Source organism: Allobosea sp. NPDC003192 (genome assembly GCF_050275675.1).
Taxonomy (GTDB): Bacteria; Pseudomonadota; Alphaproteobacteria; order Rhizobiales; family Beijerinckiaceae; genus Allobosea.
The window spans coordinates 1-109,981 of the sequence record NZ_JBNNPK010000015.1; the positions used below are offsets into that span (position 1 = coordinate 1).

General features: G+C 67.4%; 116 protein-coding genes (1 of these 116 cut by a window edge). 56 read left to right on the forward strand and 60 right to left on the reverse strand.

The window, feature by feature from the left end; all coding sequences use genetic code 11:
* The 7 genes from ACQKLX_RS19395 to rimP form a co-directional block, all read right to left on the reverse strand.
* The coding region (locus tag ACQKLX_RS19395) for a cache domain-containing protein (RefSeq protein ID WP_427363198.1) at positions 1-1,181 on the reverse strand (1,181 nt) is incomplete at its 3' end.
* Positions 1,182-1,353: 172 nt separating this feature from the next.
* Entirely contained in the window at positions 1,354-2,295 is a 942-nt protein-coding gene (truB, locus tag ACQKLX_RS19400; RefSeq protein ID WP_427363199.1) for a tRNA pseudouridine(55) synthase TruB, read from the reverse strand.
* On the reverse strand, positions 2,282-2,734 hold the full coding sequence (rbfA, locus tag ACQKLX_RS19405; protein ID WP_427363200.1) for a 30S ribosome-binding factor RbfA: 453 nt from the start codon (positions 2,732-2,734) through the stop codon (positions 2,282-2,284). The genes truB and rbfA overlap by 14 nt, the downstream gene beginning before the upstream one ends.
* Before the next feature lie 101 nt (positions 2,735-2,835).
* Positions 2,836-5,697, reverse strand: a complete 2,862-nt coding sequence (gene infB, locus ACQKLX_RS19410; protein WP_427363201.1) for a translation initiation factor IF-2 — start codon at positions 5,695-5,697, stop codon at positions 2,836-2,838.
* A complete protein-coding gene (locus ACQKLX_RS19415) occupies positions 5,694-6,383 on the reverse strand; it encodes an RNA-binding protein (RefSeq protein WP_427363202.1) in 690 nt (229 codons plus the stop codon). Before ACQKLX_RS19415 ends, infB begins: the two co-directional genes overlap by 4 nt.
* 16 nt (positions 6,384-6,399) lie before the next feature.
* On the reverse strand, positions 6,400-8,001 hold the full coding sequence (gene nusA / locus ACQKLX_RS19420) for a transcription termination factor NusA (protein ID WP_427363203.1): 1,602 nt from the start codon (positions 7,999-8,001) through the stop codon (positions 6,400-6,402).
* 5 nt (positions 8,002-8,006) lie between these two features.
* The gene (rimP, locus tag ACQKLX_RS19425; protein ID WP_427363204.1) at positions 8,007-8,705 is read right to left on the reverse strand and encodes a ribosome maturation factor RimP; all 699 of its coding nucleotides are present in this window, start codon (positions 8,703-8,705) and stop codon (positions 8,007-8,009) included.
* Between the two features lie 237 nt (positions 8,706-8,942).
* On the opposite strand from rimP, the gene ACQKLX_RS19430 reads away from it, so the two are divergent.
* Positions 8,943-10,058, forward strand: coding sequence for a DUF2336 domain-containing protein (locus tag ACQKLX_RS19430; RefSeq protein WP_427363205.1), 1,116 nt, complete (start codon positions 8,943-8,945; stop codon positions 10,056-10,058).
* Here the strand turns inward: ACQKLX_RS19430 and trmB are convergent.
* The 3 genes from trmB to ACQKLX_RS19445 form a co-directional block, all read right to left on the reverse strand.
* Complete coding sequence (gene trmB, locus ACQKLX_RS19435) at positions 10,006-10,698, reverse strand: tRNA (guanine(46)-N(7))-methyltransferase TrmB (protein WP_427363206.1); 693 nt, start codon at positions 10,696-10,698, stop codon at positions 10,006-10,008. The two genes, ACQKLX_RS19430 and trmB, sit on opposite strands and share 53 nt — an antisense overlap.
* 80 nt (positions 10,699-10,778) lie before the next feature.
* Positions 10,779-11,984, reverse strand: coding sequence for a methionine adenosyltransferase (gene metK, locus ACQKLX_RS19440; protein ID WP_427363207.1), 1,206 nt, complete (start codon positions 11,982-11,984; stop codon positions 10,779-10,781).
* A gap of 156 nt (positions 11,985-12,140) precedes the next feature.
* Positions 12,141-12,554, reverse strand: a complete 414-nt coding sequence (locus ACQKLX_RS19445) for a helix-turn-helix domain-containing protein (protein ID WP_427363208.1) — start codon at positions 12,552-12,554, stop codon at positions 12,141-12,143.
* A gap of 146 nt (positions 12,555-12,700) precedes the next feature.
* Between ACQKLX_RS19445 and ACQKLX_RS19450 the strand changes: the two genes are divergently transcribed.
* The 3 genes from ACQKLX_RS19450 to ACQKLX_RS19460 all read left to right on the forward strand — a co-directional run bounded on the left by ACQKLX_RS19450 (position 12,701) and on the right by ACQKLX_RS19460 (position 14,447).
* Positions 12,701-13,432 (forward strand): autoinducer binding domain-containing protein, encoded by a 732-nt coding sequence (locus tag ACQKLX_RS19450; protein ID WP_427363209.1) that lies wholly within the window; start codon positions 12,701-12,703, stop codon positions 13,430-13,432.
* 90 nt (positions 13,433-13,522) lie between these two features.
* Positions 13,523-14,167: an acyl-homoserine-lactone synthase gene (locus ACQKLX_RS19455; protein WP_427363210.1), complete on the forward strand. Its 645-nt coding sequence runs from the start codon at positions 13,523-13,525 to the stop codon at positions 14,165-14,167.
* On the forward strand, positions 14,160-14,447 hold the full coding sequence (locus ACQKLX_RS19460; RefSeq protein ID WP_427363211.1) for a hypothetical protein: 288 nt from the start codon (positions 14,160-14,162) through the stop codon (positions 14,445-14,447). The genes ACQKLX_RS19455 and ACQKLX_RS19460 overlap by 8 nt, the downstream gene beginning before the upstream one ends.
* Positions 14,448-14,512: 65 nt before the next feature.
* Here the strand turns inward: ACQKLX_RS19460 and ACQKLX_RS19465 are convergent, their stop codons facing one another.
* From ACQKLX_RS19465 to hslV, 18 genes are all read right to left on the reverse strand, one after another.
* On the reverse strand, positions 14,513-14,932 hold the full coding sequence (locus ACQKLX_RS19465) for a helix-turn-helix domain-containing protein (protein WP_427363212.1): 420 nt from the start codon (positions 14,930-14,932) through the stop codon (positions 14,513-14,515).
* A 107-nt stretch (positions 14,933-15,039) separates the two neighbouring features.
* Positions 15,040-16,638, reverse strand: a complete 1,599-nt coding sequence (gene lnt, locus ACQKLX_RS19470; protein ID WP_427363213.1) for an apolipoprotein N-acyltransferase — start codon at positions 16,636-16,638, stop codon at positions 15,040-15,042.
* Positions 16,635-17,630, reverse strand: a complete 996-nt coding sequence (locus ACQKLX_RS19475; RefSeq protein ID WP_427363214.1) for a hemolysin family protein — start codon at positions 17,628-17,630, stop codon at positions 16,635-16,637. The genes lnt and ACQKLX_RS19475 overlap by 4 nt, the downstream gene beginning before the upstream one ends.
* A complete protein-coding gene (gene ybeY / locus ACQKLX_RS19480; protein WP_427363215.1) occupies positions 17,627-18,226 on the reverse strand; it encodes an rRNA maturation RNase YbeY in 600 nt (199 codons plus the stop codon). Before ybeY ends, ACQKLX_RS19475 begins: the two co-directional genes overlap by 4 nt.
* A complete protein-coding gene (locus tag ACQKLX_RS19485) occupies positions 18,223-19,380 on the reverse strand; it encodes a PhoH family protein (protein WP_427363216.1) in 1,158 nt (385 codons plus the stop codon). Before ACQKLX_RS19485 ends, ybeY begins: the two co-directional genes overlap by 4 nt.
* 89 nt (positions 19,381-19,469) lie before the next feature.
* Positions 19,470-20,825, reverse strand: coding sequence for a tRNA (N6-isopentenyl adenosine(37)-C2)-methylthiotransferase MiaB (gene miaB, locus ACQKLX_RS19490; protein WP_427363217.1), 1,356 nt, complete (start codon positions 20,823-20,825; stop codon positions 19,470-19,472).
* A gap of 125 nt (positions 20,826-20,950) precedes the next feature.
* Positions 20,951-21,748, reverse strand: a complete 798-nt coding sequence (locus tag ACQKLX_RS19495) for a lysophospholipid acyltransferase family protein (RefSeq protein ID WP_427363218.1) — start codon at positions 21,746-21,748, stop codon at positions 20,951-20,953.
* Positions 21,749-21,835: 87 nt separating this feature from the next.
* The gene (locus ACQKLX_RS19500; protein ID WP_427363219.1) at positions 21,836-22,333 is read right to left on the reverse strand and encodes a GNAT family N-acetyltransferase; all 498 of its coding nucleotides are present in this window, start codon (positions 22,331-22,333) and stop codon (positions 21,836-21,838) included.
* 119 nt (positions 22,334-22,452) lie between these two features.
* On the reverse strand, positions 22,453-23,136 hold the full coding sequence (gene tsaB, locus ACQKLX_RS19505) for a tRNA (adenosine(37)-N6)-threonylcarbamoyltransferase complex dimerization subunit type 1 TsaB (protein ID WP_427363220.1): 684 nt from the start codon (positions 23,134-23,136) through the stop codon (positions 22,453-22,455).
* An 89-nt stretch (positions 23,137-23,225) separates the two neighbouring features.
* A complete protein-coding gene (locus tag ACQKLX_RS19510; protein ID WP_427363221.1) occupies positions 23,226-23,792 on the reverse strand; it encodes a NifU family protein in 567 nt (188 codons plus the stop codon).
* Between the two features lie 92 nt (positions 23,793-23,884).
* The gene (locus ACQKLX_RS19515) at positions 23,885-24,379 is read right to left on the reverse strand and encodes a universal stress protein (protein WP_427363222.1); all 495 of its coding nucleotides are present in this window, start codon (positions 24,377-24,379) and stop codon (positions 23,885-23,887) included.
* An 87-nt stretch (positions 24,380-24,466) separates the two neighbouring features.
* Entirely contained in the window at positions 24,467-25,528 is a 1,062-nt protein-coding gene (trpS, locus tag ACQKLX_RS19520) for a tryptophan--tRNA ligase (RefSeq protein ID WP_427363223.1), read from the reverse strand.
* A 52-nt stretch (positions 25,529-25,580) separates the two neighbouring features.
* On the reverse strand, positions 25,581-27,197 hold the full coding sequence (gene murJ / locus ACQKLX_RS19525; RefSeq protein ID WP_427363224.1) for a murein biosynthesis integral membrane protein MurJ: 1,617 nt from the start codon (positions 27,195-27,197) through the stop codon (positions 25,581-25,583).
* Positions 27,194-27,508 carry a type II toxin-antitoxin system RelE/ParE family toxin gene (locus ACQKLX_RS19530; RefSeq protein WP_427363225.1) on the reverse strand — a complete coding sequence of 105 codons (315 nt, stop codon included), beginning with the start codon at positions 27,506-27,508 and terminating at the stop codon, positions 27,194-27,196. Before ACQKLX_RS19530 ends, murJ begins: the two co-directional genes overlap by 4 nt.
* 6 nt (positions 27,509-27,514) lie before the next feature.
* Entirely contained in the window at positions 27,515-27,769 is a 255-nt protein-coding gene (locus ACQKLX_RS19535) for a ribbon-helix-helix domain-containing protein (protein WP_427363226.1), read from the reverse strand.
* A gap of 65 nt (positions 27,770-27,834) precedes the next feature.
* Positions 27,835-29,142: an ATP-dependent protease ATPase subunit HslU gene (hslU, locus tag ACQKLX_RS19540; RefSeq protein WP_427363227.1), complete on the reverse strand. Its 1,308-nt coding sequence runs from the start codon at positions 29,140-29,142 to the stop codon at positions 27,835-27,837.
* Positions 29,142-29,642 carry a GNAT family N-acetyltransferase gene (locus ACQKLX_RS19545; RefSeq protein WP_427363228.1) on the reverse strand — a complete coding sequence of 167 codons (501 nt, stop codon included), beginning with the start codon at positions 29,640-29,642 and terminating at the stop codon, positions 29,142-29,144. The genes hslU and ACQKLX_RS19545 overlap by 1 nt, the downstream gene beginning before the upstream one ends.
* The gene (hslV, locus tag ACQKLX_RS19550) at positions 29,639-30,208 is read right to left on the reverse strand and encodes an ATP-dependent protease subunit HslV (protein WP_175506889.1); all 570 of its coding nucleotides are present in this window, start codon (positions 30,206-30,208) and stop codon (positions 29,639-29,641) included. Before hslV ends, ACQKLX_RS19545 begins: the two co-directional genes overlap by 4 nt.
* A gap of 41 nt (positions 30,209-30,249) precedes the next feature.
* Between hslV and ACQKLX_RS19555 the strand changes: the two genes are divergently transcribed.
* From ACQKLX_RS19555 to hisA, 5 genes are read left to right on the forward strand one after another with little or no spacing between them, the layout of a single operon-like run.
* Complete coding sequence (locus tag ACQKLX_RS19555; RefSeq protein WP_427363229.1) at positions 30,250-30,696, forward strand: hypothetical protein; 447 nt, start codon at positions 30,250-30,252, stop codon at positions 30,694-30,696.
* A 58-nt stretch (positions 30,697-30,754) separates the two neighbouring features.
* On the forward strand, positions 30,755-31,342 hold the full coding sequence (hisB, locus tag ACQKLX_RS19560; RefSeq protein ID WP_427363230.1) for an imidazoleglycerol-phosphate dehydratase HisB: 588 nt from the start codon (positions 30,755-30,757) through the stop codon (positions 31,340-31,342).
* A 12-nt stretch (positions 31,343-31,354) separates the two neighbouring features.
* Positions 31,355-31,840 carry a DUF2628 domain-containing protein gene (locus ACQKLX_RS19565; RefSeq protein WP_427363231.1) on the forward strand — a complete coding sequence of 162 codons (486 nt, stop codon included), beginning with the start codon at positions 31,355-31,357 and terminating at the stop codon, positions 31,838-31,840.
* Positions 31,837-32,493 carry an imidazole glycerol phosphate synthase subunit HisH gene (hisH, locus tag ACQKLX_RS19570; RefSeq protein WP_427363232.1) on the forward strand — a complete coding sequence of 219 codons (657 nt, stop codon included), beginning with the start codon at positions 31,837-31,839 and terminating at the stop codon, positions 32,491-32,493. The genes ACQKLX_RS19565 and hisH overlap by 4 nt, the downstream gene beginning before the upstream one ends.
* Complete coding sequence (gene hisA, locus ACQKLX_RS19575) at positions 32,481-33,218, forward strand: 1-(5-phosphoribosyl)-5-[(5-phosphoribosylamino)methylideneamino]imidazole-4-carboxamide isomerase (RefSeq protein WP_427363233.1); 738 nt, start codon at positions 32,481-32,483, stop codon at positions 33,216-33,218. The genes hisH and hisA overlap by 13 nt, the downstream gene beginning before the upstream one ends.
* Positions 33,219-33,249: 31 nt before the next feature.
* On the opposite strand, the gene ACQKLX_RS19580 is transcribed toward hisA, so the two are convergent.
* On the reverse strand, positions 33,250-33,960 hold the full coding sequence (locus tag ACQKLX_RS19580; protein ID WP_427363234.1) for a carbonic anhydrase: 711 nt from the start codon (positions 33,958-33,960) through the stop codon (positions 33,250-33,252).
* A 223-nt stretch (positions 33,961-34,183) separates the two neighbouring features.
* Positions 34,184-34,966, reverse strand: coding sequence for a transporter substrate-binding domain-containing protein (locus ACQKLX_RS19585; protein ID WP_427363235.1), 783 nt, complete (start codon positions 34,964-34,966; stop codon positions 34,184-34,186).
* 194 nt (positions 34,967-35,160) lie between these two features.
* On the opposite strand from ACQKLX_RS19585, the gene hisF reads away from it, so the two are divergent.
* The 7 genes from hisF to ACQKLX_RS19620 all read left to right on the forward strand — a co-directional run bounded on the left by hisF (position 35,161) and on the right by ACQKLX_RS19620 (position 40,402).
* Positions 35,161-35,925 (forward strand): imidazole glycerol phosphate synthase subunit HisF, encoded by a 765-nt coding sequence (gene hisF / locus ACQKLX_RS19590; protein ID WP_427363236.1) that lies wholly within the window; start codon positions 35,161-35,163, stop codon positions 35,923-35,925.
* 5 nt (positions 35,926-35,930) lie between these two features.
* Complete coding sequence (locus ACQKLX_RS19595) at positions 35,931-36,251, forward strand: phosphoribosyl-ATP diphosphatase (protein WP_427363237.1); 321 nt, start codon at positions 35,931-35,933, stop codon at positions 36,249-36,251.
* Positions 36,252-36,325: 74 nt separating this feature from the next.
* Positions 36,326-37,300 carry a type I pantothenate kinase gene (gene coaA / locus ACQKLX_RS19600; RefSeq protein WP_427363238.1) on the forward strand — a complete coding sequence of 325 codons (975 nt, stop codon included), beginning with the start codon at positions 36,326-36,328 and terminating at the stop codon, positions 37,298-37,300.
* A 182-nt stretch (positions 37,301-37,482) separates the two neighbouring features.
* Positions 37,483-38,010: a DUF1697 domain-containing protein gene (locus tag ACQKLX_RS19605; protein ID WP_427363239.1), complete on the forward strand. Its 528-nt coding sequence runs from the start codon at positions 37,483-37,485 to the stop codon at positions 38,008-38,010.
* A complete protein-coding gene (locus ACQKLX_RS19610; RefSeq protein WP_427363240.1) occupies positions 38,010-38,459 on the forward strand; it encodes a YqaA family protein in 450 nt (149 codons plus the stop codon). Before ACQKLX_RS19605 ends, ACQKLX_RS19610 begins: the two co-directional genes overlap by 1 nt.
* Positions 38,460-38,520: 61 nt before the next feature.
* Entirely contained in the window at positions 38,521-38,871 is a 351-nt protein-coding gene (locus ACQKLX_RS19615) for a RidA family protein (RefSeq protein ID WP_092159827.1), read from the forward strand.
* Positions 38,872-39,013: 142 nt separating this feature from the next.
* Complete coding sequence (locus tag ACQKLX_RS19620) at positions 39,014-40,402, forward strand: tetratricopeptide repeat protein (protein ID WP_427363241.1); 1,389 nt, start codon at positions 39,014-39,016, stop codon at positions 40,400-40,402.
* On the opposite strand, the gene ACQKLX_RS19625 is transcribed toward ACQKLX_RS19620, so the two are convergent.
* Positions 40,403-41,554, reverse strand: coding sequence for an aminotransferase (locus ACQKLX_RS19625; RefSeq protein WP_427363242.1), 1,152 nt, complete (start codon positions 41,552-41,554; stop codon positions 40,403-40,405).
* Between the two features lie 248 nt (positions 41,555-41,802).
* Here ACQKLX_RS19625 and ACQKLX_RS19630 point away from each other — a divergent pair, with 248 nt between their 5' ends.
* The 3 genes from ACQKLX_RS19630 (at position 41,803) to ACQKLX_RS19640 (ending at position 46,057) form a co-directional block, all read left to right on the forward strand.
* Positions 41,803-43,281, forward strand: coding sequence for a cobyric acid synthase (locus tag ACQKLX_RS19630; protein WP_427363243.1), 1,479 nt, complete (start codon positions 41,803-41,805; stop codon positions 43,279-43,281).
* 154 nt (positions 43,282-43,435) lie between these two features.
* Positions 43,436-44,032 carry a TetR/AcrR family transcriptional regulator gene (locus tag ACQKLX_RS19635; protein ID WP_427363244.1) on the forward strand — a complete coding sequence of 199 codons (597 nt, stop codon included), beginning with the start codon at positions 43,436-43,438 and terminating at the stop codon, positions 44,030-44,032.
* Between the two features lie 57 nt (positions 44,033-44,089).
* Positions 44,090-46,057 (forward strand): SDR family NAD(P)-dependent oxidoreductase, encoded by a 1,968-nt coding sequence (locus ACQKLX_RS19640; protein ID WP_427363245.1) that lies wholly within the window; start codon positions 44,090-44,092, stop codon positions 46,055-46,057.
* Here ACQKLX_RS19640 and ACQKLX_RS19645 read toward each other — a convergent pair.
* Both ACQKLX_RS19645 and ACQKLX_RS19650 read right to left on the reverse strand, forming a co-directional pair.
* Positions 45,978-46,910, reverse strand: a complete 933-nt coding sequence (locus tag ACQKLX_RS19645; protein ID WP_427363246.1) for an NAD-dependent epimerase/dehydratase family protein — start codon at positions 46,908-46,910, stop codon at positions 45,978-45,980. The genes ACQKLX_RS19640 and ACQKLX_RS19645 overlap by 80 nt on opposite strands.
* Positions 46,907-47,923: an MraY family glycosyltransferase gene (locus ACQKLX_RS19650; protein ID WP_427363247.1), complete on the reverse strand. Its 1,017-nt coding sequence runs from the start codon at positions 47,921-47,923 to the stop codon at positions 46,907-46,909. Before ACQKLX_RS19650 ends, ACQKLX_RS19645 begins: the two co-directional genes overlap by 4 nt.
* Positions 47,924-47,994: 71 nt before the next feature.
* On the opposite strand from ACQKLX_RS19650, the gene mmcB reads away from it, so the two are divergent.
* Positions 47,995-48,465, forward strand: coding sequence for a DNA repair putative endonuclease MmcB (gene mmcB, locus ACQKLX_RS19655; protein WP_427363248.1), 471 nt, complete (start codon positions 47,995-47,997; stop codon positions 48,463-48,465).
* Here the strand turns inward: mmcB and ACQKLX_RS19660 are convergent.
* From ACQKLX_RS19660 to ACQKLX_RS19670, 3 genes are all read right to left on the reverse strand, one after another.
* Positions 48,462-48,872, reverse strand: a complete 411-nt coding sequence (locus tag ACQKLX_RS19660; RefSeq protein ID WP_427363249.1) for a group III truncated hemoglobin — start codon at positions 48,870-48,872, stop codon at positions 48,462-48,464. The two genes, mmcB and ACQKLX_RS19660, sit on opposite strands and share 4 nt — an antisense overlap.
* Positions 48,869-49,444: an ActR/PrrA/RegA family redox response regulator transcription factor gene (locus ACQKLX_RS19665; protein WP_427363352.1), complete on the reverse strand. Its 576-nt coding sequence runs from the start codon at positions 49,442-49,444 to the stop codon at positions 48,869-48,871. Before ACQKLX_RS19665 ends, ACQKLX_RS19660 begins: the two co-directional genes overlap by 4 nt.
* Positions 49,445-49,522: 78 nt before the next feature.
* A complete protein-coding gene (locus ACQKLX_RS19670; RefSeq protein ID WP_427363353.1) occupies positions 49,523-50,872 on the reverse strand; it encodes an ActS/PrrB/RegB family redox-sensitive histidine kinase in 1,350 nt (449 codons plus the stop codon).
* Positions 50,873-51,055: 183 nt separating this feature from the next.
* On the opposite strand from ACQKLX_RS19670, the gene ACQKLX_RS19675 reads away from it, so the two are divergent.
* The gene (locus ACQKLX_RS19675) at positions 51,056-52,357 is read left to right on the forward strand and encodes a polyhydroxyalkanoate depolymerase (protein WP_427363250.1); all 1,302 of its coding nucleotides are present in this window, start codon (positions 51,056-51,058) and stop codon (positions 52,355-52,357) included.
* 52 nt (positions 52,358-52,409) lie between these two features.
* On the forward strand, positions 52,410-53,150 hold the full coding sequence (locus tag ACQKLX_RS19680) for a M48 family metallopeptidase (RefSeq protein WP_427363251.1): 741 nt from the start codon (positions 52,410-52,412) through the stop codon (positions 53,148-53,150).
* 55 nt (positions 53,151-53,205) lie between these two features.
* On the opposite strand, the gene ACQKLX_RS19685 is transcribed toward ACQKLX_RS19680, so the two are convergent.
* The 3 genes from ACQKLX_RS19685 to ACQKLX_RS19695 all read right to left on the reverse strand — a co-directional run bounded on the left by ACQKLX_RS19685 (position 53,206) and on the right by ACQKLX_RS19695 (position 56,820).
* Positions 53,206-54,216, reverse strand: coding sequence for an Lnb N-terminal periplasmic domain-containing protein (locus ACQKLX_RS19685; RefSeq protein WP_427363252.1), 1,011 nt, complete (start codon positions 54,214-54,216; stop codon positions 53,206-53,208).
* Between the two features lie 35 nt (positions 54,217-54,251).
* The gene (locus ACQKLX_RS19690) at positions 54,252-55,862 is read right to left on the reverse strand and encodes a phosphoenolpyruvate carboxykinase (protein WP_427363253.1); all 1,611 of its coding nucleotides are present in this window, start codon (positions 55,860-55,862) and stop codon (positions 54,252-54,254) included.
* Between the two features lie 208 nt (positions 55,863-56,070).
* Complete coding sequence (locus ACQKLX_RS19695; RefSeq protein WP_427363254.1) at positions 56,071-56,820, reverse strand: HugZ family pyridoxamine 5'-phosphate oxidase; 750 nt, start codon at positions 56,818-56,820, stop codon at positions 56,071-56,073.
* Between the two features lie 149 nt (positions 56,821-56,969).
* Here ACQKLX_RS19695 and ACQKLX_RS19700 point away from each other — a divergent pair, with 149 nt between their 5' ends.
* From ACQKLX_RS19700 to tsaE, 8 genes are all read left to right on the forward strand, one after another.
* Complete coding sequence (locus ACQKLX_RS19700) at positions 56,970-57,671, forward strand: response regulator transcription factor (RefSeq protein WP_427363255.1); 702 nt, start codon at positions 56,970-56,972, stop codon at positions 57,669-57,671.
* Between the two features lie 64 nt (positions 57,672-57,735).
* A complete protein-coding gene (locus ACQKLX_RS19705; protein ID WP_427363256.1) occupies positions 57,736-59,529 on the forward strand; it encodes a stimulus-sensing domain-containing protein in 1,794 nt (597 codons plus the stop codon).
* Positions 59,526-59,978: an HPr kinase/phosphorylase gene (locus ACQKLX_RS19710; protein ID WP_427363257.1), complete on the forward strand. Its 453-nt coding sequence runs from the start codon at positions 59,526-59,528 to the stop codon at positions 59,976-59,978. Before ACQKLX_RS19705 ends, ACQKLX_RS19710 begins: the two co-directional genes overlap by 4 nt.
* Positions 59,979-60,083: 105 nt before the next feature.
* Complete coding sequence (locus ACQKLX_RS19715; protein WP_137883100.1) at positions 60,084-60,485, forward strand: PTS sugar transporter subunit IIA; 402 nt, start codon at positions 60,084-60,086, stop codon at positions 60,483-60,485.
* Between the two features lie 17 nt (positions 60,486-60,502).
* Positions 60,503-60,835 (forward strand): HPr family phosphocarrier protein, encoded by a 333-nt coding sequence (locus ACQKLX_RS19720; protein WP_427363354.1) that lies wholly within the window; start codon positions 60,503-60,505, stop codon positions 60,833-60,835.
* A 237-nt stretch (positions 60,836-61,072) separates the two neighbouring features.
* Entirely contained in the window at positions 61,073-62,473 is a 1,401-nt protein-coding gene (ahcY, locus tag ACQKLX_RS19725; RefSeq protein WP_427363258.1) for an adenosylhomocysteinase, read from the forward strand.
* Between the two features lie 443 nt (positions 62,474-62,916).
* Positions 62,917-65,391: a sensor histidine kinase gene (locus ACQKLX_RS19730; RefSeq protein WP_427363259.1), complete on the forward strand. Its 2,475-nt coding sequence runs from the start codon at positions 62,917-62,919 to the stop codon at positions 65,389-65,391.
* Positions 65,388-66,998 (forward strand): tRNA (adenosine(37)-N6)-threonylcarbamoyltransferase complex ATPase subunit type 1 TsaE, encoded by a 1,611-nt coding sequence (gene tsaE / locus ACQKLX_RS19735; protein ID WP_427363260.1) that lies wholly within the window; start codon positions 65,388-65,390, stop codon positions 66,996-66,998. Before ACQKLX_RS19730 ends, tsaE begins: the two co-directional genes overlap by 4 nt.
* 12 nt (positions 66,999-67,010) lie before the next feature.
* On the opposite strand, the gene ACQKLX_RS19740 is transcribed toward tsaE, so the two are convergent.
* The 4 genes from ACQKLX_RS19740 to rph all read right to left on the reverse strand — a co-directional run bounded on the left by ACQKLX_RS19740 (position 67,011) and on the right by rph (position 70,983).
* A complete protein-coding gene (locus ACQKLX_RS19740) occupies positions 67,011-68,234 on the reverse strand; it encodes an SMP-30/gluconolactonase/LRE family protein (RefSeq protein WP_427363261.1) in 1,224 nt (407 codons plus the stop codon).
* A gap of 181 nt (positions 68,235-68,415) precedes the next feature.
* A complete protein-coding gene (gene hemW / locus ACQKLX_RS19745) occupies positions 68,416-69,618 on the reverse strand; it encodes a radical SAM family heme chaperone HemW (protein ID WP_427363262.1) in 1,203 nt (400 codons plus the stop codon).
* Positions 69,615-70,262, reverse strand: coding sequence for an RdgB/HAM1 family non-canonical purine NTP pyrophosphatase (gene rdgB / locus ACQKLX_RS19750; protein ID WP_427363263.1), 648 nt, complete (start codon positions 70,260-70,262; stop codon positions 69,615-69,617). Before rdgB ends, hemW begins: the two co-directional genes overlap by 4 nt.
* A gap of 4 nt (positions 70,263-70,266) precedes the next feature.
* A complete protein-coding gene (gene rph, locus ACQKLX_RS19755; RefSeq protein ID WP_427363264.1) occupies positions 70,267-70,983 on the reverse strand; it encodes a ribonuclease PH in 717 nt (238 codons plus the stop codon).
* A gap of 138 nt (positions 70,984-71,121) precedes the next feature.
* Between rph and hrcA the strand changes: the two genes are divergently transcribed.
* Together hrcA and ACQKLX_RS19765 are read left to right on the forward strand one after the other, a co-directional pair.
* Positions 71,122-72,204, forward strand: a complete 1,083-nt coding sequence (gene hrcA, locus ACQKLX_RS19760) for a heat-inducible transcriptional repressor HrcA (RefSeq protein WP_427363265.1) — start codon at positions 71,122-71,124, stop codon at positions 72,202-72,204.
* Between the two features lie 44 nt (positions 72,205-72,248).
* A complete protein-coding gene (locus tag ACQKLX_RS19765; RefSeq protein WP_427363266.1) occupies positions 72,249-72,857 on the forward strand; it encodes an ankyrin repeat domain-containing protein in 609 nt (202 codons plus the stop codon).
* 3 nt (positions 72,858-72,860) lie between these two features.
* On the opposite strand, the gene ACQKLX_RS19770 is transcribed toward ACQKLX_RS19765, so the two are convergent.
* The 10 genes from ACQKLX_RS19770 to ACQKLX_RS19815 form a co-directional block, all read right to left on the reverse strand.
* Positions 72,861-73,214, reverse strand: a complete 354-nt coding sequence (locus tag ACQKLX_RS19770) for a cupin domain-containing protein (RefSeq protein ID WP_427363267.1) — start codon at positions 73,212-73,214, stop codon at positions 72,861-72,863.
* A 1-nt stretch (position 73,215) separates the two neighbouring features.
* On the reverse strand, positions 73,216-73,830 hold the full coding sequence (locus ACQKLX_RS19775; RefSeq protein WP_427363268.1) for a LysE family translocator: 615 nt from the start codon (positions 73,828-73,830) through the stop codon (positions 73,216-73,218).
* An 85-nt stretch (positions 73,831-73,915) separates the two neighbouring features.
* Positions 73,916-75,238 carry a methyl-accepting chemotaxis protein gene (locus ACQKLX_RS19780; RefSeq protein ID WP_427363269.1) on the reverse strand — a complete coding sequence of 441 codons (1,323 nt, stop codon included), beginning with the start codon at positions 75,236-75,238 and terminating at the stop codon, positions 73,916-73,918.
* Positions 75,239-75,295: 57 nt separating this feature from the next.
* Positions 75,296-76,423: a DNA replication/repair protein RecF gene (recF, locus tag ACQKLX_RS19785; RefSeq protein WP_427363270.1), complete on the reverse strand. Its 1,128-nt coding sequence runs from the start codon at positions 76,421-76,423 to the stop codon at positions 75,296-75,298.
* A 26-nt stretch (positions 76,424-76,449) separates the two neighbouring features.
* Entirely contained in the window at positions 76,450-77,568 is a 1,119-nt protein-coding gene (dnaN, locus tag ACQKLX_RS19790) for a DNA polymerase III subunit beta (protein ID WP_427363271.1), read from the reverse strand.
* A 137-nt stretch (positions 77,569-77,705) separates the two neighbouring features.
* Positions 77,706-79,166, reverse strand: a complete 1,461-nt coding sequence (gene dnaA, locus ACQKLX_RS19795; RefSeq protein WP_427363355.1) for a chromosomal replication initiator protein DnaA — start codon at positions 79,164-79,166, stop codon at positions 77,706-77,708.
* An 834-nt stretch (positions 79,167-80,000) separates the two neighbouring features.
* Positions 80,001-80,267, reverse strand: a complete 267-nt coding sequence (rpsT, locus tag ACQKLX_RS19800; protein WP_427363272.1) for a 30S ribosomal protein S20 — start codon at positions 80,265-80,267, stop codon at positions 80,001-80,003.
* Positions 80,268-80,437: 170 nt separating this feature from the next.
* Positions 80,438-80,833: a RidA family protein gene (locus ACQKLX_RS19805; RefSeq protein ID WP_427363273.1), complete on the reverse strand. Its 396-nt coding sequence runs from the start codon at positions 80,831-80,833 to the stop codon at positions 80,438-80,440.
* The gene (locus ACQKLX_RS19810) at positions 80,830-81,825 is read right to left on the reverse strand and encodes a threo-3-hydroxy-L-aspartate ammonia-lyase (protein WP_427363274.1); all 996 of its coding nucleotides are present in this window, start codon (positions 81,823-81,825) and stop codon (positions 80,830-80,832) included. The genes ACQKLX_RS19805 and ACQKLX_RS19810 overlap by 4 nt, the downstream gene beginning before the upstream one ends.
* A 119-nt stretch (positions 81,826-81,944) precedes the next feature.
* Positions 81,945-82,718: an enoyl-CoA hydratase gene (locus ACQKLX_RS19815; protein WP_427363275.1), complete on the reverse strand. Its 774-nt coding sequence runs from the start codon at positions 82,716-82,718 to the stop codon at positions 81,945-81,947.
* A 181-nt stretch (positions 82,719-82,899) separates the two neighbouring features.
* Between ACQKLX_RS19815 and ACQKLX_RS19820 the strand changes: the two genes are divergently transcribed.
* The gene (locus ACQKLX_RS19820; RefSeq protein WP_427363276.1) at positions 82,900-83,373 is read left to right on the forward strand and encodes an SRPBCC family protein; all 474 of its coding nucleotides are present in this window, start codon (positions 82,900-82,902) and stop codon (positions 83,371-83,373) included.
* Here ACQKLX_RS19820 and ACQKLX_RS19825 read toward each other — a convergent pair whose 3' ends face one another.
* Together ACQKLX_RS19825 and mutM are read right to left on the reverse strand one after the other, a co-directional pair.
* On the reverse strand, positions 83,374-83,955 hold the full coding sequence (locus tag ACQKLX_RS19825; RefSeq protein ID WP_427363277.1) for a chloramphenicol phosphotransferase CPT family protein: 582 nt from the start codon (positions 83,953-83,955) through the stop codon (positions 83,374-83,376).
* A 9-nt stretch (positions 83,956-83,964) separates the two neighbouring features.
* Positions 83,965-84,855 carry a bifunctional DNA-formamidopyrimidine glycosylase/DNA-(apurinic or apyrimidinic site) lyase gene (mutM, locus tag ACQKLX_RS19830; RefSeq protein WP_427363278.1) on the reverse strand — a complete coding sequence of 297 codons (891 nt, stop codon included), beginning with the start codon at positions 84,853-84,855 and terminating at the stop codon, positions 83,965-83,967.
* Between the two features lie 95 nt (positions 84,856-84,950).
* On the opposite strand from mutM, the gene ubiE reads away from it, so the two are divergent.
* From ubiE to ACQKLX_RS19855, 5 genes are all read left to right on the forward strand, one after another.
* Positions 84,951-85,712, forward strand: a complete 762-nt coding sequence (gene ubiE / locus ACQKLX_RS19835) for a bifunctional demethylmenaquinone methyltransferase/2-methoxy-6-polyprenyl-1,4-benzoquinol methylase UbiE (RefSeq protein WP_427363279.1) — start codon at positions 84,951-84,953, stop codon at positions 85,710-85,712.
* A 148-nt stretch (positions 85,713-85,860) separates the two neighbouring features.
* Complete coding sequence (gene ubiB, locus ACQKLX_RS19840) at positions 85,861-87,420, forward strand: 2-polyprenylphenol 6-hydroxylase (RefSeq protein WP_427363356.1); 1,560 nt, start codon at positions 85,861-85,863, stop codon at positions 87,418-87,420.
* Positions 87,421-87,462: 42 nt separating this feature from the next.
* Entirely contained in the window at positions 87,463-87,792 is a 330-nt protein-coding gene (locus ACQKLX_RS19845) for a type II toxin-antitoxin system RelE/ParE family toxin (protein WP_427363280.1), read from the forward strand.
* A 2-nt stretch (positions 87,793-87,794) separates the two neighbouring features.
* A complete protein-coding gene (locus ACQKLX_RS19850) occupies positions 87,795-88,091 on the forward strand; it encodes a helix-turn-helix domain-containing protein (RefSeq protein WP_427363281.1) in 297 nt (98 codons plus the stop codon).
* A 195-nt stretch (positions 88,092-88,286) separates the two neighbouring features.
* The gene (locus ACQKLX_RS19855; protein WP_427363282.1) at positions 88,287-88,925 is read left to right on the forward strand and encodes a L,D-transpeptidase; all 639 of its coding nucleotides are present in this window, start codon (positions 88,287-88,289) and stop codon (positions 88,923-88,925) included.
* Here ACQKLX_RS19855 and ACQKLX_RS19860 read toward each other — a convergent pair.
* Positions 88,922-89,806 carry an aldose epimerase family protein gene (locus tag ACQKLX_RS19860; protein WP_427363283.1) on the reverse strand — a complete coding sequence of 295 codons (885 nt, stop codon included), beginning with the start codon at positions 89,804-89,806 and terminating at the stop codon, positions 88,922-88,924. The genes ACQKLX_RS19855 and ACQKLX_RS19860 overlap by 4 nt on opposite strands.
* An 11-nt stretch (positions 89,807-89,817) precedes the next feature.
* Positions 89,818-90,555 carry an IclR family transcriptional regulator domain-containing protein gene (locus tag ACQKLX_RS19865; protein ID WP_427363357.1) on the reverse strand — a complete coding sequence of 246 codons (738 nt, stop codon included), beginning with the start codon at positions 90,553-90,555 and terminating at the stop codon, positions 89,818-89,820.
* A 290-nt stretch (positions 90,556-90,845) separates the two neighbouring features.
* Between ACQKLX_RS19865 and pcaH the strand changes: the two genes are divergently transcribed.
* The 6 genes from pcaH (at position 90,846) to ACQKLX_RS19895 (ending at position 96,477) form a co-directional block, all read left to right on the forward strand.
* The gene (gene pcaH / locus ACQKLX_RS19870; RefSeq protein ID WP_427363284.1) at positions 90,846-91,556 is read left to right on the forward strand and encodes a protocatechuate 3,4-dioxygenase subunit beta; all 711 of its coding nucleotides are present in this window, start codon (positions 90,846-90,848) and stop codon (positions 91,554-91,556) included.
* The gene (pcaG, locus tag ACQKLX_RS19875) at positions 91,546-92,121 is read left to right on the forward strand and encodes a protocatechuate 3,4-dioxygenase subunit alpha (RefSeq protein ID WP_427363285.1); all 576 of its coding nucleotides are present in this window, start codon (positions 91,546-91,548) and stop codon (positions 92,119-92,121) included. The genes pcaH and pcaG overlap by 11 nt, the downstream gene beginning before the upstream one ends.
* A gap of 109 nt (positions 92,122-92,230) precedes the next feature.
* Complete coding sequence (locus tag ACQKLX_RS19880; protein ID WP_427363286.1) at positions 92,231-93,127, forward strand: 2-dehydro-3-deoxygalactonokinase; 897 nt, start codon at positions 92,231-92,233, stop codon at positions 93,125-93,127.
* A complete protein-coding gene (locus tag ACQKLX_RS19885; RefSeq protein ID WP_427363287.1) occupies positions 93,124-94,032 on the forward strand; it encodes a ribokinase in 909 nt (302 codons plus the stop codon). The genes ACQKLX_RS19880 and ACQKLX_RS19885 overlap by 4 nt, the downstream gene beginning before the upstream one ends.
* A gap of 150 nt (positions 94,033-94,182) precedes the next feature.
* Complete coding sequence (locus ACQKLX_RS19890) at positions 94,183-94,701, forward strand: retropepsin-like aspartic protease family protein (RefSeq protein ID WP_427363288.1); 519 nt, start codon at positions 94,183-94,185, stop codon at positions 94,699-94,701.
* Positions 94,702-94,977: 276 nt separating this feature from the next.
* Positions 94,978-96,477 (forward strand): phosphomannomutase/phosphoglucomutase, encoded by a 1,500-nt coding sequence (locus ACQKLX_RS19895; RefSeq protein WP_427363289.1) that lies wholly within the window; start codon positions 94,978-94,980, stop codon positions 96,475-96,477.
* A gap of 33 nt (positions 96,478-96,510) precedes the next feature.
* Here ACQKLX_RS19895 and ACQKLX_RS19900 read toward each other — a convergent pair whose 3' ends face one another.
* Positions 96,511-97,056 (reverse strand): pilus assembly protein N-terminal domain-containing protein, encoded by a 546-nt coding sequence (locus ACQKLX_RS19900; RefSeq protein ID WP_427363290.1) that lies wholly within the window; start codon positions 97,054-97,056, stop codon positions 96,511-96,513.
* 413 nt (positions 97,057-97,469) lie between these two features.
* On the opposite strand from ACQKLX_RS19900, the gene ACQKLX_RS19905 reads away from it, so the two are divergent.
* The 9 genes from ACQKLX_RS19905 to ACQKLX_RS19945 all read left to right on the forward strand — a co-directional run bounded on the left by ACQKLX_RS19905 (position 97,470) and on the right by ACQKLX_RS19945 (position 106,134).
* On the forward strand, positions 97,470-97,637 hold the full coding sequence (locus ACQKLX_RS19905) for a Flp family type IVb pilin (RefSeq protein WP_427363291.1): 168 nt from the start codon (positions 97,470-97,472) through the stop codon (positions 97,635-97,637).
* Between the two features lie 134 nt (positions 97,638-97,771).
* Positions 97,772-98,284: an A24 family peptidase gene (locus ACQKLX_RS19910; protein ID WP_427363292.1), complete on the forward strand. Its 513-nt coding sequence runs from the start codon at positions 97,772-97,774 to the stop codon at positions 98,282-98,284.
* 127 nt (positions 98,285-98,411) lie between these two features.
* The gene (gene cpaB, locus ACQKLX_RS19915) at positions 98,412-99,188 is read left to right on the forward strand and encodes a Flp pilus assembly protein CpaB (protein ID WP_427363293.1); all 777 of its coding nucleotides are present in this window, start codon (positions 98,412-98,414) and stop codon (positions 99,186-99,188) included.
* A complete protein-coding gene (locus tag ACQKLX_RS19920; protein ID WP_427363294.1) occupies positions 99,185-100,684 on the forward strand; it encodes a type II and III secretion system protein family protein in 1,500 nt (499 codons plus the stop codon). Before cpaB ends, ACQKLX_RS19920 begins: the two co-directional genes overlap by 4 nt.
* Before the next feature lie 28 nt (positions 100,685-100,712).
* Positions 100,713-101,441: a CpaD family pilus assembly protein gene (locus tag ACQKLX_RS19925; RefSeq protein ID WP_427363295.1), complete on the forward strand. Its 729-nt coding sequence runs from the start codon at positions 100,713-100,715 to the stop codon at positions 101,439-101,441.
* Between the two features lie 8 nt (positions 101,442-101,449).
* Positions 101,450-102,697: a CpaE/TadZ family protein gene (locus tag ACQKLX_RS19930; protein WP_427363358.1), complete on the forward strand. Its 1,248-nt coding sequence runs from the start codon at positions 101,450-101,452 to the stop codon at positions 102,695-102,697.
* Between the two features lie 3 nt (positions 102,698-102,700).
* Positions 102,701-104,143 (forward strand): CpaF family protein, encoded by a 1,443-nt coding sequence (locus tag ACQKLX_RS19935; protein ID WP_427363296.1) that lies wholly within the window; start codon positions 102,701-102,703, stop codon positions 104,141-104,143.
* Positions 104,144-104,163: 20 nt separating this feature from the next.
* A complete protein-coding gene (locus tag ACQKLX_RS19940) occupies positions 104,164-105,144 on the forward strand; it encodes a type II secretion system F family protein (RefSeq protein ID WP_427363297.1) in 981 nt (326 codons plus the stop codon).
* 12 nt (positions 105,145-105,156) lie between these two features.
* A complete protein-coding gene (locus ACQKLX_RS19945) occupies positions 105,157-106,134 on the forward strand; it encodes a type II secretion system F family protein (protein ID WP_427363298.1) in 978 nt (325 codons plus the stop codon).
* 36 nt (positions 106,135-106,170) lie between these two features.
* Here the strand turns inward: ACQKLX_RS19945 and ACQKLX_RS19950 are convergent, their stop codons facing one another.
* Positions 106,171-107,013 carry a tetratricopeptide repeat protein gene (locus ACQKLX_RS19950; RefSeq protein ID WP_427363299.1) on the reverse strand — a complete coding sequence of 281 codons (843 nt, stop codon included), beginning with the start codon at positions 107,011-107,013 and terminating at the stop codon, positions 106,171-106,173.
* 122 nt (positions 107,014-107,135) lie between these two features.
* Between ACQKLX_RS19950 and ACQKLX_RS19955 the strand changes: the two genes are divergently transcribed.
* From ACQKLX_RS19955 to ACQKLX_RS19965, 3 genes are all read left to right on the forward strand, one after another.
* On the forward strand, positions 107,136-108,539 hold the full coding sequence (locus ACQKLX_RS19955; RefSeq protein ID WP_427363359.1) for a leucyl aminopeptidase family protein: 1,404 nt from the start codon (positions 107,136-107,138) through the stop codon (positions 108,537-108,539).
* A 74-nt stretch (positions 108,540-108,613) separates the two neighbouring features.
* Positions 108,614-108,967, forward strand: a complete 354-nt coding sequence (locus ACQKLX_RS19960) for a MarR family winged helix-turn-helix transcriptional regulator (RefSeq protein WP_427363300.1) — start codon at positions 108,614-108,616, stop codon at positions 108,965-108,967.
* A 40-nt stretch (positions 108,968-109,007) separates the two neighbouring features.
* Positions 109,008-109,871, forward strand: coding sequence for a C40 family peptidase (locus ACQKLX_RS19965; RefSeq protein ID WP_427363301.1), 864 nt, complete (start codon positions 109,008-109,010; stop codon positions 109,869-109,871).
* Here the strand turns inward: ACQKLX_RS19965 and ACQKLX_RS19970 are convergent.
* Positions 109,865-109,981, reverse strand: partial view of a 2-hydroxyacid dehydrogenase gene (locus ACQKLX_RS19970; RefSeq protein WP_427363302.1) — the 3' end only. 828 nt of this gene lie beyond the right edge of the window; 117 of the gene's 945 nt are visible here — the last part of the coding sequence; the start codon falls outside the window, past its right edge; it ends in the stop codon at positions 109,865-109,867. The genes ACQKLX_RS19965 and ACQKLX_RS19970 overlap by 7 nt on opposite strands.

Consider the following 109,981-nt stretch of genomic DNA (forward strand, 5'->3'; position numbering starts at 1 on the left):
TCCTCGGTCGTCGCCGCGGTCTCCTCCAGCGAGGAGGCCTGCTCCTCGGTGCGCTTCGACAGATCGTCCGCGCCCATGTTGATCTCCCGCGCCGCTATCCCGACATCCGATGCCGTCATCTGGATCGTCGACACCGTCGCCGAAAGGCGATCGACGGCTTCGTTGAAATCGGCCCGGAGCTGCTCGTATTCGGCAGGGAAGGCGTCTTCGAGCCGGCAGGTCAGATCGGCCTGGGCGAGTCGCTCCAGCCCGGTAGCAAGGGCACGAACGATCGCTTCCTGCTGGCGTGCGTGCTCACGCTGCTGCTCTGCGGTACGCTCGCGCTCGGCCTGGTTGCTGCGGCGCTCGGCATCGCTGCGCTCCGACTGCTCCGTCGCTTCGGTCTCCAGCCGCGTCTTCTCGATCGCCGCTTCGCGCAGGACTGCGACCGCGTCCGCCATGGCTGCGACCTCGTCGCCGCTGCGCAGCTTGGGCGGCTCGCTGGCGAGGTCGCCCGCCGCGATCTTCAGCGTCGCGTCCTTGAGCTGGCCGAGTGGCCGCAGCGTCCGGCGCGTCAGCCAGAACAGCAGCGTCCCGCCGATCACGGCGATCACGAGGCCAGCTATGACGTTGTTGCGGATCATCTCGTCGATGACGGTGAGGAAGTCCGCCTGCTTGATGCCGACATAGAGGATGCCGATCACGGCATTGTTCGATGTCTGGACGATCGGCTCGTAGATCGTGAAATAAGGCACGCCGAGGATGTCGGCGGCGCCGGAATAGGTCCGCCGCTCCTTGAAGACGGCATCATTGGCCGGGCCTTGCGCGAGCTTGGTGCCGATCGCCCGCGAGCCATCCGGCTTCTGGACGTTGGTCGAGACGCGCGTGTCGCCCATGAACACGGTCGCGGTGCCCCCGGAGAGCGTCTTGACCTTGTCGACCGCGGCAAAGTTGCCGTTGACCAGCTCCGAGCCGAAATAGAGCTTGTCGCCGTCCAGCCGCGGCTCACCCTTGGCAGCGAGAATATCCCGCAGCAAGTTGATGTTGACGGTCAGGCTCGCCTGGGCCCGTTCGCGCATCGCGCTGTCGGCGGCGCGGATCGAGACGATCACCGATGCTGCGATCGCGGCGGCGAAGATGGCAACGCCGACGATCGCGAGCCGGTTGGAGATCGGTAGCCAGAGGGAGGCGAGCTTCTTCACGGGCGGCTCCTTGAGGCGGCCGAGATCGGCCAGCACTCAAGAACCGGTCCAAACTGGTAAATTTCGCTTTAAACGGGGACGAATTGGACCCGAAAATGCCTGTTTAGAGTATGGTTCGTTCCATTCGGTACGAAATGCATCACGTCGAGCGTGTGCCGCGCAGGCCGTACTTCTAGAGGTTGAAGACCCGGTGCGGAACGAATTCGCCCTGCGTGATCGAGCCGGTGGCGATCAGGACGCCGCCGCTGACCGCATAGACCGCCTCCGCCTCCAGGGGCGCGTCACGGCCGCGCAGCAGCACGCTCTGGCCGCGCTTCAGCCGGAGTGCAGCGTCGCGATGGATCACGATCTCCGGGATCAGGGCAAGGGCCGCAGAGACCGGTCGCAGCGCCGCCGTGGCGCTCTCGCCGTCGCGCAGAGCCTCGACCGTGGCGGCATCCACCACTGCGAACGGGCCGACGCGGGTACGCCTGAGATGCGCGACATGGCCGAGGCAGCCCAGCGCCAGGCCGAGATCCCTGGCAATGGCGCGGACATAGGTGCCCTTGCCGCATTCGGCCTCGAAGGTCGTGGTCGGGCCGTCATGCCGGACGATGCGCAGGGCGGTGATCTCGACCGGGCGAGCCTCCAGCGTCACCTCCTCGCCATCGCGGGCGAGGTCGTAGGCGCGCTCGCCGGCGATCTTGATCGCCGAGAATTTCGGCGGCACCTGCTGGATCGTCCCGGTGAAGCGCGGCAGCAAGGCCGCGATCGCGGCCTCGTCCGGTCGCAGCTCGGAGGTCGCGACGACCTTGCCCTCGGTGTCGTCGGTATCGGTCTGCGAGCCCCAGGCGACGGTGAACTCATAGGCCTTGCGGCCGTCCATCACGAAGGGGACGGTCTTGGTGGCTTCGCCGAGCGCGATCGGCAGCAGTCCCGAGGCGAGCGGGTCGAGCGTGCCGGCATGGCCGGCCTTCTTGGCGGCATAGGCGCGCTTCACCACGCTGACCGCGTGGGTCGAAGTCATGCCGACGGGCTTGTCGAGCACGACCCAGCCATGCACGTCGCGCTTCTTCGGCCGCGGCGGCCGGCCGCCATCCGCCTCTGCCGGGCGGTTCTCGTCAGTCGTCGTCATCGTGCTTGTCTTGCTGGTCAAAGTCTTGGTCGATGCGCAGCGGCTTGCGGTCAGTGTCACGGCGCACGGCCTCGGAATCGAGCAGGGCGTCGATCCGGGCGGCCTCGTCGAAGCTCTCATCCTGACGGAAGCGCAGGTCCGGCGCGTATTTCAGGTTCACCCGGTGGGCGATCTCGCCGCGGATATGGCGCTTGTTGGCGTCGAGCGCCTTCAGCACCGGAGCCACGTCCTGGCCGCCGAGCGGCATGATGTAGCAGGTCGCGAGCTTGAGATCGGGCGAGAGCCGGACCTCCGGCACGGTGATCACGTGCTTGGCCAGGACATCGTCATGGATGTCGCCGCGCGCCAGCATCTCCGCCAGGGCATGTCGGATCAGTTCGCCGACGCGCAATTGCCGCTGCGAGGGCCCGGAGCCCTGGGTATTGGGTTTCTTTGCCATGGTTCTCGTTCTCCGGGATCGGACCGGACGGACGGGTTTGAAACGTCATGGCCGGGCGAAAGCCCGGCCATCAGAATGTATCCGGGGAGCAAGCGGGCCGGTCAGAGGCTGCGCTTGATCTCCTCGACGCGGAAGCACTCGATCACGTCGCCCTGGCGCATGTCCTGGTAGCTCTCGAAGGACATGCCGCACTCCTGGCCGGCGACCACTTCCTTGGCGTCGTCCTTGAAGCGCTTGAGCTGGGCGAGCTTGCCCTCGTGAACCACGACGCCGTCGCGGATCAGGCGGACATTGGCGCCGCGCTCGATCGTGCCGTCGGTGACGCGGCAGCCGGCAATCTTGCCGACCTTCGAGACGTTGAAGATCTCGAGGATCTGCGCGTTGCCGAGCATGGTCTCGCGCAGGGTCGGTGCCAGCAGGCCCGACATCGCATCCTTCACATCATCCATCAGGTTGTAGATGATGCTGTAGTAGCGGATCTCGACGCCGGCCCGTTCGGCCGCCTCACGCGCTTCCTTGTGGGCGCGGACGTTGAAGCCGATCACCACCGCGCCCGAAGCCTGGGCCAGGGTGACGTCGGATTCGGTGATCGCGCCGACGCCGGACGAGAGCACGCGGGCGCGGACCTCGTCATTGCCGACCTTCTCGAGCGAGCCGACGATGGCCTCGACCGAGCCCTGCACGTCGCCCTTGACGACGAGCGGGAACTCCTTGCGGCCAGCGCCTTCCTTGAGCTCGCGCATCATCTCGGCGAGCGAGCGGCCGGCGCCGGAGCCAGCGCCGCGGGCAGCGAGACGATCGCGCTTCTGGCGCTCGCGGTAATCGGTGATCTCGCGGGCCCGCGCTTCCGACTCGACGACCGCGACGCGATCGCCGGCTTCTGGCGTTCCGTTGAAGCCGAGCACCTCGACCGGCAGCGACGGCGCCGCTTCCTTGATCTGAGCACCGGTATCGGAGATCAGCGCCCGGACACGGCCCCATTCGGCGCCGGCGACGATGATGTCACCGGTGCGCAGCGTGCCGCGCTGGACCAGCACGGTGGCGACCGGGCCGCGGCCGCGGTCGAGCTTGGCCTCGATGACCGTGCCTTCGGCGGCGCGCTCGGGGTTGGCCTTGAGGTCGAGCACTTCGGCCTGCAGCGCGATCGCGTCGAGCAACGTGTCGAGCCCCTGGCCGGTCTTGGCCGAAACCTCGATCTCCAGCGTCTCGCCGCCGAGCGACTCGACCTGGATCTCGTATTGCAGCAGCTCGGAACGAACCCGATCCGGGTTGGCGTCGGACTTGTCGATCTTGTTGATCGCCACGATCAGCGGCACCTTGGCCGCCTTGGCGTGATTGATGGCCTCGACCGTCTGCGGCATCACGCCGTCATCGGCCGCCACGACCAGAACCACGATGTCGGTCACCTTGGCGCCGCGAGCGCGCATCGCCGTGAAGGCGGCGTGGCCGGGCGTGTCGATGAAGGTCACCCGGGCACCGGCCGGCGTCGTCACCTGATAGGCGCCGATATGCTGGGTGATGCCGCCGGCCTCGCCGGAGACGACATGGGTCTTGCGGATCGCGTCGAGCAGCGAAGTCTTGCCGTGGTCGACATGGCCCATGATGGTCACGACCGGCGGCCGCGGCTCCAGCGTATCGTCGGTATCGGGCGTGTCGAACAAGCCTTCCTCGACGTCGGACTCGGCGACGCGCTTGACACTATGGCCCATTTCCTCGGCCACGAGCTGAGCGGTGTCGGCGTCGATCACGTCGGTGATCTTGTGCATCGCACCCTGCTTCATCAGCAGACGGATGACGTCGACGCCGCGCTCCGACATGCGGTTCGCGAGTTCCTGGATGGTGATCGTCTCGGGGATGATCACCTCGCGCATCACGCGCTCTTTCTGCACATCCGAGGCGCGATGGCCGGTCATGCGCTGCACGCGCCGGCGGAAGGAGGCGAGCGAACGGGTCCGCTCGTCATCCCCGCCCGTGGCGGTCGACAGCGTCAGGCGGCCGCGCGGCTTGTCGCCGACCTTCGGGGTCTTCGGCGCCGGAGCAGGCGCGCCGCGGTTGGCAGCGCCGGGGGCTCCACCGGGGCGGCGGAAAGCGGGACGCGCCTCACCATCTTCGGGGCGGCTGCGCGGTGCGCCAGCGGACGGAGCCTGCCGGGTCGGCCGGGCGACGACCGGCTCGGCGGTCGCATTCGGATCGGGGCGCGGCGGACGCGGCGAGTCCGAGCGCGGCGGACGGAAATCGAGCCGCGGCGGACGGGCGCCGACATCACGCGCCGGCGGCCGCGGGCCACCGAAATCGCGCTGTTCACGCGGCTCGCGATGCTCGCGCGGGCCGGATGGAGCCGGGCGCGGCGCCTGGCTGTAGGTCTGGGGCGGCGGAGCGGAAGGAGGCGTGGGCTCGCGCACCGGCGCGGGCCGCTGCGCCGCCGCTTCCTCACCCATGCGCTGGCGTGCCGCGCTTTCGGCGCGGCGCTTGTGCTCGTCCTCCTGCCGGCGGCGATCCTCTTCCTCGCGCTGGCGGGCCTGGGCTGCCTCGCGCTCTGAACGCTCGCGGGCTTCGCGGGCGGCGCGCTGACGCGCCTCTTCCTCGGCGCGGGAGCGGGCCTCGGCCTCGACGGCACGAGCATCGGTCAGGGCTCGCTGGCGGGCGTCCTTCTCCTCGTCAGAGAGGGTGCGCAGCAGCATGCCGCCGGCCGGCCGGCTAGCCGCCGGAGCGGGTTGCGGCGGCTGCGGTCGCGGAGCCTGCGGCGCTGCCGGGGCTTGCGGTGCCTGGGGCGGGCGAGGCGCAACGGGTGCCGCGGCGGGTTCGTGAGCGACGCGGCGCTTGACCTCGACGACAACCTGCTTCGAACGCCCATGCGAGAAGCTCTGCCGAACCGTGCTCTGTTCGACAGGGCGCTTCAGCGACAACGTCTTGGGAGGCGTCACGCTCAAGGTCTTGTCGCCGGGGGTCTTGGTATCACTCATTCCGCTTTCGGTCCTGCCGGTTCGGTCTTCGTCTGATCTCGCGCGTCGGATTCCACCGGGTCGATAAACGCCGTTTCGCCAGCATCGTTCGTCCGATAGCGGACGAGCCGACGCCAGCGCGCGAGGAAACCCTCAGTCGCCGGACCCGGAGCAAGCGCTGCATGTATCACATGCTCACGCCCCAGCGCCAGTTCCAGTTCGGCCGCGGCGAAATTCGCCACCACCGGTATCTCTTTCAGCGTCGGCGCCCGCCGCAGCGCCTGGCTGATCTTGCGTTTTCCGTCCTCGGCGCCGTCGCTGGCGGCGATCACCGCAGCGGCACGTCCGGCCTGCGCCAGCGCCTCGACCTTGGCGAAGCCGCTGACGACCAGGCCAGCCTTGTTAGCCATCGCCAGCGCCTGGACCGCGTCCCTCGCCAGCAGCGTGTCGACCTCGGCCGCAAGTTCCGGCGACACCGTGACCTTCGCCTTCAGCGAGCGCTCGAAAGCGCGCCGCTTCACCGCCTCGCCGACCGCAGCCGTGCTGAGCGAGACCCAGACACCACGCCCCGGCAACTTGCGCCGGATGTCCGGCACCAGCACCTCGCCGGGACCGACCACGAAGCGGATCAGATCCTCCGGCGCCCGGCCCTGGCGCGTCACCACGCAGGTCCGCTCAGGACCCTCGCCTTCGGCGCGCCGGCTCATCTTGCGCGGCTCCGGCTCAGGCCTGCGACTCCTCGGCCTCAACCTCGGCCTCGGCCTCGGCTTCCGGCTCCGGCGCCTCGATCCAGCCCGCCTTGATGCGGGCCGCCATCACGATCGCCTCGGCGTCCTGCCGCGACAGGTCGAAGCCGTCGAGATAGCCGGAATGGCGGGTGGTCTCGCCATCCTTGCGCTCGGTCCAGCCGACCAGATCGTCGGTGGCGCAACCGGCGAGGTCCTCGACGCTCTTCACGTCGTTCTCGCCGAGCGCGACCATCATCGCGGTGGTGACGCCCTCGACCTCGCGCAGCTCGTCCTCGACGCCCAGCGCCTTGCGCTTGTCGTCGAGCTCGGCCTCGACCGCGGCCAGGTGCTCCTGGGCGCGGCTCTGGATCTCGGCAGCGGTGTCCTCGTCGAAGCCTTCGATCGAGGACAGTTCGCTCGGTTCGACATAGGCGACTTCCTCGACCGAGCGGAAGCCTTCCGAGGCGAGGAGCTGGCCGACCGTCTCGTCGACGTTGAGCGCGTTCATGAACAGCTCGGTGCGCTGCAAGAACTCCTTCTGGCGACGCTCCGACTCCTCCTGCTCGGTCAGGATGTCGATGTCCCAGCCGGTCAGCTGCGACGCCAGGCGGACATTCTGGCCGCGCCGGCCGATGGCGAGCGAGAGCTGCTCGTCCGGCACCACGACCTCGATCTTGTCCGCTTCCTCGTCCAGCACCACCTTCGCGACTTCCGCCGGCTGCAGCGCGTTGACGACGAAGGTCGCGACATCGGGCGACCACGGGATGATGTCGATCTTCTCGCCCTGCAGCTCGCCGACAACGGCCTGCACGCGCGAGCCGCGCATGCCGACGCAGGCGCCGACCGGATCGATCGAGGAATCGCGCGAGATCACCGCGATCTTGGCGCGCGAGCCCGGATCGCGGGCGACAGCCTTGACCTCGACGATACCGTCATAGATCTCCGGCACTTCCTGGCCGAACAGCTTGGCCATGAACTGCGGATGGGTGCGCGACAGGAAGATCTGCGGGCCGCGCGGCTCACGGCGCACGTCGTAGACATAGGCGCGGGCGCGGTCGCCGACCTTGAAGGTCTCGCGCGGGATCATCTCGTCGCGGCGGATGATCGCCTCGCCGCGGCCGAGATCGACGAAGACGTTGCCGTACTCGACGCGCTTGACCGCGCCGTTGACGATCTCGCCGATGCGGTCCTTGTACTCGTCGTACTGCCGGTCGCGCTCGGCCTCGCGCACCTTCTGCACGATGACCTGCTTGGCCGACTGCGCCGCGATGCGGCCGAAATCGAAGGGCGGCAGCGGATCGGCGATCACGTCGCCGACCTGGGCGGCCGGATTGTGGCGCTTGGCCTCGTCGACGGTGATCTCGACGGCGCCGTTCTCGACGAGGTCGACGACCTGGAGATGACGCGCCAGCCGAAGCTCACCCGATTTCGGGTTGATCTCGGCATGGACGTCGGTCTCGGCGCCGTAGCGCGAGCGCGCCGCCTTGGCGATCGCGTCCTGCATCGCGTCGATCACGATCTGCCGGTCGATCGACTTCTCGCGGGCGACTGCGTCGGCGATCTGCAACAGCTCGAGCCGGTTGGCGCTGACGGCCATGGCGCTCACTCCTCTTCCTGTGTGTTCTGCACCGGCCCCTTGCGGCCCTTGCCCGGCGTGCGGGCCTTGGGATCGCGGGGACCGAGCGACTTGCCGCGCCCGGGTACGGGCTGGGCGATCTCGTCGGCGGGCGGCATCTGCGGCGCGAGGCCCGACTTGCCGCGCCGGAGCGATTCGGTGACCAGCGCGTCGGTCAGCACCAGCCGCGCCTCGGCGATGAGCCGCATCGGAATCGCGACGTCGCGATCCTCGTCGGCCTTGGCGTCATCGCGGGTCAGCAGCGCGTCGGTTCCGCTTGCGCCGCGCAGGATGCCGCGGAAACGCTTGCGCCCGGCGAAGGGCTCGCTGGTATCGATCTTGGCCAGGTGACCAGCCCAGCGCTCGAAATCGCCCGGCCTGACCAGCGGCCGGTCGATGCCCGGCGAAGACACCTCCAGATGATAGGCCGTCTGGACGGGATCGTCGACGTCGAGCGCCGGTGACACCGCCTGGCTCACCGCCTCGCAGCCCTCGACGGTCATGGTGCCATCAGGGAGTTCGGCCATGATCTGGACGGTACAGCCGTTCTGGCCGGTGACGCGCACCCGCACCAGCCGATAGCCGAGATCCATGATCGCCGGCTCGACGATCGCCGCGACGCGCGCGGCCACGCCGCTCTCCACGACGATCCGCTCTTCCTGATCCTGGCTGTTCTGCTCGACCATCCGTATGGCTCGTCCGACTCCCGGCGATTGCAGGGGCTCTGGTCCGGCCAACAAAAAAGAGCGGGCCGGTGGGCCCGCTCTTGATCGCCGGCTTACACCGAAACCAGAGCTGTTGGGCGCTATCTAGTCCCGTTTCCGCGATCTTGCAAGCCTCTCCGCGATTGCGGCGATCCCGCTAACCGGCTGGTCATTCTTCGTTGCTAGGACGGGGAGATGGTTGTGTGGTGAGGTTGCGTGATGAGTCCTGTCGGTGCGCTGCTGCGCGATCTCGAGACGACGATGGCGCGCGGCTCGACCGACGAGCGTGCCGTCATCCTGTCGCGCCTGACCGACCTCTTCCTCGCCACGGCTACTGATATGGGCGAAGACCAGGTCGGCGTTTTCGACGTCGTCATCGGCCGCCTCGCCCGTGCGATCGAGATGCGGGCCCGCATCGAGCTCGCCGAGCGGCTGGCGCCCGTTCCCAATGCGCCCAGCGGCGTCGTCCGCCAGCTCGCCCTCGATGAGATCGCGGTCGCGCGGCCGGTCCTCGTCGCCTCGCCCCGCCTCAGCGACCATGATCTCGTCGCCATCGCCGCCGCCAAGGGGCGCGATCACATGCTCGCCATCACCGAGCGCCCCGATCTCGGCGAGCCGGTCACCGATTTCCTGATCCTGCGCGGCGGGCGCGTCGTGACCCATGCCGTCGCCGCCAACCAGACTGCCCGCTTCTCCCGCCATGGCATGGGCGTGCTCGTCATGCGCGCCGCCCAGGACGACGCCCTGCAGGCGACGCTGGGCTCGCGCGCCGACATCCCGGCCGATCTCGCCGAGCAGTTGATGGCAGCCGCCAAGAGTTCGGCCCGCCGCCGGCTCGAAGCCTCGCTCGAACCATCCCTCGCCGGTGCCGTCGCCGGCGCGGTCGAACGTGGCGCCGAGGCCGTCTCGGTCCAGGCGGCCGTCGGCGACGAATTGGGTCGGTTCGGCAAGGCGCTGGCCGACGTCAAGGCCCTGGACGACGCCGGCAAGCTCGATGAATCCGTCGTCGCGCAATATGCGACCTCCGGCGCGGTGGAGCATGCCGTCTGCGGTGTCGCGACGCTCGCACGCCTGACCTTGCCGGCGACCGAGCAGATCGTCTTCGGCCCCGATCGCGACGCGGTCCTGCTGGTGGCGCGCGGCATGGGCTGGTCCTGGGAGACGACCAAGGCGCTGATCGGCCTGCGCAAGGGCGACGGCAAGTCGGCTCCGGTGCTGGAGCGGGCGAGGCAGAGCTTCCGCAACCTGACGCCGATGACGGCGCAGCGCGTGCTCGGCTTCCTCAGGATGCGCGACGGCGCGCAGTCAGATAGCTCGGCACCCGCCCGGCCTTGATCGCCTTGGCCTCGTAGCGGGTACGCACCCAGCCCGGATAGGGCTGGCGCCAGTCCTCGGCATTTTCGTCGACCCAGTCGAAATCGGGCGAGGCCATGAGCCGTGCCAGCGTCCAGCCGACATAGTCGTCGATGTCGCTGGCGAAGCGGAAGCGTCCGCCCGGCCGCAATACCCTGGCGAGCAGCGTGAGCGTCCGCTCCGAGACGAAGCGGCGCTTGCGCTGGCGGCGCTTCGGCCATGGGTCCGGATAGAGCAGGTCGGCCGCGTCGATGCTCCCTTCCGGGAATTGCGGCAGCAGCAGCGCCGCATCGCCATCCCAGAGCCGGATGTTGCGCAGGCCTTCCTGCTCGATCACGGCAAGGAACTTGGCCATTCCGTTGATGAAGGGCTCGACGCCGATGAAGCCGATCTGCGGGCTCTCGCGCATGCGCGAGAGCAGGTGCTCGCCGCCGCCGAAGCCGATCTCGAGCCTGACCGTTTCGACCGGGATCGGAAAGAGCGCCTTCAGGTCCGCGATCGGCCCCTCCGGCAGGCGAAGCGCCGGCAGGGTTTCGGCAATGCGCTCGGCCTGGCCCTGGCGCAGTCCCTTGCCCTTGCGCCGGCCGAAAAAGGCGCGTTCGGAATCGTGCTGATCGGTCATGGAGTGCCTTTACGGCGAGCGGCCGAAAAGAAAAAGGCCGGGGCGCGCCCCGGCCTTCGCGTCCGTGCGGACGGCGTTGATCAGGCGACGGCCTTCTTCAGCGCGTCGACGAGATCGGTCTTCTCCCAGGAGAAGCTGCCGTCGCGGCCGGCCTTGCGGCCGAAATGGCCGTAAGCCGCCGACTTGGCGTAGATCGGCTTGTTGAGGCCCAGATGCGTGCGGATGCCGCGCGGCGTCAGGTCCATGACCTCGCCGAGCACGCCCTCGAGCTTGGCCTCGTCGATCTTGCCGGTGCCGTGCAGGTCGACATAGATCGACAGCGGCTTGGCGACGCCGATGGCGTAGGAAAGCTGGATCGTGCAGCGGTCGGCCAGCTTGGCGGCGACGACGTTCTTGGCGAGATAGCGTGCCGCATAGGCGGCCGAGCGGTCGACCTTGGTCGGGTCCTTGCCCGAGAAAGCGCCGCCGCCATGGGGGGCCGCGCCGCCATAGGTGTCGACGATGATCTTGCGGCCGGTCAGGCCGGCGTCTCCGTCGGGGCCGCCGATGACGAACTTGCCGGTCGGGTTGACGTGCCAGACGGTGTCCTTGCCAATCCAGCCATCGGGCAGGGTCTCACGAATATAGGGCTCGACGATCTTGCGGACATCGGCCGAGGACAGCTTCTCGTCGAGATGCTGGGTCGAGAGCACGATCTGGGTGACGCCGACCGGCTTGCCATTCTCGTACTTGACCGTCACCTGGCTCTTGGCGTCCGGGCCGAGCTTGGCCGCCGCGCCTTCGCCGGCGTGGCGGGCCTTGGCGAGGACCTCGAGGATCTTGTGGGCGTAGTAGATCGGGGCCGCCATCAGCTCGGGCGTCTCGCGGCAGGCATAGCCGAACATGATGCCCTGGTCGCCGGCGCCGACATCCTTGTTGCTGCCTTCATCGACGCCCTGGGCGATGTCGGCCGACTGCGGATGCAGCAGCACGTCGATCTTGGCCTTCTTCCAGTGGAAGCCGTCCTGCTCGTAGCCGATGGCGCGGACCGCCTTGCGCGCCGCCGACTTCACCTTCGACTTGATCTGCTTCTCGTCGAGATGGGTGCGGACCTCGCCGGCGACGACGATGCGGTTGGTCGTCGCCAGAGTCTCGGCGGCGACGCGCACCTGCGCCGGATCATGGCCCGCCTTGATCGCCTCCTTGAAGAACAGATCGACGATCTCGTCCGAGATCCGGTCGCAGACCTTGTCGGGGTGGCCTTCGGAGACGGATTCGCTGGTGAAGAGGTAGTTCTGGCGGGACACGGTCGGGGATCCTTCCCAGGCTGCGAAGCGGCGCCGGCTGGTCACCTGCGCGCGGAAAAAAGCGCAGCGTCTTTTGCAGCGGAAAGGTTTGCCGTCAAGGCAGGAAATTCTTTTGATCGATATTTTGTTCGTCGAGCCGAACAAAAAAACATGAAATCAGGCTGTTTCGCCCGATTCATCCGCCAAGGCCTCGACGAGATCGATAACCCGCCGACGCACGCGCGGGTTCTTGATGCGCACGAAAGCCTTGGAGAGCTGCACGCCTTCGCTGGTGGAGAGGAAGTCGGCGACATAGGTCGTGCTCGCCGCATCGGCGAAGCCGCCGCCAGTTGTTTCGCCAGCCGGCGCCCCCTCGAAGAAGAAGGAGACTGGCACGCCCAGCATCTTGGAGATCTGCTGCAGGCGGCTGGCGCTGATCCGGTTGGTGCCCTTCTCGTATTTCTGCACTTGCTGAAAGGTCAGGCCGAGCGCCTCGCCCAGTTTCTCCTGGCTGATACCCGCTAGCATGCGCTGCATGCGCACCCGGCTGCCGACGTGACGGTCGATCGGATTCGGGAGTTTCTTCAGCATGGGCCGCTCACCTCACGTCACACTCAACCGCACTTCCGGCCTCGCGTCTACCGCTGGCCTTGGGCGAGCGCGGATTGATATGCATTGGTATGCGTTGATTCTTGACCGTTCTGGGTCGAAACTAGGACGGTCAGGGAAGGCGGGACATGTCGGGACGGCATTTCAACGCGGGACGGGACGCGCTCGACTTCATCGATCGGCTGAGCACCCTCTCCGATCCGGCCACCGTTGTCGCGGCCTTGCGCGACAAGCTCGCGAGCTACGGCTTCCATGCCTTCCTGATCACCGGACTGCCGGAGATCGGGGACAGGATCGACCCGCTCGTGCTCCTGAACGGCTGGCCGCCGGGCTGGTTCGAGCTCTATCTGGAGAAGTCCTTCTCGGATTGGGACCCGATCGCAGCGCATTGCAAGACGACGGTCGACCCCTTCGCCTGGAGCGATGTCTATCAGGACGAAGGCGCATTGCCGCGCCAGCGCGAGGTGATGCACCGGGCTCGCGACTTCGACATGATCGAGGGCTTCTGCGTGCCGATCCACGGCGAGGCCGGCTTCCAGGCCGTGGTCACCATGGCCGGCGACCGGCCGGACCTGTCGCGTCAGGCCCGCTCGGCGATCCACCTGATGTCGATCTACGCGCATGGCAAGGCGACCGACTGCCTGCGGCCGGCCCACCGCGAGCATGTCCTGACCGTTCGGGAGCGCGAGGTGCTGACCTGGTTCGCGATCGGCAAGACGACGGAAGGCGTCGCGGAGCGCCTGGGCGTCTCGGCCGGAACGGCGGAGGCCCATTTCGAGAACGCCGCCAGGAAGCTCGGCGTCAGGGGCCGCACGCGCACGGTGATCGAGGCCTATCGTCGCGGCGAGATCAGTATCTAACGCGAATTAGGCCGCATCTTCCGGAATTCCGGAATACCCAGGAAACCCGAAAGGAGCCAGCCTGCACCCCTCAAGCAAGGGGAGGCGGCGATGATCCATGTTATCGATGCCGGGAACCGGCACCTCTACGGGGCCGAACTCGAGCAGCATTTCAAAATTCGGCATCAGATTTACGTCGGCGAGCGCAAATGGATGGCGCTCGAACGGCCCGATGGCCGCGAGGTCGACCAGTTCGACACTGAGGACGCGACCTATCTGCTGGCGATCGAGAACGGGCGCGTGATCGGCGGCACGCGGCTCGTTCCGACGGAGTGCCCGCATCTGATGGCGGATGTCTTCCCGTTCCTGGCCGATGTGCGCGGGCTCCAGCGCGGCAGCGACATCGTCGAATGGACCCGCATCTTCGTCGTGCCGGAGCGGCGCGGCGGCGACAGCAAGGTCCTGCATTCCGTCATGGCCGGGATGTTCGAGCATTGCCTCGCCAACGACATCTCGGCGATCACGGTGGTGATGGAGACCTGGTGGATGCCGCGTTTCCTGGAGCTGGGCTGGGAGGTCCGGCCACTCGGCCTGCCGACCATGATCGACGGCATGAACTGCGTCGGCACGATCATCACGGTGAGCGAAGAGGCTTATCGCCGGACTCTCGCCTTCAAGGACATTGAAGCGCCGGTCATCCTGTCGCGCCGCGGCGCGAAGCGGGCTCCCGGCGAACGGAGGATTCCGCATGGCTAGTCAGCACGATGCGAGCAGCAGCCGCGCCAAGATCGAATATGCGCTGGGGCTGCTCACCACCCTCCTGCGCAATCATCCCGTGCATCAGGAGCTGGTGGATGTCGCCTATCGCATGGACCTGCCGGACGAGCTCTGGCTCGCGGTCCAGATCCTGTCGATGTCGGAGCCGGATCAGTCGAAGCTTCGGGACTTCCTGCTGGTGAATCCCAGCCCGCAACTGCAGCGGCTCAACCGGAGCACGCTCGTCCTGACCCAGGACGCGGCGCCGGCCTTGCACTGATAGAGAGTGTCCCGATCAGCTCTCGTCGCGAGCTGATCGGCTTCCTCTGGCCGTGTCCGGGCGGGTTACTGCTCGATGGTTTCGATCGGGCTGTCGCCGAGCGACTCGACGAGATCGACGATACGCCGGCGCACGCGCGGGTTCTTGATGCGCACGAAAGCCTTGGTCAGCTGCACGCCCTCGCTGGTGGCGAGGAAGTCGGCGACATAGGTCGTGGTCGACGCCTCCGCGAAGCCGTTGCCGATGGTCTCGTCGGCTGGAGCACCGTCGAAGAAGAAGGCGACGGGCACGCCGAGCATCTTGGAGATCTGCTGCAGGCGGCTGGCGCTGATCCGGTTGGTGCCCTTCTCGTATTTCTGCACCTGCTGGAAGGTCAGGCCGAGGGCCTCGCCGAGCTTTTCCTGGCTGACGCCGGCGAGCATCCGGCGCATCCGGACGCGGCTGCCGACATGGCGGTCGATCGGGTTTGGTACTTTCTTCAACATGGCTGCCGGTCCCCTTTGTTTTATCCGTCCAGACCTGTCGGTGGCCCGCAGAAGGCCCGGTCCGGCCGGCCATTGGCGGCCTTCCCGGAAGAAAGTTCCAAATGGGATCACCGTCTCCGCACTAATACTCCAGCGAGCAATAAGCTGGCAACTACACCTGCAAAGAAAAGGTCGCCGAAGCGGGAATAGACCGTCGCCGCTCCGGCGCGAGGCAGGCTCGTATCGAGGACGCCCGTCTCGCCGAGCGGCAGCGCCGCACGGATGCGGCCGTAATGGTCGACCACCGCCGAGATGCCGGTATTGGCAACGCGCACCAGCGGCAGACCCTCCTCGATGGCGCGCAGCCGGGCCTGGGCGAGATGCTGATAGGGCCCGCTGGTCTGCCCAAACCAGCCGTCATTGGTGAGGTTGAGGATGAAGCCCGGCCGCGGACCGCTCGGCATCGCCGCGCCGGGAAAGATCACCTCGTAGCAGATCAGTGCCGCCGCCGGCGGCAGGCCACGGATCGACAGCGGCGTGCGTCGGCTGCCCGAGGCGAAGCCGCCGGGCACCGAGACGAACTCCGACAGTCCCACGGCGCGGATCAGCCGCTCCAGTACGGGCGGCAGATATTCGCCGAAGGGAACAAGATGGACCTTGTCATAACTGCCGGTGATCACGCCCTCGTCGTTGACGACCTGGATCGAATTGTAGATCGGCGGCCGGCTTTCGCCGGGCAGGGTCTCGCCGGCGCGGGCGGCGCCGGTGATCAGCGTCGTGTTCGGCGGCAGCAGGGCGGCGATCCGGGCCAGCGCCTGCGGCGTGCGCCCGAGCAGGAAGGGGAAGGCCGATTCGGGCCAGATCAGATGTGTCACGTCCTGCACGCCGGAGGTCGCCGGGCCGGTCGCGCGGTCGCTCAGCGACAGATACTGCGACAGGATCATCTCGCTGTTGCGCGCGCTGAACTTGGCGTCCTGCGGCAGGTTCGGCTGCATCAGTCGCAGTTTGACCCCGTTCACCGCCGCGACGGGCTCCGTCGGAATCCGCCAGGCGCCGAAACCGGCCATCACGGCCAGCGTGAAGCCTGCCAACACCAGCGCGCGCCAACGGCTCTCGCCGTCCCCGCTCGTGCCGAGCACGGCCGGTGCCGCGCCGATCGCGACCGCGAGCGCGGTCAGCCCATAGAGCCCGACTACGCTTGCGCTCTGGGCGAGCCAGGCCGGCCCGGCCAGCATCATCCCATAGACGTTCCACGGGAAGCCGGTGAGGACATGGCCGCGCAGCCATTCGCTCAGCGCCAGCGCTGCCGCCAGCACCAGAATACGGCCGGCGCCGGTCGGCCACAGCGTCCGCGCCAGCGCGAAGCCGGCGGCCGGGAAGATGGCGAGGAAGGCCGGCAGGGCGACGACGCCGAGCGGCATCGCCCAGGCGAACTTGTCGGCCTCGACCAGGAAGGCGGCGCCGAGCCACCACAATCCGGCGAGGTGATAGCCGAAGCCCCACCACCAGCCAGCGCTCGCGGCGGCCCAGAGGCGCCCGCGCCGGGTCTGCGCGACCGAGCCGTCGATCAGCCAGACCGCGACGGTCATCGGCACGACCATCAGCGGCCAGAGGTCGAGCGGGGCGAGCGCCAGCGCGCCGCTGGCGCCGCTGAGGAGCGCGATCAGCCGGCGCGGCCAACCCCAGGCGAGGATGACGCGGTCGGCCAGCCCTGACAGCTTGGTCATGCGGCGTCCGGAGCGGCTGGCGGCTGCTCGGCCGTGACCGGGTCACGGCGATGGATGCGCAGGCGCTTGACCCGGCGCGGATCGGCGTCGAGCACCTCGAATTCGAGATCCTCGGGGCCTTTGATCAATTCGCCGCGCACTGGCACACGGCCGGCCAGCGTCACGATCAGGCCACCGAGCGTGTCGACCTCCTCGGCGACCTCGGCACTCGACAGGTCGATCCCGGTCGCCTGCCTCAGCTCGTCGAGCGTGGCGCGGGCATCGGCGATGTAGCGGTTCTCGCCGGCCGGCGCGATCGCCGGCGCTTCGTCGAGATCGTGCTCGTCCTCGATGTCGCCGACGACGATCTCGACGAGGTCCTCGATCGAGATCAGCCCGTCGGTGCCGCCATATTCGTCGATCACCAGGGCGATATGGGTGCGCGTCGCCTGCATCCGGACCAGGAGATCCACCGCCGGCATCGAGGGCGGAACGTAGAGAACCGGCCGCAGGATCTTGGCCTGCGCCAGCGTCATGGAAAGGTCGATGGCGCCGAGACTCGGCCCGGCGCCGGCTTCCGCCTCGCCGCGCAGCTTCCGGCCCGGCTTGGCTCGGGCGGCGATGAAATCGAGGAAATCGCGGATATGGATCATCCCGCGGGGATCATCGAGCGATTCGCCGTAGACAGGCAGGCGCGAATGGCCGGCGGTGCGGAACAGTGCGAGCAGATCGCCTAGCGTCGCTTCCGAGGAGACCGCGATGACGTCGGCACGCGGCACCATCACGTCGGCGACGCGGCGCTCGCGCAGACTCAGCACGTTCGAGAGCATCGCCCGCTCTTGCGGCGAGAGGTCGGTGACCCCGCCGCTGTCCTGCGCCAGCGCCTCGGTGATGTCCTCGCGGATCGAGCCGCCATGGCGCAGGCCGAGCCGGTCGAGGAACTGGCCGAGCCAGTGTGACAGGCCGCGGCCTGATGGTTCCGACGATGATGAAGATCGGGGGTCGTCGCTCATGACGCAGGCTGGAGCTTCTGGTTCTTGGCCGTTTGGCGGGGCTGCATGGGTTCCGGCTCCGAGCCGGCATAGGGATCGGCGATGCCGAGCCGGGCGAGCGCCGCGGTCTCCAGCGCTTCCATGCGCTGCGCCTGCTCCTCGGTCTCGTGATCCTCGCCGACGAGGTGCAGCAGGCCATGGATCACGAGATGGCTGAGATGGTCGCCGAAAGACTTCTCCTCGGCTTCGGCTTCGCGAGCGACCGTCTCGAAGGCGAGCACGATGTCGCCGATCACCGGGCTCGACGCGATCCGCTCGGGCGGCGCGGCCGGGAAGGAGAGGACGTTGGTCGCCTTGTCGAAGCCGCGCCAGTCGCGATTGACGATGCGGATGCGTTTGTCGTCGGTCAGCAGCAGGCTGAGCTCCGCGCCCGGCGAGGGCTTGACCGGCGCGAGCATGAGCGCCGCCTCGATGGCGGCGTTGATGCGCGGCTTCAGATCCTCGACCTCGCGCCAGCGCCGCGACTGGATGCGGACGTCGAGTGTGAGCCCGCCAGGGGCAGGCTCCGTAGGTTTGGTCCGCGGCGCCGTGCGCCGCGAACGAGGTCGATCGGTCATCGCGGCCGCTCCCGCGACAGCATGCGCTTCAGCCCGTCGGCATCGCCTTCGACAGGCGCGTCCGGCGCGGGCAGGGCGGCGAGACGGGCCTCGCGCTCGTCGCGCTCCTTTCGGGCGGCATCCTCATAGGCCATGACGATGCGGCGCACGAGCGCATGGCGCACCACGTCGCCCTCCTCGAAGCGGGCATGGCCGACGCCTTCGACGCCCGAGAGCAGCCGGACCGCCTCGACCAGGCCGGAGCGCTGGCCCGGCGGCAGGTCGACCTGCGAGGGGTCGCCGGTGATGATCATGCGCGAGCCCTCGCCCAGGCGGGTGAGGAACATCTTCATCTGCACGGAGGTGGCGTTCTGCGCCTCGTCGAGCAGCACCACGGCGTTGCTCAGCGTGCGCCCGCGCATGAAGGCGAGCGGGGCGATCTCGATCATCCCGGTCTGCAAGGCGCGCTCGACATGGCGTGCCTCCATGAAGTCGTTGAGCGCGTCGTAGATCGGCCGCAGATAGGGATCGACCTTCTCGCGCATGTCGCCGGGCAGGAAGCCCAGGCGCTCGCCGGCTTCGACCGCCGGGCGCGACAGCACCATGCGTTCGACCACGCCCTGCTCGATCAGCGAGACGGCGTGGCCGACGGCGAGCCAGGTCTTGCCGGTGCCGGCGGGGCCCTCGGCGAGGACGAGCTCATGGCGCTTGAGCTGGCGCAGATAAGCGTCCTGTGCCGCGTTGCGGGCCCGGACCGGACCGCGCTTGCGCGTGACTACCGCGTCGAAGGCCGCCTTCCCGGCATTGTCGGAGGGGAAGAGCGAGCGCTGCGCATTGCTCTCCTCGATTGCGCCGTCGACCTCGCCGAGATTGACGGCCGCGCCGGTCTTGGCGCGGGCATAGAGCGTGCGCAGCACACGGCTCGCCTGCTCGGCGGTCTCGCGCGGGCCCTTGATCGTGACGTGGTTGCCGTTCGGGCTGACGACGACGCCGAGGCGTCGTTCCAGATGCGCCAGGTTCTGGTCGTAATGGCCGAAGACCAGGCCGACGGTCTGGTTGTTGTCGAAGGTGAGTTCGACCTCCGCGCCGGGCAGGCCCTCGCGCGTCAACGCCTCGTCGCGGCGGCCGCCGCGCTCGGCTTTCGGGTTGAATTGATCGGCCTGGGCCAATGCCATTGTCTCCACTGGGAATGAGTCGGACAGGCGCAGTCAGAATCCGTCACCGCAACGCCGACGCCATCGCACGCTACGCACTCGAACCCTCTTCAGGCAGCCAGGTCCGGCCGCTCCACCGCGCGGCCGAACAGCGAATTCGAGCCGGCGCGTTCGATCTCGACCATGACGCGATCGCCGATCCGGTGCGTCGTGCTCTCGATCTGGACCGCCTGCATATAGGGCGTCTTGCCGGCGAGCTGGCCGGGATGGCGGCCGGTCCGCTCGAGCAGCACTTCGACGGTACGCCCGACCATGGCGTGATTGAACTCCTGCCGATGCTGCTCGACCAGGGCCTGCAGCCGGTGGAGCCGCTCGTCCATCACGGCGGGCGGTACCTGCTCGGAGAGCTCGGCCGCCGGCGTGCCCGGGCGCGGCGAGTACTTGAACGAATAGGCGGACGCGAAGCGCACATCGGCGATCAGCCGCAGCGTCTCCTCGAAATCGGCGTCGCTCTCGCCGGGGAAGCCGACGATAAAGTCGGACGACAGCGCGATGTCGGGCCTCGCCCCACGAATCCTCTCGATCAGCCGGCGATACTCGTCCCCGGTATGCTTGCGGTTCATCGCCGCGAGAATCCGGTCGGAGCCGGCCTGCACCGGCAGGTGCAGGAACGGCATCACCTGCGGCAGGTCGCGATGGGCGGCGATCAATTCGTCGTCCATGTCGCGCGGATGGCTCGTCGTGTAGCGGATGCGGGCGATGCCCGGCACCTCGGCGATGCGGGTCATCAAGCGCGCCAGCGTCCAGATGCTGCCGTCCGGTCCCTCGCCATGATAGGCGTTGACGTTCTGGCCGAGCAGCGAGACGTCCTGCACGCCCGCCTGCGCCAATCGCTCGACTTCGGCCAGCACTTGCGCAACCGGACGCGAGAACTCGGCACCGCGCGTATAGGGCACGACGCAGAAGGCGCAGAACTTGTCGCAGCCTTCCTGCACGGTGACGAAGGCCGAGACGCCACGGGCGAGGATCGCCGCCGGCTTCGGGGCCGGCAGATGGTCGAACTTGTCTTCGGGCGGCAGTTCGGTGTCGACGACGCGGCCGCGCTTCGCCTGCGCCAGCAATTCGGGCAGGCGATGATAGGTCTGCGGGCCGATGACGAGGTCGACGGCGGGCTGGCGCCGCTGGATCTCGGCGCCTTCCGCCTGCGCGACGCAGCCGGCGACGACCAGCGTGGTCTCGCGCCCTTCCGCCTTCCGTTCGCGCTTCAGGTCGCGCAGCTTGCCGAGCTCGGTATAGACCTTGTGGGCGGCACGCTCGCGGATATGGCAGGTATTCAGCAGGATGAGGTCGGCGTCGTCAGGCGTCGCAGTCTCGACATAGCCCTGCTGGCCTAGGACGTCGGCCATGCGCTGGCCATCATAGACGTTCATCTGGCAGCCATAGGACTTGATGTGGACTTTCTTCATCAATGCTGATCCGGCCTCAACCGCGTCTCCTTATCCCAATCGCCCCGAGCATGGGAATCATATCGCCGCCAACAGTCGCCACGCAATATCCGGGCCGCAACAGTCCGAAGCAGATTGAATCTGGCTCAGCCGCGTGACCGGCCGGTGACGGCCTCCTGCCGCGCCCGCCGGATCGCGATCTCGGCGAGCCGCGTCGCCTCCTTGCGCGAGAGCTTGCGGCCCATTCGGATCGGCTCGCCCCAGGCGAGTTCGACATCGATGGCGCCGGAATTGATCATCGCCTGCAAATGCGGCGCGAGTTCGGTGTCGCCATACCAGGCCAGCGCCGAGCGTTCGGCCCGCCCGCCGCGCAGGCCGTGGAAACCGGTATAGGTGATACAGAGCGGATAGACCGTGGTCTCGGACTCGTCCGTCCCGCGCACGGCTTCGTGAGCGGCGCCAAGCAAGGAAGAGCGCAGCGGCACGATGCGTGTGCCGTCGCCGGTCGTGCCCTCGGCGAAGAGCACCACCGACTGCCCGTCCTGAAGGCGCTTGCCCATCTCGCTGGCGACGCCGGCGGTGGCTCCGCGGCGCATCCGGTCGATGAAGACGGTGCGCTGCAGCGTCGAGAGCCAGCCGATCACTGGCCAGGTCGCGACCTCGGCCTTGGCGACGAAAGAGAGCGGTCCCGTCGTGCCAACGACGGGAATGTCGAGCCAGGAGATGTGGTTGGCGACGATCAGCCCGCCCTCTCCAGGACGTGGAGCCTCGCCGCGCGCAGTGATTCGCACGCCGAAGCTGCGGCAGACCAGCTTCTGGAACAGCCGGGTGAAATAGAACGGCCGCCCGAACCGCATCGCGACGAGCTGAGGCGGGATCAGGACAAGCGTGCCGAGGACGAGCAGCGCAAGCCGCGCCATGGCGCCGGGACGGAGGCCTTTCATGCTGGGCCGTTCATTCTCTGCGCAGGCGCCTCACTGTTGCGGAACCGGCTATAATCGGGCTTTTCGCGAGCGTCTATGTCGCGCGGCTCAACCGAGATCGCGCCGCATCACCAGCGCGGCTGCCCGGCTGCCGTCCGGCTTCGGGTAATAGCCCTCGCGGCGCCCCACGGTCTCGAAGCCGAGCCGATCATAGAGGCCGATCGCCGGCGCGTTGCCTTCCTCGACCTCGAGGAAGAGACGCGCCGTGCCACGCGCCGCCAGTTGCGCCAGATGGGCTGAGAGCAGCGTCTGCCCGAGCCCGGACCGCCGCCGCCCGCCAGCAACCACGATGCTGAGGATTTCCGCCTCGTCGGCTGCGATTCTCGACATTACGAAGCCGCAAGGCTCGCCGGCGCTGCCGATGAACACGCCTTCGGCCACCACTGCCGGGTCGGCGAGCAGCGCCGCGCATTCGCCCGGTTCCCAAAGCCGGGCGAAGCCGCCCTGATGATGCAGGGCTGCGACCTGGCGGGCATGGCGGACGTCGAGCGGGCTGGTGCGGCCGGTCGCTGGCCGACGCCCGAACAGGGACCGGAACCAATCCATCGCGCTAGATCACGATGATTCTGAATCGAATCGATCCAAAATCATCAAACGTGATCGATTCTAACAGTTTAGAGCAGGATTCCTGCGAAAAACCGGTTCCCACTTTTTCGCATCCTGCTCTAGCGCCGCGGCAGCCGGGCGCGATCCTGCGGCGTCGTTTCCGGCGGCTTGAGATAGAGCGGGCGCGGCGGCGCGCTCTCGGGGTCGGCGATCATGCCGAGCCGCGCCACCCAGGTCACATCCGGCGCCTTGGCGTCGTCGACCACGAGCGCGTCGAGCCCGATCGCCCAGGCTTCGTTGGCGACGGCGAGTGCGGCCGAGCCGACCAGCGAGACCGGGCCGGCGCCGATGGCGCGGGCGGCGTCGCGATGATTGACCTGGCGGACCGAGACAAGCTGCTTGCCCTGCGCGTTCATCGCCTGGAACCAGACCTGGCCGTGCTTGGCGTCGACCGCTGCTGCGACGACGCGCCCGCCCTCGCGGCCGATGAAGGGCGCGGCGCTGGCGGCGAGCGTCGAGATGCCGATGGCGGGAATGCCGGCGGCGAGCGCGATCGCCCGGGCCGCGCTGATGCCGACACGCAGGCCGGTATAGCTGCCGGGGCCGATGGTGACAGCGACGCGGTCGAGCGAGGAGAAACCGCCCTCGGCGCTGCCCATCACGCGCTCGATCATCGGCATCAGCGCCTCGGCATGGCCACGCTCCATCGCGGTCTGCTCGATCGCGAGGGGAGCGGCTTCGCTGGTGTCGAGCACGCAGGCCGAACAGGCGCCGAGCGCGGTGTCTATCGCAAGGATGCGCACGAGCTGTTTCCCGGCCTTTGGAACGCTTCGATCACCTCCCCGGCCGGGACGACCGGGGAGTGAGCAAAATCAAAAAAATGCGACTGCGGTCAAACCGCCTCGACCTCGCGCACCTGCGGCAGGAAATGCCGCAGCAGGTTCTGGATGCCGTGCTTCAGCGTCGCCGTCGAGGACGGGCAGCCCGAGCAGGAGCCCTTCATCGCGAGATAGACCGTGCCGTCCTTGTAGCCGCGGAAGGTGATATCGCCACCATCGCCGGCCACGGCCGGGCGGATGCGTGTCTCGAGCAATTCCTTGATCGTGTCGACGGTCGCGGCGTCCTCCTCGGCGAAGAACTCGTCCTCGCTCTCGGCGATCTCGTCGACCGGGGCGCTATCGCTCATCAGCGGCGCGCCGGACATATAGTGTTCCATGATCGCGCCGAGGATGGCGGGCTTGAGATGCGGCCACTCGCCCTCGGCCTTGGTCACGGTGATGAAGTCCGAGCCGAAGAATACGGCCGAGACGCCCTTGACGCCGAACAGGCGCGTGGCGAGCGGCGAGCGCTCGGCAAGGGCCGGATCGCGCAATTCGATCGGGCCCTGCGGCGAAACGCTGCGGCCGGGCAGGAACTTCAGGGTGGCGGGGTTGGGCGTGGCTTCGGTCTGGATGAACATGGCTTGTCTCCGGCGCCGGCGGGTCAAGACCGCCGTTCCTGTTCCCGATATAGGCCGGACGCTGGAATCATTCCAGCAGTTGCGACCTCGGGTCAGGCCAATGCGTCGATTTCCTCGTCGGCGAGATGGCCGGGCACGATCGCAACCGGGATCGGGAAGGTGCCGGCGCCCTTGCCGGCGAGCGCGCTGACCAGCGGGCCGGGCCCGTCGCGGCCCGTGCCGGCGGCGAGTACCAGCAGCGAGATGTCCTCGTCGGCCTCGATCAGCTTGACCATCTCGTCGGCCTTGATGCCGGTGCGCACGACTTTCTCGGGCTCAAGCCCGGCCAGCGAGCGCACAGCGGCGGCGGCGGCGTCGATCAATTCCTGCGCCTCGGCTTCGGCATCGGCCTGCACCATGTCGCCGACTCCGAGCCAGGTCTCGTCAGCCGGCGGGGTCACGACGCCGAGCAGCACGATCGATGCGCCGAGGCGGGCGCAGCGCCGCGCCGCGAAGCGTACCGCCTTGGCGCATTCCTCGCTGTCGTCGACGACAGCGAGGAATTTCGGGCGATGGCCCGTCTCATAGGACCGCCGTCTCTTCACCATTGCTGTCGCCTGCCGCCGGTTTCAGGACTTCCCATGGTGACAGGCGTCGCAAGGTCAGCGCAAGCCTCCCTCACATTGCCTGCCGGATCAGCGCCGGCGCACGAAGCCGGTGATGTCCTTGACATCGAGCATGATCGGCGCGGCGATCGCGGCGGCGCGGTCGGCACCGTCGCTGAGGATGCCGTCGATATGGCTGGGATCGGCCAGCAGCCGGCGCATCTCGCCGGCGATCGGCGCGAGCTTGCCGACGGCGAGCTCGACCAGAGCGGCCTTGAAGCCGGAGAACTGGCTGCCGCCGAACTCAGCCAGCACCTGCGCCTTGCTCTCGCCGGAGAGGCCGGCATAGATCCCGACGAGGTTCTCGGCCTCCGGCCGGCCCTCCAGCCCCTTTTCCTCGGAGGGCAGGGCTTCGGGGTCGGTCTTCGCCTTGCGGATCTTCTGGGCGATCATGTCGGCATCATCGGTCAGGTTGATGCGCGAATAGTCCGATGGGTCCGATTTCGACATCTTCTTGGTGCCGTCGCGCAGGCTCATAACCCGCGGCGCCGGACCCTGGATCATCGGCTCGGGCAGCGGGAAATAGCCGAGCTCGCCGGTACCGAGGTCAAGCTCGGCGATGCGTTCGGCGAAGTCGTTGTTGAACTTCTGGGCGATGTCGCGGGTCAGCTCGAGATGCTGCTTCTGGTCCTCGCCGACCGGGACATGCGTCGCCTTGTAGAGCAGGATGTCGGCCGCCATCAGCACGGGATAGTCGTAGAGCCCGACCGAGGCGTTCTCGCGGTCCTTGCCGGCCTTCTCCTTGAACTGGGTCATGCGGTTGAGCCAGCCGAGCCGGGCGATCGTGTTGAACACCCAGGCGAGCTCGGCATGGCCGGAGACCTGGCTCTGATTGAAGATGATGCTCTTCTTCGGGTCGACACCGGCGGCGATATAGGCGGCTGCGACCTCGCGCGTGGCGCGGGTCAGTTCGACCGGTCCGCCCCAGACGTCGAGCCCCTGCGTGATCGCGTGCATGTCGACGACACAATAGATGCAGTCATGTGTCTTCTGCATCGCGACCCAGTTCACCAGTGCGCCGAGATAATTGCCGAGATGGAGCGTCGAGGTCGGCTGCATGCCGGAGAAGACGCGGGGAGTGAAAGCGGCCATGGGGCGCTCCGTCGTCAGGGCGGAAAAAGTCTTGAGTCGGGGGTCGATCCGCTCAGGAACGCGGCGTTCTGACGGAAGCGCCGCGAAGGCGCAAGAGCCGCGGCGGCAGAACCGCGTCGAAGGCGCCGAGCAGGAAGCCGGCGATGGCGTAGGTTGCGGCGCCCGCGCAGCAGAGGAGCGCCAGCGCGCCGGCCCGCCACAGCGCCGGCTGGTCCGGATTCAGCGCCGAGAGGAGCGGCCTGATCGTGGCTTCGAGCACCGCGACCATGAGCACGGCGGCCATGATGATGGCCAGCATCGTCCTGGCATCGGCCCAGCGCGGCCGCCACAGGCCAGCCCGCAGCAGATGACCGCCGAGCAGCCCCGCCTGAGCGATGAAGGCGAGACTTGCTGCCAGAGCGCCGATCATCGCCGCATCGCGCCAGCCGAGCAGAGAGAAACCCGCGAGCGCCGCCACGGCGACTGCGGCAAAGCCGGCGATCAGCGGCAGGCGCGGCCGGCGGCGCACGAAATAGACCTGCCCGAACACCTTGGCGGCGAGCGCGAAGGGCAGGCCGCAGGCGAAGGCCGCGAGCGCCGCAGCGGTACGCTCGCGATCGGCGGCGTTGAACTGCCCGTTCTCGAACAGCACCGAGACGATCGGCTCGGCCAGCACGTAGAGCGCCGTGGCGGCCGGGATCGCCAATGCCAGCCCAAGCGCCAGCGCCCTGCCGAGCAGTGCGTCGTGGTCCGCCTGCGATGTCTCGCCCGCCATGGCCGAAAGCACGACTGTGCCCATGGCGACGCCGAAGAAGGAGAGCGGCAATTGGAAGACGCGGTCGGCATAGTACAGCGCCGAGACCGAGCCGGGCGCGGTCGAGGCGATTTGCGTCGAGATCAAGAGGACGAGCTGCCCGGCGGAGGCGGCGAGCAAGGTCGCGCCGCCCGTCCGGACCAGTCGTGTCATGTCCGGCGACCAGCGCAGGCTGGGCCGGGGCAGGCCGATGCCGCGCAGCCGCCACAGGATCATCGCCAGGTGGGCAAGGCCGGTCACGCTGAGGCAGGCAGCGAGCAGGGTCGCGCTGGCATGGCTGTCGCTGCCGCGGAACAGCTCAATCAGCAAGGCCGCGAGCAGGATCGCGTTCATCAAGGCTGGCGCCAGAGCCGCCACGGTAAAGCGGCCTTCGGCATTGAGCAGTGCCGCCAGCAGGGCGGCGAGCGTGGTCAGCAGCACAAAAGGCAGCATCAGCCTGATATAGAAGGCGGCGAGCGCCAGCGTCTGCGGTTCATCGGCGAAGCCGCCGGCCAAACCGAGCACGACCCAGGGCGCGAAGATCTCCGCCAGAACGACGAAGCCGAGCAGCAATAGCCCGAGCTGACTCGCCGCCGCACCGGCAAAGCGCTTTGCATCCTCCTCACCGCGCTCGGCCTTGATGGCGAGATAGAGTGGCACGAAGGGTGCGTTCAGCCCGCCCTCGCCGAGCACGCGCCGGACGAGGTTCGGTAGCCGCAAGGCCGCTAGAAACGCGTCCGCCACGGGACCGGCGCCGAGCAGGCGCGCGATCAGCACGTCGCGGGCGAAGCCGAGCAGGCGCGACAGGATCGTCGCTGCGCCGACGATCAGCGAATCGCGGGCGAGGCGGGAGGTTAGCTGTGGCGATTTGCCATGCACGACCGGCTCCTCGGTCACAGCCCGAGGTCCTCGCGCAGGCGGTCGATCTGGTGCATGCGCTGATGCAGGATCGTGACGATGCCGATGTCGCCATTCGTCAGGCGGCGCCAATAGATGACATGGCGTTCATAGCGCACCGTGAAGCCATCGACGCCGAACTCGGCCGGAACTGGACGCGATACCGCGACATGCGTCGCGATGCGGCCGAAGGTCTCGAACAGCCCCTCGATATAGCGCTGCGCCTGCTCCTCGCCCCAACGCTCGCGGGTATAGCGGTAGATCTCGTCGAGGCGGTGCGAGGCCGCTTCCTGAATGCGGATCGCAGCCATGGGCCGTCAGATCTGGTTGCGCGCGATTACCTCGGCGGCGGTGAGCGGTCTGTAGGCGGAATCGGGTGCAGCAAAAGCCTGCTGCAACTCAGCTTTCAGCCGTTCGAAAGCCGCCTGTTCCGTGCGCTCCTTGTCGCGACGGATCAGGTCGCGGACATATTCGCTGACATTCTCGTAGTCGCCGTCCGGGCCGACATTCTCGGCGACGAAGTCGCTCAAGGGGCCGCTGATCCGGACAGTCATGGTGGTCGTGCGCGGCATGGCTCACTCCTTGTCTTCAATATGCACAAGAATGAAGACAAGTGCCAGCCGCGCTGTCTCGCGCCCTACAGAATGAACCGGCTCAGATCGGCATTCTTGGCGAGGTCGCCGATGCGGGCTTCGACATAAGCCGCGTCGATCGTCACGCTCTCGCCGCCGCGATCGGTCGCGGTGAACGAGATCTCGTCGAGGATGCGCTCGATCACGGTCTGGAGCCGGCGCGCGCCGATGTTCTCGACCGTCGAATTGACCTCGACCGCGATGCGCGCGATCGCCGCGACCGCGTCCGGCGTGAAGTCGATCGTCACCTGCTCGGTCGCCAACATCGCCACCGACTGCTTGATCAGGCTGGCTTCGGTGTCGGTCAGGATGCGCTTGAAGTCCTCGACGTCGAGCGACGAGAGCTCGACCCGGATCGGCAGGCGGCCCTGCAGCTCCGGCAACAGGTCCGATGGCTTCGAGACGTGGAAGGCACCCGACGCGATGAACAGGATGTGGTCGCTCTTCACCGGCCCGTGCTTGGTCGCGACCGTGGTGCCCTCGATCAGCGGCAGCAGGTCGCGCTGCACGCCTTCGCGCGAGACATCGGCGCCGCCGCGGCCCTCGCGGGCGCAGATCTTGTCGATCTCGTCGAGGAAGACGATGCCGTTGTTCTCGACCTCGCGGATCGCCGCCTGGACGATCGCGTCCTGATCGATCAGCTTGTCGCTCTCCTCGGCGAGCAGCGGTGCGTAGGCCTCCTTGACCAGCACGCGCTTGGGCTTGCCGCGCTGCCCGAAGGCCTTGCCGAGCATGTCGGAGAGGTTGATCGCGCCGATCGAGGCGCCGGGCATGCCGGGCACCTCGAACATCGGCGCGCCAGAGGCGGCCGAGGCGATCTCGACCTCGATCTCCTTGTCGTCGAGCTCGTTGTTGCGCAGCTTGCGCCGGAAGGAATCGCGCGTGGTCGCGCTCGCGGTCGGGCCGACCAGGGCGTCGAGCACGCGCTCCTCGGCGGCGACATGCGCCTTGGCTTCGACATCCTTGCGCCGGCTCTCGCGGACGAGGCCGATTGCGACCTCGACCAGGTCGCGCACGATCGATTCGACGTCGCGGCCGACATAGCCGACCTCGGTGAACTTGGTTGCCTCGACCTTGAGGAAAGGGGCGTTCGCCAGCTTGGCGAGGCGGCGCGCGATCTCGGTCTTGCCGCAGCCGGTCGGCCCGATCATCAGGATGTTCTTGGGCGCGACCTCCTCGCGCAGCGGCCCTTCCAGCTGCTGCCGGCGCCAGCGGTTGCGCAAGGCGATCGCGACGGCGCGCTTGGCGTCCTTCTGGCCGACGATGAAGCGGTCGAGCTCGGAGACGATCTCGCGGGGGGAAAACGACGTCATCAAACAGGTTCCTGGATCATGATCAGCGCGGGACCGTCGCCGGTCTCGCGAACATCTAGGGCGGTGAAGCCCGCTTTTTCATAGGCGCGGATCGCGGCGAGATTCTCCGGATCGGGATCGATCACCACCCGCGGCGCGCCCTGCGCCAGAAGGTGCCGAGTGAAGGCGCCGATGAAGCGGGCGCCATGGCCCTGGCCGAGCATGTCGGCCTCGCCGATGAACTGGTCGATGCCGCGCGTGCCGGCGGGCTGGTCCTGCAGCGGGTAATCCGGCCAGAAGGAGGGATCCCAGCTCTGCTGGTGGGCGAAGGGCCGCCCGTCATGGCTGACGATCAGCGCCTCCATGCTGGGATCGCCGAAGATGCGCGCGATCTCGGCGAGCTCCTCGTCGGGATCGCCCCACCAGCGCCGGACATGGTCCTGTTCGAGCCAGCGCGCCAGCATCGGGAAATCATCGGGCGTCGCGGGGGCGAAGGCGTAGCCGTCGGCGACGAAATTCATGCGGTCTCCAGGCTCTCGATGACGAGGCTGTGGTTGGTGTAGACGCAGATGTCGCCGGCGATCTTCATCGCCTTGCGCACGATGACCTCGGCGTCGGCCTCGCCATCGACCAGGGCCCTGGCCGCGGCGAGCGCGTAGTTGCCGCCGGAGCCGATCGCCATCACCGAGCCGTGCTCGGAGGGCTCCGGCTCGAGCACGTCGCCGGTGCCGGAGATCAACAGCGAGACCTCCTTGTCGGCGACGAGCAGCATCGCCTCTAGCCGGCGCAGATAGCGATCGGTGCGCCAGTCCTTGGCGAGTTCGACGCAAGCGCGCAGCAATTGCGTCGGGAACTGCTCCAGCTTGGCTTCGAGCCGCTCGAACAGGGTGAAGGCGTCGGCGGTCGCGCCGGCGAAGCCCGCGATCACAGCGCCCTTGGCGAGGCGGCGGACCTTCTTGGCATTGCCCTTCATGATCGTCGGACCGAGCGAGACCTGGCCGTCGCCGCCGATCACGACCCGGCCGCCCTTGCGCACCATCAGGATGGTGGTCGCGTGCATCACGGGGGCGTTGCTAGTCTCTGACATTGCGATTCGGTCTCGGATAACGGTCAACGGGAACCGCCAAGATGTTCAGGCTGAAGCCCGGTATCAAGAGCGATCCGGTGAAACGCTGGAATCTGTCCGAGCGGGTCTTCTTCGCCTGCGGCGCCTGCCACATCCTCGCCTATGCCTTCCTGGAGGCCTATCCGGAGCATGGTTTTCACGCTGTCTGGATCAGGCCGGCCGAGGGCTTCACCGGCAACCACATTTTCGTCACTAATGGCGAGACGGCCTTCGATTTCCACGGGTATCGCTGCGAGGAGGCCCTGGTCGCGCATCATTGGGCCAAGGGCCGGCTCTGGTGGCCGGGCTGGGACGGGGCGCTGGTGCCCCTGCCGCAGGATGTCCTGGTCAGCGAGGCCAGATCGAAGACCTATGACGGCCTCTGGCTGCGCGAGCCCGGCCAGTTCCTGCACGATGCCTTGCCGCGGGCGCGCGCCTTCCTGCGCCGCTTTGGTCCGCCGCCGGGATAGCGATCCGCTCCGGCGCCTGCTAAAGCGGGCTCGGTTTTCAGGCGTTACAGAGGTCAGCATGCGTTCGGGCGAAGTGAAGCGCCGCACCAACGAGACCGACATCGCGGTCAGGCTCGTGCTCGACGGTACGGGCAAGGCCGAGATTTCGACCGGAGTCGGCTTCTTCGACCATATGCTCGATCTCTTCGCCCGCCATTCGCTGATCGACGTAACGGTCAAGGTGAAGGGCGATACCCATATCGACGACCACCACTCGGTCGAGGATGCCGGCATCGCGCTCGGTGAGGCGCTCAAAGCAGCGCTCGGCGACAAGAAGGGCATCCGCCGCTATGCCGACGTCCACCTGCCGATGGACGAGACGCTGACCCGCGTCGCGGTCGACGTCTCCGGCCGGCCCTTCCTGGTCTTCCGGACTGAATTCAAGACCCAGAAGATCGGCAGCTTCGATACCGAGCTGGTGCGCGAGTTCTTCCAGGCCTTCGCCATCAATGCCGGGCTGACCCTGCATGTCGAGACGCTCTATGGCGACAATGCCCATCATATCGCCGAGAGCTGTTTCAAGGGGCTGGCGCGCGCGCTGCGCGGGGCGATCGAGGTCGATCCGCGCGAGGGCGGCCGCGTGCCCTCGACCAAGGGTGCATTGTAAGGGATCGCTGCCATGGCGTTCTATCAGGCTCTGATCCCGCCGCCGGGCGCCGGCGGCCTGCGCGAGGAGGTCGAGCAGGCTCGGCTCCTGCCCGAGAGCTTCACCTTTTCGGCGCTGGTCTTCGGCGGCGTCTGGCTGCTGTTCAAACGGCTCTGGCTCGCCTTCATCCTCTATGCGCTCGTTTGGGGCGGGCTGGTCTACCTGCAGCGCCAGATTGGCTTCTCCTTTCTCGCGGTGATGCTGTCGCACACCGCCCTTGCGGTCTTCCTCGGCTTCGAGGGCCAGAACCTGATCGCGCGCAAGCTGCAGAGGAAGGGCTGGCGCCTCGTCGACGTGGTCGAGGCGCCGGACCTGTCCAGCGCCGAGCGCCGCTTCTTCGAGCGGGCTTTGCCGGCCGGCGCGCCGCCGCGCGTCGTCGAGACCGCGCCGGCCCCCGCGCGCTTCGCCCCGAGCTCCGCGCCGGTGATCGGCCTCTTCCCGGAAGCGAACGGACGATGAGCCAGACCGTCACCATCGTCGATTACGGCTCGGGCAACCTCCACTCGGCCGCCAAGGCCTTCGAGCGCGCCGCCACCGAGGCCGGCATCGCGGCGACCATCCGCGTCACAAGCGACCCCGCCGAGGTCCGTGCCGCCGATCGCATCGTGCTTCCCGGCGTCGGCGCCTTCGCCGATTGCCGGCGCGGGCTCGATGCCGTCTCCGGCATGGTCGAGGCGCTGGAAGAAACCGTCCGCGGCAAGGGCCGGCCCTTCCTCGGCATCTGCGTCGGCATGCAGCTCATGGCGAGCCGCGGCCTCGAATACGTCACCACCGAGGGTCTCGGCTGGATCGCCGGCGACGTCGCGCTGATCCGCCCGCAGGACGATGCCCTGAAGATTCCGCATATGGGCTGGAACACGCTGCACCCTCAGGACGAGCATCCGCTCCTCGCCGGCATCGAGACCGGGCCCTCCGGCTGGCACGCTTATTTCGTCCACTCCTATGCGCTCACGGCGGCAAAGCCGCAGGAGGTGCTGGCGCTGACCGATTATGGCGGCCCGGTCACCGCGATTGTCGCGCGCGACAACATCGCCGGCACGCAGTTCCATCCCGAGAAGAGCCAGAAGCTCGGCCTCAAGCTGATCGGCAATTTCTTGAGGTGGACGCCGTGATCCTCTTTCCCGCCATCGACCTGAAGGAAGGCCGCTGCGTGCGCCTGAAGCAGGGCGATATGGACCAGGCGACGATCTTCAACGACGATCCCGCCGCCCAGGCCGCGACCTTCGAGGCGCAGGGCTTTGAGTGGCTGCACGTCGTCGATCTCGACGGCGCCTTTGCCGGCAAGCCGATGAACGCGGCCGCCGTCGAGGCGATCCTGCAGCGCGTGCGCTTCCCCGTGCAGCTTGGCGGCGGCATCCGCGACATCGGGACGGTCGAGGGCTGGCTCGCCAAGGGCATCGCCCGCGTCATCATCGGCACGGCGGCGGTCCGCGATCCCGGCTTCGTCCGCGAGGCGGCCAAGGCGTTCCCGGGCAAGGTCGCTGTGGGCATCGATGCACGAGACGGCTTCGTCGCCGTCGAAGGCTGGGCCGAGACCTCGGCGCTTGCTGCCGACGATCTCGGCCGCCGCTTCGAGGATGCCGGCGTCGCCGCGATCGTCTACACCGACATCGCCCGCGACGGCATGCTCCAGGGCATCAACTGGGACGGCACGATCGCGCTCGCCCATGCGCTGACGATCCCGGTGATCGCCTCCGGCGGGCTTGCCTCCATGACCGATATCGAACGGCTCTGCGCGCCCGATGCCGCGATCCTGGAAGGCGCGATCACGGGTCGGGCCCTTTATGACGGCCGGATCGACCCGGCGGCGGCGCTGGCACGGCTGGCTGCGACCTGAAAAGGCCGCCTACCAGCACGGCTCAAGGCGCCTAGACCAGCTCGACCTTGCCGGTCGCCAGATCGTAGATGCCGCCGACCACCGCGAGCTGCTTCTGGGCGATCCGCTGCGACAGGATCGGCGTCGCCTTCTTCAGCTTGGCGACGTTGAGCCTGACATTGGCGATGGTGGCCGCCTTCAGCAGATCGGCCGCCCCTTCTTTCTGCGCTGCGAGCACGGCCGGCCTGATCGCCCTGATCAGCGAGGGCAGATGCCCTGGCAGTTTGGTCTGCTCCTTGACGACGTTGATCGTAGCCGAGACCGCGCCGCAATTGCTGTGGCCGAGCACCAGGATCAACTGCGAGCCCAGCACCTGAGCGCCATATTCCAGGCTCGCCAGCACGTCCTCGTTGACGAAATTCCCGGCGACGCGGGTGACGAAAAGCTCGCCCGGCCCCCGATCGAAAGCGAGCTCCGGCGCGACGCGCGAATCGGCGCAGCTCAAGATCGAGGCGAAAGGCGCCTGCGAGGCGGCGCGTGCCGCCCGCCCGGCTGAAAAGTCGCGCTCGTTCAGATTGCCCGCGACATAGCGGGCATTGCCGTCGACCAGCCGCTTCAGCGCCTCATCTGGGCCGACAGTGGCCGACTGCGCCAGCAGGGGCGTGGACAGCATTCCGGCCAAGGCGAGGCCGGCGCCGGCTGCGAACAATCCGCGGCGCGAAAGCCCGGTCTTGCCGGCGGCCGAGACACAATGATCACACATCGTCGCAATCCTCGCATGGCAGGACATGCTCCGGCGCAGCCGGGCTCGGCACGGCGCAGGCTTCGTCAGCAGCGTCGATGCTAGGCTTCCCCAACGGCAGGGGACAGTGCAAATCGTGCAATGATCGATCCGGCTGAGACGAGCGTAAACGACGAGTGAACGGGCCGGTTCGCAGTCTTTCGAGAACTCGGCAAAAGTGCCTCCACCTCCCGCGATCCGAGCTTCAGCGGAGATACTGCTCGTAATAGCGCTGGTACTCGCCGGTGGCCTTGGCGATGTGCAGCCATTGGTCGACGAAGGCCTTGAAGATCACGTCGCCGCGCGGCAGCAGATAGCCGATCTCGATGAAGGTCAGCGGCTTGTCGGGATTGATCGCGCACAGGCCCGGCTTGAGCTTCTGCTGCACGGTCGCCTCGATCGCCTCGGTGACGAACACGTCGGCCCGTCCGGCCAGGATCTCGTCGAAGATGCCGACATTGTCCGGATGCAGCGTGATCTTGGCCTGCTTGAAGTTGCTCTTGGCGAAGCGCTCATTGGTGCCACCGGGATTGGCGATTGCGGTGACGCCGGGCTTGTCGATGTCGGCGACGCTCTGGAACTTGTCCTTGTCGGCGCAGCGCGCCAGCGGGATCTTGCCGGTCCGCAGTGCCGGAGCCGAATAGAAGACGCGCTTCTGCCGCTCCAGCGTCACGCCGATGCCGCCCATGGCGACGTCGCATTTGCCGCCGGTGAAATCGGCCATCAGCTCGGCCCATTTCGTCCGCACGAACTTGGGCTCGACGCCGATCGCCTTGGCGAGCGACTTCGCCATTTCGATGTCGATCCCCTCATAGCCGTCGCCGACGGCGTTGGTGAACGGTTTGTAGTCGCCGGTGGTGCAGATCCGCAGCGTACCGGCGCTCTGGATCGCATCGAGCGCACTTGCGGGGGCCTGCGCCTGGACGGCATCGATCGAGATGAAGCTTGCACAGGCGGCGAATACGCAGCGCATGGTCGTCGACAGCATGGAAGCCCTCGTCCCCTCTCTCGTCCTTGCCGAAAGGAGAGCAGCCCGCAGGGGCAGGTTCAACCGCCATGTGGGCGAGGGCGCCCGTGCCTGGCGCGCATTGCTTGCCTACCGCGCGCTGCATTTCCACTTTGTGGGAACATGCTCTAGGTTGCGCCGCCTTGCGGCCCGGGCCGCTCTCAAGACTTGCGCCGATGACCCTGAAGACCCGCATCATCCCCTGCCTCGACGTCAAGGACGGCCGTGTCGTCAAGGGCGTGAAATTCGTCGATCTCGTCGATGCCGGCGATCCCGTCGAGGCGGCCAAGGCTTATGACGCGGCCGGGGCCGACGAGCTCTGCTTCCTCGACATCACCGCGAGCCACGAGGCGCGCGGCACCTTGCTCGACGTCGTCACCCGCACGGCCGAGGCCTGCTTCATGCCGCTGACCGTCGGCGGCGGCGTGCGCAAGGTCGAGGACATCCGCGCTTTGCTGCTGGCCGGCGCCGACAAGGTCGCGATCAACACCGCGGCCGTGACCAATCGCCCCTTCGTCAGGGAAGCGGCGGAAAAATTCGGCGACCAGTGCATCGTCGTCGCCATCGATGCCAAGCAGGTCACGCCCGGCCGCTGGGAGATCTTCACCCATGGCGGGCGCAACGCCACCGGGCTCGACGCGATCGATTTCGCCCGCGAGGTCGTCTCGCTCGGCGCCGGCGAATTGCTGGTGACCTCGATGGACCGTGACGGCACCAAGTCGGGCTACGATATCGGCCTGACCCGGCGCATCGCCGACGCGGTTTCGGTGCCGGTGATCGCCTCGGGCGGCGTCGGCGACCTCGATGACCTCGTTGCCGGCGTGCGCGACGGCCATGCCTCGGCCGTGCTCGCCGCCTCGATCTTCCATTTCGGCACCTACAGCATCCCGCAGGCCAAGGCGCACATGGCCGCCGCCGGCCTGGCGATGCGGCTGGATTGACTGAGATGACTGCCTTCACCCTCGCCGATCTCGAACGCATCGTCGCCGAGCGCGCCAGCGCCTCGCCGGATGAATCCTGGACGGCGAAGCTCCTCGCGGCTGGTCCCGAGCGCGCCGCCAAGAAATTCGGCGAAGAGGCTGTCGAGGCCGTGATCGCCGCCGTGAAGGGCGATCGCGACGAGCTGATCGCCGAGAGCGCCGATCTGCTCTATCATCTTTTGGTCGTGCTCAAGGCCCGCGATGTTGCATTGCGGGACGTCTTGAGCCAGCTTGAGGCCCGTACCGCGCGCTCCGGCCTGGCCGAAAAGGCGGCGCGGCCCCGTTAGGGCATGGTCGTGCCCAAGGTGTGAAAGTCGAGGCAGTCGCGTTGAACCTCGAAGCGTGGAATACGGGGGGCATCATGGACCAGCGTCCGCTCGCGGCGCCATCCGCCCCCGATCTGGTCTCGCCCTATCGTAGCTTCACGCGTGACGAGTGGGCGCATCTGCGCGCCGATGCGCCGCTGACGCTTTCGGTCGACGACCTCACCAAGCTGCAATCGATCAACGACCCGATCTCTCTCGACGAGATCGTCGCGATCTATCTGCCGCTCTCGCGCCTGCTCTCGCTCTATGTCGCCGCAACGCAGGGGCTGTTCAAGGCGACGCAGCGCTTCCTGATGGCCGAGGCCGAGGTCAAGGTCCCCTATGTCATCGGCGTCGCCGGCTCGGTCGCTGTCGGCAAGTCGACCACGGCGCGCGTGCTGAAGGCGCTGCTCTCGCGCTGGCCGAACACGCCCAAGGTCGAGCTCGTCACCACTGACGGCTTCCTCCTGCCCAATGCCGAGCTCGAGCGCCGCGGCCTGATGCAGCGCAAGGGTTTTCCGGAAAGCTACGACAGCGCCGCGATCTTGCGCTTCCTCTCGGATGTGAAGGCCGGCAAGCGCGCCGTCAGTGCTCCCGTCTATTCGCACCTGGTCTACGACGTCGTTCCCGGTGAGCAGGTCACGGTCGAGCGGCCGGACATCCTGATCCTTGAAGGGCTTAACGTGCTGCAGGCGAGCCGCCTGCCCAGGGACGGCACGATCATTCCCTTCGTCTCGGATTTCTTCGACTTCTCGGTCTATCTCGACGCCGACGAGAACGACCTGCACCGCTGGTACGTCAATCGCTTCATGACGCTGCGCCAGACCGCCTTCCGCGATCCGCGCTCCTTCTTCCGCAAATACGCCGAGATCGGCGAGGAGGAGGCGCTCTCGATCGCCGAGAAGCTCTGGACCGGCATCAACCTGCCGAACCTGCGCGAGAACATCGTGCCGACCCGCCAGCGCGCCAGCCTGATCCTGACCAAGGGCGCCAGCCACCGCATCCAGCAGGTCTCGCTGCGGCGGTTGTAGAGTGTTGGGTTCCCACCGAACCACCACCGTCATCCTGGGCGAGCGAAGCTCGGCCCGGGATCCATCGTAGCGTTCCGGAGCCTTACGATGGATCCCGGAGCTGCGCGGCTACGCCGCTTGTCCAGGATGAAGGCGCGGGTCCGAGTAAAATCCGGATGCGCTAGCGCGGACCCGGGACCTTAATGACGATCTATGTCGCCCTCCTGCACTCGATCGTGCTGGGCCCCGGCAAGCGCGTGGTGATGGCGGACCTGAAGGCCATGGCGACGGAGCTAGGCTTTCGCGATTCCCGCACCTGGGTCGCCACCGGCAACCTGATCTTCGATGCCGATGACGCGCCCCTCGCCGTGGTCGAGAGCCGGTTGGAAGCGGCTTTCAGCTCTCGTTTCGGCAAGCATGTCGACATCATCCTGCGCACCGCCGAGGGCTGGCGGCGGCTCGCCGCCCAAAATCCCTTCCCTGAAGGGAACGGCGCCGATATCGGCATCCGCGTCATGAGAAAGCCGTTGGAGCCCGGCGCCCTGTCCATGCTGCGCGGGATCGCCGCGCCCGGCACTGCGCTTGCGCTCGCTGACGGCGACCTCTGGATCGACTTCGGCGGCAAGCCGAGCGAGGCGAAGCTGCTCTCGCATCTGACGACGAAGAAACTCGGCATCGGCACATTGCGCAACGCCAACACCGTCAAGGCGCTCGCCGCGATGCTGGACTGATGCCGCCCGATCTTGCCTCCCTCGGACTGATGGCCGGCGCGGCCTTCGTCGCCGCGACGCTGTTGCCGGCGCAGTCGGAGGCCGTCTTCGTCGGCCTGCTGGCGGCAAAATCGGTCGATCCGACCGTGCTCTTCATCGTCGCCTCGCTCGCCAATACGGCGGGTTCGGTCGTCAACTGGTGGCTCGGCCGCCTGATCGCGAAAGGCGGCATCGAGCGGCTGCCGGCGCGGCTGCGGCCCGATCCCGCCCGTTTCGCCAGGGCGCAGGGCTGGTTCGCCCGTTTCGGCTGGCCTTCGCTGCTCTTCGCCTGGCTGCCGATCGGCGGCGACCCGCTGACCTTCGTGGCGGGATCCCTGAACTATCCGCTCGCACGCTTCATTCTGCTGGTGTTCATCGGCAAGGCGGCACGCTATGCCCTGCTCTGGGCGGGCTGGGCCGCTGCTGCATAAGCATTTGCGCGGATTCCGGTCTCGGGCTACCAGCGAGGCCCCTTCTGATGGAGACCAGATCATGAGCATCAAGCGCATCGCCCCCGGCCCGCGCATGTCGAAGGCCGTCGTGCATGGCAACACGGTCTATCTCGCCGGTCAGGTCGCCGACAAGGCGGCCGGCAAGAGCGTCGGCGAGCAGACCAAGGACATCCTCTCGATCATCGACGGCCTCCTCGCCGAGGCCGGCACCGACAAGTCGAAGCTGCTGATGGTCAATATCTGGCTCTCGGACATGTCGACCTTCGCCGAGATGAACGCCGTCTGGGACGGCTGGGTCTCGGCCGGCAACACGCCGGGCCGTGCCACCGTCGAGGCCAAGCTCGCCGGTCCGCAATACACCGTCGAGATCGCGGTCATCGCCGCGATCTGATCGCGCTCGCACGAGAACAGGATGCGAAAAGTGGGAACCGGTTTTTCGCTGGAATCCTGCTCTAAATTCTTAGAATCGATCACGTTTTATGATCTTGGATTTATTCGGTCCAAGATCGTCGTGATCTAGGGCGGCGGGAAACGTGAATCCGGAACTCGCCACCATCCTGGCTCGAGTCTCGCAGCGCGAGGGCGTCCCCCCCGCGCTGCTGCTCGGCGTGCTCGCCTCGATGGGCGAAGCCTCCGGCAAGCCTGATTTCACCCGCATCGAGAGCAACCTGGCGCGCCGCGCCGGGGATTTCCGCAGTCTGCAGACCCGGCTCGCCAGGCCGTCCGGGAGCGATCCCGAGCGCGACCGCCTGCAAGGGCAGGCGGTGCAGGCGCTGGCCGAGGGCCGGCTCGCCGAGGCGGACCGCCTGCTCGCCCAGGCCGAGCAACGTAACCTCGATGGCGTGGCCGCGCCCGATGCGCTCTCGCGCGACCGTTTGCTCGCCGCCGCCGCCGGCCGCGCCGATCGCGGCGCGGTGGCGATGCTGCACCTCAATCCGCAAGCCTATCGTGACGCCGCCGAGCGCTATGCCGAGGCGGCGCTGATCGCCGATTCGGCTGAAGCTGGCAGCGGGCTCACCTATGCCTGGATGCAGGCCGATGCGCTGGCCCGGCGCGGCGCCGACTTCGCCGACAAGGCGGCTTTCGTCGCGTCGATCGGCCAGTTGCGGGCCATGCTCGGCAAGCTCGACAATTTCGATCAGACCGTGCCCTGGGCCGAGACCCAGCTCCGGCTGGCGCGCTCGCTCACCGGCCTGTCGCATTTCGACGGCGGCGGTGGCCTCCTCCGTGAGGCCGTCGATATCTACCGCACCACCCTGGAGGATCTGACCCGAGCCAAGGCGCCGCGTCTGTGGACGACGGTGCAGACCCGTCTTGGCGAGGCGCTGGCCCGTCTTGGCGAGGTCGAGGACGATGCCGGCCTGCTCGAGGAGGGCGTCGCTGCCTTCCGCGCCGGATTGTCTGGGATGACGCGAGCCGACATGCCGCGCGAATGGGGCCGGCTGCAATGGGAGCTCGGCAAGGCGCATGTCGCGCTCGGCCAGCGCGCCAGCGGCGTCTCCGCCTTCGAAGCCGCGGTGAACTGCTTCAAGCTGGTGCTCGACGACCGGCCGCGCGCGAGCGTTCCGCTCGAATGGGCCGAGGTGCATGACCGGATCGGGGCCGCGCTCGTCGGGCTCGCCAGCTATTACAGCGAGCCCGTCGTGCTGGAGGAGGCGATCGCCGCTTTCGATGCGGCGCTGGAGGTCCGGCGCCGCGAGATCGTGCCCTCGCTCTGGGCCGAGAGCGCGGCGAACCGTGCCGAGGCACGGCTGGAACTGGCCGAACGTATCCGCGAGCGTACCGAGGCCGAGAAGGCGACCACAGAGCTCGTCATGGCGATCGAGACCTTGCGCGGCCTCGGTCTCGCGGCCGCGGCCAAGCGGCGCGAGCCGAAGCTGCGGCGCGCCGCGGTCCTGGTCGAGGCCCTCCGGAAGGGCTGATCAGGCCCGGATGCGCAGCGCGGCGAGCCTTTCCAGAGCCTTGTCCAGCGTCGCATCGTGCTTGGCGAAGCAGAAGCGCACGACATTGCGCACCGCGCCTTCCGCATAGAAGGCGCTGACCGGGATCGCGGCGACGCCGTGCTCGGCGACCAGCCTTTGGCAGAAGGCGACGTCGTCGCCCTGGCCGAGTGGGCCGATGTCGACATTGAGGAAATAGGTGCCGGCGCTCGGCAGCACATTGAAGCCGAGATCGCTGAGGCCGCCGGCGAAGCGGTCGCGCGAGCGCTGGAAATCGGTCCGCATCCCCTCGAAATAGGCGTCGTCCTTGCCGAGGCCGTAGGCAACGGCCGCCTGCAGGTTCGGCGGCGTGGTGAAGGTGATGTACTGATGCGCCTTGGCCAGCACGCGCATCAGTTCCGGCGCGGCCATTACCATTCCGACCTTCCAGCCGGTCAGCGAGAAGATCTTGCCCGCCGAGGAGATCTTGACGGTGCGCTCGCGCATGCCGGGCCGGCTCATCAGCGGCTTGTGGCGGTGCCCGTCGAAGACGACATGCTCCCAGACGTCGTCACAGATCGCGACAGCATCGTGCCGGACGCAGAACGAGGCCAGGAGATCGAGATCGGCCTCGCTGAAATTGGTCGCGGTCGGGTTGAGCGGATTGTTGAACAGCACCGCCCTGGTCTTCGGAGAGAAGGCCTTCGCCAACGCGTCTTCGCTGAGCCCGAAATGCGGCGGGGTCAGCGTCACGAATTTGGGAATGCCACCGGCGCGCCGTACCAGCGGCAGATAGGCGTCGTACATCGGCTCGAACAGCACGACCTCGTCGCCGGGCGAGACGATCGCCATCAGCGCGCCGGCGATCGCCTCGGTCGCGCCGGAGGTGATCATCACCTCGGACTCCGGGTCGAGTTTGAGCCCCTGCCAATGCCGGAAATGCGTCGCTGTCGCCTGGCGCAGTTCCGGCAGCCCCATCATCGGCGGATACTGGTTCCAGCCGTTGATCACCGCCTCCGCTGCCTTGCGCCGGACGTCCTCCGGGCCGGGATCGTCGGGAAAGCCTTGGCCGAGATTGATGGCCTGGTGCTCGCGCGCGAGCCGCGACATGGTCTCGAAGATCGTCGTTGGAAGAGCGGAGAAGATCGGATTCATCGCGGCTGGCTTGCATCGGTAAGATCGGGAAGCCGCCCATAGCATGCGCAACGCTTGCGCGCATCGTCTCCCAAAAGCGGCAGATTATGCGGAGTGATGAATATTGACATTCGTCAGAAGTCAGTATTCTCTAGTGATCAGCCGGTTCACGCCAGCACTTCCACGGTTTCTTCGCCCCTTTGGAACCGTGGGACGCTGACGTGGATCGGTGAGCTTTTTCTGGGGCCGGAAGCGAGTTAGGCAGGGCCATGCGCTCCTCCCGCCAAGCCCCCGCGCTGATGCTGCTCGGCACCGGCTCCAATGTCGGCAAGTCCCTGCTCGTCGCCGGCCTCTGTCGCCTCTTCGCCGACCGCGGGCTGAAGGTTCGCCCGTTCAAGCCCCAGAACATGTCGAACAACGCCGCTGCCACGGCGCAAGGCGAGATCGGCCGGGCGCAGGCGCTGCAGGCGCGCGCCGCCCGGATCGCGCCTGACGTCGACATGAACCCGGTGCTGCTCAAGCCCGAGAGCGAGCGTGGCAGCCAGATCATCCTGCAGGGCCGCGTCGCCGGCCATCTGTCTTCCGGCGATTTCAGTCGCCGCGGCGATTTCCTGCCCAAGGTGCTGGAGAGCTTCGAGCGCCTGAGCGAGGGGGCCGACCTCATCCTGATCGAGGGGGCGGGCTCGCCGGCCGAGACCAATCTGCGCGCCCGCGACATAGCCAATCTCGGCTTCGCCCGGGCGGCCGGCGTTCCGGCTGTGCTGATCGGCGATATCGACCGTGGCGGCGTCATCGCCAGCCTGGTCGGCAGCCATGCCGTGCTCGACGCCGAGGATCGCGCGATGATCCGCGGCTTCGCCATCAATCGCTTCCGCGGCGATGTCGGCCTGTTCACGCCGGCGCTCGATACGATCGCACGGGCGACGGGCTGGCCGAGTCTGGGGGTCGTGCCCTGGTTCGCCGACGCCGCGCGCCTGCCGGCCGAGGACGCACTCGATCTGGCGCGCGACATGCCTGCCCGCCCCGGTGCGCTCAAGGTTGCCGTCCCGGTCCTGCCCGGCATCGCCAATTTCGACGATCTCGACCCGCTGAAGCTCGAGCCCGGAATCGAGCTCGTCTTCGTCGGCCCAGGCACGCCGCTGCCGGGCGATGCCGCCCTGGTGATCCTGCCGGGCTCGAAGACGACGCTGCGCGATCTCGCCAAGCTGCGGGAGGAGGGCTGGGACATCGACATCCTCGCCCATCGCCGCCGCGGCGGCCATGTGCTCGGCCTTTGCGGCGGCTACCAGATCCTCGGCAAGAGCGTGCGCGATCCGCTCGGCCTGGAAGGCCCGGCGGGTTCTGCGCCCGGCCTCGGCCTGCTCGACATCGAGACCGAGCTCACGCCGGACAAGACCGTCAGGGAGGTCGCGGTCGAGCATCCTGAAAGCGGAATGGCCGGCCATGCCTATGAGATCCATCTCGGCGTCAGCGCCGGGCGGGACAGGGCGCGCGCGCCCTTCCGTGTCGATGGCCAGCCCGAAGGGGCCCGCAGCGCCGATGGAAGGGTCGTCGGAACCTATCTCCATGGCGTCCTGACCTCGGACCCGCTGCGCCGCGCCATTCTCACCAATCTCGTCGAGGGACCGCTCGCGATCGGGGAGGCTTACGAACCCGCGGTCGAGGCGACGCTCGACCGGCTGGCCGGGCATCTGGAGCGTCATCTCGACATCGCACGGCTCCTGGAGCTGGCGCGGTCGCGTTGCTGACATCGGCCGGTCGCTTGGAGAAAAACTGTCAGGAGTGCGCAAATAAAGCTTTGCGGATCAATTTGTTGACGACTGACGAAATTCGTCATACTCAACGATGGCGTCCGCAGACGGCCTATAGGAACAAGTCATCAGACCGGGAAGTTGCTCTGGCATGAGCACAGTAGAGCGCGATACAAGGCACGAGATCATCGATGTCGCCGAGCGGTTCTTCCGCCAGATCGGCTATCAGAAGACCACGGTCGCCGACATCGCCAAGTCGCTGCGCATGAGCCCGGCGAATGTCTATCGTTTCTTCGACTCCAAGAAGGCGATCAACGAGGCGGTCGCCGAGCGCTCGATGAGCGAGCTCGAGGCGACGGTTGCCGCGATCGCCGCGGAGAAGCGCCCGGCCGCCGAGCGCCTGCGCGACATCCTGGCCGCGACCTGCCGCATCAACGCGGCCCGCTATCTCGACAATCATCGCCTGCACGAAATGGTCGCCTGCGCCATGGAGGAGAGCTGGGATGTCGTGCGGGGGCATATCGAGCGCTATGACGCGATTCTGCGCCTCGTCGTCGCCGATGGCATCGCCGAGGGCGAGTTCAGCGCCCGCGATCCGGTGACGGCGACGCATTGCGTGCGGATGGCGATGCTGCGCTTCTGCCATCCGCTTCTGCTCGGCCAATGCGCCGAACTTCCCGGCCCGAGCGTCGAGGAGATGATCGACTTCATCCTTGCCGGTTTGGGCGCCGTTCGCTCCGCCGCTTGACCGGCAGCTCCGGTCTGCGTTGACAAGGCGCTGTCGGAGCGGGATACCCCGCCGCGCATGCTGAACCTCTCCAAACAGAGCGCCAAGAAACTCGCCGTCGTCGTCCATGACCTGGCGATGACCGCACTCGCGATCGTCTTCGTCTTCGCGGTGCGCTTCGATGGCTGGCTGTTCGAGGAGCGGATGCGGCAATTGCCGACGATCCTGCCCTTCTTCGTCGCCTATGCCGGCGTGGTCTGCTGGTTCTTCCAGCTCTACCGCTCGAAATGGCGCTTCGCCTCGCTGCCGGACCTGTCGAACATCGTCCGGGCGGTCACGGTCCTGACCCTGACCCTGCTGGTCGTCGACTACATCCTCGTCGCCCCGAACCTCTACGGCTATTTCTTCTTCGGCAAGATCACCATCGTCCTCTATTGGCTGGTGCAGATCGCGCTGCTCGGCGGTCCACGCCTGGCCTATCGCTACTTCAAATACTCCCGCTCCAAGCACCAGGCGGCGCGCGAGGCGACCCTGCCGGCCCTGCTGCTCGGCCGCGGCGTCGACATCGAGATGGTGATCCGCGCCATGGAATCGGGCGCGATGGGCAAGATGCGCCCGGCCGGCATCCTGACGCCGCGCCCGGACGATCTCGGCCAGTCGATCCGGGGCGTGCCGGTGCTCGGCCTGCTTTCGCAGATGGAGACGATCGCGGCCGATGCCGGCGAGCGCGGCGAGCCGTTCCGCCGCATCGTCGCGACACCGAGCGCCCTGTCGCCCGAGGCCGAGCCGGACAAGTGGTTGGCGAAGACGCGCAAGCTCGCCATCCCGATCTCGCGGCTCGATTCGCTCGGCGAGGGCATGCGCGGCAATGAGTTGGCGCCGCTGGAGATCGAGGACCTGCTCGTGCGCCCCTCGGTCAAGATCGACCGCGAGCGCCTCGAGGGCTTCCTCAAGGGCAAGCGCGTCATCGTCACCGGCGGCGGCGGCTCGATCGGCTCCGAGATCTGCCTGCGCTGCGCCGCGTTCGGCGCGGCGGAATTGCTCGTGGTCGAGAATTCCGAGCCGGCGCTGTTCCACGTCACCGAGGCACTGGCGGCCCAGGACCTGCCGATGCGAGTCACCGGCGCGCTCGCCGACGTCCGCGACGAAGCCCGCCTTGGCCCGCTGTTCAAGGCCTTCGCACCCGACATCGTCATCCATGCCGCGGCGCTGAAGCATGTGCCCTATCTCGAGGCGGATTGGGGCGAGGGCATCAAGACCAACATCTTCGGTTCGGTCGTCGCCATCGAGGCGGCGATCGCCGCCGGTGCCGGCATCTTCGTGATGATCTCGACCGACAAGGCGATCGAGCCGGTCTCGATGCTCGGCGCGACCAAGCGCTTCGCCGAGATGTACGCCCAGGCGCGCGACGCCGAGTTCGCCAATGGCAATCGCGGTACGCGTCTTGTCGCAGTTCGCTTCGGCAATGTGCTCGGCTCGGTCGGCTCGGTCGTGCCGAAGTTCAAGGCGCAGATCGAACGGGGCGGGCCGGTCACCGTGACCAGCCCGGAGATGATCCGCTACTTCATGACTATCCGCGAGGCCTGCGACCTCGTGCTGACCTCGGCCTCGCACGCCCCCGAGCACGAGGCGCAGGAGGACCGCGCCGCCGTCTACGTGCTGAAAATGGGCCAGCCGCTGAAGATCATCGATCTCGCCGAGCGGATGATCCGCCTCGCTGGCTACGAGCCGGGCGTCGACATCGAGATCGCCGTCACCGGCGTCAGGCCGGGCGAGCGCCTGAACGAGATTCTCTTCGCCAAGGACGAGCCGATGGCCGAGACCGGGCTCGACGGCGTGATGGCGGCCAAGCCCATCTTCGCCGGCCGCACCCGGATGCAGGGCTGGCTCGACGAGCTCGAGCGGGCACTGGCGGCGCAGGACAGGCTGGGCGCCGAGGCGGTGCTCGAAGCGGCGATCCCCGATTTCAGCCGGCGTCAGTCCGGTGCGCCGCCAGCCGCGCCAGCGCAGCCTTCGTCTCCACAGGCGGCCGCCAGCCAGCTTTGATCAGCGCTGAGGGCGAGGCGACGAGCCCCTTCGCCAGGCGCTCATAGGCGCTGCCACGCCCGGCGAGCCGTGCCGCGAGCGCCAGCAGGGCGGACGGAACAGGGATCAGCCTCGGCCCGCGCCTGAGCCCGGCGCGCATCGCCGCGAGCATCTGCGCGGCCGACAGGGGCTCGGGGTCCGAAACGATGTAGCTGCGCCGCGCCGGGCAGGTTTGCGTCAGCGCGAAAGCGACCGCCTCCGCAAGGTTCTCGATCGCGAGCAGAGAGCGCTTCGCCGAGAGGCCGCCGAGCGGTAGCGGCACGGATAGCCGCGCCAGCTTCACGAGCGCCGCCATATTGGCCTTCACCCCCGGTCCATAGACCAGCACCGGCCGTAGCGCGATCCAGTCGAGATCGAGCTCGGCGAGCCCCTGTTCGGCCGCGAGCTTGGAACGGCCATAGGCATCGGTCGGCGCCGGCGTGTCGGTCTCGCTGAGCGGCTTGTCGCTGACCGGTCCGCTCTGCGCCCGGATCGAGGACAGGAAGACGAAGCGCCGGATGCCGGCCGCCTGTGCAGCCTGCGCCAATTCCAGCGTCGCCTGGGTATTGATCGCCCGGTAGCGCTCTTCGGGGATGGCACCGTCGGCATGGGCAAGCCCAGCGCTGTGGACAACGTGATCGACGCCATCGAGCAGCGGCCGCCAGTCGATCGGCGCGCCGAGATCGCCGATCGCAGCGTGCTCGGCGCCGGGGATGGCTGGCGCCGAGCCGCGGCCTGCCGTCCGCACGCGATAGCCGCGCGCGGCGAGGTCGTGCTGCAGGTGCCGGCCGACAAAGCCGCTCGCGCCGGTGAGCAGGACGCGCTCGCCGCTCACAACCCGGCTCGCTTGCGCGAGAAGCGGCGGAGCAGGGCGCCAGTCAGCGCCAGCGCAGCCAGCAGGCAGGCGAACTGAACCCAGGCCGGCCGGCCGATGCTGAGCGCTGCGAGTGCGATCAGGCCAAGATTAAGCAGGGCGACTTCAGTGACGATCTCGATGACCTTGAAGCCGTTATCGGTCGCCTGCTGATAAAAATGCGAGCGATGCGCCTGCCAGACTTTTTCGCCACGCGCCAGGCGGCGGAAGAGCGTGATCGTGGAATCCATGACGTGGTAGAGCGGCAGGATCAGCGCCGCGGTCAGCGCGCCGGTCCCGGCGAAACGATAGAGCAGATAGGCGCCGATGAGGCCGAGCGGCAGCGATCCGACATCGCCGAGGAAGATGCGCGCCACCGGCTTGTTGAACGGTGCGAAGCCGAGCAGTCCGCCGAGCAGCGCCGCGCCGAGCAGGCCGGTGGCGGGATCGACAATGCCAAAGCTGCCGGCGAGTGCGATCGCCCCGGCCAGTGGCACCAGCCCGGCCAGCGTGATCCAGTCGATTCCGTCCATGAAGTTGACGAGATTGACGAACCAGACGCCGGCGATCAAAGCGAGACTACGCTCGGTCCAGAGCGGCAGCACCTCCGGCAGCAGGCGCATATCCGGCGCGGCGTAGAACACGACGATGCCGACGCAGAGGAATTGCAGCGGCAGGCGCAGGGCCGGCGAGAGCGGCCAGATATCGTCCCAGGCGCCGACCACAGCCAGCAGGGCGGACGCGGTCATGACCAGGACGAGGCCTTGCCGGGCGCCCGCATCCACGGGAACAAGGATCAGCGCCAGCCCCAGCGCTAGGAAGGCGCCGGCGAGCACGGCGATGCCGCCGCCCTGCGGTGTCGGGATGCGATGGCTGGAGCGCGCATTCGGCCGCGCCAGCGCATAGCGCATCATCAGGGGCCGCAGGGCCAGGCACAGCACGAAGGCGAGGCCGGCGGCGAGGGCGATCAGCAGGAGGGGGGCGAAGCGTTCCAAGGCGGGCGGACCATAGCCGTGCCGGGCCTCTTCGCAAGTGGCTCTTGCATCGGCGAGCACAAAAGAAGAACATGACGAGCATGGCCGTCGCCGATTCCGTCCTCAATCCGCCGCCTGCCCGGCCGGACATCACCCGTGCCGTCTGCCGCGGCGCCTCGCGCCATTTGCGCGAGCGCGGCTACGCCATCGTCAAGGAGATGACCTTCGCCAATGGAAGGCGCGGCGACATCGTCGCGCTCTCGCCCTCGGGCGAATTGCTGGTCGTCGAGGTCAAGTCCGGGATCGAGGACTACCGCGTCGACGGCAAATGGCCGGATTACCGCGATTATTGCGACGGCTTCCTCTTTGCGGTCGCTCCGGAATTCCCGCGGGAGATCCTGCCCGAGGATGTCGGCCTGATCGTCGCCGACGCCTTCGGCGGCGAATTGCTGCGCGAGCCGCCGCGCCACCCGCTGGCGCCGGCGCGCCGGAAGATGCTGACCATCGCCTTCGCCAGACTGGCGGCCGGGCGTCTGGCGCTGCTGGAGGATCCCGAGCTCTAACGCGCCGCCCGCTCAGGCAGGACGAGCGCCTTCGGGCCGATGTTCAGGCTGATCTGCAGGCTGTCGGCGATGCGATGGGCGCGGTCGACGAACAGGAACCGGGCCGGGCCGGTGCAGAGCTCGGTGACGGTCTCTTCGAACAGCACGAGCCAGCGCTCGAAATGCTGCATCTCGAGCGGGAGCGGCATATGGATCTGGTGCGGCTTGCCGCGATAGCGCCCGCTCATCAGCGTCACCGACGACCAGAAGTCGCGCAGCTTGGCGAGATGAGCGTCCCAATCGTCGCCGAGCTTGTCGATGAAGATCGGCCCGATCAGCGGGTCCTGGCGCACGCGGCCGTAGAAGGTGTCGACCAGCTCGGCGATCAGCTCTTCCGTGATCCGCTCAGGGAGCGGCCTTTCGCTCATCGGGGCGCGCGTTTGGCGAGGATGCGCTGCAGTGTGCGCCGGTGCATGCCGAGCCGGCGTGCCGTCTCCGAGACATTGCGGCTGCACAGTTCATAGACACGCTGGATATGCTCCCACCGGACGCGGTCCGCCGACATCGGGTTCTCCGGCGGCACCGGGCGGGCGTTCGGTCCGGCGGCGAGCGCCGAATGGATCTCGTCGGCATCGGCCGGCTTGGCCAGGAAATCGTAGGCGCCGAGCTTCACCGCGCTGACCGCGGTCGCGATATTGCCATAGCCGGTCAGGACGACGCCGCGTGCGTCCGGCCGTTTCTCCTTGAGGCGGGCGATCACGTCGAGCCCGTTGCCGTCGCCGAGGCGCAGATCGATGACCGCATAGGCCGGTGCCGCCTCCTCGACCGCAGCGAGCCCGGCCTCGACGGATTCGGCCGTTCGCACCAAATAGCCGCGGCCCTCCATGGCGCGGGCGAGGCGGTTCAGGAACGGCTTGTCGTCGTCGACGAGCAGGAGCGACATGTCCCTGCCAGCATTGTCGGTGACTAGGCCTGTCGTAGGCGCCGTGTCCATCGCCATCATCTCCTGCCTGGCTTCAGCTGCCCGGCTCACTATCCGTTCTATCGATTGCGCGACGCGCTGAAACGCCGCAACGCCTCATTCTGTCGCATATGGGGCCAAAAGCTCCGAGTTTGAAGGTCCGGCGGGCCGATCGTCGCGTTCGAAGACCGCGCGCAGCCAGGTGATGCGGATGCTGGCGCCAGTCGCGGGCAGCGGCAGATTGGAGAATTCCAGCGTCGCGCCGCTGCGCTCCAGCAGCGTCTTGGCGATGAACAGGCCGAGCCCGAGGCCGCCGCCGGCGCGCGATTCCTTGGCGTGCGAGCGCGAGAGATAAGGGTCGCCTGCCCGCATCAGCACCTCGGGCGTGAAGCCCGGCCCGTCATCGGCAATGGTCAGGATGACGGTGGCTTCCGTCCACAATGCGGTGATCGTCACCTTGGAGCGGGCGAAATCGACAGCGTTGTCGACGATGTTGCCGAGACCGTAATTCATGCCGGGATTGCGCCGGCAGACCGGCTCCGGCTTGTCGCCGATCAGCGCGATCTCGAAGGGCACGCCGAAGGGCCGCTGCGGCCCGGCCGCTTCCTCGATGAGCAGGCTGAGCGAGAGCTGGTCGAGCGGCCCGGCATCGTCATCCTGGAGCGAGGTGAGCTTGCCGAGGATGCCGCGGCAGCGCTGGACCTGTTCGCGCAGCAAGGTGATGTCCTCTGCCATCTCGCCTTCGGCCGGGGCGAGGCGCGAGAGCTCGCGGGCGACCAGCGCGATCGTCGCGAGCGGGGTGCCGAGCTCATGCGCGGCCGCGGCGGCGAGGCCGTCGAGCTGCGAGAGATGCTGCTCGCGCGCCAGCACCAGCTCGGTCGCGGCCAGAGCCTCCGACAGGTCGCGCGCCTCCTTGGCGACGCGCCAGGCATAGATGCCGGTAAAGCCGAGGCCGAGCAGAAGGGCGATCCAGTTGCCGAGCTGGTATTGCGGCGGCAGCACCGGCCGCCCTGTCCCGGCCCAGGGCAAGGGCCAATGCAGGACGGTGAGTAGCGTCGCGAGCCCGGCGGCGAGCAGGCCCAGCGCCAGCGTATGGCGCGGCGGCAGCGCCGTCGCCGAGATCATCACCGGCGCCAGGAACAGGATCGCGAATGGGTTCTGCAGGCCCCCGGTGAGATAGAGCAGGGCCGCGAGCTGGAGGATGTCGAAGCCGAGCAGTGCGGTCGCCGCGCCCTGGCCCAGCCGGTGGCTCAGCGGGAAGCGGATGCGCAGGGCGATGTTGAGCCAGGCCGAGACGGCGATGGCGAGGAAGCACCAGCCGAAGGGCAGCGAGAAGCCGAGTCCGAAATGCACGCCGGCGACGGCGATGCTCTGGCCGGCGATCGCCAGCCAGCGCAGGCGCACCAGCGTATCGAGCCGCAAATGGCGCGGCGTGCCGCCCGGGGCGGATGGAACGAGGTCGGTGATCGTCACGGCGCGCAATCTTCGCAATGCCTGACGCGGCCGGGAAGGATGAAACTGTGGCTAATCGGCATCACAAGGAAATCTTAGCCCTTTGGACGATTGAATCAGAACAAATTCTACTTAGGCTGCATCCCCTTGTTGCGCTGCACCGTGAATGCGGCGCTGCGAAAGAGCGAAAGGGCCGCCATGTCGTTCGCCTACCACGCCTATGAGGCGGTTCATATGATGGTCAGCCCGGCGCGGGCCATGTCCGACGCCATGCAGCTCGCCTTCAAGAATCCGGCGAACCCGCTGACCTACACCCCGTTCGGCCGTACGATCGCTGCTTCCTGCGAATTGTTCGAGCGCACCACGCGCCGTTACGGCAAGCCGGCCTTCGGTCTCGACACCACCACGATGAACGGCATCAAGGTCGCGGTCGAGGAGCGGGTTGTCTGGCAGCGCCCCTTCTGCAACCTGATCTATTTCGACCGCCAGATCGAAGGTCGCCGCAAGCCGCAGCCCAAGGTTCTGCTGGTCGCGCCGATGTCCGGCCACTATGCCACGCTGCTGCGCGGTACGGTCGACACCCTCCTGCCCGATCACGAGGTCTACATCACCGACTGGATCGATGCCCGCCTGGTGCCGCTCGCGGCAGGCAGCTTCGACCTCGACGACTATATCGATTACGTCATCGCCATGCTGCAGAAGCTCGGCCCCGATACCCATGTCATGGCCGTCTGCCAGCCTTCCGTGCCGGTGCTCGCCGCGATCGCGCGCATGGAGGCCGAAGGCGATCCCGCTTCGCCGCGCTCGATGACGCTGATGGGCGGGCCGATCGACACCCGCCGCTCGCCGACCGCGGTCAACCAGCTCGCCATGGAGCGCGGCACCGACTGGTTCCGCCGCAACTGCATCACCCGCGTGCCGTTCCCGCATCTCGGCGCCTTCCGCGAGGTCTATCCCGGCTTCATGCAGCTGTCGGGCTTCATGGCGATGAACTTCGATCGCCATCTCACCGCGCATTACGACATGTACAAGCACCTCATCGAGGGCGACGGCGATTCGGCCGAGAAGCACCGCGACTTCTATGACGAGTATCTCGCGGTCATGGACCTGACCGCCGAGTTCTACCTGCAGACGGTCGACACCGTCTTCGTCAAGCACGCTTTGCCCAAGGGCGAGATGATGCATCGCGGCAAGCCGGTCGACCTCAAGGCGATCCGCGGCGTCGCGCTGATGACGGTCGAGGGTGAGAACGACGACATCTCCGGCGTCGGCCAGACCAAGGCGGCGCACGACCTGTGCGTCAATATTCCCGCCGACATGCGGGTCGAGTACCTGCAGAAGGGCGTCGGCCATTACGGCGTCTTCAACGGCTCGCGCTTCCGCTCGGAAATCGCGCCGCGCATCGCTGACTTCATGCTCTCCCTCGACATGAAGGCAGCGAAGGAACGCCGCAACGACACCGCCGAGACGGCGCGCAAGGCACTGAAAGTCGCGGGCTGAGTTAAGCTCAGCCCCCTTCCGCTGTCGCTGCGAATCCCGCACAATCGCCGGGATGCGGTTCTCCCTGTTCAGGCGCCAGCCCGATCCCGACCGGATCGAGGTCGCCCATGCCGGCACGCTCTACCCGGTCACCGTCAGGCGGCGCTCGACGGCGCGTCGGCTGACCTTGCGCGTCTCGCAAGCGACCGGCGAGATCACCTTGACCCTGCCCGAGCGCGTCGACTTCACCACCGGCCGCGTCTTCGCCGAGAATCATGGCGGCTGGATCGCGGCGCGCATGGCCAAGCGTCCGCAGGGCGTCGCCTTCGAGCCCGGTGCGGTCGTGCCGCTGCGCGGCGTCCCGCACCGCATCGTGCATTGGACCAAGGTGCGCGGGGTGACACGCGCTGCGCTCTCGGCCGAGGGCGAGCCGATCATCGCAGTCTGTGGCGAGGCGGCCCATGTCGCGCGCCGGGTCACGGATTTCCTGCGTCGCGAGGCGCTGGCCGACCTGGAGAAGGCGGTACGCACCCATACCGCCGTGCTCGGCATCCCCGCGCGCAAGATCACGCTGCGCGACACCACCAGCCGCTGGGGCTCATGCTCCTCGAAAGGGCATCTCAGCTTCTCCTGGCGCCTGATCCTCGCCCCGGCGCTGGTGCTCGACTATCTCGCCGCCCATGAGGTCGCGCATCTCAGGGAGATGAACCATTCGCACCGCTTCTGGGCGCTGACGCACAAGCTCTGTCCGCGCACCGAGGAAGCGGAGGCCTGGCTCAAGCGCCATGGCGCGAGCCTGCACGGCTATGGCTGAGACGTGAGCATTTTCGAGCGAAGTGGGTACCGGTTCGCGTGAAGAAAATGCGATATCAAAGCTTGCCGGTCGGCACGCCCTCGCGGATGACGCGCGAGAACTCCGGGCTGTCGGGCTTCAGGCTGCGCGCTCGTTCGCCGATATGGCTCAACTTGACCAATTCATCGAGCGGCATGTCCTGCCGCACCGAGCCGATGTCGCGGAGATAGCCGGGCAGATAGCCCGAGAGCAGCACGCGCGGGTCGAGCGGCAGCGAGAATTTCCAGCCGGGCGCGACCTGGCCGACGAGATGATAGACCACGGTGGTGCAGTTGGTCGTCAGCGTGTTGTACCAGCGCGGCTGCTGTGCCAGCCGGTTGATGTCGGCGGCATAGGCGAGCAAGAGGTCGCGCGCCTGCTGCGGCGTGGCGTTGAGCCGGAACAGGCGGGTGTCCTCGCCGCGCGCCTGGGTACGCAGGCCGATCAGGTCGCGCTCGTCGGCGACGACATAGGCCATCTCGTAGTTGCGGAAGAAGCCGGCCAGCGCCGACCATTCCTCGCCCTGTTCGCGCCTGATCTCGATCGAGATCGTCAGCGGCTCGCTGTCGGCGAAGGTGAAGCTGAGCAGGAGATGCGCGATCGCCTCGCCCGACCAGTAGGACAGGAAGAGATCGGCGCCCTGGATGCGCGAGAGATCGTAGCTGCGGGTCTCCCAGCGCTGGTCGTAGTCGCTCTCGGTACGCCAGGTGAAATGGCGCAGATTGGTCACCGTCAGGCGGTTCTCCGCGACGCTCATCTGCGGCAGGCGGGCCAGCTCGGGAATCCAGTTCCGCTCATGCGAAGGCTTCAATCCGGCCCACCAGCCGAGCAGGCCGATGAAGAGCACGGCGAAGGCGAGCGGCAGGCGCGGCGCGCCGCTCCAGATGCCGATGGCGCCGGCAAGTGCGGCGAGGCCGAAGCCGAGCGTGGCAGTGATGCCGATGGCGCCGGGCAGGCGGAAGATCAGGAGCCCGACGCCCCAGGCGGCTGTGCCGAGGACCACGAGCGTCAGCAGGATCTGCAGGAGAACGAAAAAGAGGCGGCTCATCGCCGCCTCTCATAGCATGCAGACATGTGCTGCGTTCAAGCCGCGAGCGAACTTGTCGGCGCGGCCGCCTTCACGGCGTCGTCGACATGGGCTTCGAACTTCGCGAAATTCTCGGCGAACATGCCGATCAGCTTCTTGGCCGTCTCGGCGAAGGCGGCTTTGTCAGCCCAGGTCTTCACGGGATAGAGGATGTGCGGCTCGACACCGGGCACCGAAGTGGGAACGGCGAAACCGAAATAGGGATCCCGGCGGAAATCGGCGCGGTTGAGCGAGCCGTCGAGCGCCGCAGTCAGCAGGCGGCGCGTCACGCGGATCGGCATGCGCCGGCCGGTGCCGTAGCCGCCGCCGGTCCAGCCGGTGTTGACCAGCCAGCAATCGACATGGTGCTTGGCGATGAAGTCGCGCAGCAGATTGGCGTATTCCGACGGATGGCGCGGCAGGAAGGGCGAGCCGAAGCAGGTCGAGAATTCCGGCTGCACGCCGACGAGCCCGCGCTCGGTGCCGGCGACCTTGGCGGTGTAGCCGGAGAGGAAGTGGTACATCGCCTCGGCCGGGGTCAGCTTGGCGATCGGCGGCATCACGCCGAAAGCGTCGGCGGTCAGCATCACGATGTTCTTCGGTGTGCCGGCGCGGCCCGTGCGCGAGGCGTTCGGAATGAAGTCGAGCGGATACGCCGAGCGGGTGTTCTCGGTCTTGCTCTCATTGTCGAAATCGACCTCGCGCGAGATCGGATCCATCACGATGTTCTCGAGCACCGTGCCGAAGCGCTGCGAGGCCGCGAAGATCTGCGGCTCGGCCTCGGCCGAGAGGCGGATGGTCTTGGCGTAGCAGCCACCCTCGAAATTGAAGATGCCCTCCTTCGACCAGCCATGCTCGTCATCGCCGATCAGGGTACGGTCGGGGTCGGCCGAGAGGGTGGTCTTGCCGGTGCCGGAGAGGCCGAAGAAGATCGCCGGGTCGTCCTTGGAGCCGACATTGGCCGAGCAGTGCATCGGCACCACGCCCTTGGCCGGCAGGGTGTAGTTCAGATAGGTGAAGACCGATTTCTTCATCTCGCCGGCATAGGCAGTGCCGCCGATCAGCACGATCTTGCGCGAGAAGTCGATCGCGATGACGGTCTCGCTGCGGCAGCCATGGCGCTTCGGATCGGCCTTGAAGCTCGGCAGGTCGACGATCGTCAATTCGGGCACGTAACCCGCGATCTCGCCGGCCTCGGGCCGGATCAGGAGATTGCGGATGAACAGCGAGTGCCAGGCGAATTCGGTGAAGACCCGCGCCTTGACGCGGTGGGCCGGGTCGGCGCCGCCATAGAGGTCCTGCGCGAACAGCTCCTTGCCCTCGGCGTGCTTGATGAAGTCGCCGAGCAGGGTCTCGAACTGCTCGGAGGAGATCGCGCCGTTGTTCTCCCACCAGACGCTCTTCTCGGTCAGCGCGTCCTTGACGACGAACTTGTCCTTGGGCGAGCGGCCGGTATGGCTGCCGGTATCGGCGCAGAGCGCGCCGCCGCGGGCGATCTGGGACTCACCTCGGGCAAGCGATTGCTCGTAGAGGCGTGCCGCCTCGAAATTCCAGTAGATCGCCTTGAGCCCACGGAAGCCGAATGTATCGGCGCCGTGGTTCGGGTTGACGTGACCGATGGTCTCCACTGGCAATTCCTCCTGCCGAGAAGCCGCCGCCTGATGAAGCCGGCGCCGTGATTGGAGCGGGGGCGGACCCCACTGTGGGCCCGATGGGCCGGTGCAGTGAGGGCTCTTTAGGCGGATGACGACTTCGGCTCAAGTCACGCGGCCGGCTCGCGAATGGCCGCGATGGATTTAAATCGTTTAAAAAATCAGCTGTGGTGAATCGCCGCGCTCAGGCCGCCTCACGGGCCTTGCCGGCGAGGGCGACCAGGGTCTTGCGCAACGCATCCGGCGTCGTCACCGGCTCGTCGAAAGGCAAGCGCAGGGCCTTGTCGCCGAGCATCAGGTCGGCGCCATCTGGATCGACGCCGGAGAGGCGCCAGGCGCCTTCCTCGCCGCCGAGCAGCCTGGTGGCGTAGAGTCCGATCGCGTCGGCATGGTCCTCGTTCATATGCTCGACCGCGCCTTCCTCGGCCTCGATCAGCGCTGCGGCCTGCGAGCAGTCACTGAGCACGTCGCTGGCTTCGAGCTCATAGGCCCGGCCGAAGCCGCCATTCAGGCTGCCGCGTGCGAGCTTCAGCGCTAAGAACGAGAAGTCGGGGAAATCGACATAGAGCGACGCCTTCGGCTGCCGCGCCAGGAAGCGGCGGCGCACGCGTTGGCCGAAATCGCTGTCGCGCTCGACCTTCTCGGCCGTGGCGAGCAGCGTGATCCTGGCATGGGCGAGCGGATCGCCCTTGCCGCCTGGCGCGATCAGCAGCGAGCAGCGGGGATCGGCAATGAGGTTGCCGGTATGACCGGAAAGCGAGGAGACCAGGATGAGCGGCGTGCCGTCGACATCGGTCGCCAGGCTGGTCAGGCTGGCGAAAGGGTGGCCTTCCGGCGTCAATGTCGCCAGGGACGCCGAGCGCGCGCTGCGCAGGAGGCCGCGCGCAAGTCCGCGCGCGCTGGCATCGGTCGGCCTGATCGGATCGGTCGCCATGGCACTTTTCGCCGTCTTAAGGGTTTTCTTGGGCGAGACGTAGCGAAACCGCCTTGGCTTGGCTAGATTGCAGCCTTGCTTTGGCCGTTCTCGCGCGAGAGTGGACCTCTTTGATTGCAACGCCAGGACACGAAGAGCCGGAACAACTTATGCCAACCATTGCGCTGGTCGACGACGACCGTAACATCCTGACCTCGGTTTCGATCGCACTGGAGGCCGAGGGCTATCGCATCCAGACCTATACGGACGGTGCTTCGGCCCTCGATGGGCTCAAGCAGAATCCGCCCGACCTCGCCATCTTCGATATCAAGATGCCGCGCATGGACGGGATGGAGCTGCTGCGCCGCCTGCGTCAGAAATCCGATCTCCCGGTGATCTTCCTGACCTCGAAGGACGAGGAGATCGACGAGCTCTTCGGCCTGAAGATGGGCGCCGACGACTTCATCCGCAAACCCTTCTCGCAGCGCCTGCTGGTCGAGCGGGTCAAGGCGATCTTGCGCCGGGCTGGCGCGCGCGATGCGACCGCAACCGTCCGCACCGAGGACGCCAAGGCACTGGAGCGCGGCCTGCTGCGGATGGATCCGGAGCGCCACACCTGCACCTGGAAGGGTGAGCCGGTGACGCTCACCGTCACCGAATTCCTGATCCTGCAGTCGCTGGCGCAGCGTCCGGGCGTGGTCAAGAGCCGTAACGCGCTGATGGACGCGGCGTATGACGACGAGGTCTATGTCGACGACCGCACCATCGACAGCCACATCAAGCGCCTGCGCAAGAAGTTCAATCAGGTCGATATCGAGTTCGACATGATCGAGACGCTCTACGGCGTCGGCTACCGCTTCAAGGAGACCTGAGAAGCATCCTGGCGCGGCCAGTCATCAGGTTTGCGCACGCGCCGGGACAGGGTATGAGCCGCTCATGGCGACGATCGAACAGGAGGGGGCCCGCCCCGGCGGGCCGCGGACGGGGCTGACGCTGCGCCGCCGCGCCGCCCTGCTCGGCCGGCGCCTGGCGCGTGCAGTCTCGGGCCGGGCTGCGTCGAGCCTGACCCGGCGCATCGTCGTTCTCAATCTCGCCGGCCTCGTCGCCCTCCTCGTCGGCTTCCTCTACCTCAATCAGTTTCGCGAGGGCCTGATCGAGGCGCGGGTGCAGAGCCTTCTGACGCAGGGCGAGATCATCGCCGGCGCCATCGCCGCCTCCGCCACGGTCGAGACCGATACGATCGCGATCGATCCGGACAAGCTGCTGCAGATGCAGGCCGGCGAGAGCGGCGCCATCGCCGAGGACCCGCTCGACTTCTCGATCAACCCGGAGAAGGTCGCCCCGCTGCTGCGTCGGCTGGTGACGCCGACCAAGACACGTGCCCGCATCTACGACAAGGACGGGATGCTGACGCTCGATTCGCGCAACCTTTATTCGCGCGGCGACATCCTGCGGCTCGACCTGCCACGCATCGGCGAGAGCGACGAGCCGCCGCTGCTGGAACGCACCTGGAACATGTTCCGCAACCGGCTCGGCCGGGCCGACGTGCCCGCCTATGACGACTTCGCCAACGCCAACGGCAAGTCCTACACCGAGGTCGCCCGGGCGCTGGCCGGCTCGCCGGCGAGCGTGGTGCGCGTCAATACCCGTGGCGAGACCATTGTCTCGGTGGCGGTGCCGGTGCAGCGCTTCCGGGCCGTGCGCGGTGCGCTGCTGCTCTCGACGCAGGGCGGTGACATCGATGCCGTCATCGCCTCCGAGCGCTATGCCATCTTCCAGGTCTTCGCGGTCGCCGCCGGCGTGATGATCATCCTGTCGGTGCTGCTCGCCGGCACCATCGCCGAGCCGATCCGCAAGCTCGCCGACGCGGCCCAGCGCGTGCGCCGCGGCGTCAAGTCGCGCGAGGAGATCCCGGATTTCTCCAGCCGGCATGACGAGATCGGCCATCTTTCCGGCTCGTTCCGCGAAATGACGCAGGCGCTCTACAACCGCATGGAGGCGATCGAACGCTTCGCCGCCGACGTCGCCCATGAATTGAAGAACCCGCTGACCTCGTTGCGCAGCGCCGTCGAGACCTTGCCGCTGGCCAAAAGCGAGGAATCGCGGGGCCGCCTGCTCGCGGTGATCCGCCACGACGTGAAGCGGCTGGACCGGCTGATCACGGACATTTCCGACGCGTCGCGCCTCGATGCCGAGCTCGCCCGTGACGACGCCGTACCGCTCGACGTCGCCCAGCTCGTCGAGGCGGTCGTCTCGGTCCAGAACCAGATCCGCCGCGAGGGCCAGCCGGTCGTCGAGCTTACGGTCGATCGGCGCGGCCAGCGCCCGGGCGGCGATCCTTTCCGCGTGCTCGGCCACGATTCCCGCCTCGGCCAGGTCTTCGTCAATCTGATCGAGAACGCCCGCTCCTTCTCGCCGGCCGACAAGCCGGTCAAGGTCAAGCTCTCGCGCGTCGCCGGCGATGTGCTGCTCACCGTCGAGGATGACGGCCCCGGCATTCCGCCGCATGCGCTGGAGCGGATCTTCGAGCGCTTCTACACCGACCGGCCGGAGAGTGGCTTCGGCCAGAATTCGGGCCTCGGCCTGTCGATCTCGCGCCAGATCGTCGAAGCCCATCGCGGCACCATCCGGGCCGAGAACCGCTATGCCTCCGAGCAGTCCGAGGGCGAGGACAAGCGGCTCGGCGCCCGCTTCGTCGTGCGCCTGCCGGCGGCGGCGCAGCCGGCATGACCGCAACGCCTCCGCTTCGCCTGCATGCCAGCGCCGTCGTGGTCGGCGAGGCCGGCATCCTGATCCGCGGCCCGTCGGGTGCCGGCAAGTCGAGCCTGGCGCTGGCGTTGATCGGCCTGGCGCGATCACAGGGGCGCTTCGCCCGGCTGGTCGCGGACGATCGGACCGAGATCGCCGCCCGCGCCGGCCGTCTCCTCGCCGCGCCGGTTCCGCCGATCGAGGGCGTGATCGAGCGCCGCGGTCTCGGCCTGACCCCCGAGCCCCATCTCGCAACCGTGGTGATCCGCCTGGTGATCGATTGCGGCGCCGAGCCTGAGCGCATGCCGGAACCCGAAGCGCTGGTCGAGACCATCGTCGGCGTCACCCTGCCGCGGCTGACCCTGCTTCCGAAGGCTGGCGACGAACGTCTGATACTGACCGCACTTGCGCTCTTCGCGGGCTCTGATTGAATTGCCTTCGACGAGTTCGAGACAAGCGCCTTGCCTATCTTTCGCACCTGCCGCATAAACCGCGACCTTGTCCGGGCGCCGATGGGCGCTCTTCGGTGGGACTGAATGATCGGACTCGTGCTTGTCACGCATGGGCACCTGGCGACGGAATTCCGCGCCGCGCTCGAGCATGTCGTTGGCCCGCAAGCCAACCTGGCCACCATCGCCATCGCCCCCGATGACGATATGGAGGGGCGCCGTCGTGACATCATCGCGGCGGTCGAGCAGGTCGAGAACGGCAGCGGCGTCATCGTCCTGACCGACATGTTCGGCGGCACGCCCTCCAATCTCGCCATCTCGGTGATGGAGCCGGGCCGGATCGACGTCGTCGCCGGTATCAACCTGCCGATGCTGATCAAGCTCGCCAGCGTGCGCGAGGAGAAGACTCTCGACGAAGCCGTCAGCAGCGCGCAGGATGCTGGGCGAAAATACATTACGGTCGCCAGTCGCGTTCTCGCGGGCAAATGAGGTTCGGCGTGCAAGGCATGCGCGAGGAAGAGATCGGCGACGAGGATTGCGACTGCAACGAGGTCGAGATTCCGGCCGGCGCCGTCTATGGCGAGTTCCAGATCGTCAACAAGAAGGGCCTGCACGCCCGCGCCACGGCGAAATTCGTGCAATGTGCCAGCCAGTTCGACGCCGACATCACGGTTTCCCGCTGCGGCGAGACGGTCGGTGCCACCTCGATCATGGGAATCCTGACGCTGGGCGCCGGCATCGGCTCGACCATCACCGTGGTCGCCAAGGGCGCCGACGCCAAGGACGCGCTGCAGGCGCTGGGCGCGCTCGTCGCCGACAGATTCGGCGAGGGGGAATAGCTCTCCGACCGTCCTCCCCGGGACGGAGCGCAGCGCAGACCCGGGAATCTCTTTCAGACGAGGTGCCAACGTACCCCCATCGTCACGAGATGCTCGGGGCAAGCCCGAGCATGACGCGCTGTCCAGCTCTGCTTCAGGGTTGATATAAAGACATCTTTATATCTTTGATTGCCTTCTGGCGGCGGCCCTGCTAGAGAGCCGGCCGTCATTCAAAGCACGATCGATTGGAGCGCCCCCGTGTCGAAGCAGGATTACGTCGTCAAGGACATCAGCCTCGCGGATTACGGCCGCAAGGAAATCAACATGGCCCAGGACGAGATGCCGGGCCTGATGGCGATCCGCGCCGAGCACAAGGGCAAGGCCCCGCTCAAGGGCGCCCGCATCGCCGGCTGCCTGCACATGACCATCCAGACCGCCGTGCTGATCGAGACCCTGAAGGAGCTCGGTGCCGACGTCCGCTGGTCGTCCTGCAACATCTTCTCGACCCAGGACCACGCCGCCGCGGCTATCGCCGCCACCGGCACCCCGGTCTTCGCCATCAAGGGCGAGAGCCTGGAGGAGTACTGGGAGTACGTGCTGCGCACCGCGACCTGGGGCGACGGCGGCACGCCGAACATGATTCTCGACGATGGCGGCGACCTGACCATGCTGATCATCCTCGGCGCCGAGGCCGAGGCCGGCAATGCCGCCTTCCTCGACAAGCCCGGCAATGAGGAAGAGACGATCTTCTTCAAGCTGATCAAGCGCCAGCTCAAGGACAATCCGGGTTGGTTCGCCAAGACCCGCGCTGCGATCAAGGGCGTCTCCGAGGAGACCACCACCGGCGTTCACCGTCTCTACGAGCTCGCCAAGGCCAATCGCCTGCCCTTCCCGGCGATCAACGTCAACGACAGCGTCACCAAGTCGAAGTTCGACAACCTCTATGGCTGCCGGGAGTCGCTGGTCGACGCCATCCGCCGCGGCACCGACGTGATGATGTCGGGCAAGGTCGCGGTCGTCGCCGGCTATGGCGACGTGGGCAAGGGCTCGGCTGCTTCGCTGCGCCAGGCCGGCTGCCGCGTCCTCGTCACCGAGATCGACCCGATCTGCGCCCTGCAGGCGGCGATGGAGGGCTACGAGGTCGTCACCATGGAGGAGGCCGCTCCGCGCGCCGACATCTTCTGCACCGCGACCGGCAATCTCGACGTCATCACCGTCGACCATATGCGCGCGATGAAGCACCGCGCCATCGTCTGCAATATCGGCCACTTCGACTCGGAGATTCAGGTCGCCGGCCTGAAGAACTTCAAGTGGGACAACGTCAAGCCGCAGGTCGACGAGATCGAGTTCCCCGACGGCAAGCGCATCATCCTGCTCTCGGAAGGCCGCCTGGTGAACCTCGGCAACGCGACCGGCCACCCGTCCTTCGTGATGTCCTGCTCGTTCTCGAACCAGACCCTGGCCCAGATCGAGCTCTGGAACTACCACAGCAAGTACGAGAACAAGGTCTACACCCTGCCCAAGCACCTCGACGAGAAGGTCGCGGCGCTCCACCTCGCCAAGGTCGGCGCCAAGCTGACCAAGCTCAACGAGGCCCAGGCGAAGTATATTGGCGTCGCGCAGGCCGGCCCGTTCAAGCCGGAACTCTATCGCTACTGACAGGCGCTGCCTGGCCGCTGCGGCCGGCGAAGCGACGCTGCGCCGCCGGAGTCCGCCTCCGGGCCCAGGCGCCACCCAGAAGAAGCCCGGCCTCGTGCCGGGCTTTTTGCATCTGCGGTCGGTTTGCTGCTCCGAGCGCTACTAATAGATGCATTGAGCCGATCGGCATCAACTTGTTGATGCTGATGCGATGAGGCCGAGCGCGGCCGCCGCCATTCGACCTTTACTGTCGATTAAGCACTTCCTGCCGGAGTCCTGCGGTGATTACAGTGGCACTGATTCGGGCTGCCGGCAGACTTTGCACGCGGCGTCCGGTTTCGTGCAGCGGTGGCTTTGCGAGTTGCGGGCGTGGGTCCTTCGAGGGAGCCATGGCCGGCTGCCGCGTTGATGAGATCCCGCCGATGAGGGCCGGATCACGGGCCTGGAACAGGACGGATGCGAGAATGAGACGGGCAAGGCAGGTCGGGCGGGAGATGAACGGAGCGGTCCGCTTCCTTCTGCCCGGGCTTGCCGGCGTCGCGCCGGCTCCCGCTCTCGCGCAGGCCGAGGCGCTGTTGCCCTTGCGGCCCGACTGGCTCAGTGCCGGCGGCCTTTCGCTGATCTTCGTCGGGCTCGTCGTCTTCGCTACCACCACCTCGATCCTCTATGTTCGCGAGCGCTCGCGTTGGACGAGGCGGGAAGGCGAGCTGGCAGCCGGCCTGGAGGCGACGCGAGGCCATCAGGAACGGCTCAGCGCCCTGCTCGCGACGGACCGGCAGGTCGTTCTGAGCTGGGATGGGCCGAAGGCGAGCCCGATGGTCGAGGGCGATAGCGGCTTCCTCGGCATAGGTGGCTCCGCCCCGGCGCTGGCTTATGGCACCTGGGCGCCGCCGGCCGAGGCCAAGCGCCTCGAGCTTGCGACCGAAGCCCTCAAGGAGCGCGGCGAGGCCTTCGCCTTCACCTTCAAGGCCAAGGCCGGACGTTTTGTCGATGCGGAGGGGCGGCCGGTCGCCGGCCGCGCCGTGATCCGCCTGCGCGAGGTCGGCGGCGAGCGGGCCAGGGCGCTGGCGCTGGAGGACGAGCTCGGCAAGCTCGCCAGCGACCATGCCGCGCTCACGACCTTGCTCGCCGGCGTGCCTCAGCCGGTCTGGATGCGCGCGACCGACGGCCGCCTGACCTGGGTCAACGCGGCCTATGCCCGAGCCGTCGAGGCCGCCGACGGCCAGCAGGCCGTCACCGCCGGGCTCGACCTATTCGACCGCAGCGAGCGCGAGGCCGCCGCCAAGGCTCGCAAGGACGGCCGCGTCTTCCAGCTCCGCGCCCCTGTCGTCATGGCCGGCCAGCGCCGGATCGTCGACATCATGGAGACGCCGACGCCGTCCGGCTATGCCGGCATCGCCACCGATATGAGCGAGCTGGAGGCGGTCCGCGCCGATCTGCAGCGCCAGATGGACGCGCATGTGCGCACCCTCGACCGGCTGAAGACCGGCGTCGCCGTCTTCGACGCCTCGCAGCGCCTGGTCTATCGCAACAGCGGCTACGAGGCGCTCTGGTCGCTCGATTCCGGCTTCCTCGATTCGAGCCCCGGCGATGGCGAGATCCTCGATCGGCTGCGCACCGAACGGCGCCTGCCCGAGCTCGGCGACTACCGGACCTGGAAGGCCCAGGTCCACGCCGCCTATACCGCGACCCGCGCCAGCGAGGACTGGTGGTATCTGCCGGACGGGCGCACCGTCCATGTCGTCGCCAGCCCGAACCCGCAGGGCGGCGTCACTTATCTGTTCGACGACGAGACCGAGCGCTTCACTTTGGAATCGCGTTTCAACGCGCTGTCGCGCACCCAGCGCGAGACGCTCGACTCGCTGCGTGAGGGCGTCGCCGTGTTCGGTTCGGACGGACGCCTCAAGCTCTCCAACCCGGCCTTCGCCCAGCTCTGGAAGCTCTCGCCCGAGCGTGCCGCCGCGGCGCCGCATATCGACGAGGTCGTGACCCTGAGCCGGCCGCTCTTCCCGGACGACGCCGTCTGGACGGAGATCCGCAGCGCGGTCGCCGGCGTGCGCGATGCGCGTGAGGACTATCGCTGCCATATGGAGCGTCGCGACGGCACGGTGCTCGACTGCACCGCCGCGCCGCTGCCCGACGGCGCGACATTGATCACCTTCGCCGACGTCACCGCCGGCGTGAACGTCGAGCGCGCGCTGACCGAGCGCAACGACGCCCTGGAACGCGTCTCGCGGCTGCGCGAGGAGTTCGTCCACCACGTCTCCTACGAACTGCGCTCGCCGCTGACCAACATCATCGGCTTCGCGCAATTGCTCGGCGAGGAGACCGTCGGTGCGCTCAACGACAAGCAGCGCGACTATGCCGGCCACATCGTCCGCTCGTCGGGCGCGTTGCTCGCCATCATCAACGACATTCTCGACCTCGCCTCGATCGATAATGGTGCGCTCGCCCTCGATCTCGAGGAGGTCGATGTCGCCAAGAGCATCGCCCAGGCCGCGACCGGGCTGCAGGATCGCCTCGCCGACAGCAAGCTCAGGCTGCAGGTCGACATCGCGCCCCAGACCGGCCCCTTGCGCGCCGATCCCAAGCGCCTGCGCCAGATCCTCTTCAACCTGCTCTCCAACGCAATCGGCTTCTCGCAGCCCGGCCAGACCATCCGCGTCAGCGCCGGCCGCTTCGGCGGCGAGATTCGCATCACCGTCGCCGACGAGGGCCGCGGCATCCCGGACGAGGTCAAGGAGAAGGTGTTCGACCGCTTCGAGAGCCATTCGCTGGGATCACGCCATCGCGGCGTCGGGCTCGGCCTGTCGATGGTCCGCTCGATCGTCGAGCTGCATGGCGGCCGGGTCGAGCTGGATTCCGCGCTGGGCCAGGGCACGCGCGTCACCGCCGTCTTTCCGCCTGAGGGCATGCGCATCTCGGACGCTGCCGAATGAGCGACGAAGCCGCGCGTGCGGGCACGCATACCGTCATCCTGCCGGACGAGGCCGCGACGGCGCGGCTGGCTGAGGACATCGCCGATATCCTCAAGACCGGCGACATCGTCGCGCTCTCCGGCCATCTCGGCGCCGGCAAGTCGCTGCTGGCCCGGGCCATGCTGCGCCGCCTCGCTGATGATGCGGCTCTGGAAGCGCCGAGCCCGACCTTCACGCTGGTGCAGAGCTATGACAGTCCGCGCGGGCTCCTGCTCCACGCCGATCTCTACCGCGTCCGTTCTCCCGACGAGCTCGACGATATCGGGCTGATCGAGGATCTCGATCTCGCCGTCACCATCGTCGAATGGCCCGATCGCGCCGGCACGCGCCTGCCCGCGGGAAGGCGGCTCGACATCGTGCTGGAGGTCGATCCCGAAAATCCAGAGCAGGGCCGGATCGCGACGCTCTCCGGCGGCGTGCTTTGGCGCCAGCGGCTGTCGCTCGCGATCGGCGCCCGCCGCCTGATCGACGAGGCCGGCTGGAGCGAAGCGAAGCGCGAATTCATGCTCGGCGATGCCTCCAGCCGTGCCTATGAACGCTTGATCAGGCCCTCCGGCGAGACCGCGATCCTGATGATCTCGCCGCCGCGCCCGGACGGGCCGGCGATCCGCCAGGGCAAGCCCTACAGCGCCATCGCCCATCTCGCGGAGTCCGTCGACGCCTTCGTCGCCATGGACAAGGGTTTGCGCTCGCTCGGCCTCTCAGCCCCGGAAATCCTGGCGCAGGACCTCGTCACCGGCCTGCTGATCATCGAGGACCTGGGCGCCGAGCCGGTGGTCGGCTCGGATGGGCCGATCCCCGACCGATACGAGGCCGCCGCACGCCTGCTTGCTGAACTGCACCGGCATGCCTTGCCAACCATCCTGCCGGTTGCGGAGGCACGCGACCATGTCCTGCCGGACTATGATCGCGAGGCGCTCGCCATCGAGACCGAGCTGGTGCTCGACTGGTATGCCCCGCACATTGCCGGGGTCACCCTACCGGCGGTGACGCGGGCCGAGTTCAGCCGCATCTGGGAGAAGCTCTTCGACGAACTCTTCGAGACGCCGGCGACCTGGACCTTGCGCGATTATCACTCGCCGAACCTGCTCTGGTTGCCCGATCGCGTCGGCCATGCCCGGCTCGGCCTGATCGATTTCCAGGATTCCGTGCTCGGCCACCCCGCCTATGACCTCGTCTCGCTCGGCCAGGACGCCCGTGTCGACGTGCCGGCGGCGCTGGAACTGCGCCTGCTCGCCGCCTATGCCGGGGCGCGGCGCGGCACCGATGCGGGATTCGACCTGGCGGGCTTCGCCCGCGCCTATGCGATCCTCGGCGCCCAGCGCAACACCAAGATCGCCGGCATCTTCGCCCGGCTCGATCGCCGCGATGGCAAGCCCGGCTATCTCAAGCATTTGCCGCGGATCGAGGCCTATCTCCGCCGCAACCTCGAACAGCCGGCGCTCGCCGAGTTGAAGGCCTGGTACGAGACCTATCTGCCTAAGCTCTATGCCGGGCAGGAGAAACCGGGTGTGAACGCTGAGGCCGGCCCCGCGGAGCAGGACCGGCCCGAGCAAGATGAGGGCTGAGCCGGGCGCCTGTCAGCCCGGCCCGGCGCCTTGCGTGCCCAGATAGACCGCATAGATCGACTGGCTCGCCGCCATGAACAGCCGGTTCCGCTTCGGCCCGCCGAAGCAGACATTGCCGCAGACCTCCGGCAGCCGGATGCGGCCGATCAGCTTGCCCTCCGGGTTGAAGCAGAGCACGCCATTATAGCCGACGGCACGCCCGGCATTGCTGGAGGCCCAGAGATTGCCCTGCACGTCGCAGCGCAAACCGTCCGGCCCGCACTTCACCCCATCGACCATGCAGTCCGAAAACAACTTGCCGTTGGAGAGCTTGTTGTCGGCGCCGACATCGAAGACGTGGATATCGCCCTTGCCGCCGGGGCCGGTGTCGCCCGGGCCTTTGCCGGTCGAGGCGATGTAGAGCTTCTTGTGGTCCGGCGAGAAGCACAGCCCGTTCGGATCGGGCACTTGGCTCTCGGTGACGACGAGGTCGACCCGACCGCTCGGGTCGATGCGGTAGCAGTTGGTCGGCAATTCGCGCTTGTAGAAGCCGATCTCCGGCGGCTGGCCGAGGCGGGGATTGATCTTGCCGCTCGTATTGCTCGGCCCTCCGGCCGCGTCGGGTGCGCCCTCATAGAGCTGGCCGCCATAGGGCGGGTCGGTGAACCAGTAGCTGCCGTCGGGATGCTGGACGACGTCGTTGGGCGAGTTCAGCCGCTTGCCGTCGAACTTGTCGGCGAGGATCGTCACCGATCCGTCGAGCTCGTAGCGGACGACGCGGCGGTTGAGGTGCTCGCAGGAGAGCTGCCGGCCCTGGAAGTCGAAGCTGTTGCCGTTGCTGTTGCCCGACGGCGTGCGGAAGACGCTGACGCGGCCATCGTCCTCGAGCCAGCGCATCTGCCGGTTGTTCGGGATGTCACTCCAGACAAGATAGCGTCCCTGCGCGTTCCAGGCCGGCCCCTCTGCCCAGAGGGCACCGGTCCAGAGCCGCTGGATCGCGGCATTGGGCTGGGCCAGCCCTTCGAAAGCTGGATCGACCGCGATGACATCCGGATCCCAGAAATAGGTGGTCGGCGCACCGCTGCGGCTGAAATCGCGCGGCGGCGTGGTGATCGTGCTCGGCGGTCCGGGCCGGGCGGCGGGAGCCTGTGCCAGGGCCGTATCGGCGGCCGCGGCTAACGCTCCTGCCCCCGCGACCTGCAACAGGCGGCGGCGTGAGAATGCGGGACGTGATTCATCGATGCTGTTTCGCTGCATTGGTGACCTCCCTAGGTTGAACTTAAGCCGTTCTTACCCGGGCATCGGGAGCGCCGATTGAGGCGGTGACGTGGCGGAAGGCTGCCATGTCGACATTGCGAGCCCTGCTCCAACAGGGCTTCTCATCGATCTAAATCGGTTTAATGATACCGAGTCCGGAAATCGCTGCCGTGACCGGTCTTCAGGCTGCGAGATCGGCGACCAGTGCGTCGAGCAGCAGCGCGCCTTCCGGCGTCGCGGCGAGGCGGCCATTGGCCTTGCGGGCGAGGAAGCCCTCGCCGATCAGGCTGCCGATGCGGTTGCCGTTGAGCTTGCGGCCGGCCAACCCCTCGAACACGTCGGGATCGATGCCTTCGACGAGCCGCAAGCCCATCAGCAGGTATTCGTCGCCTTGGGCTTCGGTCGAGAGTTTCTCGTTCTCGACCAGCGCGTCGGTCCCGGCCTCGATCCGCTCCAGCCAGGCTTCGGGGCGCTTTTCGGTCGATTGTGCGTAGCGGCCATCGGCGGTCACCAGCCGGCCATGGGCGCCCGGCCCGAGGCCGGCATATTCGCCGTAGTGCCAGTAGACCAGATTGTGCCGGCACTCAGCGCCCGGCCGGGCATGGTTCGAGATCTCGTAGACCGGCAGGCCGTGCTTGGCCGTGATCTCCTGCGTCAGCTCGTAGAGCGCGGCGCCCGCATCGGGATCGGGAATGGCGAGTTTGCCGGCCTTGTAGAGCTGCTCGAAGGCGGTACCGGGCTCGATGGTGAGCTGGTAGAGCGAAAGATGCTCGGCGGCATGACTGATCGCCAGCTCGAGCTCGGCCTGCCATAGCGCCGGGGTCTGGTTCGGCGAGCGGGCATAGATCAGGTCGAAGGAATAGCGCTCGAAATAGCGCCGCGCGATCGCGACTGCATCGAGCGCCTCCTGCGCCGAATGCATCCGGCCGAGGGCCTTGAGGTCGGTATCGTTCAGCGCCTGCACCCCGAGCGAGACGCGGTTGACGCCCGCCGCCCGGAAATCGCGGAAGCGCCCGGCCTCGACGCTGGTCGGGTTGGCCTCCAGCGAGACCTCGCAATCGGAAGCGACGGCCCAATGCTCGCCGATGGCATCGAGGATCGCGCCGACTGTGCTTCCTTCCATCAGCGAGGGCGTGCCACCGCCGAAGAAGATCGAGGAGACCGTGCGTCCGGGCGCGAGCTCAGCCCGCTGGGCGATCTCGCGGCGGAAGGCGGCGATGTAGCGGGCCTGGTCCGGCGGCTGGTGCCGGACATGGCTGTTGAAGTCGCAATAGGGGCATTTGGCCAGGCAGAACGGCCAATGCACATAGACGGCGAAGCCGGCATCCGCGGTCGGATGGGCCGGCACGCCGGGCCGCGCGGCAAGGGCTGCCGAAGGGCTCAAGCCGGCTTCCTCAGGCAGGCGGCGGCGAGCACATGGAAGGCGCGGGCCCGGTGCGACAGGCCGGGCGAGCCGTCCTGCGGGATGCCGTGCTTCTGCTCCGACGTCATCTCGCCGAAAGTCTTGTCATGACCGGCCGGCTGGAAGATCGGGTCGTAGCCGAAGCCGGAGGTCCCGCGCGGCGCCTCGACGATCGTGCCGAAGACGCGGCCTTCGAACAATTCCTGATGGCCGTCGGGCCAGGCGATCACCAGAGCCGAGACGAAATGCGCCTTGCGCTGCTCGGGTGTGGTCGCGCCGCGCTTTGCAAGCTCGGCCTGCACGCGGGCCAGGGCCGGGGCGAAATCCTTGCCCGGGCCGGCCCAGTTGGCCGAGAACAGGCCGGGCGCGCCGTCGAGCGCGTCGATGCAGACGCCGGAATCATCGGCGAGTGCCGGCAGGCCGGAGGCCTTGGCCGCCGCGACTGCCTTGATCGCGGCGTTCTCCGCGAACATGTGGCCGTCCTCGATCGGTTCGGGCAAGCCGAGCTCTCCTGCCGAGACCAGCTCGATCCCATAGGGCGCCATCAGCTCGCGCATCTCGCGCAGCTTGCCCTGGTTGTGGGTCGCGATCACGACCTTGCCGGTGAGGAGGCGGGGTTCGCTCATGGCGTCAGGCCACCGTAGCCTTCTGCAAGGCGACGAGCTTGCCGACGCCGCCCTTGGCGAGCTTGAGCAGGGCCAGCAGTTCCTCCTCGGAGAAGGGCGCGCCCTCGGCGGTGCCCTGCACCTCGACGAGGCCGCCTGCACCGGTAATGACGAAATTGGCGTCGGTCTGCGCGCCGGAATCCTCGACATAGTCGAGATCGATCACCGGATTACCGGCGACGATGCCGCAGGAGACGGCCGCGACATGATCCTTCAACGGATTGGCGCCCTTCAGCATGCCGCGCCCCTCCATCCATTTCAGCGCGTCGTGCAATGCGACCCAGGCGCCGGTGATCGAGGCGGTCCGGGTGCCGCCATCGGCCTGCAGAACGTCGCAGTCGACGACGATCTGGCGCTCGCCGATCGCGGTCAGGTCGACCACGGCGCGAAGCGAGCGCCCGACCAGGCGCTGGATCTCCTGCGTCCGGCCCGAGGGCTTGCCGGAGGTGACCTCGCGGCGGGTGCGCTCATGCGTGGCGCGCGGCAGCATCGAATATTCGGCGGTGACCCAGCCCTTGCCGGTGCCGCGCAGCCAGGGCGGCCCCTTTTCCTCGACCGTCGCGGCACAGAGCACCTTGGTCTCGCCGAAGGTGACCATGCACGAGCCTTCCGCATAGCGCACCACGCCACGTTCCAGCGTGACCTTGCGCATCTCGTCGGCTGCGCGCTTCGAGGGTCTCATCGTGCCAATCCTGTGTTCCGGAGTCCGCGGCTTGTAGGCGCTTAAGCGGAGTGCGGCAAGGCGAGCAGGGCATGGGACTTGATCCCGCTACGCCCACCGGGGACAATGGGCGATGGCATCGAGGTTGTTCGCTAGGGAATGAGCGCCCATACCCGCCCGGAATCCCCCGGCGGCCTGGTCGATATCGACCAGCGCTCGCGCGAGATTTTTCGCCAGATTGTCGACGGCTATCTGACCACCGGCGAGCCGGTCGGCTCGCGCAACATCGCCCGCCTGCTGCCGATGGCGCTGTCGCCGGCGACGGTGCGCAATGTCATGACCGATCTGGAGATGGCCGGGCTGATCTATGCGCCGCACACCTCGGCCGGGCGCCTGCCGACCGAGCGGGGGCTGCGCTTCTTCGTCGACGGCATGATGGAGGTCGGCAACCTCACCTCCGACGAGCGTTCCCGCATCGAGGCGCAGATCAGGGCGGCCGCCAGCAACCGCTCGCTCGACCAGACGCTGACCGAGGCTTCGGCCTTGCTCTCGGGCCTGTCGCGCGGCGCCGGTGTCGTCGTCACCACCAAGGCCAATGCGCGCCTGCGCCATATCGAGTTCGTTCGGCTCGATGCCGGCCGGGCGCTCGCCGTGCTCGTCGCCGATGACGGCACGGTCGAGAACCGCATCCTGGCGCTGCCGGCTGGCCTGCCGGCGTCGGCGCTGGTCGAGGCCGGCAACTTCCTCAATGCCCGCATCGTCGGCAAGACACTCGATGAGCTGCGCCGCGAGATCGCCGACAGTCGCACCCAGATGGAGCGGGAGCTCGATGAGCTGACCGCAAGGCTGGTCGAGACCGGCATCGCCACGACCTCAGGTCCTTCCGGCGACCGCCATCTGATCGTGCGCGGCCAGGCCAATCTGCTCGAGGATCTGAAGGCGCAGGAGGACCTCGAACGCATCCGCCTGCTCTTTGCCGATCTGGAGACGCAGACCGAACTGATCGACCTGCTCTCCCGGGCCGAGGCCGGCGATGGCGTACGCATCTTCATCGGCTCGGAGAACAAGCTGTTCTCGATGTCCGGTTCCTCGATCATCGCCGCGCCCTTCCGCGATGGCGGCCAGCGCATCGTCGGCGTCGTCGGCATCATCGGCCCGACCCGGCTGAACTATGCCCGGATCGTGCCGATGGTCGACTACACCGCCAAGGTGGTCGGGCGGCTGCTCGATAGCGGGCGATGAGGCGGCTGCTGCGTGCCGCCGCGTTCCTGGCGGGAGTGCTGCTGATGACCGGAGCAAGCGAGGCGCAAACCGGCCTGCTCGAAGCAGCGGGGCGTGGTGATCTTGCCGCCGTGAATCGACTGATCGCTGCCAAGGCAAATCTCGAACAGAGCGACGGCCAGCGCCAGACCCCGCTCCTGCTCGCCGTCGCCGGCAATCATGTCGCTGTCGCCAAGGCGCTGCTGGCGGCAGGTGCCAGTCCCAACGCCCAGACAGCGAACCAGGACACGCCCTGGCTGCTCGCCGGCGCCAGCGGCCGCGCGGAGATCATCGCGGCGATGCTGCCGTTCAAGCCCGATCTTACCATCCGCAACCGCTATGGCGGCAATGCGCTGATCCCGGCCTGCGAGCGCGCCCATGTCGAGACCGCCAAGCTGCTGCTGACATCAGGCGTCGACGTGAACCACGTCAACAATCTCGGCTGGACCTGCCTTCTGGAGATCGTGATCCTCGGCGATGGCGGCTCGCGCCACCAGCAGGTCGCCAAGCTCGTGCTTGATGCCGGCGCCGACCCCAATCTCGCCGACAGGGACGGCGTCAGCCCGCTGCAGCATGCCCGCAAGCGCGGCCAGAGCGAGGTCGCCAAACTGATTGCCGCGGCCGGCGGGCGCTGAGCTCTACTCCAGCCAGTCGGTGATGAAGCGCTCGCTGGCGTGGATGTCGATCGATTCCAGCACATCCGGCCCAAGGCTGCGGAACTTGTGCGGCACGCCGGCCGGCACCACCATGATCTCGCCCGGCCCGGCCTCGATTTCCCGCTCGCCGATCGTGTAGAGCGCCCGCCCGGCCCGCACGATAAAGGTCTCGGGATAGGGATGGCTGTGCAGCCTTGGCCCCTTGCCGGGCTCGGCCCGGACGAAGATCAGCGAGACCTTGCCGCCGAAGTCCTGCACCTCGCCATGCCATTCGCCCGGCGTTTCGGTCCAGTCCTCGCGACGAATGGCGCGTGCTTCCGCTGTCGTGTCCGCCATCTCAGCCGCGCGTCGCGATCGCCGCCGCAGCCCCCGCCATCACGCCGCCGGTGATGCGGTTGATCCGGCGCATCGTGGCAGGGCTGGCGACCAGGCGCCGCGCCCGGTCGGCGGCATAGGCATAGCCGAGCAGGGTCGTGTTGATGATCAGCATGGTCAGCACCGCGACCTCGACGAAGGCGAGCGGCGTCAGCGCCTTGAGGTCGACGACCAGCGGCAGGATCGAGACGAAGAACACCATCACCTTGGGATTGCCGAGCGTCAGCGCGACCCCGCCGAGGAAGAGGCGTAGGCCCTCGCCGCGCGCCGCCGGCTGGTCTTCCAGGCTCTTCACCGGCGCGGTCCAGAGCTTCCAGGCGAGATAGATCAGATAGGCGCAGCCGGCATATTTGATCGCCAGGAAGAGCCCGTGGAAGCTCTGCATCAGCAGCGTCAGGCCGAGCGCCGAGAAGGTCAGCCAGATCAAGTCGGCCGCAGCGATGCCGAGCACGAAGGGCACGGCGCGCCGGAATCCGGTCGAGAGCGAGCGCGCCACGATCGCGGCGATACCCGGTCCCGGCGAGGCGACGGCGAGAAAATAGACACCGGCGAAAACCAGAAGCCCGGCGAGATCCATGGGGCGCTGCTCCCTGATATTGGCTTGCTGGGTAGACTAGCAGCCAGCGCCGGACCTGTCCCATCGCCTTGCGTGATGGGAGGGATCAGCCGGCTTGGCGGATCCGTCCGCGCTTCTCGGCGCGTGCTTTCGCCATCGCACCGAGAAAATCGCCGATCGACTGCTCCAGCGCCAGCGATTGCGACGAGGTCGCCCGGACGCGGTCATCGACCTGTCGGGCGAGCGCTGCCGCCTCGCGAGCGAGGCCTTCGACCAATGCGGCATCGCGGGCGATGGCATCGACGCCTGAGGAGGAGCTTTCGGCCCGCTCGGCGATCGAGCGGATATGGTTGGCCTGCCCGGCGACCGACTCGGCGACGACGCCGGCGCTGTCCTGCAGCGTCTGCATGGTTTGGCCGAGCCCGCGCACCGCCTCGCCGATGGCGCGCCCGGCATCGACGACCTCGCCGACGCCCTGGCGGATGGTCTCGGTCGCGTTGTTGGTGGCCGTGGCCAGCGATTTGACCTCGGCCGCGACCACGGCGAAGCCCTTGCCCGCCTCGCCGGCGCGGGCAGCCTCGATGGTGGCGTTGAGCGCCAGCAGATTGGTCTGCGCGGCGAGGCTGCGGATCAGCTCGACCAGACTGCCGATGCGGTCGCTGGCCTGCTGCAGCAGGGCGACGCTGCCGCTGATCGCATGACATTCGGCATTCGCCGCCTGGGTAGCGCGGCTCGACCCTGCTGTTTCCTGCGAGATGCGCGCGCTGGCGAGCTCGAACTGGCGCGTCGCTGCGACGATCTCGGCGACGGAGGCGGCGACTTGCTCGGGCCGCTCCTGCGTGCCGGACAAGGCCGACAAGGTCGCGCCGGCCTTGGTCGAGAGCTGGCCCGAGAAGCCGGCGACATCTCCCATGCTCGCCTCGATTGCCGAGATGCGCTCGCCGATGCCATCGCGAAAGGACTGTTCGAGTACGCCGAGGCGATCGTCGACGTCACTTTCGAGCGCATCGTCGAAACAGGCGAGTGAAAAGGAGATGTCGGTGAGCATGATCTTGCAGAACACGCGCAAGGCCTCGTCGACCGGTCCCCAGCGCCGCTTCCAGCGCGCGACCAGGACAGCGAGGAAGTTCGAGAAATCCTCGAGGAAGAATTGCGGGTAGTCGGCGAGCAGGATGTCGCGATTATTGGCGCGGCCGACGATGCGCAGTTTCGCCAGCCGATAGCGCTCGTCGAGCTCGAGCCTGAACAGCTTGCGGTATTTCACCTGCTCGTCGGAGGCGACGTCGAGCTGGTTGAGATCCCGGCTGAACGTCCTGGCATAGAGCCTGTGCACCGAGGCGTCGAAATGCGGCTCCAGGATCGTCAGCAGTCGGCTGGCGATCACGGCTTCAGCCTCGGTGAAGGACGGCTGCGACGGATGCATCGTCATGAGTGTCGCGCGAAATGGTTAAACAGCCCTCTCGGGCTCAGCTCAGGCGAGATCCGCTCAGGGCGCCTGCCGGACCTCGCCGGGCGTGACCAGGAAACGCTGCGCCCCATCGGGAAGATCGCCGAACAGGGCGGGGTCGGCGCCGGTCATCCAGACCTGGCAGCCGAGCTCGGCCAGTGTCGTGTAGAGCGCTGCCCGCCGGCGCGGGTCGAGATGGGCGGCGACCTCGTCGAGCAGCACGAGCGGCGGCAGATCGCTCATCGTCGCCACCAGTCGGGCATGAGCGAGGACGAGCCCGATCAATAGCGCCTTCTGTTCGCCGGTCGAGCCCTGGCCCGCCGGGATATCCTTGGTGGCATGGCGCACGGCGAGATCGGAAGCCTGCGGGCCGGTGAGCGTGCGCCCGGCTGCCTTGTCGCGCGGGCGCATCTCGCGCAGCAGCTCGCGATAGCGGTCCTCGGCATCGAGCGCCGGCAGGCTCGCGACCAGCGCGTCGATCTCGCCCTCCAGCGCGATGTCGGCCTGCGGGAAGGGCGAGGCCTCGTCCGCGGTCTGCGCGATGATGGCGGAGAGCCGCGCCACCGTCTCGGCCCGGGCAGCGGCCACGGCGACGCCGAGCTCGGCAATCTCGCGCTCGACCGCATCGAGCCAGCGCTGCTGATGCGGGCTCTCGTCGAGGATGCGGTTGCGCGAGCGCAGCGCCTTTTCCAGCGCGTTCGAGCGCGTGCCATGGCCGGGATCGACCGCAAGCACCAGCCGATCGAGGAAGCGCCGGCGATCGCCTGCTGCGCCGCGGAACAAGCCGTCGAGATCAGGCGTCAGCCAGACCAGTCGGACATAATCGCTGAAGGCGAGGGCCGAGCCGGCCGGGGCGCCGTCGATCCGGGCGAGCCGCGCCCGTTTGCCCTCGGCATCCGGCGGCTCCAGCCCGATCCCGAGCCGCGCCCCGTCATCGGCGAGCCCGATCGAGACGGCAAAGCCGCCATCGCCAGGTTGACGGACCATGTCGGAAAGATCGGCGCGCCGCAGGCCGCGGCCGGGCGCGAACAGCGAGAGCGCCTCCAGCAGATTGGTCTTGCCGGCGCCGTTCTCGCCGCACAGCGCAACGAGCCGGCCCTCGATCGCAAGATCGAGGGCCGGATAGGAGCGGAAATTCTGCAGCGTGAGGCGGGCGACCGCGGTCAAGACGCTCTCGAGACGCTCTTGCGGGATCAGACCCGCATCGGCATCAGCACATAGAGGGCCGAAGCGCCTTCGCGGTCCTGGATCACCGTTGGCGAGCCCGGATCGGCGAGCTTGAGCAGCGCCGTGTCGCCGTCGAGCTGGGCGGCGATGTCCATCAGATAGCGCGCGTTGAAGCCGATATCGAGCGGGCCGGCATCGTAGTCGACCTCGATCTCCTCGGTCGCCGAGCCGGAATCCGGGTTGGTCACCGAAAGCGTCATGCGGCCATCGGCCATGGAGAGCTTCACGGCGCGGCCACGCTCGGACGAGATCGTCGAGACGCGGTCGACGGACGCGGCGAAATCGCCCCGGTCGACGGTGAGCAGCTTGTCGTTCCCTGAGGGAATGACGCGCTGATAGTCGGGGAAGGTGCCGTCGATCAGCTTCGAGGTCAGCACCACCTCGGCGGTGGCGACGCGGATCTTGGTGGCCGAGAGCTCGACCTGGACCTCGCTCTCGCCGTCCTCCAGCAGCTTCTGGATCTCTGCCACGGCCTTGCGCGGCACGATCACGCCCGGCATGCCGAGCGAGCCCTGCGGGGCGGCGGTGTCGACGCGGGCGAGGCGGTGGCCGTCGGTCGCAACCGCGCGCAGCACCGGGCGTCCGTCGACATCGATTGCGTGCAGGTAGATGCCGTTGAGATAGTAGCGCGTCTCCTCGGTCGAGATCGCGAACTGGGTCTTGTCGATCAGCCGCTTGAACTCGCCGGCCGGCAGCACGAAGCGATGCGCCATCTCGCCGGCAGTGATGTCGGGGAAGTCGCTTTCCGGCAGCGTCTGCAAGGTGAAGCGCGAGCGGCCCGAGCGCAGCACCATCTGACCGGTCTCGCCGGTGGTCTCGAGCGAGACCTGCGAGCCGTCCGGCAGCTTGCGGACGATGTCGTAGAGGGTGTGGGCGGGAACCGTGGTCGCGCCGGGCTCGACGATATCCGCCGGCACGGCCTCGACCACCTCGATGTCGAGGTCGGTCGCCTTCAGCTTGAGCCCGTCCTCGCTGCCGCGCAGCAGGAGGTTCGACAGGATCGGGATCGTGTTGCGCCGCTCGACGACACGATGGACATGCCCTAGCGACTTCAGGAGCGTGGAGCGTTCGACCGTAACCTTCATGGCGTCTTCTGGCATGCTGGCGCCCGCGGCGAGCCGGCAGGCAGAAAGGTGGCCCGCGACATTGCCGGACGGCCGGCCCACGCGCAAGGGCGCGCGAGCCCGCCTGCACAGTTAACGCAAGAAGGGACGTCCGGAGGTCACTCCTGCAGCATGCGCTTCAGGAGATCGACCTCGTCATGGAGCAGGCGGTCCTCGACGATCGCCTTCTCGATCTTGCGCACCGCGTGCAGCACGGTGGTGTGATCGCGCCCGCCGAAACGGCGGCCGATCTCGGGCAACGAGCGCGGCGTCAGCGCCTTGGCGAGATACATCGCGATCTGGCGCGGTTTGACCACTGCCGCAGTCCGGCGCTCCGACAGGATGTCGGCGCGGCTGACATTGTAGCGGGTCGCGACCAGCTTCTGGATGTCCTCGATCTTGACCCGGCGCGGCTCGCGCGTCCGGACGAGATCGCGGATCGCAGCTTCCGCGGTCTCCATCGTCACGCTCGCCCCGGTCAGCGTCGCATGGGCGAGGATGCGGTTGGCGGCGCCGTCGAGATCGCGGCCATTGGTCGCGACGACCTTGGCGACATAGGCGATCACGTCCGGATTGACGTGGAAGCTCGGATGGGCGGCCTTCAGCCCGTCGAGACGAGTGGTCAGGATCTTGACGCGCAGCGCCTCGTCGAGCTCGCCGATCTCGACGACGAGTCCGCCGGCGAGCCGCGAGCGGATGCGCTCGTCGAGCGCCTCCAGATCGGCGGGGAGCCGGTCGGCGGCGACGACGATCTGTTTGCCGGCGTCGATCAGCGCATTGATCGTATGGCCGAATTCCTGCTGGATCGAGCGGCCCTGGATGAACTGGACGTCGTCGACGATCAGGAGGTCGATGCCGCGCAGCTTCTCCTTGAAGGCGAGCGCCGTCTGCGACTTCAGCGCGGCGACGAAGCCGTACATGAAGCGGTCGGCGGTGAAATAGGCGACGCGCTTGCCGTGCTGGCGCGCATCCTGGGCGATGGCCTGGATCAGATGCGTCTTGCCGAGGCCGACGCCGGCATGGAGGTAGAGCGGATTATAGGGCGTCGAGCCGGCCGGCGCCGCCGAGATCCGCTCGGCCGCGGCGAAGGCGAGTGCGTTCGACTTGCCGACGACGAAGCTCTGGAAGGTCATGCGCCGGTCGAGCAGCGTGCCGCAGGCGTCCATGGGATCGCGCTCGCTGGTGTGGGCGGCGGCCGAAGCGGGAGCGATATCCGCCACCGGGGTGGCGGCGCGGGCCTGGGCCGGGCGTGCCCGCTGGGCCGCCAGGTCCTGGCAGGGCTCGGCGCTCTCACGCGCCACCTGGCGTACGGCGAGGGCGACGCCGTTGGGCGCATCGAGCTCGGCCATGCAATGAGCCCGCAGGCGCTCGGCGTAGTGGGCTTCGAGCCAGCTCTTCAGGAAGCGGGTCGGCACGGTGAGGTGGGCAACGCCGTCGACGATCGCGCCGATCTCGACCCGGGCGAACCAGCTCGAGAAGACGTCCTCGCCGAGCTCGGCGCGCAGGCGCCGGCGGACCCTGTCCCACCGTTCCTTGATCCCGGTCACGCTCGCCGCCTCGCCGAGGGCAATCCCAGTCATCGCCGGAGAGCCCGTCGCCTCGACCAGATTGCCCGTCTCCATCCGCTCGAACATTCCAATTGCCCCGTTCATGGTCCTACGCACTTCGCCACCCGCGAAAGGAGGTTGTGCGTTATCTGGTTTTCAGGAAAAGCGTGGCTCTCTCCGCTGGCACGCGCCGCGAAGCAAGGTCACTCCAACGCTTTTCATGGTAATGCCGCCTGGCTCGAAAATCCGGCCGCGGCCGCTCGTTATTTCAACGCTTTTAAATCTTCAGGACAAATAAGCACATTCTCCCAACCCCTTCCGGTTGTAAGTTAAAACCATCAACAATTCTGTGGAGAGCCGGGTGGACATCGCTGTCCGCCCGCCGATGAAAAGGACCTTACAAGGCCGTCTCGAACGGGGGCAATATCCCCCTCAGCCGGCTTCGTGGCCTGGGGGCATTCCGGCCGGTGTCTGACCTACCGGAAGGTGCCTCGCAATCAGTTGGGGAAGTTAAGCTTTTCTTTACCGGGCGAGTCTCGTGCCGGCTCCGAATCTTTTTTTTTGCGGGCCGTCCCCCGCCCCATCCGGGCCCCCGGGATTCCTTCAACTGAATTGCTTTGCCCACTAAGGTGATGAAAAATATGGAGGAATTTTGTGCGGTCCAAAGTCCCGTTCGGAACGATTTCCGACCTCTAAAACGGAGCTGGTGTCAAGTTGGTAAAGCAGTGGAAAGATTGCGGAATCGCCGTTGACGGCGAGTGTTGCGTCGCAGCATCGGGGCGCTTTCCGCGAGCAAGCGCGCAAACAAAAACCCGGCCTTTCGGCCGGGTCGAAAATCGCGTGAAGGAGCGCGCTGCTGAACGATGATCAGGAAGCGAGCGTGCCGATGCGATGAGCCAGGCGCGAAACCTTGCGCGAAGCGGTGTTCTTGTGAACCACGCCCTTCTGAGCGGCTCGCATGATCTCCGGCTGGGCGGCCTTCAACGCCTCGGCGGCGGCGCCCTTGTCGCCGGAGGCGATCGCCTCCTCGACCTTGCGCAGGAAGGTGCGCATGCGGCTGCGGCGCGCCTTGTTAACCTCGGTACGCCGCGCGATCTTACGCGTGGCCTTCTTGGCCGAAGTCGTGTTGGCCATCGTAACGTCCTCGTCCTCATCGCGGCAGGCGCCTGGCTATCTGCCGGCTGGCACGACCACGAAGCTTCAATGAAAATGCGAGCGACGGTCCTGCCGGAGCAAGACCGCCGCGAGGCCCGACCCTATAGTTCCTGCCGGGCCCGGCGTCAACGGCGGAATCGTAGCCATCTTCAATCCATCTTGCGACGGGCCGCCACGGCCTCGATCTCGACGAGATAGCCATGGTGCAGTTCCGGTACCGGAACGACGGCACGAGCCGGCCTGTGCGGCCCGAAGACCTCGGCATAGATCGCGTTGAACTGCGGCCAGTGCGCGGCGCCGACCAGATAGGCGGTGACCTTCAGCACATCGGCCGGGCCGCAGCCGCTGGCGGCGAGCACGGCGATGAGATTGTCGAGCGCCTGCCGCGCCTGCACCGCGAAGGGCTCGCCGGCGGTGTGGCTGCCGTCGGGACGCGGCGCGAGCTGGCCGGAGACGAAGACGAGGTCCTTGTAGGCGACCGCCTGCGAATAATGCCCGGCCGGCGCCGGCACGTCAGGCGAGCGGATGGTCTCGATCTCGCTCACGCGCCCTCGCCGACAAAGCGCGCGAAGCTGGCGAGATCGACATTGCCACCGCTGAGGATCACGCCGACGCGCTTGCCTTCGACCGGCACCGCGCCGGTGAAGGCCGCGGCCGCCGCAAGGCAGCCGGTCGGCTCGACCACGAGCTTCATCCGCTCGGCGAAGAAGCGCATCGCCGCGACGAGAGCGGCATCCGGCACCGTGACGATATCCTCGACCAGGTCGCGGATGATCGGGAAGGTGTAGTCGCCGAGGAAGGGCGTCTGCGCACCGTCGGCGATGGTCTTGGGCACGTCGATCTTGACGATCTCGCCCTTGCGCAGCGACCGCTGGCCGTCATTTCCGGCCTCCGGCTCGACGCCATAGACCTTGCAGCCCGGATTGAGCGCCCGCGCCGCCAGCAACGCGCCCGAGAGAAGACCGCCGCCGCCGAGGCAGACCAGCAAGACATCGAGCTCGCCGGCCTCCTCGATCAGTTCCTTCGTGGCCGTGCCCTGGCCGGCGATGACTTCGGGATGATCATAAGGCGGGATCAGCGTCAGCCCGCGCTCTGCCGCGAGCTTGTTGCCGAGCGCGAGCCGGTCCTGGGTATAGCGATCGTAAGAAACGACCTCGGCGCCGTAGCCCTTAGTCGCCGCGACCTTCGCCGCCGGGGCATCGAGCGGCATGATGATCGTCGCCGGCGCGCCGAGCAGCTTGCTGGCATAGGCGATCGCCTGCGCATGGTTGCCGGAGGAATAGGTCAGCACGCCGGCCTTGCGTTGCGCCGGCGTCAGCGCCGCGATCGCGTTGTAGCCGCCGCGGAACTTGAAGGCGCCCATGCGCTGCAGGTTCTCGGCCTTGAAGACGAGATTGGCGCCGGTGCGCTCATTCGCCGTGCGCGAGGTCAGCGCCGGCGTACGGTGGGCGACGCCGGCGATGCGCTGCGCCGCCGCCTCGACATCGGCATAGGTCGGCAAGGCGATGCCATCGGTGGAACGGGCTGCGGCGGTCATTGGTGAATCCTGCGTGCTGTGCGAACGGCACGCATGGTGTCAGCAGCGCCGCCGCGCTTTCAAGTGAAAGAACGTGACCCCGGCCATGCGCGGCGCTGATCGGCCGGGGGATGCGGGCCTCAGCCGTTCTTGAACTCCGGCTTCCGCTTCTCGGCAAAGGCGGCCATGCCTTCCTTCTGGTCATGGGTCGCGAACAGCGCCGAGAAGACGCGGCGCTCGAAGCGCAGGCCCTCGGCCAGCGTCACCTCGAAGGCGCGGTTGACCGATTCCTTGGCCGTCAGCACCGAGGGCAGCGACTTCGAGGCGATCTGCTCGGCCGCCTTGAGCGTCTCCGTCATCAGATCGGCGAGCGGGACGATGCGGGCGACGAGCCCGGCGCGCTCGGCTTCGTTCACGTCCATGAAGCGGCCGGTGAGGCACAGATCCATCGCCTTGGCCTTGCCGATCGCATGGGTCAGGCGCTGGGTGCCGCCGGCGCCGGGGATGACGCCGAGATTGATCTCGGGCTGGCCGAACTTGGCGTTGTCGGCGGCGATGATGAAATCGGCCATCATCGCGAGCTCGCAGCCGCCGCCGAGCGCGAAGCCCGCCACCGCGGCGATGATCGGCTTGCGGCGCTGGCCGATCCGGTCCCAGTCGGCGAACTTGTCGTCGAGATAGGTGCCGGGATAGGTGCGCTCCTGCATTTCCTTGATGTCGGCGCCGGCGGCGAAGGCCTTCTCCGAGCCGGTGATGACGATGCAGCCGATGCCGGCGTCCCGCTCGAAGCCGTCGAGCGCCGCATTGACCTCGCCGATCAGCTGGCCGTTCAGGGCGTTCAGCGCCTGCGGCCGGTTCAGCGTGATGATGCCGACCTTACCCTTCACCTCGACGAGAATGGTCTCATAAGCCATGGCGGCCTCCCGGATGATCTTGTCGGGCCAGCATTAGCGGCGGCTGCGGGGGGAAGTCCATGCGCGCCCGTGCAAGCTGCGCCTGGGGCTGAATGGGCGCGACGGTCGGGCGGACGAATCTTCGCCACCATCGAGGCGGTTCGTGCGTTGATGGTTCGTGGCAATCGAACAGGAGGCAGGCATGGCCGGCGCAACCCGAACCGATACGGCCTCGCGCCTCGTCAAGGCTTCGCCCGGCGCGGTCTACAACGCCTTCGTCGACCCGGCCGTGCTGACGCGCTGGCTGCCGCCCGAGGGAATGCGAGCCAGGATCGAGAGGTTCGAGCCGCATCCCGGCGGCCTCTACCGCATGGTGCTGACCTATGACGATCCGGCGGGGGCGCCGGGCAAGGCGAGCGCCGACAGCGACATCGTCGAGGGCCGCTTCACTGCGCTCGACCCCGGCGAGCGCATCGTCTGGGAAGTCGGCTTCGTCTCGGACGATCCGGCCTTCGCCGGCACGATGACGATGACCTGGCGCTTCAAGGCGGTCCGCGACGGCACCGAGGTGACGATCCTCTGCGAGAACGTGCCGGCTGGCATCGGCAAGGCGGATCACGACGCCGGCTTGCGCTCGACGCTGGAGAACCTGGCCCACTTCATCGAGACGGCCTGATCAATCCGCCTGCCCGGCCTCGTCAAGCAGGCGCTGCAAGGCCGAGGGTGGCGTACGTGCGTGCCAGGCGGCGATCAGCCTGTCAGCATTGGCCTCGGACGCGATGGCTGAATCCAGCTCGGCGTCGTAGCGGCAATAGCTGTGGACCTGGTGGAAGTCGCGGCGGGCATCGCCGACCTTCCGGTCACCGCGTGCGATCTCGCGGCGCTCCAATTCGGCGAGATCGCAATGCAGGCCGACGAAGAAGACGTCCTGTCCTTCGAGCAGGCGCGCCAGCCGCAGCAGCCAGGCGCGGTTTTCCATGATGTGCTCGACGATCAGGTTGTTGCCGCAGCGGACATAGGCCGGGAGCGAGTGCTCGAAGCCCTCGAAGAAGGCGTCGCGCATCGAAGTCCACGGGAACTCGCCGGAGCGGATGCGCACCGTTGGCAGCACATCGGAGTCGCGCAAATGGTCGATCGAGATGTGCCAGAACGGCTCCTCGATCCGGGCCTGCACGGCGCGCGCCAGCGAGGATTTGCCGCTGCTGGACGCGCCGTTGAGCAGGATGATCTTGCCGGGCGGCCGAAGAGTATCGGACATGTCGCGCCCTCAGCCGCGCTTCTGGCAGCTTTCGCAATAGAAGGTCGAGCGCCCCGACTGCACCAGCCGCCTGACCGCATGCCCGCAGCCCGGCGTGACGCAAGGCTCGTCCTCGCGGTCATAGACCTTGAAGCGATGCTGGAAATAGCCGAGCGAGCCGTCGGCATGGGCGAAGTCGCGCAGGGTCGAGCCGCCGGCCGCTATCGCCTCCTCCAGCACGTCGCGGATGATCCCAGCCAGCAGATGCGCCTTCTCGCGCGGCTTGCCGGTCGGCGTCGCCAGCGAGCCGGCCTCGGCCTCGGGATGCAGCCCGGCGCGGAACAGCGCCTCGCAGACATAGATGTTGCCGAGTCCGGCGATCAGGCGCTGGTCGAGCAGCGCCGCCTTCAGCGGCGCGATCTTGCCGGAGAACAGTTTGGCCAACAGCTCGCCCGACAATTCGTTGCCGAGCGGCTCGATGCCCATCCCGGCGAAATGCTTCGACGTTTCCAGCCCCGCCCGCGGCAGCAGGTCCATGAAGCCGAAGCGGCGGACGTCGTTATAAGTGACGCGCGCGCCCGAGCCGAGATGGAAGACAACATGGTCGTGGATGAGGTGCCGGCCGATCTCGTTGTAATAGGCGCCGGGCTCGGTCGGCTTCGTGCCGGGCGCCTCGACGATGAAGCGCCCGCTCATGCCCAGATGCATGACCAGCGCCTGCCCGTCGTCGAGATCGGCGATCAGGTATTTCGCCCGCCGCGACAGCGCCTCGACGCGCCGTCCGGTCAGGCGCTCGGCAAAGCGCTCGGGCAAGGGAAAGCGCAGATCAGGCCGGTTCTGGTCGACCTTGGCGAAGCGCTCGCCGAGCATGGCGGGCTCAAGCCCGCGCCGGACGGTTTCGACCTCGGGAAGTTCAGGCATGGCATCGGCTCTTCAGCATGCGTCGAGAGGGCCCGCGACAAGCCCCGACGCTTTCGCTATTCATCGCCTCACCCGAACACAAGAGCGGCCCAACCGTGACAGCAGCCTCCGACACCACCCATTTCGGCTTCGAGAACGTGCCGCTCGGCGAGAAGCAGGCCAAGGTCGACGACGTCTTCCACAAGGTCGCCGGCCGCTACGACCTGATGAACGACCTGATGTCGGCCGGCCTGCATCGCGCCTGGAAGGAGGCGCTGCTCACCGCGCTGAAGCCGCCGCGCGACCGGGCTTTCCATCATCTCGACGTTGCCGGCGGCACCGGCGATGTCGCCTTCAAGGTGCTGGAGGAGGGCGGGCCGCTGACCGACGTCACCGTCCTCGACATCAATGCCGAGATGCTAGCCGTCGGGCGCGAGCGGGCGCAGAAGCGTTTTCCCGACGATGAGCGCATCCGCTTCGTCCAGGGCAATGCCGAGGAGCTGGCGCTGCCGGACAATAGCTTCGACGCTTACACCATCGCCTTCGGCATCAGGAATGTGCCGCGCATCGAGAAGGCTCTCGCCGAGGCCTATCGCGTGCTGAAGCGCGGCGGGCGCTTCCTTTGCCTCGAATTCAGCCATGTCGACGTGCCGCTGCTCGACAAGGTCTACGAGGCCTATTCCTTCAACGTCATCCCGCCGATGGGCCGGATGGTGACGGGCGAGGCCGAGCCCTACCAGTATCTCGTCGAGTCGATCCGCAAGTTCCCGCGCCCGCAGGTCTTCGCCAACATGATCGCCGAAGCCGGCTTCCGTCGCGCCTCGTTCACGCCGATGACCGGCGGGGTCGTGGCGCTGCATTCCGGCTGGAAGCTGTGACTGAGGCAGCTGTGACAGCCCACCGCCGTCATGCTCGCCCTTGTGGCGAGCATCCACGTCTTGAACACCGCGCTGCCCTAGGGAAGACGTGGATGGTCGGGACAAGCCCGACCATGACGGGGAAGGCGCGTTCCGCGTTGCCATCGGCATGATCTCCGCCCTTGCCCATCTCGCCCGCTCGGCGCGGGTCGGCTTCGTGCTGGCGCGCGAGGGCGCGCTCGCGCTCGTCGACCCTTCAGTGCTGCCGCCGGCGGCGCGGGCGCTGATCGCACTCGGCCGGTTGATCGAGCGGCGCGGCGCCGGCTCATCTGCGACGCGTCTTGCCGCGGCGCTGACCCGGCTCGGCCCGTCCTATGTCAAGTTCGGCCAGTTCCTGGCGACCCGGCCCGATGTCGTCGGCATGAAGATCGCCGAGGATCTCTCGGCCCTGCAGGACCGGATGGCGCCCTTCCCGATGGCACAGGCCCGTGCCGCGATCGAGGCAGCCCACGGCAAGCCGGTCGAGGCGATCTTCGTCGAGTTCAGCGAGCCGGTCGCCGCCGCCTCGATCGCCCAGGTCCACCGCGCGCGCCTGAAGGATGGCTCCGAGGTTGCGGTCAAGATCCTCAGGCCCGGTATCCGCGATCGCTTCCATCGCGACCTCGCCTCCATGCGCTTCGGCGCCCAGCTTGCCGAAAGCCGCTCGCCCGAGGCGCGGCGCCTGCGCTTCGTCGCCATCGTCGAGACATTGGCGCGCTCGGTCGCCATGGAGATGGATCTGCGGCTCGAGGCGGCCGCCCTCTCGGAATTCGCCGAGAACACCAGGGAAGACACCGATTTCCGGGTGCCGGCGCCGGATTGGCAGCTGACCGCGCGCGAGATGCTGGTCGACGAATGGATCGACGGCATACGCCTCTCCGATGTCGAGGCGCTGCGCGCTGCCGGCCACGATCTGGCCGGGCTCGGCCGCAACGTCATCCAGTCCTTCCTGAAGCACGCGATCCGCGACGGCTTCTTCCATGCCGACATGCATCCGGGGAACCTGTTCGTCGACGCTGAAGGGCGGCTGGTCGCGGTCGATGGCGGCATCATGGGCCGGCTCGGTCACAAGGAGCGGCGCTTCCTCGCCGAGATCCTGTTCGGCTTCATCACCCGCGACTATCGCCGCGTCGCCGAAGTGCATTTTGAGGCCGGCTATGTCCCGGCCCATCATTCGATCGACGACTTCGCCCAGGCGATCCGGGCCGTCGGCGAGCCGATCCACGACAAGCGTGCCGACGAGATCTCGATGGCGAAGGTGCTGACGCTCCTGTTCGAGATCACCGGCCTGTTCGACATGGCGACGCGCACCGAGCTGGTCATGCTGCAGAAGACCATGGTCGTGGTCGAGGGCGTCGCGCGTACGCTCGATCCGCATCTGGACATGTGGACCACGGCCGAGCCGGTGGTGCGTGACTGGCTGACGCGCAATCTCGGGCCGATCGGGCGCATCGAGGATGCCGGCCGCAGCGTGCGCACCCTCGTCGGCAGCCTCGCCAACCTGCCGGAGACCGTCGGCCGGGCCGAGCGCGTGCTGGGCCAGCTCGAGGACGCTTCGCGGCACGGCTTCTCGCTCGACGAGGCCAGCGTCCAGGCGATCGGCCGGGCCGAAGCTGCGCGCAACCGCTGGGGCAATTGGGCGCTCTGGCTGATCGCGGCGCTGCTCGCCTGGATCGTCTTTGTCGACTGATCGGGCGCTCGACAATGTAGGCAGATATGCCTACATTGTGACATGAGGCCGATTTCCTGGGTCAGGGCTGCGCAGAAGGAGTTCCTGACCTTCCCGCAGGCGGTCCAGGAGCGGATGAAGTTCGCGTTGGAGATCGCGGCGACAGGCCGGATGGCAGATATCGCGAAGCCGATGAAAGGCCTGGACGGCGGAGTCTATGAGATTGCTTTGCCGCATCGTGGCGACGCCTATCGCGCGGTCTATGCAGTGCGGCTAGGCGACGATCTCTGGGTGGTTCACGCCTTTCAGAAGAAGTCGACACAGGGCATCAAGACGCCGCAGCGCGAGATCGACGTCATTCGCGAGCGGCTGTGGCGGTTGAAGGAGCTGTAGCCATGGCTGACGAACTCGACCTGGTCCGCGGCAGCGGCAATGTCTTTGCCGATTTTGGCGATGCGGATGCTGAAACCAAGAAATTCAAGGCGATCATCGCCGCTGAGATCATCGCCACGCTGGACATGCGCGAACTAAGCGTCAGGGCCGGCGCGGAGCTGGCCAAGGTCGATCCGCGCGACATTCAGCGCATTCGCAATGCTGACCTGTCTCGCTTCACGATCGATCGCCTGATCCGGATCGCACACCGCCTCGGCCGGACGATCGAGCTGCGGGTCGTGCCCGCAAAGGCGGCTTGACGCCGGAACATTGCCGCGGCTCGTCCACGAGGCGTCGATTGGAAACCATTTGAGCGGTTTGCGCTTTACAAGCCCCGGCCCCTCGGGATTCCTTTACGGCAAGGCCGGGGCTGACTTCGCATGATGGGCGCACGCGCCCGAGCGACAGCGACCAAAGAGCCGATTCCTCAGGTTGCGTCGTTCAGGAGTCGCGTCATGTATCGCCTTCTCGGCATTCTCGCCTTTTTATGCGCTTCGCTCGCCGGTATCGCTTCGGCACAGGCCAAGCTCGATGTCCGCGTCGACATCGCCGCCCAGCGCATGAGCGTCACCACCAGCGACGGCGAGGTCCACAACTGGGCGATCTCGTCCGGCCGCAAGGGCTTCCGCTCGCCCAATGGCGTCTACCGCCCGACGCGGCTCGAGCGCAGCTGGTATTCGCGCAAATATGGTGGCGCGATGCCCTATTCGGTGTTCTTCCGCGGCGGCTATGCCATCCACGGCACCACCGCCGTCGGCGCGCTCGGCCGCCCGGCCTCGCATGGCTGCATCCGCCTGCACCCGGCCAATGCCGCCAAGCTGTTCGCGCTGGTCAAGAAGCATGGCTATGGCAACACCCGCATCGCGCTGAACGGCGCTGCGACCGACAATCTCTCGCGCTTCGCCAAGGCCTCTTCCGGCTCCAAGCAAAAGATCGCCAAGGCCAAGATCAAGACGCAGAAGGCCGTGCTCACGGCCAAGCAGCAGCGCCAGGGCCCGGCCTGGGGCGAGGCGCGCGAGCAGATGCTGCTCAGGCCGGCGATCCCGGCCGGCGCCATCGGCTTCCAGCCGATGTCGGGACCCGGCTGGCGCTAGATCGCCTCGGCGGCGATCCGCACCCAGCCTTCCAGCGTCTCGCCCGGTTGCAGTCGGGCAAGCGGCGAGGCGTCGTGCACGATCTTCTCGCTCGGCGCGCCGGCGGCATGGCTCTGCGGTTCGGCGCAGAGGAAATCGACGCCGGCCGGGGCCCAGACCACCGGATAGCGCAGGTTCTCGCTCGCGCTCAGCGTGATCGCGAGGCCGGTCGAGGGCGTCTCGATCCGCGCTGTGCCGTCCCAGCCCAAAAAGCTCCAGGCGGTCTCGGCGCCGGTGGCGAAGATCGGATTGTCGGCATAGGGGCCGCCGTCAGTGAAGGCTTGTGTGCCGGTGGCGCGGAACTGGTCGCCGAAGATCAGCGCGCCGGTTGCGGTCATGCGCAAGCGCGTGTCGGCCGCACAGGGGAACCAGGGATGCAGGCCCATGCCGAACGGTAGGGCCTGGTCGGCCTCGTTGGTCAGCGTGAGCATCACGGTCATACCGGTCTCGTCGAGCCGAATCTCCTGCTTCGCCAGGTAGCGATAGGGATCAGGGCCGTCTGTCCGGCGATGCGCCAGCACGGCATGACCGGCGGACTGTTCCTCGACCTGCCAGGCGGACTGCCAGCCGAAGCCGTGGATCGTCCCGGCTGGATTGTTGGCCGGCACGGTGAAGCGGATATGGCCGTCATCGACCAGGCTGTCGAAGGCGCGGTTGGCGAAGGGCAGCATCGCCCAGGCGCCGAACTTGTTGGGCGATGCCGTCTGAGGCGCGAGCTCGGCCGGGGCGTGCAGCAGCGGATGCGTCCTGCCGTCAGGCCCCCGCCACTCGAGCGCGGCGATCGTGCCGCCGGCATCCGGAGCGATGCGGGCGGCGTAGCCGCCGGATGAGAGCGTGCGCATCAAGGTGGTCCTCAGGCGATCAGGGGTTGCAGCAGGCTCTGCATGGCGCGCATCCGCGGCAGAAAGTTCGTCTCGATATCGGCCCGGCTGGCGTGCTGGACCTGGGCCGAGAGGTTGAAGGCCGCGACGGTCTCGCCACGGCTGTTGTGCAACGGCATCGCGACCGAGATCAGCCCGAGCTCGAGCTCTCGATCGACGATGGCATAGCCTTGGCTGCGGACCTTGGCGAGGAGCGCCATCAACGCGTCGGGGTCTGTCACGGTCTTCGGCGTCAGCGCCCGGGGCTGCCCGGCGATTATGCGCGTCCGCGCATCGTCGGGGCCGCGTGCCGCCAGCAGCACCCGTCCCATCGAGGTGCAGAAGGCCGGCAGACGCGAGCCGACGGAGAGGCCGACCGACATGATCCGCCTTTGCGCCGAGCGCGCGATGTAGACGATCTCGTGCCCGTCGAGCAGCGAGGCCGAGGAGGATTCATGCGTCTCCTCCGACAGGCGCTCCAGGAAGGGTTGCACCAGTTGCGGCAGGGCGGTCGAGGACAGCCAGGCATAGCCGAGCCGCAGCACGCGCGGCGTCAATCGGAAGAACTTGCCGTCGAATTCGGCATAGCCGGTCCGCGTCAGTGTCAGCAGGCAACGCCGGGCCGCCGCACGCGAGAGGTCGGTGGCGCGGGCGACGTCGGCTATGGTCAGGCGATCGTGGCCGGCATCGAAACATTCGATCACCGCCAGGCCCTTCTCGAGCGCGGCCATATGATCGGGCGATGAAGCGGCGGCTGCGATGCTTGCCTCCGGCACGGTTCGCCTCTATAAAAGTTCGAAAAATGAAACTATGTGCGATAATCGCACAATTGGAGAGGGCACGTCAAGGCGATGATCCTTGTTTCGCTGCATTGCGAGATCGATCGGGTGCTTGGCGTGTCTCGCATGGCCCGTGGGCGCCCCTTGCGCTTGCTCGCAGCCCCGGCGGAAACTCCAGAACCGACCACGGAGGGGCTTGCCATCCTCCGAGCCTGTATCTGCAATGCCCATGGAGTGGCGGCATGAGCCTGATCTACCCGCGCAACGGGCTGAAAGCCCATCCGCTGAACAACTCGCCGGACTACCGCAGCACGCTGAAGCGGGCGCCGTCGCAGCCGCTGATCCTCCTGCCGCATACGCTGTCGGAGACCACGGGTCCGGTCTTCGGCCATGTCGCCGTCTCGGACCTCGACAGCGACCTGACGCGGCGCCATGCCGGCGAGCCGCTCGGCGAGCGCATCATCGTCACCGGCCGCGTCCTCGACGAGGATGGCCGCCCTGTGCCGCATACGCTGATCGAAATCTGGCAGGCCAATGCCGCCGGTCGCTATGTTCACGTCAAGGACCAGCACCCGGCGCCGCTCGACCCGAACTTCACCGGGGCGGGGCGCGCCGTCACTGACGCCGAGGGGCGCTACCGCTTCGTCACGATCAAGCCCGGCGCCTATCCCTGGCGCAACCACCACAACGCCTGGCGGCCGGCGCATATCCATTTCTCTCTGTTCGGGCCGAGCTTTCTCTCGCGCGTGATCACCCAGATGTACTTCCCTGGTGACCCGCTCTTCCGCTTCGACCCGATCTTCCAGTCGATCACCGACGAGCGGGCGCGCAACCGGCTGATCTCGCGCTTCGACATCGACACCACCGAGCCGGAATGGGCGCTCGGCTACCAGTTCGACATCGTGTTGCGCGGCCATGAGGCGACGCCGACGGAGGAGCCGCATGAGCACTGAGAAACCGGACGGCCTGACCCCGTCCCAGACTATCGGACCCTTCTTCGCCTATGCGCTGACGCCGCGCGCCTATGGCGGGACCGAGCTCGCTACCGAGCAGGTCGCCGGCGAGGGGGTCGCCGGCGAGCGCATCCGTATCGAGGGCGTGGTCTTCGACGGTGATGGAATACCTGTCGGCGACGCGATGATCGAGACCTGGCAGGCCGATGCCGAGGGCCGTTTCAATGCTGCTGGCAATGCCGGCTTCACCGGCTTCGGCCGGGCCGAGACCACGGCCGAAGGGGCGTTCTTCATCGAGACGATCCGGCCCGGCGCCCTGCCGGGGGCGAAAGGCAGCGCACAGGCGCCGCATCTGACCGTCTCGGTCTTCGCCCGCGGCCTGCTGATCCGGTTGGCGACGCGGATCTATTTCGACGATGAGACCGACAATGCGCAGGACCCGGTTCTGGCTCTGGTGCCGGCCGAGCGTCGCGGCACGCTGATCGCAAAACGCGGCGCAGATGGTGTCTTCCGCTTCGACATCCGCCTGCAGGGCGAAGGCGAGACGGTGTTCTTCGACGTCTGAACTCTTGCTTCGGGCTTGACCGGACCGCGCCGGCTAGGGAGATTTCCGGCCCTTTCGCCGCGCCTCGATTGGGGTGATCCGTCGAGGCGCGCATTCGCCGGAGCCTGCCATGCCCAAACCCCTGATCGCGCTCGACTGGGGCACGACGCGCGCCCGCGCCTTCCTCATCGGCGAGGATGGCGCCGTGCTGGGCAAACGTGTCGCCGATCGGGGCATCCAGTCGGTACCATCAGGCGGCTTCCCGGCCGCCTTCGCCGAGATCGCCGGCGAGTTTCGCCGGGCGCGCCCTGACGCCGCGGTCCTGCTCGCCGGTATGGTCGGCAGCCGCAACGGCTGGGTCGAGGCGCCCTATGTCGCCTGTCCGGCCAGCCCTGAGGAGATCGCGGCCGCCGGCCTCGCCGTCACGCTCGACGACGGCACGCAGACGACCATCCTGCCCGGCCTCTCCTGCGACGAGGGCGCCTTCGATGTCATGCGCGGCGAGGAGACGCTGATCGTCGGCCTCGGCCTGACCGATGGCGTCGCCTGCCTGCCCGGGACCCATTCGAAATGGGCCGAGGTCAAGGGCGGCCGCATTACCCGCTTCGCCAGCTTCATGACCGGCGAGATCTACGGCCTGTTGCGCGAGCACTCGATCCTGTCGCGATTGGCGGAAGAGCCGAAGGAGGGCGATGCCGCGGAAGGCGCCAGGCGCGGGCTTGCGGCGGCGCATCGGCCGGGCGGTCTGCTCAACGCCGCCTTCCACGCACGTAGCGACGTTCTGGGCGGGCGCATGGAAGCTGGCGCGGTCGGCCCCTATCTCTCCGCCTTGCTGGTCGCGCAGGAGATCGAAGGTGCCCGCGCTCTGTTCGGCGGTCTCGGCAACCTGCATCTCGTGGCGGACGGCGTGCTGGCCGGGAGCTATGGCCGGGCGCTCGCCGCCGCCGGGTTGGATCATGGCCTGACTACCCCCGAGGACGCCTTCGTCGCGGGCGTCGTCCGGCTTGCCCAGGGCAATCGGGTATGATCACCGTCTTCGGCTCACTCAATATCGATCTGGTGACGCCGGTCGAGCGCCTTCCAGGCGCGGGCGAAACCGTGCTCGGCCCGGGCTACGCGCTGCACCCTGGCGGCAAGGGCGCCAACCAGGCGCTGGCGGCCCGCCGCGCCGGCGCCGAGGTGGTGCTGGTCGGTGCTGTCGGCCGCGATGGCTTCGCCGAAATCGCGCTCGGGCTTCTGGCGCAGGACGGTGTCGACCTCTCCCATGTCGCCCACGTCGAGGCGCCGACGGGCGCGGCCTTCATCGCCGTCGATGCCGCTGGCCACAACCAGATCGTCGTCGCCGCCGGCGCCAATGCGCTGGCCAGGGCCGATGCCGTCGAGACCTTGAAGCCGGGCGAAGGCGACCTGCTGCTGCTGCAGCGCGAAGTGCCGGAGGGCGAGTGCTTGCGCGCCGCGCGGACGATGCGCTCCGGCGGTGGCCGGGTGATCCTCAATCTCGCCCCGGCCGGCGAGCCGGCGCCGGAGCTGCTGGCCCTGACCGACATCCTGATCGTCAACGAGCATGAGGCGCTGGTCCTCGCCGGCTCGCTGGGCTGGGCCGAGACCGAACCCGATTCGATCGCGCGGCGCGTCGATGGCGAGCGCAGCATCGCCTGCATCGTGACGCTGGGCGCGGCCGGGGCAGTCGGCTGGCATGGCGGCGTCCGCCGCCGGCTCGAGGCGCCGATGGTCGAGCCGGTCGACACGGTCGCAGCCGGGGACAGTTTCGTCGGCGCCTTCGCCGCGGCGCTGCAGGCCGGTTTCGGCTTCTCCGGCGCGCTCCAGCGCGGGCTTGCCGCCGGCTCGCTCGCCTGCACGGTCGCTGGGGCCCAGCCGAGCGTGCCGCGGCGCGAGGCGATCGAGGCGCTGGCGGGCAGGAGCTTCCTGTAGAATGCCGCCCGTCCCATTGAGCGGCCGTTAAGCCTGAGGCCGTTCCGCAGGGTGGAAGCCCGCCCGTGCCGGCTGTTTCAGCTCGGCGATTTACGCTTGGTCAGCATCTTCGCCCGCAGCGTCGCCGGCAGCGCGGAAGGAAATTCGATCATGAGACGGCCGGTCATCTGGTTCTTGAGCGTCGGCGGAATCGCTGCGCTGCTCGCGCTGGGCTCTGCCGGCTCGCTTGATCGGATGACGAGCCAGGCGCCGGTCCCTGTCAATGCCGGTACGAGAGAACGCACGCCCGCCAATGCCGAGCGTATCCTGACGGTGCATGCCGACTATCGTGGCCATTATCTCGTTCATCCGGCGATCGACAATTACCGCGTGAAGATGATGGTCGACACCGGTGCGAGCTTGGTCGCTCTGACCGATGCCGATGCCCGGGCGCTCGGGATCAGGCCGGACCGCGCCGCCTATTCGGTCGGGCTCGGCACGGCCAACGGGGTCGTTCGCGGTGCCAGGACGATGCTGCGCGAGGTCCGGCTCGGCGACATCTCGGTGCGCGATGTCGAGGCCGTGGTGCTGCCTGCGGGCGCCCTGTCGGTCAGTCTGCTCGGCACGTCTTTCCTGCGCCGGCTGCGCGGCTATGAGGTCCAGGGCGGCCGCATGGTCTTGCGCGGCTAGATCATCGCGCGTCCGATCGGGCGCGATCACAATGATCGATCACATTGTTATCGCACCGGATTATTCCGAAGAGCGGATTCCATTCTCCGTCCGACACCATGGCAGCCGGCCCTCGGTTCCCAACCTCATACCGATGAGCTATGCCCGCCTTGCGTCCTTGCCCTGTCATGCTCAGGCTGCATTCATGTAGCCTGTGGCCTGTCCGTTCCGCACGCGTCAGCTGCATGGTTTCCGCGCAGGCCTCATGGCCGGCGCTCCTCGAAGATGGATGGCCCGATGTTCCCGAAGCCCCTGCCCGAGCTCTTCCCCAACACGTTCGAGTATGAATCGCTGCCGATGGTGAAGCCGACCGGCTTCCGCGAATACGACGCGCGCTGGTTCTTCGGGAAAGAGCTCAACCTGATGGGCGTCCAGGCCGTCGGCATGGGCCTGGGCACGCTGATCAAGCGCATGGGCGTCAAGCCGGAGATCGTCACAGCCCATGACTTCCGCAGCTACTCGTCCTCGATCAAGATGGCGCTGGTCACCGGCCTGATGGCGGCCGGCTGCAAGGTCCACGACATCGGCCTCGCCATGTCGCCCATGGCCTATTTCGCCCAGTTCGAGCTCGACGTGCCCTGCGTCGCCATGGTCACCGCCTCGCACAACGACAATGGCTGGACCGGAATCAAGATGGGTGCGCAGCGCCCGGTCACCTTCGGTCCCGACGAGATGGGGCAGCTGCGCGACATCGTGCTCGCCGGCGATTTCGACCTCTCCGGCGGCGGCTCCTATCAGTTCGTGCCGGATTTCCCGGCGCGCTACATCGCCGACCTGACCAACCGCCCGAAGATCACCCGCAAGCTCAAGGTCATCGCCGCCTGCGGCAACGGCACCGCAGGCGCCTTCGCGCCGCAGATCCTGGAGGCGCTCGGTTGCGAGGTCATCCCGATGGATGCCGAGCTCGACCACACCTTCCCGCGCTACAACCCGAACCCCGAAGACATGAAGATGCTGCACGCCATGGCCGATGCCGTGAAGCAGCACGGCGCCGATGTCGCGCTCGGCTTCGACGGCGACGGCGACCGCTGCGGCGTCGTCGACAACCATGGCGAGGAGATCTTCGCCGACAAGATCGGCGTGATGCTGGCCCGCGACCTCGGCAAGCTCAATCCGGGCGCGCAGTTCGTCGTCGACGTCAAGTCGACCGGCCTGTTCTCGACCGATCCGGAACTGCAGAAGCTCGGCGTCAAGACCGACTACTGGAAGACCGGTCACTCCTACATCAAGCGCCGCGTCCGCGATCTCAACGCCCTCGCCGGCTTCGAGAAGTCCGGCCACTTCTTCTTCAATGCGCCGGTCGGCCGCGGCTATGACGACGGCCTCGTCACCGCCATCGCCGTGATCGACATGCTCGACCGCAATCCGGATAAGTCGATGGCCGAGCTCTATGCCGCCGTGCCGAAGACCTGGGGCACGCCGACCATGGCGGCCAAATGCGCGGACGAGGTCAAGTACGGCGTCAGCGACAAGATCACCAAGCGCATCGAGGCGATGCAGGCCGCCGGTGACAAGATCGCCGGGCAGAAGATCGTCGACGTGATCACCGTCAACGGCGTCCGCGTCGTCAACGAGGACGGCACCTGGGGCCTGATTCGCGCTTCCTCGAACAAGCCGGAGCTTGTCGTCGTCTGCGAGAGCCCGGTCTCGGAGGCGCGCATGCGCGAGATGTTCAAGGCGATCGACGGCGTGCTGCGCGAGAACCCGGAAGTCGGCGCCTATAATCAGACGATCTGACGAGCCCGCTCCCGGCGGGTGCAGGGGGAGGAGCTATTTCTTCTCCGCGCCCGTCGCTGCGGCGTTGCGCGCGCCGCTCTGTCCGGTGGTGCCTTCGAAGAAGCTCTTGCCGTCGCCGAGCTGCGCGCTCGGCTGGCAGGCCGGCGTGCAGGAATAGCTCTCGCGCTCGAGGCCGCGCTGCACCGTCAGGATCGAATCCGTGGCGGCGCCGACGCGTACGGTGGATTCCGCCAGCAGGGCACCGGTCGCATCGAGCGCGATCAGATTGGTGACGCCGTAGCTCTTGCCGGTGACGACCATCACGCCGTTGCGCTGAACCGTGACGTCCGCGATCGCCGGATTGCCGACGATGACCGTCTGCGCCTTCTCGGGCAGGCGCAGCACCTTGGCGTGGTCGACCACTACCTGGACCGCCTCGCCGGCATCGCTTCTTGCCTCTGGAGCCGGCGCGGCGATGAGCCTGGCTTGTGCGATGGCTCGGTCGGCCGGGACGCTCAGCCCGATGGCCACCGCGAACCCGGCGCAGGCCAGCGTCAGGAAAGATTTGGAGAGCCGCGATCCCGGCATCGCAATGGACATCGCCCGCGCCTCAAGGTTTCGAACAGGCTGAGCAAAGCCGAAAATGATGAACCATTTCCTAAGATGGCGATTTTCGGCGGCAGATGATGCAGCTTTCCGCCGTGGAAGCCTGGGGGTGCTCAGTGCAGGGCGCTGGAGCGGATGGGATGCGCGCCGCCTAACGTAGCGTAATATTTGGCAGCACGGGTTTGTTGTTCGGTGTAGATTTGACGTATCGAAAGTCTTATACCAAGTGTTAACTGAGACATTGCGCTAAATGCGCATTAACCATCGAGTGAAGACCTATAAAATTCGGCGAGTTATTCGTTCTCTTTAACTGATCGGCAAGGCGGGAGCCGTAGTGTCACTCCTGTCGCTGACCGAAGCCATCTAGAGCGAAGGCAGCAGTCAAACGTGGTGCAAAGGAGACTACCATGAAGAACCTGTTCGCGCGCTTCGCCAAGGATGAGTCGGGCGCCACCGCTATCGAGTACGGCCTGATCGCCGCCCTGATCGCCGTCGTCTGCATCGCCACCTGGACGACGATCGGCACGAAGCTGGACGAGAAGTTCGGCCTGGTTAAGACCGCTCTCGGCGGCTGATCCTCGGCCTAGACACTTCAACGCCCCAGGCGATGCCTGGGGCGTTTCGTTATTTCTGCGCACCGGCCGCAGGTAAGGCTTTGGTGACGCGTGAAGCTCACTATCCCTGACACCGCCATATCCGGATGAACGCAATGTCGCTGTCGCTGATCGCCGTTCTCGTCGTCTTTCCGGCTGCCATGGCCTATGCGGCGGCCAGCGATCTCGTGACGATGACGATCCCGAATTGGCTTTGCGCGCTGCTCGCCGCGGCATTCGCAGCATGTGCGGCTTCGGCCGGTTTCGGCTGGGCGGTTTCCGGTTGGCATGTGGCCGCGGCGTTTACGGTGCTGGTTGTTTCCTTTGGCATGTTCGCGGCCGGCTGGATCGGCGGCGGTGATGCGAAGCTCGCTGCGGTGACCGCACTCTGGCTCGGCTTCGACCAGATGATCCCCTATCTTTTCATCGCTTCGCTCGGAGGAGGGCTCCTTACCCTCGTCATTCTCCAGCTGCGCGCCATGCCTCTTCCCACTGTAGCTCGTGGCTGGGGATGGGCGCAGCGGCTGCATGACGTCAAACAGGGTGTGCCGTACGGGATCGCGCTTGCAGTTGCCGCGTTGGTGGTGCTGCCGGATAGCGCGATCTGGCGTGCCGCGATCGGAGCCTGAATAGCCCGTTCCTGATTTGGAACGATGCGATCCGCGCAAAAAGATACCTCCGGTTAACCATAATTTGACGATTCGAGGACCACGATCCGGGTGAGGGTCGGCCTATGCCGGCCAAGGATCGTGTGCCATGAGTCCCGCCCGCATCATCGTTCTTGCCGTAGCGATCGTCGCCGGTCTCGGCGCCGCCCTGCTGATCGGCCGGCCGCCGAAAGTCTCCACGCCGTCCGAGACCAAATATGAACCGGCGCCTACGGTCGACGTGCTGGTGGCCGCCGCCGACGTTCCGCTCGGCAACAAGCTTGCCGCCAGCGATCTGAAATGGCTGGCCTGGCCGCTTGCGAGCCTCCCTTCCGAGGCGATCCGCCGCCAGGACCTCCCTCAGGGTGAGGCCGAGTTCGTCGGCCAGGTCGCCCGCGCTCAGCTCTACAGCTCGGAGCCCATCCGCCGCGAGAAGCTGCTCAAGGCCGATTCCGGCTTCCTCTCGGCGATCCTGCCACAGGGCAAGCGTGCGGTGGCCATCACCACCGACAATCGCGGAGCCAACACAGCCGGCGGCTTCATCCTGCCCAATGACCGCGTCGATGTGATTCGCACGACCCGTGACGACAGCAACTCGCGCGACGGCTCGCCGCCGGTCAGCGAAACCTTGATCGCCAATGTGCGGGTGCTGGCGATCGGCCAGAGCATCCAGGAAAAGAACGGCGAGAAGGTCGTCGTCGGCGAAACCGCGACGCTCGAGCTCGACCCCAAGCAAGTCGAGGCTGTGACGCTGGCGCAGAAGACCAGCAGCCTCTCGCTGGCGCTGCGCAGCCTTCAGGATGCCGGCGACAAGGCTCCGCCTAGCGAAGATGGCGGGTTCACCCTCGTGCGCTACGGCGTCGTCACCAAGGCGGTGAAGCCATGATCCCGATGCAGAATTCGACGTCGTCGCTCCGGTCCGCGCACAAGCATGGTTTTGCGCTGCCGCTGGCGATCCTCTGTGCTGTCTTGCCGGCGACGGTCGGGCCTGCCCTGGCTCAATCCAAAGGGGCCGCCCCGGTCCTGAATGTCGGTGCCAGCGAGCACTCGCTCTCGCGCCGGCTCGATCTCTCGATCGGCCGCTCGCTGATCGTCGAGCTGCCGCGCGATGCCAAGGAGGTCTTCGTCGCCAATCCCAAGGTGGCGAACGCGGTGGTGCGCTCGGCCCGGAAGCTCTTCATCATCGGCATGGCCGACGGTTCGACCTCGATGTTCGTGATGGATGCCGAAGGCAAGCAGATCACGGCGCTCGAGATCGAGGTCGGCCGCGATCTCAACGTCCTGCGCCAGACGCTGCGCACGGCGATGCCGGGCGCCGATATCCAGGTGAAGCCGGCCGGAAACTCGATTCTCCTCGTCGGCACCGTTGCGAACGCCTCCGAGGCGACGCAGGCCATGGACATCGCCGGCGCCTTCGTTGGCAGCTCCACCACGGAGGGTCTCGTCCAGACGACGAGCAAGGGAGCAGTGATCAATTCGCTGACCATCCGCGGGCGCGACCAGGTCATGGTCAAGGTCACGGTTTCCGAGGTCGCCCGCAAGGCGATCAAGCAGCTCGGCATCAACTCGACCGGCGAGTGGAAGCTGGGCGACCTCAAGATCACCCCGACGCTCGACAACCCGTTCTCGGTGCAGCCGCAGCAGCTCGCGGCGACCTCGATCGCCGCCGGGATCGGCAAGTCGTCCAATGTCACGCTGCGCGCGCTGGAGCGAGCCGGCCTGTCGCGGATTCTTGCAGAGCCGACCGTCACGGCGATCTCGGGAGAGAGCGCGAAGTTCACGGCCGGCGGCGAGATCCCGGTTCCCAACGGTTACAGTTGCGATATCACCGGCCGCTGCAATCTCAACATCGTCTACAAGACGATCGGCGTCTCGCTGAACTTCACGCCGATCGTGCTGTCCGAAGGCAGGATCTCGATGCGCATCGCGACCGAGGTCACCGAGCTCGATGCCGAGAACCAGCTGCGCCTTGCTGACACCACGCAGACGGGCGCAGTGAACGCTCCCGGATTCCGGACGCGCAAATCGGACACGACGGTGGAACTGCCCTCCGGTGGAACCTTGGCGACCGCCGGCCTGATCCAGCGCGTCTCGCGCCAGGCGATCAACGGGCTGCCGGGGCTGATGAACATCCCGATCATCGGCACGATGTTTCGCTCGCGCGACTATCAGCGCGAGGAGACCGAGCTGATGATCGCTGTGACGCCCTATATCGTGAAGCCGGTCGGGCCCAACCAGCTGCAACGCCCGGATGACGGCTTCGTCGAGGCGCATGACGCCCAGACGATCCTGATGGGGCGGCTGAACAAGATCTACGGCTCGACCAGTGGCGGGCCGATTCCGCAGGCCTACAAGGGCCGCGTCGGCTTCATCGCCGATTGAAGACGGGGCCGCGACAAGGATGGCGATCGTGACCAGCAAGCTCTACCGGACACGCAAGACGGCGCTGCCCGCCGCGCTTGGCGCTGCGCTCCTGCTCGGGGCCTGCGCCAAGGGTGACATCTCGAGCTCCGGTGTTCCCATCGACACGCGAGAGCGCCATCCGATCGTGTTGCGCGATGCGCCCCGTTCGCTCGACGTCTTCATCGGCCGGGCCGGCGGCGGGCTCGATGCACGCCAGGCCGAGGATGTCGCCCGCTTCGGCGAGGACTACCGCCGCGGCGGCAAGGGCGGGCTGGTCGCCGAGGTGCCGACGGGGACCGGGCGGGACGTTGCGACCCATGACACGCTCGACGGCATCCGTCGCTCGCTCGCCCGCGCCGGCGTCTCGCCCAATGCTCTTTCGGTCAGGACCTATCGTATCGCCGATCCCGGTCTCGCCTCGCCGATCCGTCTGACCTATGCCTCGCTGCAGGCCGGATTGCCGCATTCCTGTGGGCAATGGCCGACCGATCTCGGCGCCTCCAGCTACAAGACCGACGCGGCGAACGAGCCCTACTGGAACTTTGGCTGCTCGACGCAGGCCAATCTCGCCGCGCAGATCGCCGATCCGCTTGATCTGGTGCGTGCGCGCAGCGAAGGTCGCTTCGACACGCAAAAGCGGATGGAGGGGATCAAGAAGCTGCGCGAGGGTAAGGACCCCTCGACGCAGTATCGCCAGGAACAGACCAAGGTCAGCGACGCCGTCGGAGGCAAATGATGGCGACCATGCCTGGATTTGAGCCGGAAACAGGCGGCGAGGAGATCATCGCTCCGCTGCCGCGGGTGACGCTGCAGGCCTTCTGCGAGACCCGCGAGGTTGCGGACGCGATGCAGGCGGTCGCTGCCGACCGACGCATGGACAAGGTCCAGGCGCGCATCCAGATGGGTGGGCCGGCCGCTGCGGTCGAAGCGTTCCGTGGAGCGCCGACACCCAATGTGATCGTCCTGGAAACGGTCAGCGAGCCCTCCGCGCTGATCACACATCTCGACGCGCTCGCCGAGAGCTGTGACCCCGGCACCAAGGTCGTCGTTATCGGCCATGTCAACGACATCCACCTCTATCGCGAGCTGATCCGGCGCGGCGTCAGCGATTATCTGGTCGCCCCGTTCGGGGTTCTCGACCTGCTGCGGACCTTGTCGGAGCTCTACGCAGCGTCGGGTGCGGCGACGCTCGGGCGCTCCATCGCCATCGTCGGCGCCAAGGGCGGCGTCGGCGCTTCCACCGTCGCGCACAATGTCGCCTGGGCGATCGCCCGCAATCTTGGCGTCTCGACGGTGATCGCCGATCTCGACGTCGCCTTCGGCACGGCCGGGCTGGATTTCAACCAGGATCCGCCGCAGGGCATCGCCGACGCCGTGTTCGCGCCGGAGCGGCTCGACGCCAACATGCTTGACCGGCTCCTGTCGCGCTGCAGCGACAACCTGTCCTTGCTTGCGGCTCCGGCCATGCTGGACCGAACCATCGATCTAGACGAAGACGCGTTCGATCTTCTCTTCGATCTGCTGCGCGGCAGCGTCCCCTGCATCGTGCTGGATGTGCCGCATCTCTGGTCCGGCTGGGCCAAGCGCGCCCTGGTCGGGGCCGACGAAGTGGCGGTCATTGCCGCGCCGGAGCTCGCCTCGCTGCGCAACGCCAAGAACCTGGTGGACTTGCTGCGCGCGGCTCGGCCGAACGACGCCATGCCGCGTCTGATCCTGAATCAGGTCGGCCTGCCCAAGCGGCCCGAGATCGAGGCGAGCGAATTCGCCAAGGCGCTTGGGATCGAGGTGATGAGCTCGATTCCCTTCGACGCCCAGCTTTTTGGCACGGCCGCCAACAACGGTCAGATGATCGCCGAAATCCAGTCGGGCGGAAAGGCGGCCGAGGCCTTCGTCCAGATCGCAACGGTTCTGACCGGGCGAGGCGAGCAGAAGCGCGGCAAGCGCGGCCTGCTCGAGCCGCTCGTCGCGAAGCTGATGCGTCGAAAGGCCTAGAGCATGTTCGGGAAGCGACAGGCGACCGCTCCGGCTCCAGCGACCCAGTCGTTCGCAGCACCGCTCGCGGCGGCGCGCCCGGTCGAGATGCGCCCGGCCGCCGCCAAGGCGCGCCGTTCGCCGCCGCCACCGCCGCCGGCGGAGGCGCCGAAGTCCGACGAATACTACCAGATGAAGAGCATGATCTTCGGTGCTCTCATCGAAGCGATCGATCTCTCGCAGCTGGCCAAGCTCGACGGCGAATCGGCCCGAGAGGAAATCCGCGACATCATCAACGAGATCATCTCGCTGAAGAACGTCGTGCTCTCGATCGCCGAGCAGGAAGAACTGCTCGACGACATCTGCAACGATGTGCTCGGCTACGGACCGCTCGAGCCGCTGCTGGCGCGCGATGATATCGCCGACATCATGGTCAACGGCGCCGGCAAGACCTATATCGAGACCGGCGGCAAGATCCAGCTGACCAGCATCCGCTTCCGCGACAACGCGCAGCTGATGAACATCTGCCAGCGCATCGTCAGCCAGGTCGGGCGCCGTGTCGACGAATCCTCGCCGATCTGCGACGCACGTCTTGCGGATGGCTCGCGCGTCAATGTCATCGCGCCGCCGCTCGCCATCGACGGCCCTGCGCTCACCATCCGCAAGTTCAAGAAGGACAAGCTGACGCTCGATCAGCTCGTTCGCTTCGGTGCAATTTCGCCTCCCGGCGCCGAGATCCTGAAGATCATCGGGCGGGTCCGTTGCAATGTCGTGATCTCGGGCGGTACCGGCTCGGGCAAGACCACGCTGCTCAACTGCCTGACCAACTACATCGAGCACGATGAGCGCGTGATCACCTGCGAGGACGCGGCAGAGCTGCAATTGCAGCAGCCGCACGTGGTGCGCCTCGAGACCCGTCCGCCCAATCTCGAGGGATCGGGTGCCGTGACGATGCGCGATCTCGTCAAGAATTGTCTGCGCATGCGTCCCGAGCGCATCATCGTCGGCGAGGTGCGTGGGCCGGAGGCCTTCGATCTGCTCCAGGCGATGAATACCGGCCATGACGGCTCGATGGGCACGCTGCACGCCAACACGCCGCGCGAATGCCTGAGCCGTATCGAATCGATGATCACGATGGGCGGCTTCAGCCTGCCGTCGAAGACCTTGCGCGAGATGATCTGCTCGTCGATCGACGTGATCATCCAGGCGCAGCGCATGCGCGACGGTTCGCGCCGCATCACCCACATCACCGAGGTGATGGGCATGGAGGGTGACGTGATCATCACCCAGGACCTGATGCTCTACGACGTGCTCGGCGAGGACCCGAACGGCCGGTTGATCGGCCGGCACCGCTCGACCGGTATCGGCCGGCCTCGCCTCTGGGAGCGCGCACGCTATTTCGGTGACGAGCAGCGGCTCGCTACGGCGCTCGACCAGCTCGAGGCCGAGGGCGTGGCCGAGGCCTGAGCGCAGGGAGACGGCACGTCATGGAATACGGCCAGATCGCTGCCGCCATCCTCGCCGCCATCTCGGCGGGCGGCGTCACTTACGCGCTGTTCTATCCGCGGCTCAGCGGCCAGGCGCGCGCCGAGCAGCGGCGTCTCGAATTTGCCGCCCCGGCTGCAGTGCGGGCTGCGGCGGATCGCGATGCGCAGAGCCAGGCCCGGCGCGGGCAGGTCGCGCAGAGTCTGAAGGACATCGAGAATCGCGAGAAGGCGCGTCACAAGGTCACTATCGAGGGCCGGATCGAACAGGCTGGCTTGTCCTGGTCGCGCAAGCAGTATTGGCTCCTGGGCGTGGTGACGGGCATTGTCCTGTCTGTCGTGCTCCTCGTCGCCTCAGGCAACTGGGTCGTGGTGCTGGTCGGGTTCCTCGTCGGCCTTTTCGGCTTGCCGCGCTGGTATCTGTCCTATCTCGGCAAGAAGCGGATGCTGCGCTTCACCAACGAATTCCCGAATGCGCTCGATGTCATCGTGCGCGGCATCAAGTCGGGCCTGCCGCTGAACGACTGCTTGCGTATCATTGCCGCGGAAGCGCAGGAGCCGGTCAAGTCGGAGTTCCGGCTGATCGTCGAGGCGCAGACGCTCGGCATGCCGTTGACCGAAGCGGCCGGCAAGCTGTTCGAGCGCATGCCCTGCGCTGAAGCCAATTTCTTCGGCATCGTCCTGGCGATCCAGCAGAAGACCGGCGGCAATCTCGCTGAGACCCTGGCCAATCTCTCGCGCGTGATCCGCGAGCGCCGCAAGATGCGCGACAAGATCAAGGCCGTGTCGATGGAGGCGAAGGCTTCGGCCGCCATCATCGGCTCGCTTCCTCCCGCAGTTGCCGGTCTCGTCTACCTGACGAGCCCCGGCTACATGGACCCGCTGTGGACGACGAATGCCGGACGCGCAGCGCTTGTCGGCTGCGCCGTCTGGATGGGCACGGGCGTCCTCGTGATGCGCAAGATGATCAATTTCGAGATCTGAGGAGCCTCCGGCATGCTTGCGCTCCTGCTCGAGAATCTCTCCGACATGCGGTTCCTGCTCGCTTTGGTCGGAGGCTTCGCCGTCATGGTCACGATCATGACTGTGGCGGCGCCGCTCCTCGAAGGCAGCATGCTCGGCAAGCGCATGAAGACCGTCGCCATCGAACGCGATAAAATCAGGGCTCGCGAGCGTGATCGGCTGGCGCGGCAGAAGGAGAAGGTCTCGCTGCGCCAGGAGCCGAAAGCGTTCATGCGCGACATCGTCGAGCGCTTCAAGCTCGGTGACTGGCTCGGGACCGAGAACGCCAAGAAGCAGCTCACCATGGCAGGCTTTCGCGGCCCGCAGGCCGAAATCGGCTTCCTGTTCTTCCGGCTGGTCACCCCGATCGGTCTCTTCCTGTTCGCGCTGTTCTACGTCTTCGTGATCAACGATTTCGGCCAGCCATTCTTCATGCGGATCGGTATCGCGCTCGGCGGCGCCTATGTCGGCATCAAGGCGCCCGAGATTTATCTCTCCAACGCGATCGCCAAGCGCCAGCTCTCGATGCGGCGCGCTTTTCCGGACGCGCTCGACCTGATGCTGATCTGTGTCGAGTCGGGCATGTCGATCGAGCTCGCCTTCCGCAAGGTCTCGACCGAGATCGGTGGCCAGTCAGTGCCGCTGGCCGAGGAATTCGCGCTGTGCACGGCCGAGCTCTCCTACCTCTCTGAACGTCGTCAGGCCTATGAGAACCTCGCGGCGCGCACCGGTCTGGAATCGGTGAAGTCGGTCTGTACTGCGCTGATCCAGGCCGAGCGCTACGGCACGCCGCTCGGAACGGCGCTGCGTACGCTCGCGCAGGAAAGCCGCGATCAACGGATGAACGAGGCCGAGAAGAAGGCCGCGGCACTGCCGCCGAAGCTGACGGTGCCGATGATTCTGTTCTTCCTGCCGGTCCTGTTCGTCGTGATCATGACGCCGGCGATCCTCAAGGTCTTCAGAATCACCTGATTGAGGGTCGGAAGGTCCGGCTTTGTCGGGCCGGGCTCAGCCCGCCGGCAGGGAGGCCTTCTCGGGCGCTGCCGCGCGAGCCGCCGGCTTGGGCTTGCCGCCGCGCAGCATGTCCCAGCTGTTCGGCTGGCTGACCGAGCGGCGCAGATAGGCGACGGTCGCCGAGGCTTCCGCCGGGCTCATATCCTGGCGGGCGAGCTGCTCGGCATCCTGGAAACGCCCTTGCAGGCCGAGTACCAACACGAGGTTCTGGCGAACCCTGGCGTCGGAGCCGGGCGTCGCTGCCGCTTCGCGCAGCACGCGTTCGGCGTCCGGGAGCCGCTTCGACAGGGCGAGCGACAGGCCGAGATTGGACATCACCGTCGGCTCGTTGGGCACGAGTCTCAGCGCCGCCGCATAGAGCTGCTGGGCGCGGTCGTGCTCGCCGAGCTGGTCGGCGACGGTGCCTTGTGCCGACAGGATCCGCCAATCGGGCTTTTCCGGCTGATGGGCCCGGCTCAGCACATCGTCCGCCTGCTTCAGGCGGCCGTTGTCTGCGAGCGAGCGGCCATAGGCGCCGAGCAGCTCCTGATCTTCGGTGTGGATGATCACGGCGCCTTCCAGGATGGCGAGGGCCTGGGCGTTCTTGTCGAGCGCGCGCAGAGCCCGCGCATAGAAGAAGGCCGCGTTGCGGTCCTTCTGGTTCGCTTCGTAGCGCTTGGCCCAATCCGCTTCCTCGCTACGCCATTGCGCCTCGGTCCGCGGCTGGGTCTGCCTCGTCCCGATCGAGCCAGTGATGTCGCCGGGGCCGCCGCGCATCTGGCAGGCGCCGAGCGTGATGCAGAGGACGGAAGCTGCGGCGAGATAGCCGAAACGAAGGGCGCGGAAGCGGATGGACATAAGCCGGAATGCCTCGCCGGTACGGGAAAGCTGTTGCCTTCGGTGATAAAACGTTAACCCTAACGGACTGTTAATCGGGCGGGTCGGGGCCGGCGTCACATGCTGGCACCGACGATTTCGCTATCCGAGGTTCGTCGATCGTGCATCCGCTGCTCCTGCCTGCTGGAACATCAGCCATATCAGTCCATTGCGTCGCAAAGGCCGATTGGCCGGCCCTTCGCGACGGGCTCGCGCCGGTGCCGCGCAGCTTCGCACTGGCGCAAGGCTTCGAAGCACGGCCCGGCCAGCATGCCCTGCTGCCGGACGCCGCCGGTGCGCTGGCCGCCGTGCTGCTCGGGGTCGAGCCCACGAGCCCGCGGCGGCGCGATCCGTTCGCTCCGGGCCGCCTCGCCACCACCCTGCCGCCGGGCGACTACGCTCTGGCGGGCGATATCGGCGATGCCGGCCTTGCCGCGCTGGGTTGGCTGCTCACCGCCTATCGGTTCGAGCGCTACCGCAAGCCCAAGCCCGCTGCGGCGCGGCTCGTCCTGCCCGAGGGCGTCGATGGCGAGGAGCTGAGCAATCTCGCAGAGGCGAGCGCCCTGGCGCGGGACCTCGTCAACACCTCCGCCGCCGATCTTGGGCCGGCCGAGATCGAGGCGGCCATATATGCGCTTGGCGAAACCCATGGCGCCGAGGTCTCCAGCACCGTCGGCGACGACCTGCTCGTCGCCAATTTCCCGATGATCCATGCCGTCGGCCGGGCCTCGCCCCGCGCGCCACGGCTGATCGACCTGCGCTGGGGCAAGCAGGGCGACCCGAAGCTGACCCTGGTCGGCAAGGGCGTCGCCTTCGACACTGGCGGGCTCAATCTGAAGACCGATGCCGGCATGCTGCTGATGAAGAAGGACATGGGCGGCGCGGCGGCGGCGATCGCGGCTGCCAGCATGATCATGCGGGCGAAGCTGAAGGTCCGGCTGCGCCTGGTCGTGCCGGCGGTCGAGAACGCCGTTTCCGGCGCTTCCTTCCGCCCCGGCGACGTCTTGCAGAGCCGGAAGGGGCTGACCGTCGAGATCGGCAACACTGATGCGGAAGGGCGGCTCATCCTTGCTGATGCGCTGGCGCTGGCCGACGAGGAGGCGCCCGAATTGCTGGTTGATTTCGCCACGCTGACCGGCGCGGCCCGCGTCGCGCTCGGGCCCGATCTGCCGCCCTTCTACACCCATGACGACGGCCTCGCTGCCGAGATCGCCCGCCTCGCCGCCGCCGCGAACGATCCGGCCTGGCGCATGCCGCTCTGGCCGCCCTATGACGGCATGCTCGATTCCAAGATCGCCGATCTCAACAACGTCTCCGGCGGCGCCTTCGCCGGCTCGGTGACGGCTGCGCTCTTCCTCAACCGCTTTGTCGAGAAGAGCCGCTCCTACGCCCATTTCGACATCTATGGCTGGAACCCTTCGACCAGGCCGGGGCGCCCCGAAGGCGGCGAATGCCAGGCAGCGCGGCTGATCTACGCGTTGGCGAAGCAGCTCTACGGCGCCCGTTAAGCCTGCTCCCTGACTTCGGTTGCGCGGGGCGCGCGGTGCGATAATGATACGGCCCCGTAACGATCGGGGACGGCATGGTGCTGGAGATCAAGCCGACGCAGGCGCTCAGGCTCTGGCGCGAGGTGCATCTCGACCTGGTGCGCGATACCCAACCCGATCTCTCGGTGCGCCAGATCGCGATCCTCCTGACCATCTATCTCGAGCTCCCGCCCCATACGGTGCGCGGGCTCGCAGCGCGGCTCGGCGTCACCAAGCCGGTGATCACCCGCGCGCTCGACAGCATGGGCAAGCTCGGCCTCGTCAGCCGCAAGCGCGACGAATTCGACAAGCGCAACGTCGTCATTCAGCGGACGGTCGCTGGCGCCCTGGCGGTCGAGCACCTCGCCGATCTGGTCACGGCGCGGGCGCGCGAGCTCGGCCCGGCCTGAGCGCTTCGCCCGTTAACCGGACAAGGCTAGAGTGTTCTTCATGAGCACGAATCTCGACCTTCGCCTCACCCCCGCTCGCCCCGACCTCGCCGCCCGTCATCTCGATGGCCAGGTCGAGGCGCTCGCCTTCGTGGACCCCATCCCGATGCGGGTGGTGACGCCCTCGGCGCCGCTGCGGCGCGAGCCCAGGCCGGATGCGCCGCTCGACACGGAAGCACTCGCCGGCGAGGCGGTGCGTGTCTACGAGCAGCATGAAGGCTGGGTCTGGGGCCAGCTCGTCGGCGATTCCTATGTCGGCTACCTGCCCGAGGATTGCCTCGTCGGCGATGCGCCTGTCCCGACCCATCGCGTCAGCGCGCTCAGGACCTTCGTCTACCCCGGCCCGTCGATCAAATTGCCGCCGCTCGAGGCGCTGTCGCTCAATGCAGCGCTGGCGGTCACCGGCGAGAGTGGCGATTTCTTCACGACCGTGCATGGCGGCCACATCTTCAAGCAGCATGTCCACCTGCGCGACCAGCACGAGCCGGACTTCGTTGCCGTCGCCGAACGCTTCCTCAACGTTCCCTATTTCTGGGGCGGCAAGACCAGCCTCGGCCTCGACTGCTCGGCCCTGGTCCAGCTTTCGCTGGCGGCTGCCGGCGTGGCGGCGCCGCGCGACTCCGACATGCAGGAGCGCGGGCTCGGCGAAGCCGTCATGTTCGACGACGGCCTGGACGGCCTGCGGCGCGGCGATCTCGTCTTCTGGAAAGGGCATGTCGGCATCATGACCGACCCGGACACGTTGCTGCACGCTACCGCCTTCACCATGAGCGTGATCAGCGAGCCCCTGCGCCCGGCGCGCGACCGCATCGTCGCTCGCAATGGCGGGCCGATCACTGCGATCAGGCGGCTATCGCCTCAATAGCCGCGCGTCGGGTCGACGACGTTCTGCAGCTCGCCGCCGGCCTCCAGCCGCCGGATCTGCGCCGCGATCTGGTCGGCGACGGTCTCGGGCGCCGACATCGCGGAATTGTG

Coding starts and splice junctions, on each gene's coding strand:
- truB (WP_427363199.1), bottom strand. CDS start 2,295: ATGACGACGACTGACGAGAACCGCCCGGCAGAGGCGGATGGCGGCCGG.
- rbfA (WP_427363200.1), bottom strand. CDS start 2,734: ATGGCAAAGAAACCCAATACCCAGGGCTCCGGGCCCTCGCAGCGGCAA.
- infB (WP_427363201.1), bottom strand. CDS start 5,697: ATGAGTGATACCAAGACCCCCGGCGACAAGACCTTGAGCGTGACGCCT.
- ACQKLX_RS19415 (WP_427363202.1), bottom strand. CDS start 6,383: ATGAGCCGGCGCGCCGAAGGCGAGGGTCCTGAGCGGACCTGCGTGGTG.
- nusA (WP_427363203.1), bottom strand. CDS start 8,001: ATGGCCGTCAGCGCCAACCGGCTCGAGCTGTTGCAGATCGCCGACGCA.
- rimP (WP_427363204.1), bottom strand. CDS start 8,705: ATGGTCGAGCAGAACAGCCAGGATCAGGAAGAGCGGATCGTCGTGGAG.
- ACQKLX_RS19430 (WP_427363205.1), top strand. CDS start 8,943: ATGAGTCCTGTCGGTGCGCTGCTGCGCGATCTCGAGACGACGATGGCG.
- trmB (WP_427363206.1), bottom strand. CDS start 10,698: ATGACCGATCAGCACGATTCCGAACGCGCCTTTTTCGGCCGGCGCAAG.
- ACQKLX_RS19445 (WP_427363208.1), bottom strand. CDS start 12,554: ATGCTGAAGAAACTCCCGAATCCGATCGACCGTCACGTCGGCAGCCGG.
- ACQKLX_RS19450 (WP_427363209.1), top strand. CDS start 12,701: ATGTCGGGACGGCATTTCAACGCGGGACGGGACGCGCTCGACTTCATC.
- ACQKLX_RS19455 (WP_427363210.1), top strand. CDS start 13,523: ATGATCCATGTTATCGATGCCGGGAACCGGCACCTCTACGGGGCCGAA.
- ACQKLX_RS19460 (WP_427363211.1), top strand. CDS start 14,160: ATGGCTAGTCAGCACGATGCGAGCAGCAGCCGCGCCAAGATCGAATAT.
- ACQKLX_RS19465 (WP_427363212.1), bottom strand. CDS start 14,932: ATGTTGAAGAAAGTACCAAACCCGATCGACCGCCATGTCGGCAGCCGC.
- lnt (WP_427363213.1), bottom strand. CDS start 16,638: ATGACCAAGCTGTCAGGGCTGGCCGACCGCGTCATCCTCGCCTGGGGT.
- ACQKLX_RS19475 (WP_427363214.1), bottom strand. CDS start 17,630: ATGAGCGACGACCCCCGATCTTCATCATCGTCGGAACCATCAGGCCGC.
- ybeY (WP_427363215.1), bottom strand. CDS start 18,226: ATGACCGATCGACCTCGTTCGCGGCGCACGGCGCCGCGGACCAAACCT.
- ACQKLX_RS19485 (WP_427363216.1), bottom strand. CDS start 19,380: ATGGCATTGGCCCAGGCCGATCAATTCAACCCGAAAGCCGAGCGCGGC.
- miaB (WP_427363217.1), bottom strand. CDS start 20,825: ATGAAGAAAGTCCACATCAAGTCCTATGGCTGCCAGATGAACGTCTAT.
- ACQKLX_RS19495 (WP_427363218.1), bottom strand. CDS start 21,748: ATGAAAGGCCTCCGTCCCGGCGCCATGGCGCGGCTTGCGCTGCTCGTC.
- ACQKLX_RS19500 (WP_427363219.1), bottom strand. CDS start 22,333: ATGGATTGGTTCCGGTCCCTGTTCGGGCGTCGGCCAGCGACCGGCCGC.
- ACQKLX_RS19510 (WP_427363221.1), bottom strand. CDS start 23,792: ATGTTCATCCAGACCGAAGCCACGCCCAACCCCGCCACCCTGAAGTTC.
- ACQKLX_RS19515 (WP_427363222.1), bottom strand. CDS start 24,379: ATGGTGAAGAGACGGCGGTCCTATGAGACGGGCCATCGCCCGAAATTC.
- trpS (WP_427363223.1), bottom strand. CDS start 25,528: ATGGCCGCTTTCACTCCCCGCGTCTTCTCCGGCATGCAGCCGACCTCG.
- ACQKLX_RS19530 (WP_427363225.1), bottom strand. CDS start 27,508: ATGGCTGCGATCCGCATTCAGGAAGCGGCCTCGCACCGCCTCGACGAG.
- ACQKLX_RS19535 (WP_427363226.1), bottom strand. CDS start 27,769: ATGCCGCGCACGACCACCATGACTGTCCGGATCAGCGGCCCCTTGAGC.
- hslU (WP_427363227.1), bottom strand. CDS start 29,142: ATGACGTCGTTTTCCCCCCGCGAGATCGTCTCCGAGCTCGACCGCTTC.
- ACQKLX_RS19545 (WP_427363228.1), bottom strand. CDS start 29,642: ATGAATTTCGTCGCCGACGGCTACGCCTTCGCCCCCGCGACGCCCGAT.
- hslV (WP_175506889.1), bottom strand. CDS start 30,208: ATGTCAGAGACTAGCAACGCCCCCGTGATGCACGCGACCACCATCCTG.
- ACQKLX_RS19555 (WP_427363229.1), top strand. CDS start 30,250: ATGTTCAGGCTGAAGCCCGGTATCAAGAGCGATCCGGTGAAACGCTGG.
- hisB (WP_427363230.1), top strand. CDS start 30,755: ATGCGTTCGGGCGAAGTGAAGCGCCGCACCAACGAGACCGACATCGCG.
- ACQKLX_RS19565 (WP_427363231.1), top strand. CDS start 31,355: ATGGCGTTCTATCAGGCTCTGATCCCGCCGCCGGGCGCCGGCGGCCTG.
- hisH (WP_427363232.1), top strand. CDS start 31,837: ATGAGCCAGACCGTCACCATCGTCGATTACGGCTCGGGCAACCTCCAC.
- ACQKLX_RS19580 (WP_427363234.1), bottom strand. CDS start 33,960: ATGTGTGATCATTGTGTCTCGGCCGCCGGCAAGACCGGGCTTTCGCGC.
- ACQKLX_RS19585 (WP_427363235.1), bottom strand. CDS start 34,966: ATGCTGTCGACGACCATGCGCTGCGTATTCGCCGCCTGTGCAAGCTTC.
- hisF (WP_427363236.1), top strand. CDS start 35,161: ATGACCCTGAAGACCCGCATCATCCCCTGCCTCGACGTCAAGGACGGC.
- ACQKLX_RS19595 (WP_427363237.1), top strand. CDS start 35,931: ATGACTGCCTTCACCCTCGCCGATCTCGAACGCATCGTCGCCGAGCGC.
- coaA (WP_427363238.1), top strand. CDS start 36,326: ATGGACCAGCGTCCGCTCGCGGCGCCATCCGCCCCCGATCTGGTCTCG.
- ACQKLX_RS19605 (WP_427363239.1), top strand. CDS start 37,483: ATGACGATCTATGTCGCCCTCCTGCACTCGATCGTGCTGGGCCCCGGC.
- ACQKLX_RS19610 (WP_427363240.1), top strand. CDS start 38,010: ATGCCGCCCGATCTTGCCTCCCTCGGACTGATGGCCGGCGCGGCCTTC.
- ACQKLX_RS19615 (WP_092159827.1), top strand. CDS start 38,521: ATGAGCATCAAGCGCATCGCCCCCGGCCCGCGCATGTCGAAGGCCGTC.
- ACQKLX_RS19625 (WP_427363242.1), bottom strand. CDS start 41,554: ATGAATCCGATCTTCTCCGCTCTTCCAACGACGATCTTCGAGACCATG.
- ACQKLX_RS19630 (WP_427363243.1), top strand. CDS start 41,803: ATGCGCTCCTCCCGCCAAGCCCCCGCGCTGATGCTGCTCGGCACCGGC.
- ACQKLX_RS19635 (WP_427363244.1), top strand. CDS start 43,436: ATGAGCACAGTAGAGCGCGATACAAGGCACGAGATCATCGATGTCGCC.
- ACQKLX_RS19640 (WP_427363245.1), top strand. CDS start 44,090: ATGCTGAACCTCTCCAAACAGAGCGCCAAGAAACTCGCCGTCGTCGTC.
- mmcB (WP_427363248.1), top strand. CDS start 47,995: ATGACGAGCATGGCCGTCGCCGATTCCGTCCTCAATCCGCCGCCTGCC.
- ACQKLX_RS19660 (WP_427363249.1), bottom strand. CDS start 48,872: ATGAGCGAAAGGCCGCTCCCTGAGCGGATCACGGAAGAGCTGATCGCC.
- ACQKLX_RS19665 (WP_427363352.1), bottom strand. CDS start 49,444: ATGGCGATGGACACGGCGCCTACGACAGGCCTAGTCACCGACAATGCT.
- ACQKLX_RS19675 (WP_427363250.1), top strand. CDS start 51,056: ATGTCGTTCGCCTACCACGCCTATGAGGCGGTTCATATGATGGTCAGC.
- ACQKLX_RS19680 (WP_427363251.1), top strand. CDS start 52,410: ATGCGGTTCTCCCTGTTCAGGCGCCAGCCCGATCCCGACCGGATCGAG.
- ACQKLX_RS19685 (WP_427363252.1), bottom strand. CDS start 54,216: ATGAGCCGCCTCTTTTTCGTTCTCCTGCAGATCCTGCTGACGCTCGTG.
- ACQKLX_RS19695 (WP_427363254.1), bottom strand. CDS start 56,820: ATGGCGACCGATCCGATCAGGCCGACCGATGCCAGCGCGCGCGGACTT.
- ACQKLX_RS19700 (WP_427363255.1), top strand. CDS start 56,970: ATGCCAACCATTGCGCTGGTCGACGACGACCGTAACATCCTGACCTCG.
- ACQKLX_RS19705 (WP_427363256.1), top strand. CDS start 57,736: ATGGCGACGATCGAACAGGAGGGGGCCCGCCCCGGCGGGCCGCGGACG.
- ACQKLX_RS19710 (WP_427363257.1), top strand. CDS start 59,526: ATGACCGCAACGCCTCCGCTTCGCCTGCATGCCAGCGCCGTCGTGGTC.
- ACQKLX_RS19715 (WP_137883100.1), top strand. CDS start 60,084: ATGATCGGACTCGTGCTTGTCACGCATGGGCACCTGGCGACGGAATTC.
- ACQKLX_RS19720 (WP_427363354.1), top strand. CDS start 60,503: ATGCGCGAGGAAGAGATCGGCGACGAGGATTGCGACTGCAACGAGGTC.
- ACQKLX_RS19730 (WP_427363259.1), top strand. CDS start 62,917: ATGAGACGGGCAAGGCAGGTCGGGCGGGAGATGAACGGAGCGGTCCGC.
- tsaE (WP_427363260.1), top strand. CDS start 65,388: ATGAGCGACGAAGCCGCGCGTGCGGGCACGCATACCGTCATCCTGCCG.
- ACQKLX_RS19740 (WP_427363261.1), bottom strand. CDS start 68,234: ATGCAGCGAAACAGCATCGATGAATCACGTCCCGCATTCTCACGCCGC.
- rdgB (WP_427363263.1), bottom strand. CDS start 70,262: ATGAGCGAACCCCGCCTCCTCACCGGCAAGGTCGTGATCGCGACCCAC.
- rph (WP_427363264.1), bottom strand. CDS start 70,983: ATGAGACCCTCGAAGCGCGCAGCCGACGAGATGCGCAAGGTCACGCTG.
- hrcA (WP_427363265.1), top strand. CDS start 71,122: ATGAGCGCCCATACCCGCCCGGAATCCCCCGGCGGCCTGGTCGATATC.
- ACQKLX_RS19765 (WP_427363266.1), top strand. CDS start 72,249: ATGACCGGAGCAAGCGAGGCGCAAACCGGCCTGCTCGAAGCAGCGGGG.
- ACQKLX_RS19770 (WP_427363267.1), bottom strand. CDS start 73,214: ATGGCGGACACGACAGCGGAAGCACGCGCCATTCGTCGCGAGGACTGG.
- ACQKLX_RS19775 (WP_427363268.1), bottom strand. CDS start 73,830: ATGGATCTCGCCGGGCTTCTGGTTTTCGCCGGTGTCTATTTTCTCGCC.
- ACQKLX_RS19780 (WP_427363269.1), bottom strand. CDS start 75,238: ATGACGATGCATCCGTCGCAGCCGTCCTTCACCGAGGCTGAAGCCGTG.
- dnaN (WP_427363271.1), bottom strand. CDS start 77,568: ATGAAGGTTACGGTCGAACGCTCCACGCTCCTGAAGTCGCTAGGGCAT.
- dnaA (WP_427363355.1), bottom strand. CDS start 79,166: ATGACTGGGATTGCCCTCGGCGAGGCGGCGAGCGTGACCGGGATCAAG.
- rpsT (WP_427363272.1), bottom strand. CDS start 80,267: ATGGCCAACACGACTTCGGCCAAGAAGGCCACGCGTAAGATCGCGCGG.
- ACQKLX_RS19810 (WP_427363274.1), bottom strand. CDS start 81,825: ATGACCGCCGCAGCCCGTTCCACCGATGGCATCGCCTTGCCGACCTAT.
- ACQKLX_RS19815 (WP_427363275.1), bottom strand. CDS start 82,718: ATGGCTTATGAGACCATTCTCGTCGAGGTGAAGGGTAAGGTCGGCATC.
- ACQKLX_RS19820 (WP_427363276.1), top strand. CDS start 82,900: ATGGCCGGCGCAACCCGAACCGATACGGCCTCGCGCCTCGTCAAGGCT.
- ACQKLX_RS19825 (WP_427363277.1), bottom strand. CDS start 83,955: ATGTCCGATACTCTTCGGCCGCCCGGCAAGATCATCCTGCTCAACGGC.
- mutM (WP_427363278.1), bottom strand. CDS start 84,855: ATGCCTGAACTTCCCGAGGTCGAAACCGTCCGGCGCGGGCTTGAGCCC.
- ubiB (WP_427363356.1), top strand. CDS start 85,861: ATGATCTCCGCCCTTGCCCATCTCGCCCGCTCGGCGCGGGTCGGCTTC.
- ACQKLX_RS19845 (WP_427363280.1), top strand. CDS start 87,463: ATGAGGCCGATTTCCTGGGTCAGGGCTGCGCAGAAGGAGTTCCTGACC.
- ACQKLX_RS19850 (WP_427363281.1), top strand. CDS start 87,795: ATGGCTGACGAACTCGACCTGGTCCGCGGCAGCGGCAATGTCTTTGCC.
- ACQKLX_RS19855 (WP_427363282.1), top strand. CDS start 88,287: ATGTATCGCCTTCTCGGCATTCTCGCCTTTTTATGCGCTTCGCTCGCC.
- ACQKLX_RS19860 (WP_427363283.1), bottom strand. CDS start 89,806: ATGCGCACGCTCTCATCCGGCGGCTACGCCGCCCGCATCGCTCCGGAT.
- ACQKLX_RS19865 (WP_427363357.1), bottom strand. CDS start 90,555: ATGGCCGCGCTCGAGAAGGGCCTGGCGGTGATCGAATGTTTCGATGCC.
- pcaH (WP_427363284.1), top strand. CDS start 90,846: ATGAGCCTGATCTACCCGCGCAACGGGCTGAAAGCCCATCCGCTGAAC.
- pcaG (WP_427363285.1), top strand. CDS start 91,546: ATGAGCACTGAGAAACCGGACGGCCTGACCCCGTCCCAGACTATCGGA.
- ACQKLX_RS19880 (WP_427363286.1), top strand. CDS start 92,231: ATGCCCAAACCCCTGATCGCGCTCGACTGGGGCACGACGCGCGCCCGC.
- ACQKLX_RS19885 (WP_427363287.1), top strand. CDS start 93,124: ATGATCACCGTCTTCGGCTCACTCAATATCGATCTGGTGACGCCGGTC.
- ACQKLX_RS19890 (WP_427363288.1), top strand. CDS start 94,183: ATGAGACGGCCGGTCATCTGGTTCTTGAGCGTCGGCGGAATCGCTGCG.
- ACQKLX_RS19895 (WP_427363289.1), top strand. CDS start 94,978: ATGTTCCCGAAGCCCCTGCCCGAGCTCTTCCCCAACACGTTCGAGTAT.
- ACQKLX_RS19900 (WP_427363290.1), bottom strand. CDS start 97,056: ATGTCCATTGCGATGCCGGGATCGCGGCTCTCCAAATCTTTCCTGACG.
- ACQKLX_RS19905 (WP_427363291.1), top strand. CDS start 97,470: ATGAAGAACCTGTTCGCGCGCTTCGCCAAGGATGAGTCGGGCGCCACC.
- ACQKLX_RS19910 (WP_427363292.1), top strand. CDS start 97,772: ATGTCGCTGTCGCTGATCGCCGTTCTCGTCGTCTTTCCGGCTGCCATG.
- cpaB (WP_427363293.1), top strand. CDS start 98,412: ATGAGTCCCGCCCGCATCATCGTTCTTGCCGTAGCGATCGTCGCCGGT.
- ACQKLX_RS19920 (WP_427363294.1), top strand. CDS start 99,185: ATGATCCCGATGCAGAATTCGACGTCGTCGCTCCGGTCCGCGCACAAG.
- ACQKLX_RS19930 (WP_427363358.1), top strand. CDS start 101,450: ATGCCTGGATTTGAGCCGGAAACAGGCGGCGAGGAGATCATCGCTCCG.
- ACQKLX_RS19935 (WP_427363296.1), top strand. CDS start 102,701: ATGTTCGGGAAGCGACAGGCGACCGCTCCGGCTCCAGCGACCCAGTCG.
- ACQKLX_RS19940 (WP_427363297.1), top strand. CDS start 104,164: ATGGAATACGGCCAGATCGCTGCCGCCATCCTCGCCGCCATCTCGGCG.
- ACQKLX_RS19945 (WP_427363298.1), top strand. CDS start 105,157: ATGCTTGCGCTCCTGCTCGAGAATCTCTCCGACATGCGGTTCCTGCTC.
- ACQKLX_RS19950 (WP_427363299.1), bottom strand. CDS start 107,013: ATGTCCATCCGCTTCCGCGCCCTTCGTTTCGGCTATCTCGCCGCAGCT.
- ACQKLX_RS19960 (WP_427363300.1), top strand. CDS start 108,614: ATGGTGCTGGAGATCAAGCCGACGCAGGCGCTCAGGCTCTGGCGCGAG.
- ACQKLX_RS19965 (WP_427363301.1), top strand. CDS start 109,008: ATGAGCACGAATCTCGACCTTCGCCTCACCCCCGCTCGCCCCGACCTC.